General features: G+C 49.9%; 110 protein-coding genes, 5 tRNA genes and 1 pseudogene (2 of these 116 only partly in view). 84 read left to right on the top strand and 32 right to left on the bottom strand.

Annotated elements, in window-relative coordinates:
* A protein-coding gene (locus WFK81_RS03095) for a hypothetical protein (RefSeq protein ID WP_336784974.1) crosses the window boundary here: on the bottom strand, nucleotides 1–16 show its 5' end (the start). It extends 344 nt beyond the left edge of the window; the window shows 16 of its 360 coding nt (coding positions 1–16); it begins with the start codon at nucleotides 14–16; its stop codon lies beyond the left edge, outside the window.
* Nucleotides 17–284: 268 nt separating this feature from the next.
* Here WFK81_RS03095 and WFK81_RS03090 point away from each other — a divergent pair, with 268 nt between their 5' ends.
* Nucleotides 285–932, top strand: coding sequence for a hypothetical protein (locus WFK81_RS03090; protein WP_336784973.1), 648 nt, complete (start codon nucleotides 285–287; stop codon nucleotides 930–932).
* A gap of 25 nt (nucleotides 933–957) precedes the next feature.
* On the opposite strand, the gene WFK81_RS03085 is transcribed toward WFK81_RS03090, so the two are convergent.
* Complete coding sequence (locus WFK81_RS03085) at nucleotides 958–1392, bottom strand: GNAT family N-acetyltransferase (protein ID WP_336784972.1); 435 nt, start codon at nucleotides 1390–1392, stop codon at nucleotides 958–960.
* 136 nt (nucleotides 1393–1528) lie between these two features.
* Here WFK81_RS03085 and WFK81_RS03080 point away from each other — a divergent pair, with 136 nt between their 5' ends.
* Complete coding sequence (locus WFK81_RS03080) at nucleotides 1529–1981, top strand: MarR family winged helix-turn-helix transcriptional regulator (protein ID WP_336784971.1); 453 nt, start codon at nucleotides 1529–1531, stop codon at nucleotides 1979–1981.
* A 13-nt stretch (nucleotides 1982–1994) separates the two neighbouring features.
* On the opposite strand, the gene WFK81_RS03075 is transcribed toward WFK81_RS03080, so the two are convergent.
* On the bottom strand, nucleotides 1995–2327 hold the full coding sequence (locus WFK81_RS03075) for an antibiotic biosynthesis monooxygenase family protein (RefSeq protein ID WP_336784970.1): 333 nt from the start codon (nucleotides 2325–2327) through the stop codon (nucleotides 1995–1997).
* A gap of 243 nt (nucleotides 2328–2570) precedes the next feature.
* Between WFK81_RS03075 and WFK81_RS03070 the strand changes: the two genes are divergently transcribed.
* The 6 genes from WFK81_RS03070 (at nucleotide 2571) to WFK81_RS03045 (ending at nucleotide 11273) form a co-directional block, all read left to right on the top strand.
* A complete protein-coding gene (locus WFK81_RS03070) occupies nucleotides 2571–3494 on the top strand; it encodes an ArsR/SmtB family transcription factor (RefSeq protein ID WP_336784969.1) in 924 nt (307 codons plus the stop codon).
* Between the two features lie 282 nt (nucleotides 3495–3776).
* Complete coding sequence (locus WFK81_RS03065) at nucleotides 3777–5186, top strand: ABC transporter substrate-binding protein (RefSeq protein ID WP_336784968.1); 1410 nt, start codon at nucleotides 3777–3779, stop codon at nucleotides 5184–5186.
* Between the two features lie 91 nt (nucleotides 5187–5277).
* Nucleotides 5278–6096 (top strand): carbohydrate ABC transporter permease, encoded by an 819-nt coding sequence (locus WFK81_RS03060; protein ID WP_336784967.1) that lies wholly within the window; start codon nucleotides 5278–5280, stop codon nucleotides 6094–6096.
* Nucleotides 6097–6185: 89 nt separating this feature from the next.
* Nucleotides 6186–7025 (top strand): carbohydrate ABC transporter permease, encoded by an 840-nt coding sequence (locus WFK81_RS03055; protein WP_336784966.1) that lies wholly within the window; start codon nucleotides 6186–6188, stop codon nucleotides 7023–7025.
* Between the two features lie 20 nt (nucleotides 7026–7045).
* A complete protein-coding gene (locus tag WFK81_RS03050; protein WP_336784965.1) occupies nucleotides 7046–9454 on the top strand; it encodes a glycoside hydrolase family 43 protein in 2409 nt (802 codons plus the stop codon).
* 61 nt (nucleotides 9455–9515) lie between these two features.
* Nucleotides 9516–11273, top strand: a complete 1758-nt coding sequence (locus tag WFK81_RS03045; RefSeq protein ID WP_336784964.1) for a glycoside hydrolase family 2 protein — start codon at nucleotides 9516–9518, stop codon at nucleotides 11271–11273.
* Nucleotides 11274–11335: 62 nt separating this feature from the next.
* Here the strand turns inward: WFK81_RS03045 and WFK81_RS03040 are convergent, their stop codons facing one another.
* A complete protein-coding gene (locus WFK81_RS03040) occupies nucleotides 11336–13264 on the bottom strand; it encodes an LTA synthase family protein (RefSeq protein WP_442956015.1) in 1929 nt (642 codons plus the stop codon).
* Nucleotides 13265–13724: 460 nt separating this feature from the next.
* Here WFK81_RS03040 and WFK81_RS03035 point away from each other — a divergent pair, with 460 nt between their 5' ends.
* Complete coding sequence (locus WFK81_RS03035) at nucleotides 13725–14867, top strand: transglutaminase domain-containing protein (protein WP_336784962.1); 1143 nt, start codon at nucleotides 13725–13727, stop codon at nucleotides 14865–14867.
* Nucleotides 14868–14987: 120 nt separating this feature from the next.
* On the opposite strand, the gene WFK81_RS03030 is transcribed toward WFK81_RS03035, so the two are convergent.
* Nucleotides 14988–16136 (bottom strand): virulence factor, encoded by a 1149-nt coding sequence (locus tag WFK81_RS03030; RefSeq protein WP_336784961.1) that lies wholly within the window; start codon nucleotides 16134–16136, stop codon nucleotides 14988–14990.
* Nucleotides 16137–16350: 214 nt separating this feature from the next.
* On the opposite strand from WFK81_RS03030, the gene WFK81_RS03025 reads away from it, so the two are divergent.
* The 6 genes from WFK81_RS03025 (at nucleotide 16351) to WFK81_RS03000 (ending at nucleotide 23521) form a co-directional block, all read left to right on the top strand.
* Nucleotides 16351–17268 carry an MBL fold metallo-hydrolase gene (locus WFK81_RS03025; RefSeq protein ID WP_336785472.1) on the top strand — a complete coding sequence of 306 codons (918 nt, stop codon included), beginning with the start codon at nucleotides 16351–16353 and terminating at the stop codon, nucleotides 17266–17268.
* Between the two features lie 90 nt (nucleotides 17269–17358).
* Entirely contained in the window at nucleotides 17359–18429 is a 1071-nt protein-coding gene (locus WFK81_RS03020; protein WP_336784960.1) for a Gfo/Idh/MocA family protein, read from the top strand.
* A 163-nt stretch (nucleotides 18430–18592) separates the two neighbouring features.
* Nucleotides 18593–20035, top strand: coding sequence for an FAD-binding oxidoreductase (locus tag WFK81_RS03015; RefSeq protein WP_336784959.1), 1443 nt, complete (start codon nucleotides 18593–18595; stop codon nucleotides 20033–20035).
* Between the two features lie 5 nt (nucleotides 20036–20040).
* Complete coding sequence (locus WFK81_RS03010) at nucleotides 20041–20619, top strand: MFS transporter (protein ID WP_336784958.1); 579 nt, start codon at nucleotides 20041–20043, stop codon at nucleotides 20617–20619.
* A gap of 100 nt (nucleotides 20620–20719) precedes the next feature.
* Nucleotides 20720–22339, top strand: coding sequence for an ABC-F family ATP-binding cassette domain-containing protein (locus WFK81_RS03005; protein WP_336784957.1), 1620 nt, complete (start codon nucleotides 20720–20722; stop codon nucleotides 22337–22339).
* A 288-nt stretch (nucleotides 22340–22627) separates the two neighbouring features.
* Nucleotides 22628–23521 carry a cation diffusion facilitator family transporter gene (locus tag WFK81_RS03000; protein ID WP_336784956.1) on the top strand — a complete coding sequence of 298 codons (894 nt, stop codon included), beginning with the start codon at nucleotides 22628–22630 and terminating at the stop codon, nucleotides 23519–23521.
* An 87-nt stretch (nucleotides 23522–23608) separates the two neighbouring features.
* Here WFK81_RS03000 and WFK81_RS02995 read toward each other — a convergent pair whose 3' ends face one another.
* The 4 genes from WFK81_RS02995 to WFK81_RS02980 form a co-directional block, all read right to left on the bottom strand.
* Nucleotides 23609–24460 (bottom strand): polysaccharide deacetylase family protein, encoded by an 852-nt coding sequence (locus tag WFK81_RS02995; protein WP_336785471.1) that lies wholly within the window; start codon nucleotides 24458–24460, stop codon nucleotides 23609–23611.
* A gap of 29 nt (nucleotides 24461–24489) precedes the next feature.
* Nucleotides 24490–25686, bottom strand: a complete 1197-nt coding sequence (locus WFK81_RS02990; protein WP_336784955.1) for an acyltransferase — start codon at nucleotides 25684–25686, stop codon at nucleotides 24490–24492.
* Between the two features lie 136 nt (nucleotides 25687–25822).
* The gene (locus WFK81_RS02985; RefSeq protein ID WP_336784954.1) at nucleotides 25823–27238 is read right to left on the bottom strand and encodes an NAD-dependent malic enzyme; all 1416 of its coding nucleotides are present in this window, start codon (nucleotides 27236–27238) and stop codon (nucleotides 25823–25825) included.
* 115 nt (nucleotides 27239–27353) lie between these two features.
* Nucleotides 27354–28469 (bottom strand): MGDG synthase family glycosyltransferase, encoded by a 1116-nt coding sequence (locus tag WFK81_RS02980; RefSeq protein WP_336784953.1) that lies wholly within the window; start codon nucleotides 28467–28469, stop codon nucleotides 27354–27356.
* A 284-nt stretch (nucleotides 28470–28753) separates the two neighbouring features.
* Between WFK81_RS02980 and WFK81_RS02975 the strand changes: the two genes are divergently transcribed.
* Nucleotides 28754–29140, top strand: coding sequence for a kinase-associated lipoprotein B (locus tag WFK81_RS02975; protein WP_336784952.1), 387 nt, complete (start codon nucleotides 28754–28756; stop codon nucleotides 29138–29140).
* Between the two features lie 56 nt (nucleotides 29141–29196).
* Here WFK81_RS02975 and WFK81_RS02970 read toward each other — a convergent pair whose 3' ends face one another.
* Entirely contained in the window at nucleotides 29197–30459 is a 1263-nt protein-coding gene (locus WFK81_RS02970; protein WP_336784951.1) for a stalk domain-containing protein, read from the bottom strand.
* Nucleotides 30460–30889: 430 nt separating this feature from the next.
* On the opposite strand from WFK81_RS02970, the gene gltB reads away from it, so the two are divergent.
* On the top strand, nucleotides 30890–35491 hold the full coding sequence (gltB, locus tag WFK81_RS02965; RefSeq protein WP_336784950.1) for a glutamate synthase large subunit: 4602 nt from the start codon (nucleotides 30890–30892) through the stop codon (nucleotides 35489–35491).
* Nucleotides 35492–36088: 597 nt separating this feature from the next.
* The gene (locus WFK81_RS02960) at nucleotides 36089–36214 is read left to right on the top strand and encodes a hypothetical protein (RefSeq protein ID WP_336784949.1); all 126 of its coding nucleotides are present in this window, start codon (nucleotides 36089–36091) and stop codon (nucleotides 36212–36214) included.
* 14 nt (nucleotides 36215–36228) lie between these two features.
* On the opposite strand, the gene WFK81_RS02955 is transcribed toward WFK81_RS02960, so the two are convergent.
* Nucleotides 36229–36597: a helix-turn-helix domain-containing protein gene (locus WFK81_RS02955; protein WP_336784948.1), complete on the bottom strand. Its 369-nt coding sequence runs from the start codon at nucleotides 36595–36597 to the stop codon at nucleotides 36229–36231.
* 277 nt (nucleotides 36598–36874) lie between these two features.
* On the opposite strand from WFK81_RS02955, the gene WFK81_RS02950 reads away from it, so the two are divergent.
* The 10 genes from WFK81_RS02950 (at nucleotide 36875) to cls (ending at nucleotide 46703) form a co-directional block, all read left to right on the top strand.
* Nucleotides 36875–37300, top strand: coding sequence for a PilZ domain-containing protein (locus WFK81_RS02950; protein ID WP_336784947.1), 426 nt, complete (start codon nucleotides 36875–36877; stop codon nucleotides 37298–37300).
* A gap of 21 nt (nucleotides 37301–37321) precedes the next feature.
* Complete coding sequence (locus tag WFK81_RS02945) at nucleotides 37322–38020, top strand: CpsD/CapB family tyrosine-protein kinase (RefSeq protein ID WP_336784946.1); 699 nt, start codon at nucleotides 37322–37324, stop codon at nucleotides 38018–38020.
* Nucleotides 38020–39225 carry a sugar phosphate nucleotidyltransferase gene (locus WFK81_RS02940; protein ID WP_336784945.1) on the top strand — a complete coding sequence of 402 codons (1206 nt, stop codon included), beginning with the start codon at nucleotides 38020–38022 and terminating at the stop codon, nucleotides 39223–39225. Before WFK81_RS02945 ends, WFK81_RS02940 begins: the two co-directional genes overlap by 1 nt.
* A 34-nt stretch (nucleotides 39226–39259) precedes the next feature.
* Nucleotides 39260–40219 carry an LCP family glycopolymer transferase gene (locus WFK81_RS02935; RefSeq protein ID WP_336784944.1) on the top strand — a complete coding sequence of 320 codons (960 nt, stop codon included), beginning with the start codon at nucleotides 39260–39262 and terminating at the stop codon, nucleotides 40217–40219.
* A gap of 567 nt (nucleotides 40220–40786) precedes the next feature.
* On the top strand, nucleotides 40787–41707 hold the full coding sequence (locus WFK81_RS02930) for an ABC transporter ATP-binding protein (protein ID WP_336784943.1): 921 nt from the start codon (nucleotides 40787–40789) through the stop codon (nucleotides 41705–41707).
* Nucleotides 41700–42494 carry an ABC transporter permease gene (locus WFK81_RS02925; RefSeq protein ID WP_336784942.1) on the top strand — a complete coding sequence of 265 codons (795 nt, stop codon included), beginning with the start codon at nucleotides 41700–41702 and terminating at the stop codon, nucleotides 42492–42494. Before WFK81_RS02930 ends, WFK81_RS02925 begins: the two co-directional genes overlap by 8 nt.
* 197 nt (nucleotides 42495–42691) lie before the next feature.
* On the top strand, nucleotides 42692–43249 hold the full coding sequence (gene rfbC, locus WFK81_RS02920; protein ID WP_336784941.1) for a dTDP-4-dehydrorhamnose 3,5-epimerase: 558 nt from the start codon (nucleotides 42692–42694) through the stop codon (nucleotides 43247–43249).
* Between the two features lie 10 nt (nucleotides 43250–43259).
* Nucleotides 43260–44279 carry a dTDP-glucose 4,6-dehydratase gene (gene rfbB, locus WFK81_RS02915; RefSeq protein WP_336784940.1) on the top strand — a complete coding sequence of 340 codons (1020 nt, stop codon included), beginning with the start codon at nucleotides 43260–43262 and terminating at the stop codon, nucleotides 44277–44279.
* A gap of 23 nt (nucleotides 44280–44302) precedes the next feature.
* The gene (gene rfbD, locus WFK81_RS02910; protein WP_336785470.1) at nucleotides 44303–45154 is read left to right on the top strand and encodes a dTDP-4-dehydrorhamnose reductase; all 852 of its coding nucleotides are present in this window, start codon (nucleotides 44303–44305) and stop codon (nucleotides 45152–45154) included.
* Between the two features lie 112 nt (nucleotides 45155–45266).
* Entirely contained in the window at nucleotides 45267–46703 is a 1437-nt protein-coding gene (cls, locus tag WFK81_RS02905; protein WP_336784939.1) for a cardiolipin synthase, read from the top strand.
* An 8-nt stretch (nucleotides 46704–46711) separates the two neighbouring features.
* Here cls and ligD read toward each other — a convergent pair whose 3' ends face one another.
* From ligD to ku, 3 genes are read right to left on the bottom strand one after another with little or no spacing between them, the layout of a single operon-like run.
* Nucleotides 46712–47626, bottom strand: coding sequence for a non-homologous end-joining DNA ligase (gene ligD / locus WFK81_RS02900; RefSeq protein ID WP_336784938.1), 915 nt, complete (start codon nucleotides 47624–47626; stop codon nucleotides 46712–46714).
* A complete protein-coding gene (locus WFK81_RS02895; RefSeq protein ID WP_336784937.1) occupies nucleotides 47623–48573 on the bottom strand; it encodes an ATP-dependent DNA ligase in 951 nt (316 codons plus the stop codon). The genes ligD and WFK81_RS02895 overlap by 4 nt, the downstream gene beginning before the upstream one ends.
* A complete protein-coding gene (ku, locus tag WFK81_RS02890) occupies nucleotides 48573–49478 on the bottom strand; it encodes a non-homologous end joining protein Ku (RefSeq protein ID WP_336784936.1) in 906 nt (301 codons plus the stop codon). The genes WFK81_RS02895 and ku overlap by 1 nt, the downstream gene beginning before the upstream one ends.
* 145 nt (nucleotides 49479–49623) lie before the next feature.
* Between ku and WFK81_RS02885 the strand changes: the two genes are divergently transcribed.
* The 3 genes from WFK81_RS02885 to WFK81_RS02875 all read left to right on the top strand — a co-directional run bounded on the left by WFK81_RS02885 (nucleotide 49624) and on the right by WFK81_RS02875 (nucleotide 52515).
* Nucleotides 49624–49812, top strand: a complete 189-nt coding sequence (locus tag WFK81_RS02885; RefSeq protein WP_336785469.1) for a hypothetical protein — start codon at nucleotides 49624–49626, stop codon at nucleotides 49810–49812.
* Between the two features lie 38 nt (nucleotides 49813–49850).
* A complete protein-coding gene (locus tag WFK81_RS02880) occupies nucleotides 49851–50024 on the top strand; it encodes an H-type small acid-soluble spore protein (RefSeq protein WP_336784935.1) in 174 nt (57 codons plus the stop codon).
* A 184-nt stretch (nucleotides 50025–50208) separates the two neighbouring features.
* Nucleotides 50209–52515, top strand: a complete 2307-nt coding sequence (locus WFK81_RS02875) for a YcdB/YcdC domain-containing protein (protein ID WP_336784934.1) — start codon at nucleotides 50209–50211, stop codon at nucleotides 52513–52515.
* A gap of 54 nt (nucleotides 52516–52569) precedes the next feature.
* On the opposite strand, the gene WFK81_RS02870 is transcribed toward WFK81_RS02875, so the two are convergent.
* The gene (locus WFK81_RS02870) at nucleotides 52570–52881 is read right to left on the bottom strand and encodes a dehydrogenase (RefSeq protein WP_336784933.1); all 312 of its coding nucleotides are present in this window, start codon (nucleotides 52879–52881) and stop codon (nucleotides 52570–52572) included.
* Nucleotides 52882–52961: 80 nt separating this feature from the next.
* Nucleotides 52962–53408, bottom strand: coding sequence for a cupredoxin domain-containing protein (locus tag WFK81_RS02865; RefSeq protein ID WP_336784932.1), 447 nt, complete (start codon nucleotides 53406–53408; stop codon nucleotides 52962–52964).
* A gap of 189 nt (nucleotides 53409–53597) precedes the next feature.
* Here WFK81_RS02865 and WFK81_RS02860 point away from each other — a divergent pair, with 189 nt between their 5' ends.
* The 6 genes from WFK81_RS02860 (at nucleotide 53598) to WFK81_RS02835 (ending at nucleotide 59353) form a co-directional block, all read left to right on the top strand.
* The gene (locus tag WFK81_RS02860; RefSeq protein WP_336784931.1) at nucleotides 53598–54206 is read left to right on the top strand and encodes a DedA family protein; all 609 of its coding nucleotides are present in this window, start codon (nucleotides 53598–53600) and stop codon (nucleotides 54204–54206) included.
* 38 nt (nucleotides 54207–54244) lie between these two features.
* Nucleotides 54245–54814: a thioredoxin family protein gene (locus tag WFK81_RS02855; RefSeq protein WP_336784930.1), complete on the top strand. Its 570-nt coding sequence runs from the start codon at nucleotides 54245–54247 to the stop codon at nucleotides 54812–54814.
* Between the two features lie 27 nt (nucleotides 54815–54841).
* Nucleotides 54842–55477, top strand: coding sequence for an MBL fold metallo-hydrolase (locus WFK81_RS02850; protein ID WP_336784929.1), 636 nt, complete (start codon nucleotides 54842–54844; stop codon nucleotides 55475–55477).
* A 152-nt stretch (nucleotides 55478–55629) separates the two neighbouring features.
* The gene (locus tag WFK81_RS02845) at nucleotides 55630–57873 is read left to right on the top strand and encodes a Tex family protein (RefSeq protein WP_336784928.1); all 2244 of its coding nucleotides are present in this window, start codon (nucleotides 55630–55632) and stop codon (nucleotides 57871–57873) included.
* 77 nt (nucleotides 57874–57950) lie between these two features.
* Entirely contained in the window at nucleotides 57951–58451 is a 501-nt protein-coding gene (locus WFK81_RS02840) for an Rrf2 family transcriptional regulator (protein WP_336784927.1), read from the top strand.
* Nucleotides 58452–58708: 257 nt separating this feature from the next.
* Nucleotides 58709–59353 (top strand): nitroreductase family protein, encoded by a 645-nt coding sequence (locus tag WFK81_RS02835; protein ID WP_336784926.1) that lies wholly within the window; start codon nucleotides 58709–58711, stop codon nucleotides 59351–59353.
* Between the two features lie 55 nt (nucleotides 59354–59408).
* Here the strand turns inward: WFK81_RS02835 and cmpA are convergent, their stop codons facing one another.
* Both cmpA and WFK81_RS02825 read right to left on the bottom strand, forming a co-directional pair.
* Nucleotides 59409–59561: a cortex morphogenetic protein CmpA gene (gene cmpA, locus WFK81_RS02830; protein ID WP_336784925.1), complete on the bottom strand. Its 153-nt coding sequence runs from the start codon at nucleotides 59559–59561 to the stop codon at nucleotides 59409–59411.
* 76 nt (nucleotides 59562–59637) lie between these two features.
* Nucleotides 59638–59988, bottom strand: coding sequence for a hydrolase/acyltransferase (locus WFK81_RS02825; protein ID WP_336784924.1), 351 nt, complete (start codon nucleotides 59986–59988; stop codon nucleotides 59638–59640).
* 110 nt (nucleotides 59989–60098) lie between these two features.
* Here WFK81_RS02825 and WFK81_RS02820 point away from each other — a divergent pair, with 110 nt between their 5' ends.
* From WFK81_RS02820 to WFK81_RS02765, 12 genes are all read left to right on the top strand, one after another.
* A complete protein-coding gene (locus WFK81_RS02820; protein ID WP_336785468.1) occupies nucleotides 60099–60560 on the top strand; it encodes a SprT family protein in 462 nt (153 codons plus the stop codon).
* 90 nt (nucleotides 60561–60650) lie between these two features.
* A tRNA-Asn gene (locus WFK81_RS02815) sits at nucleotides 60651–60726 on the top strand.
* A gap of 1 nt (nucleotide 60727) precedes the next feature.
* Nucleotides 60728–60818: transfer RNA gene (locus tag WFK81_RS02810), tRNA-Ser, on the top strand.
* A gap of 60 nt (nucleotides 60819–60878) precedes the next feature.
* A tRNA-Glu gene (locus WFK81_RS02805) sits at nucleotides 60879–60953 on the top strand.
* A gap of 45 nt (nucleotides 60954–60998) precedes the next feature.
* Nucleotides 60999–61074, top strand: a tRNA-Lys gene (locus WFK81_RS02800).
* A gap of 48 nt (nucleotides 61075–61122) precedes the next feature.
* Nucleotides 61123–61208 (top strand) — tRNA-Leu (locus WFK81_RS02795).
* A gap of 173 nt (nucleotides 61209–61381) precedes the next feature.
* Nucleotides 61382–62074 carry a response regulator transcription factor gene (locus WFK81_RS02790; protein ID WP_336784923.1) on the top strand — a complete coding sequence of 231 codons (693 nt, stop codon included), beginning with the start codon at nucleotides 61382–61384 and terminating at the stop codon, nucleotides 62072–62074.
* A complete protein-coding gene (locus WFK81_RS02785) occupies nucleotides 62071–63597 on the top strand; it encodes a sensor histidine kinase (protein WP_336784922.1) in 1527 nt (508 codons plus the stop codon). Before WFK81_RS02790 ends, WFK81_RS02785 begins: the two co-directional genes overlap by 4 nt.
* Nucleotides 63598–63741: 144 nt before the next feature.
* Entirely contained in the window at nucleotides 63742–64872 is a 1131-nt protein-coding gene (locus WFK81_RS02780; protein WP_336784921.1) for a TolB family protein, read from the top strand.
* A gap of 360 nt (nucleotides 64873–65232) precedes the next feature.
* Nucleotides 65233–66318 carry a hypothetical protein gene (locus WFK81_RS02775; RefSeq protein WP_336784920.1) on the top strand — a complete coding sequence of 362 codons (1086 nt, stop codon included), beginning with the start codon at nucleotides 65233–65235 and terminating at the stop codon, nucleotides 66316–66318.
* A 169-nt stretch (nucleotides 66319–66487) separates the two neighbouring features.
* On the top strand, nucleotides 66488–67345 hold the full coding sequence (locus tag WFK81_RS02770) for a polysaccharide deacetylase family protein (protein ID WP_336784919.1): 858 nt from the start codon (nucleotides 66488–66490) through the stop codon (nucleotides 67343–67345).
* Nucleotides 67346–67431: 86 nt separating this feature from the next.
* Nucleotides 67432–68289, top strand: coding sequence for a fumarylacetoacetate hydrolase family protein (locus WFK81_RS02765; protein WP_336784918.1), 858 nt, complete (start codon nucleotides 67432–67434; stop codon nucleotides 68287–68289).
* Nucleotides 68290–68336: 47 nt separating this feature from the next.
* Here WFK81_RS02765 and WFK81_RS02760 read toward each other — a convergent pair whose 3' ends face one another.
* Nucleotides 68337–69194 (bottom strand): helix-turn-helix transcriptional regulator, encoded by an 858-nt coding sequence (locus WFK81_RS02760; protein WP_336784917.1) that lies wholly within the window; start codon nucleotides 69192–69194, stop codon nucleotides 68337–68339.
* Between the two features lie 214 nt (nucleotides 69195–69408).
* On the opposite strand from WFK81_RS02760, the gene fabF reads away from it, so the two are divergent.
* The gene (gene fabF, locus WFK81_RS02755; RefSeq protein ID WP_336784916.1) at nucleotides 69409–70647 is read left to right on the top strand and encodes a beta-ketoacyl-ACP synthase II; all 1239 of its coding nucleotides are present in this window, start codon (nucleotides 69409–69411) and stop codon (nucleotides 70645–70647) included.
* Here the strand turns inward: fabF and WFK81_RS02750 are convergent.
* Both WFK81_RS02750 and WFK81_RS02745 read right to left on the bottom strand, forming a co-directional pair.
* Entirely contained in the window at nucleotides 70591–71451 is an 861-nt protein-coding gene (locus tag WFK81_RS02750; RefSeq protein WP_336784915.1) for a WYL domain-containing protein, read from the bottom strand. The two genes, fabF and WFK81_RS02750, sit on opposite strands and share 57 nt — an antisense overlap.
* Nucleotides 71402–72754, bottom strand: coding sequence for a helix-turn-helix transcriptional regulator (locus tag WFK81_RS02745; RefSeq protein WP_336784914.1), 1353 nt, complete (start codon nucleotides 72752–72754; stop codon nucleotides 71402–71404). Before WFK81_RS02745 ends, WFK81_RS02750 begins: the two co-directional genes overlap by 50 nt.
* Before the next feature lie 627 nt (nucleotides 72755–73381).
* On the opposite strand from WFK81_RS02745, the gene WFK81_RS02740 reads away from it, so the two are divergent.
* The 8 genes from WFK81_RS02740 to WFK81_RS02705 all read left to right on the top strand — a co-directional run bounded on the left by WFK81_RS02740 (nucleotide 73382) and on the right by WFK81_RS02705 (nucleotide 79987).
* Complete coding sequence (locus tag WFK81_RS02740) at nucleotides 73382–73612, top strand: hypothetical protein (protein ID WP_336784913.1); 231 nt, start codon at nucleotides 73382–73384, stop codon at nucleotides 73610–73612.
* Between the two features lie 82 nt (nucleotides 73613–73694).
* Nucleotides 73695–74813, top strand: coding sequence for a slipin family protein (locus tag WFK81_RS02735; protein WP_336784912.1), 1119 nt, complete (start codon nucleotides 73695–73697; stop codon nucleotides 74811–74813).
* A 12-nt stretch (nucleotides 74814–74825) separates the two neighbouring features.
* Complete coding sequence (locus WFK81_RS02730) at nucleotides 74826–75626, top strand: nucleotidyltransferase domain-containing protein (RefSeq protein WP_336784911.1); 801 nt, start codon at nucleotides 74826–74828, stop codon at nucleotides 75624–75626.
* A gap of 26 nt (nucleotides 75627–75652) precedes the next feature.
* Nucleotides 75653–77332, top strand: a complete 1680-nt coding sequence (locus tag WFK81_RS02725; protein WP_336784910.1) for a GAF domain-containing sensor histidine kinase — start codon at nucleotides 75653–75655, stop codon at nucleotides 77330–77332.
* A complete protein-coding gene (locus WFK81_RS02720) occupies nucleotides 77329–78006 on the top strand; it encodes a response regulator transcription factor (protein ID WP_336784909.1) in 678 nt (225 codons plus the stop codon). Before WFK81_RS02725 ends, WFK81_RS02720 begins: the two co-directional genes overlap by 4 nt.
* 141 nt (nucleotides 78007–78147) lie before the next feature.
* Nucleotides 78148–78771: an FMN-dependent NADH-azoreductase gene (locus WFK81_RS02715; protein WP_336784908.1), complete on the top strand. Its 624-nt coding sequence runs from the start codon at nucleotides 78148–78150 to the stop codon at nucleotides 78769–78771.
* A 178-nt stretch (nucleotides 78772–78949) separates the two neighbouring features.
* A complete protein-coding gene (locus WFK81_RS02710; protein WP_336784907.1) occupies nucleotides 78950–79111 on the top strand; it encodes a hypothetical protein in 162 nt (53 codons plus the stop codon).
* A gap of 135 nt (nucleotides 79112–79246) precedes the next feature.
* Complete coding sequence (locus WFK81_RS02705) at nucleotides 79247–79987, top strand: peptidoglycan recognition protein family protein (RefSeq protein ID WP_336784906.1); 741 nt, start codon at nucleotides 79247–79249, stop codon at nucleotides 79985–79987.
* An 84-nt stretch (nucleotides 79988–80071) separates the two neighbouring features.
* Here WFK81_RS02705 and WFK81_RS02700 read toward each other — a convergent pair whose 3' ends face one another.
* Entirely contained in the window at nucleotides 80072–80776 is a 705-nt protein-coding gene (locus WFK81_RS02700) for a DNA-primase RepB domain-containing protein (RefSeq protein WP_336784905.1), read from the bottom strand.
* Nucleotides 80777–81466: 690 nt separating this feature from the next.
* Between WFK81_RS02700 and WFK81_RS02695 the strand changes: the two genes are divergently transcribed.
* The 7 genes from WFK81_RS02695 to WFK81_RS02665 all read left to right on the top strand — a co-directional run bounded on the left by WFK81_RS02695 (nucleotide 81467) and on the right by WFK81_RS02665 (nucleotide 90913).
* Nucleotides 81467–82624, top strand: a complete 1158-nt coding sequence (locus tag WFK81_RS02695) for a Gfo/Idh/MocA family protein (protein ID WP_442956025.1) — start codon at nucleotides 81467–81469, stop codon at nucleotides 82622–82624.
* Between the two features lie 14 nt (nucleotides 82625–82638).
* Complete coding sequence (locus WFK81_RS02690) at nucleotides 82639–83712, top strand: Gfo/Idh/MocA family protein (protein ID WP_336784903.1); 1074 nt, start codon at nucleotides 82639–82641, stop codon at nucleotides 83710–83712.
* A gap of 32 nt (nucleotides 83713–83744) precedes the next feature.
* Entirely contained in the window at nucleotides 83745–84608 is an 864-nt protein-coding gene (locus WFK81_RS02685) for a sugar phosphate isomerase/epimerase family protein (protein ID WP_336784902.1), read from the top strand.
* A 1-nt stretch (nucleotide 84609) separates the two neighbouring features.
* Nucleotides 84610–85452 (top strand): AraC family transcriptional regulator, encoded by an 843-nt coding sequence (locus WFK81_RS02680; protein WP_336784901.1) that lies wholly within the window; start codon nucleotides 84610–84612, stop codon nucleotides 85450–85452.
* Between the two features lie 471 nt (nucleotides 85453–85923).
* The gene (locus WFK81_RS02675) at nucleotides 85924–88992 is read left to right on the top strand and encodes an endo-1,4-beta-xylanase (protein WP_336784900.1); all 3069 of its coding nucleotides are present in this window, start codon (nucleotides 85924–85926) and stop codon (nucleotides 88990–88992) included.
* A 285-nt stretch (nucleotides 88993–89277) separates the two neighbouring features.
* Complete coding sequence (locus tag WFK81_RS02670; RefSeq protein ID WP_336784899.1) at nucleotides 89278–89919, top strand: hypothetical protein; 642 nt, start codon at nucleotides 89278–89280, stop codon at nucleotides 89917–89919.
* Between the two features lie 139 nt (nucleotides 89920–90058).
* Nucleotides 90059–90913 (top strand): FixH family protein, encoded by an 855-nt coding sequence (locus WFK81_RS02665; RefSeq protein ID WP_336784898.1) that lies wholly within the window; start codon nucleotides 90059–90061, stop codon nucleotides 90911–90913.
* Between the two features lie 151 nt (nucleotides 90914–91064).
* Here WFK81_RS02665 and WFK81_RS02660 read toward each other — a convergent pair whose 3' ends face one another.
* The 5 genes from WFK81_RS02660 to WFK81_RS02640 are packed head-to-tail and all read right to left on the bottom strand — an operon-like array spanning nucleotide 91065 to nucleotide 93383.
* The gene (locus WFK81_RS02660) at nucleotides 91065–91361 is read right to left on the bottom strand and encodes a spore coat protein (protein ID WP_336784897.1); all 297 of its coding nucleotides are present in this window, start codon (nucleotides 91359–91361) and stop codon (nucleotides 91065–91067) included.
* A gap of 13 nt (nucleotides 91362–91374) precedes the next feature.
* Complete coding sequence (locus WFK81_RS02655; protein WP_336784896.1) at nucleotides 91375–91578, bottom strand: hypothetical protein; 204 nt, start codon at nucleotides 91576–91578, stop codon at nucleotides 91375–91377.
* 30 nt (nucleotides 91579–91608) lie between these two features.
* The gene (locus WFK81_RS02650; protein WP_336784895.1) at nucleotides 91609–92745 is read right to left on the bottom strand and encodes a zinc-dependent alcohol dehydrogenase; all 1137 of its coding nucleotides are present in this window, start codon (nucleotides 92743–92745) and stop codon (nucleotides 91609–91611) included.
* Entirely contained in the window at nucleotides 92742–93128 is a 387-nt protein-coding gene (locus tag WFK81_RS02645; protein WP_336784894.1) for a spore coat protein, read from the bottom strand. Before WFK81_RS02645 ends, WFK81_RS02650 begins: the two co-directional genes overlap by 4 nt.
* A gap of 12 nt (nucleotides 93129–93140) precedes the next feature.
* The gene (locus WFK81_RS02640) at nucleotides 93141–93383 is read right to left on the bottom strand and encodes a spore gernimation protein GerQ (RefSeq protein ID WP_336784893.1); all 243 of its coding nucleotides are present in this window, start codon (nucleotides 93381–93383) and stop codon (nucleotides 93141–93143) included.
* A gap of 193 nt (nucleotides 93384–93576) precedes the next feature.
* Here WFK81_RS02640 and WFK81_RS02635 point away from each other — a divergent pair, with 193 nt between their 5' ends.
* Nucleotides 93577–93858: a hypothetical protein gene (locus tag WFK81_RS02635; RefSeq protein WP_336784892.1), complete on the top strand. Its 282-nt coding sequence runs from the start codon at nucleotides 93577–93579 to the stop codon at nucleotides 93856–93858.
* Between the two features lie 109 nt (nucleotides 93859–93967).
* On the opposite strand, the gene WFK81_RS02630 is transcribed toward WFK81_RS02635, so the two are convergent.
* Together WFK81_RS02630 and WFK81_RS02625 are read right to left on the bottom strand one after the other, a co-directional pair.
* Nucleotides 93968–94513, bottom strand: coding sequence for a CBO0543 family protein (locus WFK81_RS02630; protein ID WP_336784891.1), 546 nt, complete (start codon nucleotides 94511–94513; stop codon nucleotides 93968–93970).
* A complete protein-coding gene (locus WFK81_RS02625) occupies nucleotides 94510–95058 on the bottom strand; it encodes a CBO0543 family protein (RefSeq protein WP_336784890.1) in 549 nt (182 codons plus the stop codon). The genes WFK81_RS02630 and WFK81_RS02625 overlap by 4 nt, the downstream gene beginning before the upstream one ends.
* A 123-nt stretch (nucleotides 95059–95181) precedes the next feature.
* Here WFK81_RS02625 and WFK81_RS02620 point away from each other — a divergent pair, with 123 nt between their 5' ends.
* The 7 genes from WFK81_RS02620 (at nucleotide 95182) to WFK81_RS02590 (ending at nucleotide 102192) form a co-directional block, all read left to right on the top strand.
* Nucleotides 95182–96276 carry an L-dopachrome tautomerase-related protein gene (locus WFK81_RS02620; RefSeq protein WP_336785467.1) on the top strand — a complete coding sequence of 365 codons (1095 nt, stop codon included), beginning with the start codon at nucleotides 95182–95184 and terminating at the stop codon, nucleotides 96274–96276.
* Nucleotides 96277–96821: 545 nt separating this feature from the next.
* Complete coding sequence (locus WFK81_RS02615; RefSeq protein ID WP_336784889.1) at nucleotides 96822–97388, top strand: TetR/AcrR family transcriptional regulator; 567 nt, start codon at nucleotides 96822–96824, stop codon at nucleotides 97386–97388.
* Between the two features lie 135 nt (nucleotides 97389–97523).
* Nucleotides 97524–98645 (top strand): ABC transporter permease, encoded by a 1122-nt coding sequence (locus WFK81_RS02610; RefSeq protein WP_336784888.1) that lies wholly within the window; start codon nucleotides 97524–97526, stop codon nucleotides 98643–98645.
* On the top strand, nucleotides 98645–99352 hold the full coding sequence (locus tag WFK81_RS02605; protein ID WP_336784887.1) for an ABC transporter ATP-binding protein: 708 nt from the start codon (nucleotides 98645–98647) through the stop codon (nucleotides 99350–99352). Before WFK81_RS02610 ends, WFK81_RS02605 begins: the two co-directional genes overlap by 1 nt.
* A gap of 300 nt (nucleotides 99353–99652) precedes the next feature.
* Nucleotides 99653–99982, top strand: a complete 330-nt coding sequence (locus WFK81_RS02600; RefSeq protein ID WP_336784886.1) for a heme oxygenase — start codon at nucleotides 99653–99655, stop codon at nucleotides 99980–99982.
* A gap of 170 nt (nucleotides 99983–100152) precedes the next feature.
* Nucleotides 100153–100368 (top strand): alpha/beta hydrolase, encoded by a 216-nt coding sequence (locus tag WFK81_RS02595; protein ID WP_336784885.1) that lies wholly within the window; start codon nucleotides 100153–100155, stop codon nucleotides 100366–100368.
* 420 nt (nucleotides 100369–100788) lie between these two features.
* Entirely contained in the window at nucleotides 100789–102192 is a 1404-nt protein-coding gene (locus tag WFK81_RS02590; protein WP_336784884.1) for an 8-oxoguanine deaminase, read from the top strand.
* Nucleotides 102193–102321: 129 nt separating this feature from the next.
* On the opposite strand, the gene rpmG is transcribed toward WFK81_RS02590, so the two are convergent.
* Both rpmG and WFK81_RS02580 read right to left on the bottom strand, forming a co-directional pair.
* Nucleotides 102322–102471, bottom strand: a complete 150-nt coding sequence (rpmG, locus tag WFK81_RS02585; protein ID WP_015844858.1) for a 50S ribosomal protein L33 — start codon at nucleotides 102469–102471, stop codon at nucleotides 102322–102324.
* Between the two features lie 331 nt (nucleotides 102472–102802).
* Nucleotides 102803–103441, bottom strand: a complete 639-nt coding sequence (locus WFK81_RS02580) for a nitroreductase family protein (RefSeq protein WP_336784883.1) — start codon at nucleotides 103439–103441, stop codon at nucleotides 102803–102805.
* Between the two features lie 120 nt (nucleotides 103442–103561).
* Between WFK81_RS02580 and WFK81_RS02575 the strand changes: the two genes are divergently transcribed.
* The 11 genes and pseudogenes from WFK81_RS02575 (at nucleotide 103562) to WFK81_RS02525 (ending at nucleotide 114253) form a co-directional block, all read left to right on the top strand.
* Nucleotides 103562–103924: a MerR family transcriptional regulator gene (locus WFK81_RS02575; protein WP_336784882.1), complete on the top strand. Its 363-nt coding sequence runs from the start codon at nucleotides 103562–103564 to the stop codon at nucleotides 103922–103924.
* A 431-nt stretch (nucleotides 103925–104355) separates the two neighbouring features.
* Complete coding sequence (gene biuH / locus WFK81_RS02570; protein ID WP_336784881.1) at nucleotides 104356–105039, top strand: biuret amidohydrolase; 684 nt, start codon at nucleotides 104356–104358, stop codon at nucleotides 105037–105039.
* A 79-nt stretch (nucleotides 105040–105118) separates the two neighbouring features.
* Nucleotides 105119–106141 (top strand): ABC transporter substrate-binding protein, encoded by a 1023-nt coding sequence (locus WFK81_RS02565; RefSeq protein ID WP_336784880.1) that lies wholly within the window; start codon nucleotides 105119–105121, stop codon nucleotides 106139–106141.
* 45 nt (nucleotides 106142–106186) lie between these two features.
* Nucleotides 106187–106969 carry an ABC transporter ATP-binding protein gene (locus WFK81_RS02560; protein ID WP_244935558.1) on the top strand — a complete coding sequence of 261 codons (783 nt, stop codon included), beginning with the start codon at nucleotides 106187–106189 and terminating at the stop codon, nucleotides 106967–106969.
* The gene (locus WFK81_RS02555) at nucleotides 106969–107718 is read left to right on the top strand and encodes an ABC transporter permease (protein ID WP_336784879.1); all 750 of its coding nucleotides are present in this window, start codon (nucleotides 106969–106971) and stop codon (nucleotides 107716–107718) included. The genes WFK81_RS02560 and WFK81_RS02555 overlap by 1 nt, the downstream gene beginning before the upstream one ends.
* Nucleotides 107715–108791: a ring-opening amidohydrolase gene (locus tag WFK81_RS02550; RefSeq protein WP_336784878.1), complete on the top strand. Its 1077-nt coding sequence runs from the start codon at nucleotides 107715–107717 to the stop codon at nucleotides 108789–108791. The genes WFK81_RS02555 and WFK81_RS02550 overlap by 4 nt, the downstream gene beginning before the upstream one ends.
* Before the next feature lie 22 nt (nucleotides 108792–108813).
* Nucleotides 108814–109245, top strand: coding sequence for a cupin domain-containing protein (locus WFK81_RS02545; protein ID WP_127493905.1), 432 nt, complete (start codon nucleotides 108814–108816; stop codon nucleotides 109243–109245).
* Nucleotides 109246–109257: 12 nt separating this feature from the next.
* Nucleotides 109258–110880, top strand: a complete 1623-nt coding sequence (locus WFK81_RS02540) for a PucR family transcriptional regulator (protein WP_336784877.1) — start codon at nucleotides 109258–109260, stop codon at nucleotides 110878–110880.
* Between the two features lie 16 nt (nucleotides 110881–110896).
* Nucleotides 110897–112668 (top strand): annotated as a pseudogene (gene atzF / locus WFK81_RS02535) (allophanate hydrolase).
* A gap of 264 nt (nucleotides 112669–112932) precedes the next feature.
* Nucleotides 112933–113661 (top strand): MBL fold metallo-hydrolase, encoded by a 729-nt coding sequence (locus WFK81_RS02530; RefSeq protein ID WP_336784876.1) that lies wholly within the window; start codon nucleotides 112933–112935, stop codon nucleotides 113659–113661.
* Between the two features lie 16 nt (nucleotides 113662–113677).
* On the top strand, nucleotides 113678–114253 hold the full coding sequence (locus WFK81_RS02525) for a TetR/AcrR family transcriptional regulator (protein ID WP_336784875.1): 576 nt from the start codon (nucleotides 113678–113680) through the stop codon (nucleotides 114251–114253).
* A 13-nt stretch (nucleotides 114254–114266) separates the two neighbouring features.
* On the opposite strand, the gene WFK81_RS02520 is transcribed toward WFK81_RS02525, so the two are convergent.
* Nucleotides 114267–115041, bottom strand: the 3' portion of a protein-coding gene (locus tag WFK81_RS02520) for an AraC family transcriptional regulator (RefSeq protein WP_336784874.1). The gene runs 77 nt beyond the window's last position; only the last 775 of its 852 coding nucleotides appear in the window; its start codon lies off the right edge, out of view; its stop codon occupies nucleotides 114267–114269.

The following is a 115041-nucleotide window of genomic DNA, read 5'->3' as shown; positions in this document are numbered from 1 at the left end:
CTTGCCATTTGCTCATTGGGTCACCTCTAAACGGCTTGTTGTTTTAGCGATACAAATAAACGAGTATGAATAACTTTACTATATGTACAGCGGGTAAGGGCACAATAGATATTTTTCCGGAGGTGAACACGATTCCGATTCTAATTGCTGGCTGCAATAAATTGCTTTATTATGGAAATTGGGACTTAACTATGCTAATGAAAGGACAGCATCATTTTGGATAATAATATAGGTTTCGTATGTTCGTGCTGCGAACGGGATTGATAAAAACCGTGTGATTGAGATTGCCGAAACAATTTGCAGTAGCGAGCGGCGAGTGTAAAGGGAACAAAAACCTCAAACCTATTGTAGGAGGGATAGATGGAATGCTATTCGATCACATAACCCACTATTACCATTCCGTGCCTTTTAGAAGCTTGTCTGCGCTGTCTAAGGCGGAAGCTTTAAAAGTGATGGAGGAAATGTGCGATGATACTCCATTTTTCGAAAGATTCAAGGAGCCTGTTCAATATTGGGAGAACCGGACAGAGACCGAAAACTGGTTAAGGGAAAGCTTTATCCAAAAGGGCGGAAAACCAAAAGATAAATATCCTATATACTCCGTGCTTGGCACTGCAGCCTGGATAGAGGATTATTCATCAGCCAATGGTTTAGCCGTCGAGAAGGTTCAAATTCCTCTATCCATATTTGATGATAGCGATATCAGCTTCACGTTTCCGGACAGCATGGTTTCCTTTTGGATAGCGAGAGATAGACCCGAAGCCTACTATCAACCCGATTATCATGGGCATGTCTTCACGCTGACGGAAATAAAAAGACTGATGACACGCGAATTAATGAATAATATCGAGCTTATGCACCCCGAGGGTACAATCCCCTATGTCGAGGCGCAAATTTGGAATAAGAATCTTGCGAGAAATTACAAACCATAAATCATTATCCCAGCGCCAATATTCTTCATTTCATTGACTTTGTCATGAGAACATGAGGGATGCCATCCTCCATGAATTCAGCCGATGCTACCTCATAGCCAAGCTTCTCATAGAATCCTTTTGCATGCGTTTGTCCGTGCAATTTAACCTTAGGCAGTCCCTGCTCAAGCGCGATTTCTTCCAATGCGGCAATGATTTGTCTGCCAATCCCGAATTTGCGGTATGGCTCCAGTATACAAATGCGCTCTAGCTTGCCCATTCCTTCGACCGTGCGGATCCTTCCCGTGCCGACCGCTTCCCCATCGTAATAAGCCAGAATATGCTCGCATTTTCCGTCCAGCAGGTCAAATTCGTCAAATTCATCGGCAAGAGGTACTCCTTGTTCCTCAACAAACACATTCTTTCTAATCGAAAATGCGCTTTCGAGCTCCTCGGACGTTGCAATCTTGATTGGATTCATAAACTCCCGTCCTTTACTTTATGGATTTATTTTTATGCCGGAAATCGTCATAATGAATAACAGCGATAAATGCAGTATATATAAATATATTATTGTTGTAAATGCAATAAAATTTGACTGACAGGCAGGTAACGACATGAGGGAGATACTTCGTGAGGTTGGCATGATCGCGAGGGCATTGGATTCGATAAGCAATATCGAGTTCAAGGAGCTTGAGCTTACCAAGGGGCAATACCTGTATCTGGTTCGCATTTATGAACACCCGGGAATTATTCAAGAGAAGCTGGCGGAAATGATCAAGGTGGACCGGACAACGGCAGCGCGCGCGATCCAAAAGCTTGAGCTCCAAGGCTTTATCGAGAAGAAAGACGATGAATCAAACAAGAAGATCAAAAGGCTGTTTACAACGGAGAAAGGCAAGCTGGCTTATCCTTTTTTGAAGCGGGAAGGGGATCATTCGAACTCTGTAGCATTGGCGGGAATAACGGAGGAGGAAGCGGAGACGCTTTTTCGGCTGCTGCAAAGGGTAAGAAAAAATATAGAGGTCGAGTGGGACTACGTGAAAAAGGGGAATAAAAGAGACTACTAAGAGAAGGCAGCCGTCATGAATGACCGGCTGCCGGGTAGGAATAGGCCCGTTCAACTTTACAGATTTTAACGTTGTAGCTCTCATACCAGGCCTGTTTGCCTTTCTCCTGAGCAGCCTGATGCAATTGGTTCTGCTTCCAGTTACGAATCGCATCAAGGCTTTCCCAATAGGAAATCGTAATGCCTGCTCCCGAGGCATCCCTAACGCTTTCCACGGATATGAATCCGGGCTGCTTTGCGGCAAGCTCCTCCATTTTGTCGGCCATCACGCCGTATCCATGATCCCCTTCTGTCCGTTGACTTGAAAAAATAACCGCATAATAAGACCCGGCTGCTTCATTTGTCATCCTTACTTGGCTCCTTTAGAAAAGCTGTTGTATGGATTAGACTATACTATTAATTGCCGGATAAATAAAATGAAGGATTATGATGCTGCTTATGAAAGATTTTCATGTCTTCATAATCATTCAAAAAAACTGTAATTAAAAACAAAATTATATTTTGTTACAAATAAACTAGACAAAAATTTCAAATGGCGCTAATCTGTTTGTAAGAAACATAATCGATATAGGGGAAGAAGGGACTTTGCGTTGTTGGAATTAACGATAGACGAGCCCGATCGTCTCGTAAAGGTTGCGCATGCTCTTAGTACACATACCAGAATCGGCATCATAAAGCTGCTGCTTGCCAAGCCAAACCTGAACATTATCGAAATTGCGGAAGCGCTTGATATTCCGGTCTCCACGGCGGCTACCAACGTGAAGGTGCTCGAGGAGGCCGAGCTTATTCTGACCGAGCTTCAGCCGGCATCGCGCGGGGCCATGAAGGTGTGCAGCCGGAATTTCGACGATGTGCGCATGATACTTAATCCGATCGCTTACTACCAGAACACAAGCAAGGCCGTTGAAGTCGAAATGCCGATCGGCCATTTCATTAACTTCGACATCCAGCCAACCTGCGGGATGGCGAATACGACCGGCATGCTCTTTATTGAGGACGAGCCGGAAAACTTCTATCATCCGGACAGCCGGACGGCCGAGATTATCTGGTTCCGCAAGGGCTGGATAGAATACCGGTTCCCGAAGAAGCTGCCGGCCGGCGCAAAGGTGAAATCGCTCGAATTCTCTCTTGAACTATGCTCGGAAGCGCCGAACTACAATAACGACTGGCCTTCCGAAATTACGGTATGGGTGAATGACATGGAGATAGGCTCCTGGATTTCGCCAGGCGATTTCGGAGATCACAGGGGCAAGCTCAATCCGCCTTGGTGGAATGACTCCAGCACCCAGCACGGGCTGCTCAAAACCTGGGCAATCGAAGAAAGCCGCAGCACCATCGATAATGAGAAAAGCTCCTCGACAACGCTTCGGGATCTGCAGCTGGATCAGAAGCCGTTTATCACATTCCGGATCGGATTAAAGCCCGACGCCAAGCATCAGGGCGGCATGAATTTGTTTGGCAAATCGTTTGGCGATTACGCGCAAGGGATTATTATGCGGATGCAATACGAATAACGTCCAATTGTTCCAGATGTTTTGTTACCACAAAGGCATCTGGAACTTTTTTATTGAATGATACAATTTTATTGAAAGAAAGCGTTGACATAGTGATTTAACGCATGTATATTTTGTTTATAAACAAATAAGTTGAAACAAATTAAAAAATGTGTCGGTATATACGAGCCTATGGAAGGAACGCTAGCGGGGGCCGTTTGAACGGTACATAAGGGTCATGACTTATTTGTTTACAGGGCAGGAAATCATATCGTTCATTCATTATGAAGGGGGAAGTAACAGATGGCGAAATGGAGAAGCGGTAAAGTTTGGATGGCTGCAATGCTTTGTCTCATTATCGTACTGGCAGGCTGCAGCTCCAATAACGGCGGCAGCAAGGAAAGCTCGAATAATGGCAAGAACAACGGCAATGCGGCAGCACAGGAATCATCGAATACGGGAGCAGCGGCAGAAGGTACGGATACCGGAGCCGACGCGAAATCCGACATCGAATTTATGGGCTGGGGCGGAGATACGGAGAAAGCCGTCTTCCAAAAGCTGATCGATGCTTATATGAAGAAGTATCCGAACAAAAAGGTAAAATACACGGTTGTACCTCCAGGCGAGTATTACCAAAAGCTTGATACCCTGATCGCAGCTAAAAAAACGCCGGATGTGTTCTACGCAGGCGGGGCGAACTTCAACAAGCTCGTAAGCAGCGGCGTACTGATGAACCTGCAATCCATGCTGGATTCGAGCAGCCTGGTTGATCAAAGCAACGTATGGCCGGCAGCGCTGGATCGTTACCGTTATGACGGTACAACTTCCGGCAAAGGCGATATCTACGGTCTGCCGAAAGACGTTGGCCCTTGGGCGCTTGCTTACAACAAAGATCTGTTCGACAAAGCCGGTCTTCCTTATCCTAGCGCAAAAGCCGGCGAATACACGTGGGACGATATGATTGCCGACGCGAAGAAGTTGACGGTTGCTAATGAACGCGGCAAGATCGATACCTTTGGCGTAGCAGCATACTCCACCGAATCCGCCGTATGGGCAAACGGAGGAGACTGGACAGACGGCAATGGCAAGATCACGATTGATACTCCTGAGTTTGCGCAAGCCATGCAATTTGTAGCGGACCTTAGCCTTGTTAACAAAGTAAGTCCTTCCAAGGATGATGAAAAAGCGCAAAACGGTTATTCGCGTTTCGTAGCGGGCAAAGTGGCGATGTTCCCGATGGGTCCATGGGATCAGCCGGGCTTCTGGAAGCTGCCGTTCAACTGGGATATCGCGGCATGGCCGGCTAGCCCGAACACGGGCAAAACCGCAACTTGGCTTGGATCGCTTGGTTTCGTCGTATCGGCAAAAACCGAGTTCCCTGACGATGCCTTCCGTCTTGCAGCCTACCTCAGCCTTGACCAAGACTCGCAAAGACAAAACTATCAGCTCGGCCAAGCGGTTCCGAACCTGATGGATATGGCTAAAGGCGAATTTATGCAAATGGACAAAAAACCGGAGAGCCGCCAAGTATTCCTTGATATTATCTCCGATTACGGCCGTCCTCCAATTGAAAACAGCTCGAAAAACACGAAATGGCTGGATACGTTCTGGCAGGACGCAAGCGTGGTCTGGACCGGCAAGCAAAGCGCGGCTGACTTCGTGAAGGCGGAGCAGCCGAAGCTTCAAAAACTGTACGACGAAGGCAACAAGTAAGAAGGTTGAACTTGCTGGAGTACGCGGGGGAAAGACAATCGCCTGAAGCGATGTCTTTGCCCCTCTTACCTTCGGCCAGGGAGGATTATTAATGAAGACAACGATACCCGGATACCGGCGCAAGGAAATCATCTGGTCGCTAATATTTGTCACGCCGCCCGTGCTTGGATTTCTGATCTTTGGGCTGGCGCCGCTCTTAACCTCGTTTGGTCTCAGCTTTATGACCTGGGATATGCTAACCCCTTCGAAAATTGTCGGCTTCGATAATTTTCATTACATGTTTAATGACGAGAAATTTTATAAGTCTCTCTACAATACCTTTTTCCTGCTTCTTGGCATTCCGCTTGGCATGATCTTCTCGATGATTCTTGCCATCATGATGAACCGCAAGCTTTCAGGCATCTCGATTTTCCGGACGATCTACTATATCCCTGTCATCTCCCCGATTATCGCGGTTTCTCTCTTGTGGCAGTGGATGCTGAACTATGATTACGGCTTGGTTAACGAGTTTATATGGAAAGTCTTCGGGACGCAGGGGCCAAACTGGCTGGGCGATCCGAATTGGGTGAAACCTTCCTTCATTATTATGGGATTATGGGGCGGCGTTGGCGGCACGATGGTGTTGTATCTGGCCGGACTTCAAGGCATTTCTTCTACCTATTACGAGGCAGCAGAAGTTGACGGGGCTTCCCGTTGGCATCAATTCAGGCATATTACGCTTCCGCTTTTGTCGCCGATTCACTTCTATGTTGTCGTTATGGGCATTATCGGAACCTTCCAGTCCTTCAGCCAAATGTACATACTGGCAGCGGACGGCGGTCCGGAATACAGCGGCGCGACAATCGTGTACTACATTTTCCAAGAAGCGTTCAAATATTTCAACATGGGTTACGCTAGCTCGGTAGCCTAGGTGCTTGGCATCCTTATATTTATCATTACATTGGTACAATTCCGCTTGTCCAAGCGGTGGGTGTATCAGGATTAGGAGGCCCTTGGCAAATGGCTAATCAACGCCGTCTTATCAATACCGTCATTTTCGTGCTGCTGCTTGCGGGATCCGTTATTATGCTGGGCCCGCTCGTATGGACAGTGTCGACTTCGTTAAAGACGCAGCAGCATGTGTTCGACGTGCCGCCGCAATGGATTCCCGATCCGTTAACCTGGCTCAACTATAAGGATGTCTGGTCGAAGGCGCCGTTGTTATACGGCTTTATGAACAGCGCCATTGTTGTGGTTTGCGTGCTGACGGTTGGCTTGTTCGTCGCCGCAATGGCGGCTTACTCGTTCTCGAAATTCGATTTTCCGTTTAAAGAAGGGATCTTTATGGCGCTGCTTGGCACGATGATGATTCCTTACTCGGTTGTGATGATTCCGCAGTATATCGGTTTCTCCGAGCTGGGCTGGGTGGATACGCTTGCCCCGCTGATTGTACCCGGCTTATTCGGCAATATCGTCACGATCTTTTTCTTCCGGCAATTTATGCAGGGCTCCATTCCGAACGATCTGATCGATGCGGCCAAGATCGACGGCTGCGGTTATTTCCGCACCTTCACAACCGTAGCGCTTCCGATTGCGAAGCCGGCGGTTGCCGCGCAAGCGGCGCTTGGCTTTATGCATATCTGGAACGACTTTATGGGTCCTCTGATTTACCTGCATACGCCTGAACGCCAAACGATTCAAGTTCTTATCGCAAGCATGCAGTCCAACTATATTTCCACGTCAAACTACCCGTCTCTGATGGCGGCGTCGATTGTTGCGCTTGTACCGGTTGTCATCGTGTTCTTTATGGCGCAGCGTTACTTCATTGAATCGATGGCAATCAGCGGTATTAAGGGGTAAACGGCATGGGCGGATGGCAAATGAAACGATCCTTGATCGGCATTGGCATCGCGGTCGTACTCGCAGCAGGCGGAGGAGGGATATGGTTGCTTACACAGAAGCAGGATGAGCAGGGTCAATCAAGAGAGGCCATTGCGATGGATCGGACTTATCAGAATCCGATGACGCTGGGCCAGGAATGGGAAGATTACGGCATCGGCGATCCTTACGTGCTGCGCTACAACGGCAAATATTATTTGTACTGCAGCACGAAGGACTGGCGGGTCGGCATAAAAGCATGGAGCTCCGACGATCTGGTCCATTGGAGCTACGAAGGTCTGGTAACGGAGGAGCCGGTAAGCGAAGGCGCTTATGCGCCGGAAGTGGTGTATTGGAACGGTTCCTTCTATATGTATACGTCTCCTGCGGGCAAAGGGCATTACGTGCTGCAAAGCGACAGTCCCACAGGGCCGTTCAAGGTAAAAACCGATAATCTCGGCCTGACGATTGACGGCTCCGTCTTTATCGACGATGATGCCAAATGGTATTTCACCCATGCGGAATCCGGCGGCATTATGGCAAGCAGCATGAGTGATCCTTATACGATCGAAGCAGGCGATAAGCTGAACACGTCATTGGGGCATTGGACGGAAGGCTCAATGATTATTAAGCGGGGCGGCAGATATTTCATTACGTATACCGGCAATCATGTTTTCTCCAAGGGTTATCGCGTTAATTACGCGGTAGGGCATGAGTCGCCAATCGGCCTTTATACGATTCCCGACAATAATCCGATCCTTATCTCGACGGACAAAGCTTTTAACGGACTTGGGCACAGCGCAACGGTGCTTGGCCCGGATATGGACTCCTATTATATCGTTTATCACAATTTGGTTGGCAGCTCGGCCGAAGGACCTCCGGTAAGGAAGCTTAACATGGACCGCCTGACGTTTAACGGGGATAAAATGTCCGTGCTTGGCCCAACGCATGATTCACCGGTTCCGGCTCCCGCGCTTCCGGCGTTCCGCGATCCGCTTGGCGGCAGTCCAAGCTCGGATAAATGGCAACCGGCCGAAATTTCCGGGGCCGATGCAGCCTGGGTGACTACGATGCCGACGGGGGACCGTTTTACGGCAGAATACAACGTTGTCCTGGGCAGCGAAAGCGGTGAATTGGAGACCGTCTTCTCCTATGCGAGCGCGGACGACTACCGCAGCATCCGGATCAATCCGGCTGACCGCTCCATCTCGTTAAGGGATGCGGCGGCGGATAAAGAGGTGCAGAAGGCTTCTTTGCCTGATGGCATGGATTTCTCCAAGCTGCATACCGTTCGGGTGGAAGCGGACCAGAGCGGAACAAGAGTATACTGGGACGGGCTTCTGCTCATCGATAATGCGGAGCTCGCGGCAAAAGCCGGACAAATCGGTTACGCCTGGACGGGCGGCTTGAAGCCGGAGCTGCTGTACACGGCATTCTCGAATGAAGCGGGCGGCAGCAGCGACAACAAAATAATTAAGCAGGTGCCCGGAACGATGGAAGCCGTACACGCGGCAGCGTCAGGCAATAATGAAGTCACTATTCATCAAGAAGGAACGCCTGACGGCAGCTTCTCGGCCGAACTGACCGGCAAGGCTTCGGAGCTTGCATTCCCGGTATACGTCCGCTCGGACGGGGACTATATGCTGGCTGCGATGGTATCGGATGCTTCGGCGGGTTCTGCGCTTGAGGTTGAAGCGGGCGGCATAAAGCGGTCCGTAAAGCTTAAGGCGGAAGAGTTCGTCACCGAAGACGATTCCTCGGAATGGATGAAGGTTCCGCTCGGAACGTATCCGTTGAAGCAGGGCCTGCAGTGGCTTACGCTCTCCAAAGGAAAAGGAAATCCGGACATCCGGTTCATTGAAGCCATAGAGGCGGCAGCGCCTGAAGGAGAGCAGCAGGTTGCTTTCGACCCGGACTCGACCTTTGGGTATTGGCAGGAGGATAACGGAACCGTAGGTTTGCAGCTGGCTGGCGATAATTCGATGATTTTCGGCGGGGATACCCGCTGGACGGATATGGAGGTTGGCGTGGACGTAACGCAGGCCGAAGCCGCGGAAGACGAGGCATCCATTCTGCTGCGGACAACGATGGAATCATCCTTCCGCGATCAGGTTGCCGATTCTTTTATCGGGTATGAGCTTGCCTTCCGCAACGGCAGAATCATCTTGAAGAAAATCAGCTACGAAGTGAATCAGGAGCTTGCCTCCGGCGTGCTGGAGCTGGGGGATGGAAAAGCACATCCGATACGGATCAAGCTGAAGGGTGCAAACATCCAGGTGTTTGACGGGGACAATGACCAGCCCGTTCTGATCTGGACGGACCGGAATGCCTTCCTGCATGGACGGATCGGACTTCGGGCCAGCTCTTCCAACTGGCAATTCAGCCATATAACGGTAAATACGAAACGATAACTTTCATTTCATTCATAATCAAACGCAGCACATGGGCGTAACAGAGAGCAGGGAAAGACGCATGAAAACAAAAATGTATATCAAAAACTACCCCCGTCCGCAATTCGTCCGCGAACAATGGGTCGATTTGAACGGGGAATGGAACTTTGCGTTTGACGACGCGAATACGGGCGAGACGCATTTGCCGGCTGCTTTCAGCAGCGATTTGAAGATTAACGTGCCTTTTACTTACGAAACGCAGGCAAGCGGCATTGGCGACGAAAGCCATCATCCGTATGTCTGGTACAACCGTACGCTGGATATTCCGGCCGAAGCAGAAGGCTCGAGAGTGCTGCTGCATTTCCAGGCCGTAGACTATGTTGCGAAGGTATGGATGAACGGTACCTATGTCGGCTCCCATCAAGGCGGCTATGCGGCCTTTTCCTTTGACATTACGCCGTATATCGCCATTGGCGGAGAGAATCAGCTGACCGTTAAGGTGGAAGACAGCAAAGACGCAACGCAGCCGCGCGGCAAGCAGCGCTGGGTGAAGGATAATTTCGAATGCTTCTACGTCCAGACGACGGGGATCTGGCAGTCGGTATGGATGGAGTTTGTCGCCCCCGTGCGCGTGGATTCCGTCAAGATGACGCCGGATATCGACAACCGCACCGTTCGTTTTGAATATCAGGTAGAAGGAGATTTCACGGCCTCGGATATCCGCCTGGAGACCGTCATTAGCTTGAAGGGCAAACAGGTGAAGCAGATGAGCCTGACGGTAGACCGTCCTTGGCTTCAGCTGGATGCCGATCTTGTTCACGAAGCGAACGGCCCATGGAAGCATAGCATGTGGTCGCCGCACCATCCGAACCTGTATGACGTGGAATTTATATTGTATAAGGGCGACACCAAGCTGGACCATGTCTATTCGTACTTCGGCATGCGAAAAATTTCGATCGAGAAGGGCCGCGTCCTGCTCAACAACGCGCCGGTCTATCAACGGCTTATTCTGGATCAAGGCTACTGGCCGGATAGTCATCTGACTCCGCCGTCGGAGGAAGCTCTGATTGAAGATATTGATCATATTCTGGCGATGGGCTACAACGGTGTCCGCAAGCATATGAAGGTGGAGGATGCGCGTTTCCTGTACTGGTGCGACGTGAAAGGTCTGCTCGTCTGGTCGGAGATGGCCGCTACCTTTGAATTTAACGACAACGCCGTTCATAAGTTCACGAAAGAGTGGATGGAGGTTGTGCGCCAGCAATACAATCACCCGTCCATCATTACCTGGGTTCCGTTCAACGAATCCTGGGGTGTCATGAACATCAAGAAGGACAAGAAGCAGCAGAAATTTACCGAAGCGATCTATCATTTGACCAAAAGCTTCGATCCTTACCGTCCGGTTATTACGAATGACGGCTGGGAGCATACCGTTTCCGATATTCTGACTCTTCACGACTACGTGGAGACAAAGGAAGAGTTCGAGAAGCGTTATAGCAACAAGGACAAAATCCTGAACAATGAGATCTCGTTTAACCATTGGAAATACGCTTTTGCGGATGGCTACGAATATCAAGGGCAGCCGGTCATCGTCAGCGAGTTTGGCGGCATCGCCTTCCAGACGGAGGCGGGCTGGGGCTATGGCAACCAGGTTGCGTCGGATGATGCGTTCTTGAACCGCTTCCGCAATATCCATCAGGCGATCAAGGACAGGGATTATATCGTTGGCTACTGCTATACGCAAATTACGGATGTGCAGCAGGAAGTGAACGGACTGCTTACGGCAGACCGCAAGCCGAAGATTCCGATCGAGAAGATCCGCGAGGTTAATCTGATGTAATAGGGAATAAAAAATAGCGAGGCAGGAATAATTCCTGCTTCGCTATTTTTGTGTCCAACCATTTATTTTACCGATGCAACTTGCTTCGTATCATCCGCCGGCGTAACTTTCTTGTTCCACTCCGGCAGAGATGCGACATATTCATCCGACATGCTGATTAGCCGGTGTGCTCTTGTATAGGTATCCTGGGACTCAAGCGGAGTCGTTACCGGGCCGCCCGCAATCGGATAAGTAATGCCGTCCGCATAACCGGAGCCGGGCACAAACGCGCCTTTATCGGTGATAAACGAGCCGGAAGGCAGGTAATAACGTTCAGGCAGAATGTTGCTTGCATGATTCAGCAGATCCTGTCCGAAGTGAACCTGATCTTTAAGCGAGACGCCAATCAAGTTAGAGATGGTCGGGAAAATATCCGATTGTCCGCCAACCTGAGTGAAGACCTGCGGAGTTTGGTTAGGCACGGACATAATCAGCGGGATATTCATCATATCCGGCAGCGTATAGTCGCGGCCGTAGATTTCCTTCATCAGCTTCTTCTCGTTGTTGTTCAGGGAGTAAATCGGCAGTCCTTGATGATCGCCGTACAAGACGATTACGCTGTTATCCCAGACGCCGTTTTTCTTCAGCTCGTCGATCAATTGGCCAAGCGCGTAATCCGCGTAGTTCTGGGCTTCAATATAATCGCCGACCAGCGTATTTTTATAACGGTCCGGCAGCTCCATCTTGTACTTGCTTTCCGGAATACGGAACGGATGATGGCCGGACATGGAAATCAGTTGAACATAGAACGGCTGGCCGGTCTGCTGCATGCGCGCAAGCTCATCGGATGTTTTGGCGTACAGAACTTCGTCGGAAGCACCAAAAGCAACGGGATCCTCTTTGCCAAAGAACCGGTCATCATAATATTTGCCCCAGCCAAGCGCCTTATACAGCTGGTTGCGGTTCCAGAACATGATGTTGTTCGTATGGAAGGTCGCTGTCTGGTAGCCGCTAGCGGCAAAGGCCTTCGGCATGCTAGGCAGCTCCTTGCCCGCATACACCTCGGAAGCTGCGCCGTTAGGCGGTACGTAAAGCGATGTGTTCACGACAAACTCGGCATCAGCCGTATTGCCTTGACCCACTTGCTGGAAGAAATGCGGGAAGTAGAAATGATCCGCTGCCAGCTTATTCATATTCGGCGTAATTTCTTTGCCGTCGATTTTCAGGTTAATAAGGAAATTCTGAAATGCTTCAAGCTGAATGACAATAACGTTTTTCCCTTTGGCAGCTTCCCAATAGGCCGGCTGTGCCGGCTGAGCGCTTCCCTTTTCCCGCTCGACCATGGCCGGCGTGACTTCCTCCGCGTTGATCGGCAGGTCTTTGGAAGGAGCAAACGTCGCATAAAGTTCGTAGTTCAGAATCCCCATGTTTTTCGCTTGCTGGAATTCGTTCATATCCTGGCGGTATGGAATAATGGCCGTGGCGCAGGCGGCAACCGCAAGCACTTGTCCAGCCACAAACCAGCTTCTTCTGCCTTTGACCGACAGCGTGCGGGTCCATGCGCGGAATCGCTTGCTGCTGGCAAACATGATGAACAGGAACACGATATCCGTAAAGATAAACAGGAAGTAGGGGTCCATCAGCGAGAAGACGCTGCTGTTCACTTCGCCAACCTGGTTCACCTGGCGCAGTTCATGATAAGTAACGATAACGCCGAAATATTTGTAGTACATAATAACGGCAAAATAAATGCCGGTTAGAATGAGGTCGAGGATCAGGTAAGTCATGAACTTCTTCCTGTAAGCAAAGGCCTCGATAAGGCAGAAAATAAACCCGATTGATGAAATGCCGGTCAACAGCATTTTAATGATATCTCCTGTCCCGCCATCGAATACGATGATCCAGACGAGAAGCATTTTTAGAATCATAATGATGGAAAAGACAACAAAAGGCTTGTTCAGCAGCGCTTTCCACCGATATCCGTTAGTCAAAACGAATCGTCTCCCTTTCATTCAGTTATTAACCAGGGGTAAACTGTATAATATGAACGGCTGCCCCCGTTATGTACCGATTGCAGCTCGCGACTTGCGGGATTAGTAATAGGGTTGTTCAAAATCGCATAATCATGCATGTCAGCAGACGAAAAAGTGCTGCGGGTGATTGACGGATAAACATCAAATCATCAACCTCCGAGCACGGTCTGCGAAGTATCGTCTATTTACTTTATTACTATAATTCATTGCTATAATGAAATGCAAGATGACCGGCAGCCGACACCAGTAATTGCTTGCGTTGGCGGTTATTATTCTATGCAATAATTGACAACGAAATCTTATCTTGCCATAGCGGAAAATAGCGTTATGATGGAGATAGATTCATATCCTTTATATTTTAGGTACTGTAGTGTTTATCACGATTGGGAATCGCATAAAATAAGGAAAGAAACTAATATTCCCGAAGCGGGAGGTACCTATGCGAAAAACAGGTTGGAAAATAGCGACAGTAGCAGCCCTGCTTGCCGTTGCCATTGGTTTGAATATGAAATCCGATCTGTTCTCTGTTTTTGCGTCTGCGTCAAGCGGCGGGGGCGGTACGATCGATCAGCTCGAGGATGAGCTGGCATCGCAATTTCAAAGCAGATCCGAGCATTTTACTCTTCAATATAAAGGAGACAAGCACAAGCTTTCCGACGGCTTGCAGAATACGATTAATCTGGCGCTTGCGCAGGATGATTACACCGCGTATATCCTTGACTCCTATCTTTATACCATTCGCAGCTGGGGCAATCTGTCCACCATCAAACTGGAGGCCAGATACCGCGAAACGAAGGATCAGACCGCTGCCGTTGACGCAATGGTGAGCAAAGCGATCAAACAGATTATTACTCCGCAGATGAACGAGCATGAGAAAGTGAAGGCGATTCACGACTGGATTGTAGGCCGACTGCGATATGACGAGACGCTAAAGCATTATACCGCTTACGATGCTCTCACTACGGGAACCGCTGTATGTCAAGGTTATTCGCTTCTTGCTTATAAAATGCTAAAAGCTGTCGGAATTCCTGTTCTTATTGCCGAGGGTAAAGTGAAAACCGGCGACCACGCTTGGAATATGGTACAGCTGGACGGCAATTGGTATCATCTCGATATGACTTGGGATGATCCCGTTGTGAAGCAGGCCGGCACGCAGCAGACGGAGTCCCGCATTAGCTACAATTATTATTTGAAAACGGATGACGAGATGCGGGTCGATCATCAATGGGTCAAAACCTACCCGGCCGCGAATCATTCCTACGGCAGCGAGCTTAACAAGCTGAAGAGCACGGACAGCGGAAAGTCCGATGTCTATGCTAAGCTGATCACCGATCTTGGCTTGCATTGGACGGAGCCGGAAAATACGGTAGCAAGCCTGGTAGAACTGGAGCAGGAGATCCGCGAGGCCGTGATGGAGCAGCAGACGGGCATGAAGTTCCGTTATCTGCATGGCTCGCAGCTTGCGACCGATCTGCCGACGGCCTTTAAGGTGGCGCATGTATCCGTGCGTTATTCCGCCCGTTACGAGCCATACGGCAATGACGGTTCGATGCTTGTGCAGGTGCAGCTGGATTATCAATAAAAATTCAAAGAAATAGGAAAGAGCATTCGCTTGTGAGGAAGCGAATGCTCTTTTTTGATTTTGAGGTAATAGACTGTACTTTCTGCAACAACCTGGCGAAGGCTCTAATACCACGTACAATTACTGCTGCTGCTCGCGGCTCCGTGCGGCGGTCATCTGCTGCCATACCGAGCCGGCAGCTTCCTCGCCGCGCTCGATCCGCTCCAGCGCCATCTGCGCTTGCAGCTGGATCTCGAACTCGGCATCCTTCGCGGCCTCGCGCAGCGCTTCCACGGCGCTCTCGTCGCCGGCTTCATACAGGAAGCGCGCCGCGCGCCAGCGGACAAGCTTGTTCGGATCGCGCAGCGCTTCAATCATCGGGCCGGTTGCTGCCGGATCGCCCCAATCGGACAACGTATCGCCTGCCGTACGACGCACGGATACGGATTTGTCGCGCAGCGCCTCGAACAGGTAAGGCATGGCCTCGGGCGTGCGCAGATCGCCAAGATAAACGACGGCTAGGCGCCTGATCGACATGTTCTCGTCATGCAGCGCCCGGGCGATCAATGGCAGCAGCTCAGGCTCCGGAGCCATCCGCTCGAGCGCGGCATAGCGGACCTGCCATTCGGGCGACTCGAAGCGCTCGGCGATTTCTTCGTCGGTGAGCGGCGCCGGTCTAGCGGGAGCAGCGGGCTCTTCGCCCGGACCTAATGCCTGGGCGGCCGCGATAAGCTCCTTAAGCCGTTCAGGCGTATAAGCAGCTTCAAGCTCCTTCACGATCTCGGCTGCAATCTCTTCAAGCTCGCCGTAACGGATTCCAAATTCCTCCAGCTTCCGTTCGCGGATCATCGAAGCGCCGGCCGCTTCGGTTACGGCATCGGTGAATTTCTGCGGCAGCGCGGAGCGGGCCTCGCGTTCGCCGTTCTTCACGCGTACCTGCATCGGGATGCCACGGTACATTTGGACAAGCACATGCGCCTCGCCATAGCTCTCGGCGGCAAGCGCGGCTCCCGCGTCGCCGCCGCCTTCGGTTCCGCCTTGCAGCAGCGCTCTCGCGTCGGCGAGAATACGCGCCCAGTCCGCGCTGGTAACGCGGTCCAGCGCGATAAAGTCGGCCGTGCGGAAGATGCTCCGCACGCCTTCGATGGCAAGAAGCGCCTTCAGCGGCTCCGGTGCGGATTCGATTTCTTTTTTCGTATAGGATTGTCTGATGCCGCGCGGAAGCGATTCATCGACGTTCAGCTTCATGGAATTTGGACTTGGAGTTGGTTCTATTGAAATAAGTTTCATCTTTATTACGCCTCCCGTTCACTAACTTAAGCTTATAATCATAGTGTACATGAAAAAAACAGCTTACGCGAATACAGCTCCGCAGCAGTTGATTGGACATTCCCAAGTTGGTATCTTTAAATAACAGGGCAAGACAATCAGGAGGGATGTACGGTTGAAGCAGAATAAATTTACGAAATTTACGAACAGCGAGCCGGTACAGCTGCAAAATTCCATGAAGCATTTAAAGCGATGGCGCCAGGAGCGTCTCCGTAAAATAAAAACGAAGGATTATTCCTACTCCATTCCGAACGTTGAGCCGGATCTCCCTTTTTTGCATGAGAATCGGGCAAAGCCATCTTTGACATGGGTTGGGCATTCTACCTTCTTTATTCAGCTTGCCGGAAAAAATATGATGACCGATCCGGTCTGGGCCGGACAGATGGCTTTTCAGAGAAGGCTTGCACCGCCGGGGCTGCCGATTGACGATGTACCCGCGGTTGATATTATCCTTATCTCTCATTCCCATTACGATCATCTCCATATTCAATCGCTTCGCCGTCTTAAGGGCAACAAGCTGCTGCTGGTTCCGGCAGGTCTTCGCACGAAGCTTAGGCTGAAGGGGTTTACGAACGTAAGGGAGCTGCATTGGTGGGAGTCGGTTGTGATCGACGGCCTCCGTATCACCTTTGTTCCGTCCCAGCACTGGACCCGCCGCAATCTGTGGGATATGAACAGCTCCCATTGGGGCGGCTGGGTGATAGAACCGGTCCAGAAGGATTCACCGGATCCTACGATCTATTTTGCCGGTGACAGCGGATATTTTCCCGGCTTCAAGGAGATTGGCAGCCGATTCGATATTGATGTGGCCTTAATGCCGATTGGCGCTTACGAACCGGAATGGTTCATGGGTCCCCAGCATGTAACGCCGGAGGAGGCGCTGAAAGCTTTTGAGGATACGGGAGCCAAATGGTTTGTGCCAATGCATTACGGGGCGTTCAAGCTTGCGGACGATACGCCGCGCGAGGCTCTTGACCGACTGGAAAACGAGAGGGAACGCATTGGGCTGGATGAACAGCGTGTCCGAATTCTCCTTCATGGCGAAACTTGGCAGTGCCCGAGCCGTGAAAATAACAAACGAGAACAAGAGTAAGCCAAATAAGCACAGTGACTCTCCTTAGCAGGAGAGCTATACTTAAGGATATATTGACGGAATCATTCATTTTAGGGGGAACCAGAGAACATGAGTCAGCCTATTCGTCTTGGCATTATTGGAGCAGGGGCTATTGGCAAGGTCCACTTGGAAACATTCGCGAAGGTTGGAGCGGAATCGGTATACGTTGCCGCGATTACCGACGCTTATTTGCCGCTTGCCGCGCAAAGAGCGGAGGAATTTGGCGTAAAGACGGTTCACGAGAACCCGCAGGCCTTGCTGGAGGATCCGGACATCGATGCCGTTGTCGTTGCCGTTCCGAACCAGTTCCATGCCCCTTTAGCCATTGAGGCCTTGAAGCAGGGCAAGCATGTCTTGCTCGAGAAGCCGATGGCGATTGATGCCGAGGCGGCCCGTACCATTTATGAAGCGCAGAAGTCTTCGGGCAAAGTGCTCATGATGGCGCAGCAAATGCGTTGGACCGGCATTAACCGCGCGATTAAAGCGCGTATTGAGAACGGCGATCTTGGCCGTATCTATAATGTAAAGACCGGCTGGGTGCGCAAAAAAGGCATCCCGGGCTGGGGCTCCTGGTTTACCCGCAAGGATATGGCCGGCGGCGGCCCGCTGATCGATATCGGCGTTCATATGCTGGACCTGTCGCTCTATCTGATGGGCAATCCAAAGCCGGTATCCGTATACGGCTCCACGTATGCCGAGTTTGGTCCGGAACGGCGCGGGATCGGCACTTGGGGTACGCCGAACTGGGACGGCTACTATGATGTGGAAGATCTTGCAACGGCGCTGATCAAGTTCGATAACGGCGCAACGCTGTCTCTTGATGTGAGCTGGGCGGCGCATGCGGCGGGCATGAGCCAGGATCCGTTTATCCACCTGATGGGCAAGGAGGGCGGCGCAGCGCTTGTCGGCAGCGACGGCAAATACGTAACCCATGAAGGCGACGAGGTTGTCGAATCTAACATTGAGCCGCTTGAGGGGGAAGAGGACCGCGTGCTGCTGAGCAAGCATTTCGTGGAGTGCATCAACGAAGGCAAGGAGCCGATTTCCTCCGCGCTTTCGGGCTACACCAACAGCCGCATTTTGGACGCGATTTACGAATCGTCCCGCACCGGCAACGAAGTGAAGCTGAATTGGGATTAAGAGTAATGAGAAGGCTGCCGTGAAGGCAGTCTTTTTTATTTGTTTTAACGCCCGCCAAAATAAGCATCTCTTAGTCAATGGCCGGGTCATTAAGTTAGAAAGTTGACGACAATATTTCAAAAATGTTCCAATAGAGACACATTAATAGATTGAGGTGAAACGCTTGGCCAAAAAAACCATTGCGGTCATCCTGCTAGTGGCGCTTAGCCTCTTCACCTACTTCCGGACAAGCTCGGCGGATCAGGATCCCTATTTATTGACGGATTACAGCCGGCTGCATCCGGTTAAAGTGGAAAGAGTGGTGGAGGGAAAGGAGGAAGAGCAGCTCATACACCTGCTTCAGGATGCGCGGGAGCATCATTTAAAGGTGTCGATTGCCGGGCAACGGCACAGTCAGGGTGGACATACCTACTACAAGGACGGGGTTGTTGTGGACATGACGAGCTACAACCGGATTTTGTCCATCGACTCCGTGCGAAAGAAGATAACCGTCCAAGCAGGCGTAACCTGGGAGGATATCCAGAACGCTATTAACCGTTACGGCCTGGCCATCCGTACTATGCAATCGCAAAATACGTTTACAGTAGGCGGGTCGATCAGCGTAAATGCGCATGGCAGGGACATTCGAAACGGCTCGATGATCAAAAGCGTGGACTCCTTTAGGCTATTGATGGCTGGTGGGGAGATTAGGCAGGTCAGCCGGACGGAAAATGCCGAGCTGTTCCCGTTGGTGCTGGGAGGATACGGACTGTTCGGCATTATTTTGGACGTAACGCTGCTGCTTGACGACGATGAGCTGTACGCCGTTACAACAGAGACGATGCCGACTAAGGACTACGTACAATACTTTTTGACCAAGGTTAAATCGGATCCCAATGTCCGTATGCACATTGCCCGTATATCGGTATCCCCGGACAGTTTTTTGACGGAGATGTTTGCGAAAAGCTATTCGCTAGACTACTCTGATTCACTGGAGAAGCATAACAACCTAATCACACGCGAGCCGTGGGTAGCGCCGGGCAAACTGCTGTTTCAGTTCAACCGGTCGTTTGATTGGGGAAAAACGTTAACTTGGAATCTACAGACGAAATTTTTCACTGAGCAATCCGGCGAGCTGATCAGCCGTAATAACGCGATGCGTGCGGCCTGGAAATTTATGGAGTACGATCAGCCTGAGAGCAATGATCTGCTGCAGGAGTATTTTATTCCGGTTAATCAATTCGATAGCTTCGTGCAGGCACTCGGAAATATTGTGAAGAGCGAGAACCTGAACCTGCTGAACATTACGGTACGGTATGTGAATGAGGATAACGAGGCGGTTCTATCTTACGCCAAGAGAGAGATGTTTGCACTGGTCTGTTTATTTAATGTGCCATTGTCCGATAAAGGGCAAAAGCATATGGAACAGTCTGTCAGACAAATTGTAGATGAAGCGTTAAGCCGCGGAGGAACGTATTACTTGCCCTATGCGGGCTATCCGAGCCTTGGGCAATTTCAGACAGCGTACCCGAATTACAAGTTCTTTTTCCAAAAGAAACTGCAATACGACCCGGATGAGCTGTTTATGAATACGTTCTACGAGCAATACAAGGGAGGTGAGCTTTAACAAATATGAGATGGCTTATTCGCTCACAAAGCATGGTAACCCTTGCAGCAGGCATGATTTATCCGTATTATCTGCTGTTTCTGAAAAATCTCGGCAATAGTTACTCGAAATACGGCCTTGCGTTTGCCGTATTCACGATAAGCTCTGCCATAGTATCGCAATGGCTCGCTCCCCGACTGGATAAGCATAGTACTAAAATGCTGATGGCGAGCTCTCTCGGGATGATGGCGGCAATGCTTGCATTTCCATGGGTAATGTCTTATGGCTGGATTCTAGTTCTTCAGCTGCTTATGGGGATATGCAACGCCATGCAAAAAATGAGCGAAAGACAGCTTCTCGCGGATCATACGGTTACTGGCGGACGAGGCATTGCGATAGGCTCTTATCATTTTTGGACAACGGTAGCCTCCGGTATAGCTGTTGTACTTGGCGGTTATCTAATAGATTGGTTGACAATTAACGTTTTGTTCTATGTAAGTGCATTGATCTATGGAGCAAGCACATGGGCAGTGTGGCGGATGCAAAAAGCGGGCTTAAGAACAGAAGCTGTCCATTCGCAAAAGGTTGAAACTGTTAACAGCTAATGGGTATCTTTTTGCCTTTTGGGTGTAATTGAACGTTCAGACTGTGGTATAATGGTTCGAGATAAATTGAGTTTGGAAAAGAAGGACGGGATTAAATACAATGATTAGTACAAGCGGCATAACGCTTCGCTTCGGGAAGAAGCCACTATTCGAAGATGTAAATATCAAATTTACGCCTGGCAACTGCTATGGCTTGATTGGCGCGAACGGCGCCGGTAAATCGACGTTTCTGAAAATTTTGTCCGGCGAGGTTGAACAGTCCAGCGGCGAAGTTCATATTACTCCGGGCGAGCGCCTTGCGGTACTCAAGCAGAACCATTTCGAATACGATGAGTTCAACGTCCTCGAAACGGTTATTATGGGTCACAAGAAGCTGTATGACGTAATGAAAGAGAAGGACGCCCTTTACGCGAAAGCGGACTTCACCGATGAAGACGGCATGCGCGCAGGCGAGCTGGAAGCCGAATTCGCAGACATGAACGGCTGGGAAGCGGAATCTCAAGCGGCTGAGATGCTGAACGGCCTTGGCATTACGCCGGATCTGCATGACAAGAAAATGGCGGAGCTGGGCGGCAACGAGAAGGTACGCGTCCTGCTCGCGCAAGCGTTGTTTGGCGAACCAAACATCCTTCTCCTCGACGAGCCTACCAACCATTTGGACATCGAATCGATCCGTTGGCTGGAAGACTTCTTGTCCGGCTATGAAGGCACAGTAGTGGTAGTCAGCCATGACCGTCACTTCCTGAACACCGTATGTACGCATATTGCGGACATCGACTTTGGCAAAATCCAAATGTACGTGGGCAACTACGACTTCTGGTACGAGTCTTCTCAGCTGGCTCTCGCGCTTCAACGCAGCGAGAACAAGAAGAAAGAAGACAAGATTAAAGAACTTCAAGCGTTTGTCCAACGCTTCAGCGCGAATAAATCGAAGTCCAAGCAAGCGACTTCCCGTAAAAAATTGCTGGATAAAATTACGCTCGACGACATTCGTCCGTCGAACCGCAAATATCCGTTCATCCAATTCAAGGGCGAACGCGAAGCGGGCAAATCCTTGCTGCTGGTTGAAGGTCTGACGAAGACAATCGACGGCGAGAAAGTCATTGATAACTTAACGATTGCCGTGAACAAAGGCGACAAAATCGCTTTCGTTGGTCCTAACGGCCTGCCGAAGACGGTATTGTTCCAACTTCTCATGGGCGAGCTTGAAGCAGATTCCGGCACGTATCAATGGGGCGTAACGACAACGCAAGGCTACTTCCCGAAAGACAACGCGCCTTACTTCGACGGCGTGGAGCTGAACCTCGTGGAATGGCTTCGCCAATACTCCAAGGATCCGGACGAAACATTTATCCGCGGCTTCTTGGGCCGTATGCTCTTCTCCGGCGACGATGCGATGAAGAAAGCATCCGTTTTGTCAGGTGGCGAGAAAGTGCGCTGCATGCTTTCCAAAATCATGCTGAGCGGCGCAAACGTGTTTATTCTCGATGAGCCTACGAACCACTTGGACCTGGAGTCCATTACGGCGCTTAACAATGGTCTGACGGAAACGGATTGCACGGTTCTGTTTACATCGCATGACCATCAGTTCGTGCAAACCATTGCGAACCGGATCATGGAGATTACGCCTAACGGCTTGATCGACAGAATGATGACTTACGACGAGTACCTTGAGAGCGAAGAGATTAAAGCCCTTCGCGAGCGCATGTACGCGGTATAAAAATATTGAAAAGAGGCTGTCCCATAAGTCATTAAATGACATGGGACGGCCTCTTTTTATTTGGGTTAAAAAGTAGCCTGCACATTCGAATGTTCATCCGGTAGTTTCTCGATGATGTGCCTATTTTGTGAGGCAGCTTCACACTATTCACCGCACAGATTGTTGCGTACATGTATAAAAGCACGCATCGGGTAAACACTGTTTATTTATACCTTTACGGAAATCGTTTGGTTATATAAGGAGAAGGCAATTCCGGAACTACGGATGAAATGAGGTTTGATTGCTGCAATGAATCAGTATGAAGAGATTAAGCAGGGCGAGAAGGGAGCCTTGGTCAGCATCGGAGCTTATATCGGGCTGTCGGCTATTAAGCTAGGCGCCGGCTATTGGTTTGCCTCCGGAGCGCTTGTTGCGGACGGCTTTAATAACCTGACGGATATTATTGCTTCGGTTGCCGTACTGATTGGCCTCCGCATCTCTCAAAAGCCTCCGGACAAGGATCATCCTTACGGACATTTCCGGGCAGAGACGATTGCAGCGCTTATTGCTTCGTTTATTATGGCAACGGTAGGCCTGCAGGTCATCATCAACACGGTACGTTCTTTATTCTCCGGCGAGCAGACCGTGCCTTCGCTGACTTCAGCATGGGTTGCTTTGTTTGCGGCTGCCTGCATGGGTGCCGTTTACCTCTATAACCGCAGGCTGGCCAACCGGATCAATAACCAGGCTTTGCACGCGGCGGCAAAGGACAATTTATCCGACACGCTTGTCAGCATCGGCGCAGCAGTCGGGATTATCGGCGCTCAGTTTGGCCTGCCTTGGCTGGATCCGGTGGCGGCCCTTGCGGTTGGCGTCATTATTTGCAAAACCGCCTGGGACATTTTCTACAGCTCGACCCATGCCCTGACGGATGGCTTTGATGCCAACGAGTTGATGACGCTGCGCTCCACCATAGAGCGGACGAAAGGCGTTAAATCCATTAAGGACATAAAGGCCCGCGTACACGGGAGCAATGTACTCATCGATGTGATCGTGACGGTTGATCCCGGTCTGACGCTTATTGAAAGTCACCGGATCAGCGACGAGATCGAGCGGCGGATGGAAGGCAAACCTAACATTATGAACGTCCACGTTCATGTGGAGCCGCTTGAGGAGGCTTCTTCCGGTCAACTTCATGAATAAAGTAGCAGCCTTAGCCAAACGAACGAAAAAACAGCCCTTGATCTTTCCAATGAGAAAAGATCAAGGGCTGTATGGCGATTCAAATAGTTATCCGTATTTCTTCAACATCGCGAGGAACTTATTGCCCGTGAGCGTTGGTGTTCCGGCGTTCAGGCGGAATGCTTCGTCGGATCCCGGTCTGTTAATGCCGGGATGCACAGTGAAGAATAAGGTGACGCCTGCGTTTTTCTCAATCTGTTTAGCCGTTGGGCTAAAAGCGCCATAAGGGAAAGCGAGCATCTGACGCGTATTATTCAGCTCTTCCTTCAGCCTTTTTTCCATCAGCTGGGCATCCGCTTCAATGCGGGCCATATATTCCTTCTTGGTTTCTACACGGCCTTTGTCCGGAAGGTAAATCGGATTGCTAAGCATAGGGCCTTTTTTCTTGCCGTTCTTATCAAGCGGAGCATAGTCATGCTGGTTATACGTATGGCTGTAGAAGCTGAAGCCTTCTTCCTTAAGCTTGCGCATCGTATCCCAGGTCAAATGCTTCGTGTGAACATTCTGTTTGTCGCTGCTTGCTCCAATGATGAAGTGGGTAGCGGTAAAATCGTATTTCTTCAAGATTGGAACCGCATATTGGTTAAAACTCTCGTAACCGTCATCAAAGGTGATAACAACGGCGTTATCCGGTACCTTTGCTTTGTGCTGCATGAAATCCTCAAACTGCTCTATGCTGATAACATTGTACCCGTTATCCTTCAAAATCTTCATATGAGTGCCGAAACGGCTTGGTGAAATCGTTGCTCCGCTTTCCTTCTCATCAATGTGATGATACATAAGGACGATAACCTTGTTCTTATAATGCTCTGGTTTGTTAGCTGAAGCCTCAAGCTGGTATCTGGACACCGGCCAAGAGATCGCAAGGGCGATGACGAGGAGCGCGGCAATCACTTTCATTCTCACAACTTATTCCTCCTACGGATGTATTACGTGTCCAGCTGTCTTTCCGGCATAATCGGTTGAGAAGGCCGTTTTTTGGTCTTTGGCAGATTGCCGAAAGCGATCCAGTTAAACGGCACATAACGGGCGAAGAAACCAACGACGATCCACGATCCGATAAGGGCGAGCACGAAGCCGCCGAGATACCAGAGATGAAGCAGCCATGCCGTTCCCGTATGAAGCGGGCGTTCCCGATAGAGAAGCAGGAAGAATGGATGAATCAGGTATACGCCAAACGATAAAGCGCCAAGTCTTGAAATAAGCTTCGTTAGGACCTTCGGCAGCTTCTTGGACAAAATAAACGCAATTTGCAATAACACAAGTGCCGTTAGCACCCCATGAATATTCCACACCAGATCGAACAATGTAGAGTTGAACGAGTCCCGGTGAAGTCTAGTCTCGTAGTACAAATACACGTGGGTTAAGCCTGCCGCGATCCACATTGCCCAAAGAACGGACCAAGTCACGACGCGGGCGGTTGTCGCATGCTTTCTTGCTATGATAATCCATTCTTTGATTTTGGGATAGTAAATCCCCAATGCCGCGCCAAGCAGATAATACGAAAAATACGAAAACGACCAGCTGCCGCGGTTGGGAACGCCGGGAGCAGGAAGCACGTGCTTGTTGATAATAAAGAATGCCCATTGAATGGCAATACCCGCCGGAATGGCCCATTTGATCGCGCGCGGATATTTTTTCATCACCCACAGGAACAACGGGAACATCAGATAGAATTGAATGTTGATATACACGAAATAAAGATGCGTATAAGCCTTGCCGGTAAGTATTTTATCGATAAAATTATGGATTTCCGTTGATAGAGACCGGTCCGGATAATAAAGGTAATGCAATACCGTGAAATAAAACAAAGAGAAGAACAAATACGGAATAATAATGTACAACAGCCGTTTCTTATAGAAGCTTCCGAGAAGCTGTTTGTCCAATGGCCGCGTGTAATAATTGTAAAAGAGGACAAAGCTGCTTAGGAAAATAAAGGTTGTTGTTCCGATTTTCATGAAAATGTTGAAGAAGTTATAAAGAAAAAAATAGTTCGAATCCACCATGGCAACGGTGGCAAACGAAGTGGAATGGACGGACAGGACGCCAATAATAGCCATCGCCCGTACGAGTAGCAGTTCGGGAATGTTGTCCCTTTTCTGCAAGGTTGGTGAAGCCGTAGCCATTCGTTATACATCCTTCCTTAGGATTATACTATTAACCTATTAACCTAGTTATTATAGTATAAACGAATGGGCATATACAACAATTTGTCTTAATCTCCCAGTTGAGATTAAGACAAATTTTGTTAGATTCCTCTATTTATTCCCTTGGTCTTCTGCGGGCTGCACCGCTGTCCTGCGCTGCTTGAATCACTCTTCTGCGGACTTCTTCAACAACTCGCGTATTAAAAACGCTTGGGATGATATAGATTCTGCTCAGTTCATCCTCGCTAATGACGGAGGCGATTGCTTCCGCTGCGGCAAGCTTCATCTGTTCGTTGATCGTGACCGCGCGGCTATCCAGCGCCCCCCGGAAAATGCCGGGAAAGCAGAGGACGTTGTTAATCTGGTTTGGATAGTCGCTTCTTCCCGTCGCCATGACAGCTACGATATCTTCGGCCAGCTCGGGCCGAATTTCCGGCTCGGGATTCGCCATGGCGAACACAATGGGCTCAGGAGCCATCGATTGAATATGCTCCCGGGTCAATATGCCGCCTGCGGATACACCTATAAATACATCGGCATTAACGAGCGCTTCTTTTAGCCCTCCGCTGATTCTCGCTTCATTGGTATTCTCGGCGTACCACTGCCACATCGGATGGCCGTAGCTCTTATCCGCCGTCAGAATCCCTTCGCGGTCAACCCCAATAATATGCTTGGCGCCGCCGGCCAGCAGCATCTTTGTGCATGCCGTTCCGGCAGCTCCGATTCCGCAAACGACGAACCGCGTATCTTCGATTTTGCGTTTCGTCAGCTTTAGGGCATTCAGCAGACCCGCGTACAGAACGACCGCCGTCCCATGCTGGTCATCATGGAAGACCGGAATATCGAGCTCATCCCGGAGCCTGCGCTCAATTTCGAAGCAGCGGGGTGCCGATATATCCTCCAGGTTAATGCCGCCGAAGGCAGGGGCAAGATGCTTGATCGACGCGATAATCTGCTCGGTATCCTGAGTATCGAGACAGATGGGGAAGGCGTCCACGTCCGCGAACTGCTTGAACAGCATCGCTTTGCCTTCCATTACGGGCATTGCGGCATAAGGTCCGATATTGCCAAGGCCAAGCACCGCGCTGCCGTCGGAGACGACGGCAACCGTATTGCGTTTGATGGTGAGGGTGAAAGCCTTTTTCGGATCGGCTTCAATGGCTTGGCAGACCCTCGCAACATCGGGTGTATACACGCGGGACAAGTCATCCCGGTTTTGAATGGGGGTTTTGGGCTGAATCGTAATTTTTCCGCCGAGATGCAGCAGAAAAGTGCGGTCGGACACATGCCGGAGACGAATGCCCGGCACGCTCTGAAGAGCGGTTTGCAGCCGTTCGGCCGCGCCGGCTTCCGTAATCTTGACCGTCAAGTCCCGGATGCTGATCTGCTTGTCGGTTTGAATAACGTCAATAGCTACAATATCGCCGCCTGCCGCTTCAATGGCGGAGACGGCTTTGCCGAAATACGCCTGCTGGGTATCGATCTCGAGACGCAGAATGATTGTTTTTCCGTCCATGCTCCGTTCCTTCATCCTAATCCGCTCCCTTTGCTATTCGACTGCAATTTACGTATCCTTCTCTATAATAACAATAACCGGAAAAGGTTTGTACTATTCGAAAGGAGGATTTTGCGCAAGCAAAAAGCCGTCATTGCAACAGCTGCAAGACGGCTTTAGGACAAGTTAGCGGATTATATTCTTCGTTTCTTTTATCGATCAGGGTTTGGCGGTAGCGGGCCGACGCTTCGGGCTGCTGAATGGCCGTCATCCATTTGTCGACCGTTTGGGTCGTCTCCAGCATTTCGCCGAAGCCGTTTTTGATGAAATATTCGCAGTTTTGTTCTTCCTGCCCGGGAATCGGCTCGTAGAACAGCATCGGAATGCCCTTGCTCATCCCTTCCGTGCAGGTCATCCCGCCAGGCTTGGTTACAAGAACATCCGCCACATCCATCAGCTTGCTGACTTCTTTGGTAAATCCGATAATCCGGATGTTATCATGCCGGAACCTCGGGTTCGCAAGCATTTTTTCCTTCACCTTGTCGTTATTGCCCACGCAGAAAATAAATTGAACGCGTTCGCGCCACTGGGTCATGTATTCCAGCAGACTGTCTTCATACATAAGACCCCAGCCGCCGCCCATAATAAGGACGGTAGGAAGCGCCTTGAGTCCAAACTGTTCCCGGATCTGGACCTTATCGTAGCTCTTCCAGAAATGAGGATGGACAGGGATGCCGGTTACGGCAATCCGGCTCTCGGGTACGCTGTGGTTGATAAGCTTGTCCTTCACCAGGGAAGAGGAGACAAGGAACTTGTTCACTTCCTGGTTCACCCATGAACCATGGGCGTCGTAATCGGTAATGACGGTACATAGCTTTATGTTCAGCCCAAGCCGCTTCAGGCGGCTGACAACCGCGTTCGGAACAGGATGAGTACAAATGACGAGATCCGGCTTAAGTTGGGCGATAACTTGCGAAGTATGGGTATAAAACATACGGTGAAGCGCAAGCTGCATAAATCGGTTAAGCGATTTTTTATAATTGCTGCGGTACATCAAGCCCACCATCTTGGGCTGCTTGCTGACCGTTTTGCGATAGGCGGAAATAATTAAAGGTCCTAGCACGGGATTAAGAAAATTGCCCAGCTCCATCACGCGGGTCTGTATATCCGGGTTGAGCTGGCGCAGGCCTGCTGCCAAGGCATGCGCGGCTTGCGTGTGCCCTGATCCGAATCCTTCGGAGAGCAGGAGCACTCTTTTCTTACGCATAATGTCACCTACTTTTCTAGTTCCATATTACGACTCTGCTCGATTTAAAACAAGTCATCCTGCTATTGAAGTTGCAGGGGCGATAGTCCTAGCTGCCGGCTATCTCCGCTGCAAACGGGAAATCACGGGTTGCTTTGCGTGAAAACAATCTTATATGATATTGTGAATCGCTGCTGGATGAGGATAAGCCGTTCGATGTACTAAGCGGTATTATAGCACATTGGAAATAAGTAGCGAGCATTCGGATGTGCAAAAATAACTCAATTTGAGGAGGATTCATACATATGCAAGAAAATCGTGATTTTATCGTTCCGGGAGCGCTGGCGAAGGCGGATGTCAGGTCCGGGCAGTATATTGGCGAGATTGTCGAAGTAAACGGGCCTCGCGCGGTCTTTAAGGTGCTGGCTGTAATAAAGCATCCCGAGCAGGGAGATCTGCATCATCCTTACAATCCGGATGTCGCGATGTTTCATGAGCGCAGAGCTTTGGCATATACGGAAAAAACGAATGTGATGCTTCGTGACTTGAAGCCGTTTGAAGGGGAAGTGCCGGACTACAATGTCTCTTTGCAGGAGGCGGTTGCAGCCCAGATCGCCGCGCTGGACCGTCTGATGCGATGGTCCGCGCGCGGGCTGGAAATTTTGAAGGAATTACGGAAGGAATATAAGTAACTAGAATAATTTCTACTACTATAGTAGGGAAATGGGGACCTTGCGGTCTTGCTGATCTATTTGTTTATAAAGGCGGTCTGCAGGGTGCTGCGGTATGTGACCTGGAGGCCGAGTGCCTCGGACAAGGCGGCGAGCGGAAGGTAAGTTTTCGATTCCTTTCCCGTTTTCAGCAGAAATGCAGGTGGAGTTGTCAGCTTGGCCTTCTTGCCGTCAATCGTTACGTATGCGGAGCCGATAGTAAAAACAACAGCATGATTGTTATAGGAAACCGTTGCGCTTTGGGCCGCGTTATTCCAGCTCAGCTTCGCGCCTAACGCGTCCGTTATATCCCTCATGGCAACAAAGCTGCGATTGCTGCGAAGGACGGGAGGGGCGGCCGAGGCGGGAAGCTCCTTCCCAGCGACAACAACGGACATTTGAACATTGGCCTGGCGGGGACGGACGGTCCGGTAATCGCCCCAGATCGCGGTTGCGAATGCGCGTCCCATTGCCGCGTAACCTAGATGGTTCGGATGGATGTCGCCTTGCGCGATGGACGTGTACTCGAGCTCATGGCCGACAAACAAGCTGCTGACGTCCGCAATCTGCAGCTTAATGCCGTCTGCGGCAAGGCGGGTGCTTACAAGATCAAGCTTGCCGCGGAGCTTCGTTACTCCGTCAAGCAGAAGCTTGCGCTTTGCTTCCGGGTACAGCTCGATTGTCGTGGAGCCGAACTGCAAAGGCGCGGGAACCGGCAAATATTGATCCGACATGACAATCAGTGCTGTGGGGTTCAAAGCGGCTATTGTTCGGATTGAAGCTTCGAGATCTTTTTCGTATTGATCCAAAATCGTTTGGATGTATGCGGTAAATTGTTCCTCGGTTGCCCCGGAATCCAATTTGGCCATCACCGGGGTAAGATCGTTGCCCCCGATCGTTAGAACGATCAGGCTGGCGGAACGTATGGATTTAGCCATTTCGGCGGTTTGGCTGGCAAAGGCTTCCTTGCGAGGATCCTGCAGCTCCTTCTGAATATCGTCGGCCTTCACGGTACGGCCGTCGGAAGCGGCCTGCAGCAGGCGGTTCAAGCCTTCGGCCTTGAGTCCGAGAATCCCGTAATTGACGTATTCCGCGCGGAGACCATGGAACAGCGACTGCTCGTACACTTGCTCGACATAACCGTAAGGAACGGATTTTTCGGTATAACCATGCTCGTAACCCGCAGTTAAGGAATCGCCGAGAGCAACGACCCGGTAAGGCTCCGGCACCCCCGATTCAGCCCTGACGGGCGCCCCTCCCCAGGCCGATGCGGCCAAGATTATGAAAGCTAATAATGCCATAACGGATTGGATTTTCCTTGATTTGCTATACAAATGTTCATCCCCCTTTTGATAAAATGTTAGGCATAGTATAAGAACACGAACAATGTGCTGTAAAGTAAAGTTTTATCACATTCATAAAAATATTAAATTGATTCCCTTTTGGCCTGATGTTAAAATAATATAATAACCGCAATGGCGGAACACGGCCCGGAACATGGTCAATCTTAAACGAAAGCTTCATGATGCTAATTATTTTCGACCAGATACGAACGATTTCCTTTAAAAGCTTCGGAAAGTTTGTGTCCGCGGATAAGATGCCATAAAGCCATCACGTTTAAGCTCGCAAGAATGGCAAGCAACAGGCCGATGCGCCCAGATTGCTGCCGTTCGATATACCGTTATTGAGCTATGCTTGCCCAAAAATCTTCTGATAGAAAGGTTGCACACGATGAAAGAGAAAATTTTTGGATTACCGCCGAAACAAGGTCTATATGATCCGCGCTATGAAAAAGACGCATGCGGCATGGGATTTGTAGCAAACATCAAGGGAAGAAAATCGCATACTGTCATTCGTCAGGCGCTGACATTGCTCGAGAACATGGAGCATCGCGGCGGTCAAGGCAGCGAACCAAACACGGGGGACGGAGCAGGTATCCTGATTCAAATCCCGCATGATTTCTTCGCACGTGAATTGAAAAAGCTTGAGATTGACCTTCCGCAAGAAGGAGAATATGCCGTCGGCCTGCTGTTTATGCCCCATGATGAAGCGATCCGCAGCTCGTTCGAGCGCGAACTGGAAAGCATCATCCGCGAAGAGGGCCAATCGCTGATCGGCTGGCGTACGGTTCCTACGAACGATTCGAAGCTTGGCAAATCCGCTTTGTCGGTGAAGCCGTTCGTTCGTCAAGTGTTTATTGCGAAAAATCCTGGCATTCAGGACGAATTGTCCTTTGAGCGCAAGCTGTACGTCATCCGCAAGCGCGCTGAAATCGCGATCCGTTTCGGTGGCAAGGAAGGCGGAGAAATGTTCTATTTCACAAGCCTTTCGAGCAAGAAGATCGTCTACAAAGGGATGTTGACAACCGAGCAGGTACGCTCGTTCTACCAAGAGCTGAATGACGAGACTGTCGTGTCGGCTATGGCGCTTGTTCACTCCCGTTTCAGTACGAACACTTTCCCGAGCTGGGAACGCGCGCATCCTTTCCATTACCTGATCCACAACGGCGAGATCAATACGCTGCGCGGCAACATCAACTGGATGCATGCCCGCCAGACGTTGTTTGAAACCGAGCTGTTCGGCGAAGACATGGAGAAGGTTAAACCGATCATCAGCCCGGATGGTTCCGATACGGCGATGTTCGATAACGCTCTCGAATTCCTGCATTTGTCCGGCCGTTCCTTGCCGCATGTTGCTATGATGATGGTACCGGAGCCTTGGTCGAACCATGAGAGCATGGACGACAAGAAGAAAGCATTCTATGAATACCACGCGACTCTTATGGAGCCGTGGGACGGACCTGCCGCAATGGCGATTACGAACGGTACGCAAATCTGCGCTTACCTCGACCGTAACGGCCTGCGCCCAGCCCGTTATTATGTAACGAAAGACGATCATATCATCCTTGGTTCGGAAGCCGGCACCGTCGAAATCGCTCCAGAAGAGATTGCGTACAAAGACCGTCTCCGTCCGGGCCGTATGCTCGTTGTAGATACGAAGGAAGGCCGCATCATTTCCGACGAGGAAGTGAAGGCTCAAATCGCGGCTGAGCAGCCTTACCGCGAATGGCTTGACGAGCATCTTGTAGGTCTGGAAGAATTGCCTGACGCGCCTGAGCTTCCTGAACTGGATCACGCTACCGTGCAGCAGCGTCAGCAGGCATTCGGCTACACGTTCGAGGATGTTCGCAAAGTGCTTGAGCCAATGGCCAGCAGCGGCCAGGAGCCGATCGCTTCCATGGGCTACGACGCGCCGCTTGCCGTATTGTCCGAGCGCCCTCAGCGCCTGTTCAACTACTTCAAGCAGCTGTTCGCGCAAGTGACGAACCCTCCGATCGACGCGATCCGCGAAGAGATCGTTACATCGGTAAGCACGACAATCGGACCGGAGCGCAACCTGCTGAAGCCTGAACCGGAAAGCGCGCGCCATATCAAGCTGGAAACCCCGATTCTCTCGAACGAGGAATTTGCGAAGCTTCGCCATGTACGCCGTCCAGGCTTCAAGTCGATTACGCTTCCGATATTCTTCCCGGCTGCCGAAGGCGAAAAAGGGCTGCGTGCAGCGCTGAAGCTGATGTGCGATGCAGCGGACCGCGTTATTGATAAAGGCCATAATATTCTTATTTTGTCTGACCGCGGTATTGATAAAGACAACGCTGCTATCCCGTCGCTCCTTGCTGTAGCGGCGCTGCACCATCACCTGATCCGTCAAGGTACAAGAACGAAGGTAGCGATTCTGCTGGAATCCGGCGATCCGCGCGAAGTGCATCATTTTGCCTTGCTGCTCGGCTACGGCGTTAATGCGGTTAACCCTTATCTCGCATTCGAGACGCTTGACGATATGATCCGCCAAGGCATGCTCAGCAACATTAAGCATGAGAAGGCTGTGAAGAACTTCATCAAAGCCGCAACAAAAGGCGTAGTAAAAGTACTGTCCAAAATGGGTATTTCGACAATCCAGTCGTACCGCGGCGCGCAGATCTTCGAAGCGCTTGGCCTGCAGGAAGAGCTGATTAACGAATACTTCACATGGACGCCATCGCGTATTGGCGGTATCGGTCTCGATATCATCGCTCAAGAAGCGCTGAAGCCTCATAACAAAGCATACGCCGACCAAGAGGGCGGGGAGAAAGAACTCGACTCCGGCGGCGATTACCAATGGCGTAAAGACGGCGAAGACCATTTGTTCAGCCCGCAAACGATTCACACGCTGCAGATGGCATCCCGTAAGAACGACTATAAACTATACAAGAAATTCTCGAACATGGTTCAGGGCGAAGACAAGAAGCATCTGATGCTGCGCTCGCTGCTCCAGTTCAAGACGGGACGTCAATCGGTGCCTATTGAAGAGGTAGAGCCGGTTGAATCGATCTTCAAACGTTTCAAAACAGGCGCAATGTCGTTTGGTTCCATCAGTAAAGAAGCGCATGAAAGCCTCGCGATCGCGATGAACCGTATTGGCGGCAAATCCAATACCGGCGAAGGCGGCGAAGATCCTGCACGCTTTATCCCTGATGCAAACGGCGATTCCCGCCGCAGCGCAATCAAACAGGTTGCATCGGGCCGTTTCGGCGTAACGAGCAACTACCTGGTTAACGCTGACGAGATTCAAATCAAGATGGCGCAAGGCGCGAAACCGGGCGAAGGCGGTCAGCTTCCAGGGCGCAAGGTTTATCCTTGGGTTGCGGAAGTCCGCGGGTCCACTCCGGGTGTAGGCTTGATCTCGCCGCCGCCGCATCATGATATTTATTCGATCGAGGACCTTGCCGAGCTGATTCATGACCTTAAGAATGCGAACCCTCGCGCTCGTATCAACGTGAAACTCGTATCCGAGGTTGGCGTAGGCACAATCGCCGCAGGCGTTGCGAAAGCACGTGCTGACGTTATCATGGTCAGCGGTTACGACGGCGGTACAGGCGCATCTCCAATGAACTCGATCCGCCATGCGGGTCTGCCATGGGAGCTTGGTCTTGCAGAGACGCATCAAACGCTGATGCTGAACAACCTGCGCGACCGCGTCGTTATCGAAACCGACGGCAAAATGATGAACGGCCGCGACGTTGCGATCGCCATCCTTCTCGGCGCGGAAGAATACGGCTTCTCGACTGCACCGCTCGTTGTACTCGGCTGCGTGATGATGCGCGTATGTCAGCTGGATACCTGTCCGGTTGGCGTTGCGACGCAAAATCCTGAGCTTCGCGCGAAATTTATGGGCGATCCGAGCCATGTCGTGAACTACCTTACCTTCATTGCGCAGGAGCTTCGCGAAATTATGGCCGAACTGGGCTTCCGCACGATTCAAGAGATGGTCGGCCGTGTCGACATTCTCGAATCGAAGAACCTTGTTGATCATTACAAAGCAAAAGGCGTCGATCTTAGCCTTCTGCTTCATACGCCGGACGTACCGCAAGACGCAGCGCGTCATAACGTACAAGAGCAAAACCATGGTCTTGAGCTGTCGCTCGACATGCAGGAGCTTGTTCCGGCTGCGCAAGCAGCTCTGGAAAGCGGCGAACGCGTTCGCGGCACATTCCCGATCTGCAACACAAACCGCGTAGTAGGTACTATTCTGGGCAGCGAAGTAACCCGTCGTTACGGCGCGAAAGGCCTGCCTGAAGATACGATCTCGTACCACTTCGTTGGTTCTGCCGGCCAAAGCTTTGGCGCATTCGTACCGAAGGGCATTACGCTCTCGCTCGAAGGCGATTCCAATGACTATGTAGGCAAAGGTCTCTCCGGCGGTAAAATTATCGTTGCTCCGTCTCCGAAAGCTACGTTCGTAGCCGAAGAGAACGTAATTATCGGCAACACGGCGCTGTACGGTGCAACGGATGGCGAAGCCTATATCCGCGGTATCGCGGGCGAACGCTTTGCGGTTCGTAACTCCGGCGTAAAGGTTGTTGTTGAGGGCGTTGGCGATCATGGCTGTGAATACATGACCGGCGGCCGGGTTGTTGTCCTTGGCGGCACAGGCCGCAACTTTGCGGCAGGTATGTCGGGCGGCGTTGCTTACGTGTTCGATGAGAAAGGCGATTTCTTCAACAACTGCAATATCGAGATGGTTCTTCTTGAGCGTCCGGAGACCGAAGAGGATGTTGCCGAGCTTCGCGGCTTGATCGAGCGTCATGTGGAGTACACTAGCTCTGCAGTTGGCTCGCGTGTCCTGAACGATTGGGAAGGCTCGCTCGCGAAATTCGTAAAGGTTATTCCGAAGGATTACAAGAAAATGCTCGAGCATATCCGCAAAGCGGAAGATGCCGGCTTGAAGGACGACAAAGCGCTCCTCGCTGCTTTCGAAGAAAGCATGAAAGAGCTGGCTCGTACAGGTGGATAATGGGGAACAGGCTGGGCAATTGCTCAGCCTGTTTTTTTGTATGGTGGGAGTGCTCGGAATGACAGGAATGTATCTCCTTACGGCCGCTGTTGTCTACACTTTGCCTGAACAATATTCCAAGGTTGCAAAGTGTAGACAAAGGCGAACGCTCCGCTCCTCCAGGAGATACATTCCCTCTATTCCTTCGTACCCACCATTTAAATAACAGGCTGAGCAAAATGCCGCTCGCCTGTTAGTGAGAGGGCAGGGGAGAGGAGGAGGGCAATACAATCCGAACATAAAATAACCGTCTCTCAGGAGACGGTTATTTTACGTATGGGACGTGCATAGGATGAAAGCAGTAAGGAATGAGAACGGAGATTGTCTCTCTATGAAAAAAAGGTTAGGAGCAGCTCTATCGTTCTCTAACCTATTCCTAACCATTTGTTATACATTCTTACAATGGATTCCATTTATTTTTAAAGAAATATGGGCACATATTCCTATTTTCGACAAAAAAAGAACTAATCTTACCACACTTTCCGACATATTCCAGTCCAACTGTTAGGTATAATAACGTTATTGTTTTACTTTATTAGGAGTAGGGAGTCGGATAAAATGAGAGATGCAGAAATGCAAGTAACAAACACCGAAGATAAACGTACTGAGCTAAATATTAGAGAAATATTAATTCAACTCAATATTCCGCCAGAAAAATGGCCAACGGAACTTATCCAACCCTGACAATTATTTTTGCGCTAATTCATCATACGTTCCGCCCGAACGAAGGCAATAAATCGTTTCGTTTCTTCAGCTGTAAGCTTACGGCCATCCACGCTCAAATTATACTTCTCCAGCAGCTCTTCGTCAGACAGCTCCAGATGATCGACAAAGCTTCGAATATCTTCGCTTAACGCCGCTTGCGTATTTGTCGTTCTTCCTACCAAATAATCTATGGAAACTTGATACAGGTCAGCAAACTTCGCCAATGTCTCCGTATCAGGCTCTCTGCGGTTTTTCTCGTAATGAGATAATGCAGCCCTGGATATGCCGAGCTTCGCGGCGGTTTGCTCCTGTGTCCATTTTCTTTCTTCCCTCAAGCCAGCAATTCGGTTTCCTATATTCATTTTTATATCCTCCTAAAATGACTGACTTCCGCTACACCTATATTAATACGTAAATGTTAAAATTTCATTTATTGCAACAAAACGTCGCAAAATATTCGATCTATCATTATTTACACTTGACATGTTACAAAACGTATCGTAAAGTGAAGGGGATGCTAGATACGTATTGTATCATTAAATCTCAGTATACACATGTTCTTCGGCCTTTATTCCTCACTGCAAGGGTACCGGAATACTCTCTTCTATTTTGAAAATCAGGTAAGGAGATGCTTCAAACATGGGGGCGGACCCGTTTATACCTCGGTCTAATATTCGAATTCACCTGCATGAAGGGATAACGGCAAAAGCCGGATTGCTGGATGAGCAGGGCCTTTTGCTTACCTCTTCAACATGTCCGGTGCTGATTCTGAACATTAGCCGTCATGGGCTTTGCTTTATGTCGGGATTACGCTTTCCTGTGCATAAAGGCTACATGCTGGACTTCCAGATGAACCTGTCGGGCACGGCGATTAACCTTCGCGGGCATGTCGTATGGCGCAACACTAAGGATAACCAATATGAATACGGTATTGTTTTTCATCCTCCTAACCGGCTTCGGGCGGTGCTGGTCCGCATGCTGAATCAGGAGCTTCTGCGTCAAAGCCCGCGGCAGTACAAGATCCATGCATTATACCGGGCATTAAGTTACAAGGCAATCCAATAATAGCTGGCAGGTGGTAAAGAAATGCAACAATCCACGTTGGAAAAAAACAAGCTGATTACAACGAGCAATCCCGATTCGCCTATTGCCGAAGCGTACCGTTCTTTGCGGACGAATATTCAATTTTCCTCTATTGACGAGCCTGTGAAGACATTAATGGTAACGTCATGTCAGTCCGGTGACGGCAAAACAACAACGATTGCGAACCTCGCGGTTGCTTTCTCGCAAGAGGGCAAGCGTGTTCTGCTGGTCGATGCGGATTTGCGCCGGCCAACTCTTCATACGGTTTTTATGCTGTCCAATCAGTCCGGCCTGACGAATGTATTGGCTAATCAGATGGAATGGCAGGATGCTGTGCATTCCACATCGATTGACAATCTGTTCTTTATCGGTTCCGGACCTACTCCGCCTAATCCATCCGAAATGCTGGGCTCCAAAAAGATGAATCAGCTTATAGAAGAGCTGTCTGCCCATTACGATATGATCTTGTTTGATGCTCCGCCATCCCTGGTCGTAACTGACGGACTTGTGCTTGCTTCCAAATGCGACGGCGTAGTTGCCGTAATCAGCGTTGGAATGACAAAGCGTCAGCAAGCGAAAAAAATGTACGCCAGTCTGGAGCATGTAAAAGCGAAGCTGCTTGGAGTGGTGCTGAACAATAAGAAAAAGAAAAGTAAGGAACAGCTGTATTACACCTATTACGGTACAAACAGGAGGATGTAATGGGACAGCAAGTGAGACTCGTAATATTAGCCGGCGGTCAAGGCAGGCGGATGTGGCCGCTTTCTCATTCGAAGCGCGCGAAGCCGCTTCTTCCCCTGCTGCCTGGACCTCTTGGCGAAAAAGAGTCTTTGCTGAACAGGCTGTGGCGACAGCTGGACCAGGTTGGCCTGCAGCAGGATGCGTTTCTCGCGATCAGCCGCAATCAGACGGAGATCTTGCGCGACCGGCTCTCCATCAATCTGAACGTGATTCAGGAGCCGGAAGCGAAAGGCAGCTATCCCGCCGTTGCCCTTGCCGCTTCCTATCTTTATTCGGTTGCTTCCATTCCTCTCCACGAGACGGTTGCCGTGTTGCCGGCAGACCTGTATGTGGAGGAAGAAGACTGGCTTGAGACGCTGAAGGAGCTGCCAGAGCAGCTTCGCAGGCATCAATTGAACAGAGCGCTGACAAGCGACGAGAGCGGCATTATCGTCTTCCGGCTGGAAACCGTCATCTCCGCTCTGGCCGAAGAGGGCCTTCCAATCCAGTATGAGCAGCTATTCCGTCAATATGAGGAGCTTCATAGCCGACTGGAAGACAGAATGATCAGATTATTTAAAGGAAGCCCTACCTTCCGGATGCCGGAGCAGCCCTTTTATCGCATTAATAGCTGGAATGCTCTTTCTGCCGCCTTCCCGGAAAACGCTTCTATTTATAATGATTCGGCAGCTCCCGTAATTATGATGGGGCTGAGCGATATTACTGTGGCAATTTCTTCCGCGGGGATTCTGATTGCCGATCAAGCAGCATGCATTCCGGAGGAACGGATGCGCAATATAAGCGCGGAACATCCGACTTTGGTTCCCGGTTATGAGTCAGGACGTTGGGGCAATGCTGTCGTCATAAGCTGCATATCTAGCGAAGAAGGGCAGCAAGCAATCACAAGAAAGCTGGAAATGGTTGACGGCGGGGTTCTAGGCTATGCCTTTTATCTGAAGCGGAAGCTCGTCTGGACGGTGCTGGCCGGTGTCGGAGAGCTCGTGCGCAACGAGAAGAGATGCAGCATTAAGGCAGGCGATGTTATCGAACTCCAGCCGGGAGAGAGACATTCCGTTACGGCTAGATCCAGTCTCATAATACTGGAGTCTCACATTGGAACGGACCTTACGGAAGATGACCGGATTGTGCTTGGGGATCACGGGGAGGAAGTCAGTACGGCCATCTAGAGTATGCGGTAATGTACAAGGAGGTAACATAAGGGTGAAACGGGGCTGGAGAAGAGCGCTTATTGGCATTGGAGCGGGATTGGTCATCATTACCGCGGGAACAGCCGGATATGTCTGGCATCTGTACGGTTCGGTGAAAGAGACGGCGGACAAAATCTATGAGCCGATTCAACCAACGGTATATGTTAGCAAGGATCCGGAGATTAAGGTCAAACCGAAGCAAGCTGCTCAGGCTTTAATCGAGAAGCGGCATCCTTTTACGGTAGTGGTGATGGGCGTTGATGAGCGCGAGAACGATAAAGGACGCTCCGATACTCTAATTGTGCTTGCGGTTAATCCAGAGAAGAAATCCATCCTTATGTTCAACATCCCGCGTGATACAAGAACCGAAATTATCGGGCATGGAACAACGGATAAAATCAATCATGCTTATGCCTTTGGCGGAGTGACGATGGCGAAAAATACGGTCGAGCATTTCCTCGATTATCCCATTGATTATTACATCCGGATCAACATGGAAGGCTTCGCCCATTTGATCGACATTCTCGGCGGTGTCGAGGTAAACAATCCGTTTGCCTTCTATTACGGGGAGCATCAATTCGATGAAGGCCCCCTTAAATTGAACGGTGATCTGGCGCTTCTCTACTCCAGAATGCGTTACGATGATCCGCGAGGGGATCTCGGCCGGAATGCCAGACAGCGGGAGATTATGACGGAGGTTATGAAGAGCTCTCTCCAATTCTCGAACATTACCCAAATTCAGAAGATACTGAAGGAGCTCGGAAGCAGCGTCAAAACAAACATTACGTTTGATGAAATGAAGACCTTTATGACCGACTACCGGGAAGATCTCGGCAATATTAATACAGTTGAGATTAGCGGCTCGGGAAGCATGATTAATAAAGTATGGTACCTGATTGTAACAAAGGAGGAGAAAGAAAGAATTCACGAGCTGTTGAAAAAACAGATGAATACGAATCAGACGGCGTCTTAACAGGACGCTGTTTTTGTTTCCTAATCTGTAAACGCTTACAGGTTAAAAGCCGACAAATCATATACAAGTATTGACAACTTTCGCTAAATCCAATAAAGTAAAGATACGAATTGTAACAAATTATCGGTATTGATACAATAAGTATTAGGAGTGGGGAAGTAATGATGATGCAATTGGAAGAATGTTTTTATTGTGTGGGCTGCGGAAAAATGGTGAAGGTGTACCATGCAAAGGCACTCTTTCGGACCGGCTTTTTCCGTGTTGTCCTGCCGCTTGGCTGCTGCTCGGATTGTTCCCGAGTCCATGCGTAAACGGCTGCGCTGTCCTGAGAAGAAGGAGCATGCGATTCGCCACTTTCCCTCATACATTTAATTCGCTATAATAGACGGACGATACATAGAACTAGATTTTGGAAATTATGTATGCTTTCGAGGCAATGAATCCTCCCAAATGTCCTTACACGGCCATTTAGGGGATGATTCATTAAGCTTATGCTTTCGAAGCAATGAATCACCCAAATGTCCTTACACGGCCATTTAGAGGATGATTCATTTTAAGGAGGGAAATATGGAGCAACCAATCGTACAACTTCAGCAGGTTACGAAGCGAATCGGGAAGAAGACGATTATCGACAATCTGACGCTGGACCTGCCGCTAGGCGAAGTATTTGGTTTTCTCGGGCCCAACGGTTCCGGTAAAACAACCACCATCCGCATGATGGTAGGCCTCATGGCCATGACCTCCGGCGAGATCAAAATCGGCGGATACAGCATTCGAACCCAATACCAGCAGGCCATCCGCAATGTTGGGGCAATTGTTGAAAATCCGGAAATGTACAAATACTTGACCGGGTATCAGAATCTTGTCCATTTTGCGCGGATGATCGAGGGAGTGACTCCTGAACGGATTCAGGAGGTTATTGACCTTGTTGGACTGGAATCCCGCATTCATGATAAGGTGAAAACCTACTCTCTCGGGATGCGCCAAAGACTTGGGGTAGCCCAAGCGATCCTGCACCGTCCAAAGCTGCTTATCCTCGACGAGCCGACTAACGGACTGGATCCGGCGGGAATACGCGAGCTGCGCGATTATCTCCGCCAGCTGTCCAAGGAAGAAGGCATCGCCGTATTTGTTTCCAGTCACCTTCTTTCCGAGATGGAGCTGATGTGCGACCGGGTTGCGATTATTCAAAGCGGCAAGCTGATCGATGTGCGAACCATCCATCAAGGAGGTCTGGATGTCGCGAGCGACGTAAATATGCTGTTCGAGGTAGACAAACCTGCGGAAGCATCTGCAGTTGCGGCGGAGCTTGGCAAAGCTTCGCTCAGGGAAGGCGACAGCCTTATTATTGAAGCAAACCGCGAGTTCGCGGCGGACTTTAATGCCAGATTGGTTGCCGCAGGCATCAAGGTATACGGCATTCGCGTCCAAACCAAGTCGCTTGAGGATCAATTCCTTGAAGTAACGGGGGGTGAACGCATTGTTTAATTTTTTCAAGCTGGTTCAGAATGAGAATATGAAAATTTACCGCCGCCCGCGGACGTATGTCATGCTGGGAATATTGCTTGCCTTGATCGCGGCGATATCGGTTATCGGTTATTTCGTGGATCAAAACCATACGACCTCAGCATGGAGCATGATTATGACGGAAGTCATGATCGCTTATACGCTGATTACCGTATTCACGATTATTATCGCGTCGTCCGGCGTAGCCGATGAATTCACCAGCGGCACAATCAAGCTGCTCTTGATCCGTCCTTGGACAAGGTCCAAAATCCTGCTGTCCAAATACATTGCCGTTCTTCTGTACGCGCTGGGGATGGTCATTGTCATGCTGCTGTTTACCATCGTGCTGAATTTGATTCTGTTTGATTCCAGCGACAATACGGCAACCGATATCATTTCTCCGCTGGTCTCGGGATCTATGGCGGCTTATTTGATCAAATACGCCCTGCTGAAGTATGTGTCCCTAATCGTCACAACAACGCTGGCCTTTATGCTGGCGACCGTGTCCCGCAGCGGCGCGCTCGCTATCGGCTTGTCTCTGTTCCTGATTCTGGGGGTTAATTCCTTCACGCCGCTGCTGGCTGCTCTCAAATACAAATGGGCGGATTACATTCTGTTTATACACCTTGACCTTACGCAGTATTTGAATGATACTCCGTTGCGCGACGGTTTAACGATGGGCTTCTCTATTGCGGTCCTGGCCGTCTATTATGCCATCTTTGTCGGTCTGGCCTGGTATGTCTTCAAGAAGAGAGACGTAGCGGCTTAAAAACAAAAAAACTCCCATTCGGTTCTTCCATCCTGAAGAGCAGAATGGGAGTTTTTCGTGCTTGGCGATAAAAGCTCGAATCATGACGGAATTATCTCTCATCATATAAGAGAAAAATGGCGTATACCTAAGGGTCAGTACGAGTTTGACGAATATAATGATAGTGTTGAGTTTTTGGTAGAACAGGATGGTGAGGCATGAACGTAATGGAAACAAGGCTGCCGGGAGTAAAGCTGCTGGAGCCGCCTGTATATGGCGATCACAGGGGATTTTTTACGGAAAGCTATAACGAAAAGACGGCACGCGAGAATGGCATCCTCCATGCTTTTGTTCAGGATAATCATTCGTTGTCGGTAGAAGCGGGAGTTCTCCGCGGCATGCATTATCAGCTTCAGCCAAAAGCGCAGACGAAGCTGGTTCGGGTTACGGCGGGGGCCATCTACGATGTTATTGTAGACATACGCCGCGGCTCGCCAACCTTTGGACAATGGCAGGGCTTTATTCTAAGCGCGGCCAACAAGAGACAGTTGCTCGTTCCGCAAGGTTTTGCCCACGGTTTCTGCACGCTGGTGCCGAACTGCGAGGTACAGTATAAGGTGGATGCCTTGTACGCTGCGGAGCTTGACAGGGGCATTGCCTGGAATGATCCGGCGCTTGGCATTGACTGGCCGGTGACGAAGCCGATTTTGTCGGACAAAGACGCGAAGCATCCCGTGCTTGCCCAGGCGGAAATCAATTTTGTATATGAGGGGTGAGCAATCTGCTATGAAACTTTTAATTACGGGCGGAGCGGGGTTTATCGGGAGCAACTTCGTTCATTATATGCTTGGCCGTTATCCCGATTACGAGTTCATTAATGTTGATGCCTTAACGTATGCGGGCAACCCTGAGAATCTGCGGCAGGTGGAGAATCATCCGAACTATACGTTTGTCAAAGCGGATATTGCCGATCAGGCGGCGCTTACCCCGCTGTTTGAATCGGGGATTGACGCGGTCATTAACTTTGCCGCGGAATCTCATGTAGACCGCAGTATTTTGCAGCCGGGACTGTTTGTGCATACGAATATCGTCGGGACGCAGACGCTCCTTGATTTGTCCAAGACGTATCAGGTGAAGCGATACGTGCAGGTATCGACGGATGAAGTGTACGGTACGCTTGGGGCCAAGGGACTGTTTACGGAAAATACGCCGCTTGCGCCCAACAGTCCATATTCGGCAAGCAAAGCCGGAGCCGATCTGCTTGTCCGCGCTTATCACGAGACCTACGGTCTGCCGGCTGTCATTACGCGCTGTTCGAATAACTATGGACCGTATCAATTTCCGGAAAAGCTTATTCCTCTGATGATTCTCAACGCGCTGCAGAATAAACCGCTGCCGGTTTATGGCGACGGTCTTCAGATTAGAGACTGGCTGTATGTGGAGGATCATTGCAAAGCGATCGATCTGGTGCTTCATCAGGGCCGGATTGGCGAAGTATACAACGTTGGCGGCAGCAATGAACGGACCAATCTTCATGTGGTGCAAACCGTTTTGAAGGAGCTGGGCAAGCCCGAATCGCTGATCCGCCATGTGGAGGACCGTCCCGGCCATGACCGTCGTTATGCCATAGATGCGAATAAAATCAAAAGCGAGCTTGGATGGACGCCGGAGCACAGCTTCGAGAAAGGGATTAAATCTACGATCGCGTGGTATCTTCACCATGAAGAATGGCTCAAGCAGGTGGTATCCGGCGCATATAGGAACTATTACGATACGCAGTATGCGAAAAGGCTGGAGACCAAATGACCGGGACAGGGGAGAAAAGGAAGCTGAAGATAGCCGTAACGGGAGCAAACGGACAGCTGGGACGCGAGCTCGCCTTGCTGGACACCAAAGGACGGTTCGAGATCGTTGGATTAAGCCGCGCGGAGCTCGATATTACGGATCTGGAGCAATGCCGCAGCGTATTGTCCCGGCTGCGTCCGGATGCCGTTATTCACTGCGCGGCCTATACGGCAGTGGACAAGGCGGAAGCGGAGCCGGATGAAGCCTTCCGGATTAACGCTGCCGGTACGCGCAATATAACCGTCGCAGCCAGAGAAATTGGCGCCAAGCTATGCGCGGTGAGCACCGATTATGTATTTGACGGTACGGGAACGGTTCCGTACAAGGAGCATGACCGCGCTAATCCCCAGACCGTATACGGTCAGTCCAAGCTGGCGGGCGAGCAGGCCGTGTCGAGCCTTCATGACCGGTATTTTATCGTCAGAACCTCCTGGGTATTTGGAGCTTATGGCAATAACTTCGTAAAAACAATGCTCAAGCTTGCTTCGGAGCGGAAGCAGCTTAAGGTTGTGTCGGATCAGTGGGGCTCTCCGACCTATACCAGGGACTTGGCCGTTTTCCTGCTGGAGCTGGTAAGTACGGATTATTACGGCATCTATCATGCTTCGGGCAGCGGCGTCTGCTCCTGGTTTGAATTTGCGCAGGCCATTATGGAGGAGAGCGGCAGCAGCACGCGGGTCGAACCTTGTACGACGGAAGAGTTTCCCCGGCCGGCTCCCCGCCCGCATTATTCGGTAATGGATCACGGCGCGATTAGAAGCAACGGATTTACTCCGCTTCGGCACTGGAGGGAAGCGCTCTGCCATTATTTATCCATTCATCGTCTGGAAGGATAACAGCTTGTCTGCCGGAGATATTGGCAGATAAGCTGTTTTTCCGTTCTAAAGTATACGCGTAAGGCCGGCCGACCAAACTAAATGAATGGGAATTTGAGCACGGGGTGAGAGAATGATCGGTTGGCTGATTGCAATAATCATAGTTTTACTCCTATATAGCATCCAGTCTGCTGTCATTGTATGGATCGAAAGGCGTCTTCCGGCTAAGGCGGCCGCATGGATAGTCATTGCTCTGACTGTACCTGTTCTCGGTTTTGCGGGATACTGGATGATTGGCCGCTCGAGACGCGTCAAGAAAGGACAAGCGGTCTCAAGGGAATACGAGCAAGCGGCCGAGCGGTTGTCTATTTGTGCCGCCGGTGCGGGTGAGCTTGGGCAGTCCGGCATGCTGGAACACGAACAGCTGCTTAGGCTCCTGCGCGTTTGCTCAGGCAGGCCGGTTACGTTAGGCAACCAGGTGAAGGTTCTGACGAACGGGCGGGAGACGTTTGCTTCTATATTGGAAGAAATGAAACAAGCCAATCATCATATTCATCTGGATTATTATACGATCCGCGATGACGGAATCGGACGGGAGTTCCTGAATATCCTGACCGCCAAAGCCAAGGCGGGCGTTGAGGTTCGCGTCCTGTATGACGGGATAGGAAGCGTCAAATTGAGCAAACGGTATGTCCGGGAGCTGAAGCGGTCGGGCGTGCAGGCAAGCTGTTTCTCACCGCCGGGGGCGGCTTTGCTCCATCGGCTGCTGAACAGCCGCAATCATAGCAAGATCGCCGTTATCGACGGGAGAGTCGGATTTGTAGGCGGAATCAATATCGGAGACGAGTATTTGGGCAAGGATAAGAAGCTTGGTTTCTGGCGGGATACGCAGCTTCGGCTCGAAGGAGATGCGGTTTATTTTTTGCAGGAGCTGTTTATGAAGGACTGGGAATTGGCGGCCAAACAGCGTCTGCCGGTAAATGCCGGTTATATGCCCGAGCATGATCCGGATGAGGATTTGCAGGAACCGGTGCTTATTGTGTCCAGCGGGCCTGACCGGAGCGGTGAGCCTATTCTGGAGACGGCGTTTGCTGCCGTAAAAGCTGCCCGTACAAGCGTATATATTTCAACGCCGTATTTTATACCGGATGAGAGTCTGCTGGCCGTACTTGGAAGTGCCGCCAAAAGCGGGGTAGACGTTCGATTGATTATCCCCGGCATTCCCGACACGCAGCTCGTTCTATGGGCGACCTTGTCGTTTGTAGAGCGGATGCTGGCAGCCGGAGTCCGGGTGTACCGTTACCAGAAAGGCTTCATTCACGCGAAAGTGATGATCGTTGACGATTTGCTTGCGGTTGTGGGGACGGCCAATATGGACATGAGAAGCTTCCACAGTAACTTCGAGCAAAACGCGGTGTTGTTCGATGCTAGGACGATCAAGCGCTTAAAGCGTGATTACGAGCAGGATCTGCTCGACAGCCGCGAGCTTGATCTGGACGGCTTCCGGCAAAGACGGAAAAAGGAAAAGGCAGCGGAGGCCGCTGCCAGGCTGTTGTCGCCGCTCTTGTGAGGGGCGGCTTATTTTTTGGCTTGGATAAAGCTGAGCACATGGCCCAGATCCTGCGGTTTCACCAAATCGATCAAATCGCCGTAGCGCTGCAGCCGCTCTCCGATATTCAGCAGATGGAAGTCGGCAGGCTTTATGCCTCCGGCGTACACCTCTTCCCACTTGAGCGGCGTGGATACAGGTGCGCCATAGCGGGCTCTTGGCGTATAAGGGGCTGAGATGGTTTTCCCCTTGTAATGCTGCAAGTAATCGACGTAGATCAGATCGCCCCGGTTTTTGGTCAGGCGCTCGACGGTGAACAGCTGCGGATAGGCGCTGGATAGGTAATCTCCGACAAATTGGCCTAGCCCTCTCAGTTCATCGAAGGTGTACTTCTGCTGAACCGGTACAACAATTTGGACGCCCGTCGCGCCCGAGGTTTTGGGAACGGATTTGATCTTCATCGATTCCAGGAGCTTTCCGACAAGTGCGGCGGCTTCAATGATGCGAGGCTCCTCCTCGCGGGAAGGATCAAGATCCAGAATCCATTCGGTAGGGTATTCCGGATTGCTGATCCGGTCAAAGGAAGCATGGAACTCAAGGCAGGCCAGATTGCCGAGCCATAGCAAGGTCGGCAGATTATCGAGATGGATATACGAGATCCCTTCGTTCCGGGCGATAGGGACAAACTCAGGCTTTGGCTCCGGGCAGTTTTTCTGGTAAAACGATTTGCCCGCATAACCATGCGGATAACGGATCGTGGTCAAATAACGGTCCTTGCAATGCTTGAGCAAAAAAGGCGACAGCATGGCAAGCTTCTCCAAATACATCAGCTTGGTGATCCCGTGTTCGGGCCAAAGCGGTTTCTCCGGATTTGTGACGGTTATCTCATGTCCTTCCACGATAACGGTTGCGGGCTGTTTGGCGGATGAGCTTGTTCGGTTCATGGACGGCCTCCTGTCGGATTAAGACCAAAGGATACGAGCTTTGGATGCCTTAATAACCCCGCCGATGTCAGTTCGAGCCCGGTTACCCGGCAAGGAAGCGGGGAAGGCAGCCAAATAATGCTCTCGCCCTTAAGCTCAGCCGGCAAAGCCGGAAAAGGCATCGGCCACGAAGGAGCATCGCTTCTTCGCAGCTGCAGCATTTCTCCAAGCTTATCTCGCATCGCTTCATCTAATCCAAGGGAGACGCTGCCGATAAATCGTCCTTGATCGGACATGATCAGGCTTGCCGCACGGCCTTCGCGTCGCTTCACGCCAACGATGCCGACATCCAGAAGAAGCGCCCTTTTCTTTTTCAGCCAATCGCGATGCGCCTTGCCTTCCTTATAAGCACTATCAAGCCTTTTGCTGACGATTCCTTCCCACTGATGCTCATCGACCCATTTCCAGAGTGCATCCGCATCCGTATAGAGATCGGCTATAAGAAGCCGGTCGGATTGCACCGGCTTTAGTTTGGCAATCAGCCGTTTATGCCTTTCCGCATAAGGTAGCATACGCAAGTCCTCGTCGCCCTCCTGCAGGAGGTCGAAGAGAACGTACAGCACTTTTCCTTTGTTTGAAGACGAGGAGAGATTTCCGCCAAAGCTCCGTTCACGGCTTAACACCATTTGGAAGTTTGGGCGCTCTCCATCGTAATAGACAATCTCTCCGTCCAGCATGCAGGGACCAAGTGCTTCGGCCTGCTCCTGCAATGTCCGGTGGATTTCCGGATAGACGGCATTTTTGTTGAGCAGCTTCCGCGAGTACAGGTCAATCCTGCCGTCATTGTTAACCGTAGCCACGATCCGGACGCCGTCCCATTTGATCTGGTAAATCCAGCCGGATTCCTTCGGGACATGTTCATCCGCAACGGGAATCATCGGCTCGGCAGGAAGCGTAAAGACCGTCATTAAGAGACAGTCTCCGTTGCTTTAGGCTTTTTGGCTCTAGGTTTGCGTGGTTTCACTACCGGTTGATCCGCGGCTGCCGAAGAAGCTGCTGCTGCAGGTTTGCCAGCGCCGGTATCGAGACCAACTCCGCCCGGAGGAAGCTTGGCCGCATCAAGACTAGCTTGAAGAGCCGCCATTAGATCAAGCACATTCGTTTGCTCCTGCTGCGGGGCGACGCGTATTTCTTGGCCGGCAATTTTATCATTAATGGCCTGAAGCATGTTGACCCGGTAGTCATCGGTATATTTGGACGGTTCGAACGGGGTGGACAGCTGCTCGATTAGAAGCTTTGCCATCGTCAGTTCTTTATCGTTAATGTTGAACGATTCGGGAATGCCGGGAACATGGGAAATCGAACGGATCTCATCCGGATAAAAAATCGTCTCCATCGCCAGGCAGTTATCAATGACCCGGATAGCGGCCAGACTGCTTTTCGAACGGATCGATACCTTGGCTACGCCAATCTTGCCCGTATCGGACATCGCCTGAAGCAATAAGCCGTAAGCGTTGCTTCCGGCTTGATCCGGGGACAAATAATACGTCTTTTGAAAGTAGACGGGATCAATTTCCTCGAGTGCGACAAAATCAAGGATTTGAATCGTATGCGACTTTTCTCCCGCAAGCTGCTCGAGCTCGTCTTTTTCAAACAGCACATAACGGCCTTTCTCATACTCATAGCCTTTAATAATGTCGTCCCATCCAGCCTCTACATCGCAATTGGGACAGCGCCGCACGTAAGCGATAGGACTGCCGCAAGGCTTGTGAATCATGCGCAGCGAAATATCTTTATCCTCCGTAGCGGTGAACATTTTTACCGGCACATGGACAAGCCCGAAGCTGATTGCACCTTTCCACACCGTATGCATCTGGTTATCTCCTCCTAAAATAAATTTTAAGCAAGTTTAAGCTTTCTCCTTTTCTTTATTGTTCCCGCAATGCATGAGAATCAATCAATTCGGGTATATTTTGCTTGAACCAACAATGCTTACAGCAAGGAGTGAACCGACCATGATGGAATTTGACGACCTGGAGAACAAGGAGCAGGCGCCGGCGGACAAATGGGATGAAGGCCGCGACAATTACTTTATGGATATAGACCGTATGGTAAATGAAGGCTTAGGCGGAGGCACTGTGTCCCCGCATAACGGGTTAATCGATGAATCGACAACCGATTACATGGTTCCCGAAACAAAGGACTGAGCTGCAGAAGCAAGCCAGAAGGAGGCCGTGAAGCCAAAATGGACGTAAACCGTGCGAAACAAATTTTTAATTCGGAGGAATCGATCAAGGTTCATCTTGATGACGGGAATTCCGTATGGATTGAACATGTGGATGAAGCAAGCGGTACGGCGACCGTACAGGTCGGAGGAAATTCCAGGACGGTGCCCGTAGACCGTCTGCAAGAAGGATAAAGCGACAATGAAGAAAGGCCGTCGGGGGTTTAGACCCGGACGGTTTTTTGCTCTTTTACAAATATAGTAAATAATCCTTATGAACAATTTGTAAAAAATTTGAAACCTTTGACCCTTTTCCATCGTCTATACTAAGGTGTATTTTTGGAATTGATTTCTATTTTAGAGAAGGTGAGGAAAAGGGATGAAGAAATCGTTGAAAGGCAAGCTGCTTGCCACGGTCCTGGCGCTCAGCTTGCTTCCGGTTGGAAGTCTTGCTTACGCCGCGGATTCAGGGACAGTAACAATTGTTGCCTCCGGTAGCGCGGGAGCAAGTGCCGCCCCGGGCGGCGTATTGGACGAAAGCCTGGCAAAAATTTCGAAGGATGAGGCAGTCGAACGTTTCAGAAAGCTGTTTCCGGAATTGAAGGATGCCGAGGTTGTTAGCGTTGACCTTGGCAACCCGAATCAATATCCGCCAAGCAATGAGATGGTATGGACGATTCAATGGAGCTTGTCCGTCGAGAACGGAACTCACGGATTTGATTCCAGGATAGATGCGATTACCGGAGATATCATTACATATTATAATCCGCTCCCTAAGGGAGAAGCTTATTATCCGGCAAAAGTATCGAGAGCAGAAGCCGAGAAAATCGCCAAGCAGTTCATCTTGGTTGCTTCACCGTCCATGAAATCGACAGACAAGCTTCAGCTTAAGCCGGTCGAGAGCGAGTATCCGCAAATTTTATTTGGCCCGGTACAATACAGCTTCAGCTATCAGGCTCAAGTGAACGGCATTCCGACAACAAGCAACCAAATTCAGGTGATTGTTGACGGTAACGGAAATATTATTAATTATTACGGTTTCAGCACGGGGAAAGATTATCCGTCTGCGGATACAACCCTGACAGCGGTGCAAGCTGCGGAAAAACTGAAAAAAGAATTAAAGCTTCAGCTGTCTTATATTCCCGGCGCTGATTATTACGTGAACCAAAGGAATGCATCGGCTTACCGACTTGGTTATGTTGCGGTTAGCGGGATCGGCCTGATTGATGCAAAGTCGGGCAAGTTCCTCGATGATCAAGGTCAGGCCGTTGATTCTTATCCGGCGGTCAGCTATTCCCCCATCTCTTCATCGGCTGCTGCATTCAAGCCTCATGCAGGAGGGGAATTGACCAAGGAGGAAGCGATAGCGGTTGTTAATGCTGTCGCCGGCAAGGCAAACGCGGAAGGAACCCAGCAAGCTTCGATCAGTACCGACCGTAACGGCCGCAAGACTTGGTCGATTTTTAATGGCAGTCCGTTTGGCGGTACTCAAACTCATGCGACTGTGGATGCAAAGACCGGCCAGCTGATCGATTTCTACTCTTATTCTTACCCGACCGGTGATTCCTCCACTGCCGAAACGGCAAATAAGCCGTCGATTACGGAAGCCGAAGCGAAGGCGAAGGTCCAGGATCTCGTTACCAAGCTGTATCCGGATGCTTCCGGCAGCTTGAAGCTGGTTGAACGCGCGGGAGCGGTTTCCTATAGTCCGGATACGGCGTTTATCTACAGCTTCCAGCAGTTCTATAAAGACAAACCGATCCAGTCGTCGGTTGTTCAGGTTAATCTGGATGGCAAAGGAAATCTGACTAATTATTATAATATGACTACGCCGTCGGATAAGCTAAGCAAGCTGGATTCCTTAACCGCGAAAATGACGGAGGAAGAAGCGCTTAAGCTATACCGGGACGCTATCGGTGTCGAACTGCAATATACGACGATCGGGGGCATTTATGTTGATGGCAAGCTTCAAGAGCAGCAAGTGAAGCTTGTGTATGCGCCTAAGCTGACTGACGACAACAACTGGGGCATTATTGTTAACGCCGTTACAGGCAAGCTGGAGCAGCAATATATTTTCCCAGGCGCGACGGAATCGAAGGGTGAATTTCCTGCTGACGCCAAGAAGCATTGGGCAGCCAAATCTCTTCAGACTATGTTTGATTATGGAGTTATCAAGCCGGAAGCGGACGGATTCATTCATCCGGACAAAACCGTTAGCAACGGAGATTGGGTCAATATGCTGCTAGCCGGCTTTACGGGAGGACAAAGCTATATCACTCCGGAGAAGCAGCGCTTTGCCGACATTCCGGTCGACAGCCAGTATGCCCAGGCGGTAGAGTATCTGGTGCAGAGGGGCGTCCTGAAAGCAACCCCGACCCAAAAGCTGCACCCTGAGCAGGCTTTGACGCGCGGCGATTTGGCTGTCTGGCTGACAAAACTGCTGAAATACGACAAGCTGTCCGAGTTTATGTCCGGCGATACCGACGTGACAAAGCTGAAGGATGCAGCTCAAATCAAAAATAAAGGCGCCGTAACCATTGCGATGAAGCTGGGACTGTTGACGGCTGAGAACGGGAAGTTTAACCCGAACGCTCCGGTTACGAAAGCACAGATCAGCACCGTTCTGCTTAGACTTGCGACCTTGCAGGACAAAGTGGATACGCCGATTATGAACAGTTATTATTGATCGTTTATACAATGCGAAAAGCTGCCGGAAACGGCAGCTTTTTTATGCTACTCTTTATCCCCCAAAAGCATCGCGGAATGCCCAGCGGAGTTTCTCGACATCCACTTCCCACAGCTCGGCGATATCGCCGGCAACGTTCTCGTCCCACCAGTCGGACAGAACCTTGCGGTTTTTCTCGTTCTCTGCAATAAAGATGAGGTTCATAACGACCTTTTTGTAATACAAGTCCTCGGCCTGCTCCATTTTCTCTTTGGGTATCCATACCTTCAACCGTTTGACGGTTCGATACAGTTCATTGCTGCAGGCGCGGCGGATTTTTCGTGCGGACGGCAGGCCGGACGTATGCTTCTGGGTAGTTGACTTCATCGTGAACCGACTCCTCTCTAACTCATAAATATGCGCCCGAGTTTGAGACGGTCACTTCATAAGCAACGTATTACTGTTTGTTAATGGACCTCGATATAGCCCACCATCGGTCCGCCATTGTTCATATCGGTATGAATCTGGCATATAATGGGGTAGGTCCCGGCTTGCTCGGGCGTAAACCGGACAACCGTCGTTTGTCCTTTTTTCACCTCGCCTTTAATGCCCAGGCCTTCAATGACAAAAGGATGGCTGCTGCCGTTAACGCCGCTGATGCGAAGCTCGACAGGCTCGCCCTTGCGGAGGCTGACGGTGCCCGGATCCCAGCGGTATACCTCCAGCTTTTTGCCGTCTTCGGTCGTTGTGCTGAATTCGCCCGTTACAAGCTGGATGGTTTGTACCTTTGTCGGCTGGCTGCTTGCCGTATGCGCTTGGTCCCAGCTTAAATAGACGGCTGCCAGGAGGATGATAAGCAGGGCAAACACAAATAGCTGTACATGTTTTTTAGTAATGATAAATACACGCGGCATAGGGAGTCCTCCTCTTAAACTTTTTAATGGGAACGGTTTCGAAGTTATGCTAGTGTATGCGGAGGCCTGTCCCGGCATGACACCTTTCGTCGCATGGACAAGCCGGACTATAGCCGGGTGGATGCCTATCCGCTTCGTATGGTAGAATACAGTCAATTGCTATTATTTAGGACGGGAAGGCGGGATGGAATGGATTTGATAAAGGATATATTGCACCAAATTTTAGTATGGATTGAAAGCCTCGGTTACTTCGGAATACTAATTGGATTGCTCATAGAGGTGATTCCAAGTGAAATAGTATTGGGTTTCGGCGGATACTTAGTGTCGGAAGGGAAAATATCGTATCTGGGCGCGATTATTTTCGGCGTGCTTGGCGCGGTTGGGCAGAACTGGATTTTGTACGCGATTGGAAGATTCGGCGGCCGCCCTCTGGTGGAGAAATACGGCAAGTATATTAAGATTAAGATGAAGCATGTCGATATCGCGGAAGGCTGGTTCAAGAAATACGGAGCGGGTATCGTTTTTACCGCCCGTTTTATCCCGGTTATGCGCCAGGTCATCTCGATTCCTGCAGGGATGGCAAAGATGAACTTCGGCTTGTTTACGCTGCTGACGGCGCTTGCGTCCATCCCCTGGACGATATTATTCGTTCATTTGGGCAAAACATTAGGTGAGAATTGGGAAGACGTCGATCAGAAGGCCGCTCAGTATGTACAGCCGGCCATTCTCATTGCCGTAGCCTTGTTGATTGTTTATGTGGTGTACAAGTTTATTCGTTCCAAAGGCAAGTCTGTATAATAAACAATAATAAACGGATAACAGAAAGAGGGATGAACATGAGCAGAAGCGTTGCCGACAAATTAAACAAAGGGATTAGCCCGCAGCAGTTTGTTGATGGAATGACCAAGAACAAGGAAGCGTTCCAGGGCTGGTACGATAAATTTGAATGGGCAAGCGATAGCGACCGCGAATTTTTCGAATCGCTGAAAAGCCGCAATGATCTTCACGTCTTTATTCTGATGGCGGATTGGTGCGGCGACGTTGTCCGCAATATTCCGGTTGTATTCCGTGCGCTGGAGACGGGAGAAGTTCCGGTTGAGGTTCTTATTATGGAAGAAAATCTCGATACGATGGATCAGTTCTTGACGATGGGAGGACGCTCGGTTCCGGTTGTTATCGTAACCGACGCGGAGGGCAAGGTTATACACGGTACTTGGGGGCCGAGACCAACCTACGTTCAGGAACCGATGGTGCTGTTCAAGAAAGAAAATCCGGACCGCGAAGCAGCGGACTACCAGGATAAGCTTGCGGAGACCCGCAAAGAAATTATGCGCCGATACGGGGAAGGCACCGGTTATCAGGCTTTGGTTGTACAGGAACTAAGAGCGTTGATAGAATCGATTTAAAACGGATTAGATTGGAGTATTGCGAACATGCGCATTGAAACGTTTACGCTGGGCCCGCTGCAAACCAATGCTTATCTATTGACGGAAAAAGATGAGCAGAGCGGCGAAGAGCGCGGAATCATAATCGATCCCGGAATGGGGCCGAAGCGGCTGCTGGACCGGATCGCCGGAGTTAAAGTTGAAGCGATTCTGCTCACGCATGCCCACTTTGATCACATGGGCGGCGTAGAGGAAGCAAGAACCGCCGCAGGTTGTCCGGTGTACATTCACGACCTTGAGGCGGATTGGCTGACCGATGCCCGCAAGAACGGCTCGATGCGGTGGTCGGATGTGACGCCGCCGCTCACGACAAGTCCTGCCGAATACGCGCTGGATGAAGGGCAGACGCTGAATTTCATCGGTCATGCGTTTAAAGTCTTACATACGCCCGGTCATTCTCCGGGCAGCGTCAGCTTCCTCTGCGGGAATGATATCTTCTCGGGAGATGTTCTGTTCCGGCAATCTGTGGGCCGGACTGACCTGCCTGGCGGCAGGGAGCGGGATTTGTTCGATTCGATTCAATTAAAGCTGTACAAGCTTCCGCCTGAAGTTACGGTTTACCCGGGACATGGGCCCAAAACAACGATTGGCTTTGAAATGGCCAATAATCCTTATGTGAGATAATAATTTCTTAATCAAACCGCCGGCTGATTCTGCCGGCGGTTTGCTGCTTGTGGGGTTTCGTTTCCGGGAATATGGAAAAGCGGTTTCAAATCTGAGACAATATAGTTATGGCCTTTTTGTAAATGAAAAGTTTGAAGGGACGGTGCAGTTGTTTGGCGGATACTAAAGTAAAGCAAGTAGAAGAGGAAGCGGCAGGCGCAGGCAAACGGACATCCGAGCAGGTTGCTGCCGAGAATGAACAAATCATAAAAAGCATGGCATCGCAGCTGTCGATTCCGATTACGAAAGTCAAATCGGCTGTAGCTTTGCTGGATGAAGGCAATACGATTCCGTTTATCGCGCGCTACCGGAAAGAGATGACCGGCGAGCTCGACGAGAATGATCTTCGCGCGATTGAAGAACGGCTGCAATATATGCGCAATCTGGAAGAGCGCAAACGCGAAGTGGTCCGTCTGATTGACGAGCAGGGGAAGCTGACCGATGAGCTTCGCCGCTCGATCGAGGCTTCAAGCAAGCTGCAAGAAGTCGAGGACCTGTACCGTCCGTACCGGCAGAAGCGCAAGACGCGCGCCAGCGTTGCGAAGGAGCGCGGGTTGGAGCCGCTTGCCTTGTGGCTGTGGGCGCAGCCCCGCCAGGGCGAGCCGCTGGTTGAGGCGGCTAAATATATAAACGAGGACAAGGGAGTAGCGTCGGCGGAGGATGCTCTTCAAGGCGCAATGGACATCCTTGCGGAGAATATCGCGGATGACGCGGCGATCCGTTCCTGGGTGAGGAAGCATACTTTTGATCAGGCGCTGCTTAAGACCGAAGCGAAAAACGCGGAGGCCGAATCCGTCTATGAGATGTATTACAGCTATCAGGAGCCGGTTCGGAAGCTGCCGCCGCACCGAGTCTTGGCGATTAACCGCGGGGAGCGGGAAGATATTCTGCGCGTCTCGTTTGAGCTTTCCGCGGAACGAATCCATGAGTTTATCCAGCGCAAAGTGCTTCGCCAGCAGACGGCGCCTGCCGTACGTGAAGTATTAGCGGCTGTCATTGAGGATGCTTACAAACGGCTTATTTCCCCTTCGATCGAGAGGGAAGTGCGCGGCGAGCTGACGGAGAAAGCAGAGGAGCATGCGATTTCGATCTTCTCGGAAAATCTGCGCAACCTGCTGCTCCAGCCACCGGTTCGCGGCAATGTCGTATTGGGCGTTGACCCGGCATACAGGACGGGCTGCAAGCTCGCCGTTATTGACGATACCGGCAAACTGATGGAAGTAGCCGTCACCTATCCGACTCCTCCCAACAATAAGGTTGCGGAAGCGGAAAAAATCATCAACGGATTGATTGACCGTTACGGCGTATCGCTAATCGTAATCGGCAACGGGACGGCCTCACGCGAGACGGAGCAGTTTATTGCCGGCTTGATCGGCAAACGCAAGGCAGCCGGACAAGCCGAGCTGAAATATATCATCGTAAGCGAGGCTGGGGCGAGCGTCTATTCCGCGTCCAAGCTTGCGGCGGAAGAGTTCCCTGATCTTGACGTAGCCGAGCGCAGCGCGGTGTCGATTGCGCGCCGTCTGCAGGATCCGCTCGCCGAGCTTGTGAAGATCGAGCCGAAAGCGATCGGCGTCGGGCAATACCAGCATGACGTCAGCCAGAAGCGGCTCGACGAAAGCCTTGGCGGCGTTGTTGAATCTGCCGTTAACCATGTCGGCGTAGACGTAAACACGGCATCCGCGTCACTCCTTTCTTACGTCGCGGGGATCAATGCAACGATTGCGAAAAATATCGTGAAGTATCGCGAGGAGAACGGCCGGTTCGCAAAACGCGGCCAGCTGCAGAAGGTGCCGCGGCTTGGCGCTAAATCTTACGAGCAGTGCATTGGCTTCCTCCGTATTCCGGAAGCGGCGAATCCGCTGGACAGCACGCCGATTCACCCGGAATCCTACGATGTTGTCGGCAAGCTGTTTGCCGAGCTTGGCCTGAAGCAGAATCAGCTTGGCACGGAGGAGCTGAAGGAGAAGCTGTCGGGAATCGATCCAGCAGCCATTGCGCCTTCGCTTGGCGTAGGGGTGCCAACGTTGAAGGATATTATCGACAGCTTGCTCCGTCCGGGGCGTGACCCGCGCGAGGAGCTGCCGCCGCCGATCTTCCATACCGATGTCCTCAATATCGAAGACTTGACTCCGGGGATGGAGCTGCAAGGAACCGTACGGAACGTTATCGACTTTGGCGCCTTTATCGATATCGGCATCAAGAACGACGGTCTTGTCCATATTTCGCAGATGAGCGATAAATTCGTGAAGCATCCGATGGATGTCGTATCCGTTGGCGACAATGTCACCGTATGGGTGCTTGGCGTTGATTTGAAAAAAGGCCGGGTATCCCTTACCATGCGCAAGCAGGCATAATTTCGGGCTTGCTGACGGCTTATTTCGGACCCTATAATACAGATGTGCCTCTAAGATCCTACTAAAGGAAGGAGAGGATGGACATCATTATTCAACCCGATAACAATCCGATTCAAACGGAAAAAGAACGGTGCAGCAGCGCTCCGAACCATAAATGGTTTGGCTTGTCCCTGCAGGCGCTTGTTGTGCTATCCCGCAAACCAAATGCCTGTACCAGCGCGGAGCTCGCCGGCCATATGAAGTCGGAAGCAACGATGCTGCGGCGAGTACTGGCCAAGCTGGCCCGGGAACAGCTGCTTGAGACGAGGGAAGGCCGTGACGGCGGTTACCGCTTGAAGCGTGCCCCTGAGACGATTACGCTTGCCGACGTCTATTTGGCTTTGCGCGTAGGGGAGCCATTATGCAGCGGAATGCTTGATACAACCGGCATCCATGATTTTGGTCAGGAGATGCGGGTTGCTTTTACGGAAATAACCGACGAAGTGGAACGAAGGACGCTGGAAGTGCTGCGCCAGGTTACAATTGCCCAGCTCTCCGAGAGGATCTGCGCGCTAAAGCGAATGGATTTGAATAACTAATGATGACGGCGGAAAAAATAGTCACGATAGCCCAGTTGACTTTCCGCCGTCTCGATTTTATACTGTTATCAAAACTGTTACAGATGCGAGCTTACTGACAACATAAAAGGCTCCTTTGCATATTTGTAACTGTGTAAAATTATTCGCAGTTTAATCTGTGGTTTATTTCTCACAGTCATCATCTCTCTTATGCCTTTTTTTGGTTTTAACTGAGCAATCTGGTACACAGATCATTTAATTATTGGAGGGAACCAACAATGGCTATCGAAACACAAGTTGGCAAGGATTTTACCGAAGTACTGACATCCCGTCGCTCTGTTCGTCATTATGATCCGTCTTTCAAAATCTCGGACGAAGAAATCAAAGAAATTTTGGAACTTGCAACCAAGGCTCCGTCTTCGGCAAACACGCAATCCTGGCGTTTCCTGGTAATCACGGACCAAGCGCTCAAAGATCAATTGCTCCCAATTGCGAACAATCAGCAGCAGGTTGTTGACGCATCGGCTGTAGTCGTTATTCTGGGCGATCTGGAGTTCTACACCAAGCTTGGCGAGATTAACGGTGCGGCAGTTAAAGCCGGCTACATGACCGAAGAGATTGCTCAGCGCTTTACGGATCATTACACAAAACTGTTCCCTTCTATTCCTAAGGAGCGCGTGACCGAGATCGTTGCCTTTGATGCCGGTCTTGTATCGATGCAAATTATGCTGGCCGCTAAGTCCAAAGGGTATGACACTGTGCCGATGGGCGGTTATGACCGAGATAAGCTGAAAGCTTTCTTCGAAATTCCGGACCGTTACCTGCCGCTTCTTGTTCTGCCGATTGGCAAAGCAAAAGAGGAAGGCCGTCCAACCGTACGTCTTCCGCTCGACGAAATTACGTTCTGGAACAGCGTAAAATAATTCCGGATGTAAAAAACTCCCGCAGCAGCTTCGCTGGCGGGAGTTTTTTAGGTTTTTAATGAAGAGTTATTTCGGGACGGCTTCCGTCTTCGTTTTTTGTTGTTTGCTTGCTCCGATAGAAATACCAGCATTCATTCAGCAGCTTAATCTGCCTAAGGTCCTTCTTCTGAAAAGCACGCATCATTTGATTGCAAAGCCATTGCGGCATTCGTATCTTCTCCTTCCGGCCATACCTGATGTATTACTACAGTATGGAGAAGGGCGAATGTCCGTGCAGGTCCTACTTAGAGTTCTTCTTCCTCGTACCATTGTTCAAGCTGGGCTTGCAGGGCACGAATCTCGGTGAGCAGGGCAATCAGCGGGTAAGCCGATTCTTTGACAGCCGCAAAATCGCGTTCCAGCTCATTAATGTAGTCCAGACCGGAGACGATCCGGATCGAGCTGTCATGAAGCTCGACATTGTCGCATTCCGCCACCGCATACGGCAGCTGAGGCACATGATCAGCGGTAAGCTTGTCAATCTCTTTATGAAGGCGCAGGTTCAGCGCGCTGAGCTGGTAAGCATGAGTTTCCGGCATCTCAACAAAGAAAATTTGGCTGCTGCCGTTCATAAGGACATAACGCATCGTAGGCATGGTAAAAATAAACTCCCCTCGTAGGCCATCTATAATGATTGCTACTTGACAGTGTAGCGTATGAACGCTTTAAAATTCAAGTACTGGGGGAGAATACAATGACCATGAAAATGAATGACGACGAATTGCAGCAATGGGTCGAGCGCGTATCGCTCGAAAGCTTTGGACGACCCTTCATACACAAAGCAACCTTTAACGGACGCTTGAAGGCAACGGGCGGACGTTATTTTACGAAATCGCATAACATCGAGATTAGTCCTCATCAATTAGAAGCGTTTGGCGAAGAAGAAACCGAAAAAATAATTAAGCATGAGTTATGTCATTATCATCTCCATATTATGAGGAGAGGGTACCAGCACCGGGATGAGGATTTCAAAAAGCTGCTCGCTTACGTCGGCGGATCCCGTTACTGCAAAACGCTGCCGGAGAGGGCGGCAAAGGCGCCAGCCCCATATAAATACAAGCTTGTTTGCCGCAGCTGCGGTACCGAATATCCGCGTAAGAGAAGGCTTGATCCGGCCCGCTATGCATGCGGAAAATGTCGCGGAAAACTTTTTTTAAAAAACGCTTGACCTTCTGAAATGGCCGTGATATATTATTACTTGTCGCCGCGGTAAACAAGCGGTTGAGACGAAAGAAAAAAGCAAGTGATTGAAGCGTATTCCCTGATAGCTCAGTTGGTAGAGCACTCGACTGTTAATCGAGTTGTCACAGGTTCGAGTCCTGTTCGGGGAGCCATGGAGAGATACCCAAGTGGCTCAAGGGGACCCTCTGCTAAGGGGTTAGACTGCGTAAGTGGTGCGAGGGTTCGAATCCCTCTCTCTCCGCCATATTTTTCTTGGTGGACAAGTCGCTCGAGAGAGATGACGATAGGAACAGCAAGTAAGTAAGGCCCGTTGGTCAAGGGGTTAAGACACCTCCCTTTCACGGAGGTAACAGGGGTTCGAATCCCCTACGGGTCACCATTTCCTTTAATGTAGCGGCTCTCGAGAGTTCGTTTTACAGCATGAGAGCCATTAGCTCAGTTGGTAGAGCACCTGACTTTTAATCAGGGTGTCGAAGGTTCGAGTCCTTCATGGCTCACCATTTCTTCTCCCTCGAAGTGATGGTATGAAGGAAATGAAATTGAAATGTGCGGTAGTGGTGGAATGGCAGACACGCTATCTTGAGGGGGTAGTGGGCGTACGCCCGTGGAGGTTCGAGTCCTCTCTACCGCACCATAACTTAAAAGTTCAATCCCTTACATTCGTAAGGGATTTTTTTGTGTTTTCTTTTTGAAATCGGATTTGAACTTTGGACTTTGGAACAGGCGGGGCTATAATGAAAAGAATAAGCCATATATAATGGAACCTGCCTGGTGATAAGGAAAGTTCGACGAGGAGGGATAGATGTCATGATTAAAGTGCTTGTTGTAGATGATGAAGTCAGTATCTCCAGCGCGATTGCCTATGCTTTGCAGCGTGAAGGGTTTACGGTAGAGACGGCCGGTGACGGTATGGAGGCGCTTGAGAAAGTGGCTGCCTTCAAGCCGGATGTTATGGTGCTCGATGTGATGATGCCCAAGATGAACGGCTACGAGGTATGCCGGAAGCTGGAGGCGGGCAACAGACCTGCCATTATGCTGCTAACCGTTAAAAACGATATTGTGGATAAAGTGCTTGGGCTGGAGCTTGGCGCCGATGACTATATGACCAAACCGTTTGATATCCGGGAAGTGGTAGCCCGCGTGAAGGCTCTCCACAGGCGGCGCCAGATTGAAACGCCGGAACAGGATTCGAATAAAGAGGGCAAATTGGAGCTTGGCGGAATAGCAATTGATTTGTTAAGCCGCACGGTCAAGGTTGACGGAGAGACTTTGGATCTTACGCCAAAGGAATTTGATCTGTTGGCGCTGCTGGCGAAGCACCCGGACCGGGTATACTCCAGGGAAGCGCTGCTTGAACAGGTATGGGAGATGGATTTTGCCGGCGGTACGCGTACCGTGGACATTCATGTGCAAAGGCTCCGCAAGAAGCTTGGCGAATGGCAAGGACTCATACAAACGGTTTACGGTATCGGCTATAAAAGCACGAGGACAAACGGATGACCCGAGTTGCCGTTTCCGGGCATAAGTTCAGGATTGGCTTAAAGGGTAAAATCACCGTTTTCCTCGCGCTGTTGCTCGCATTTGTAGTGGTGCTGCTCAGCATGCTGGTGCTTGCGGGTATCCGCGAGGACCAGCAGAAGCGAATGGAGCAAAGCTTCTCCCAGCTGGCGAGTTCGGCGAATCTTCGCGTGCGCGAAGAGTATTTAACCGGGGAACGGGTGTCGCCGGACGAATTTATGGAGCGCAATGGCCAAAGTCTGGCCGTAGATCTTGGCGGGCAAAGCGGGATGGCGGTGACGTTGTACAGCGCTGACGGGGAATTTGCCGGGACATCGCTGCCGGTACAGCCGGTAACCGACGTAAAAGATGCGCTTGCCCATACCGCCAAAGGGCAGGAGGCCTATATTACGCTAGGCAATCAAGTGCTGTATCTGGCGCCGCTGTATAATGCCGATCAATTTCTCGGCAGCGTGCAGTTCCACGGCTCGCTTCAAGATCAGAAAATGTTCTACCGCCATATCCGCGATTTGTTTGTCGGGACGGGGGCAGCCGTGTTGGCAGTTGGTCTTTTGCTTGGCTATTTGTACGTCTGGAGGCAAGCGTTTATCCTTGGCAAGCTGAATCAGGCGGCCAAGGATATTGGAGAAGGCCGTTACCTGGACAGGCCGCCCGTTCGCAGGAGGGATGAGATTGGCGAGCTTGCGGAAGGCATTTACGATATGAGCGGCAGTATCGCTTCTTATGTCGACGAATTAAACGAAGAGAAGCAGAAGCTGCTCACGGCAATCAAGCGGCTGCGGGAGCTGGAGCAGCAGCAAAAGCAGTTTATCGGCAATATCAGCCATGAGCTGAAAACACCTCTAACCTCTATTCTCGCGTATTCGGATTTGCTTGGCATGTACAGCGATGATCCGGTTTTGCTCCAAAACGCCCGTACGCAGATAAGCAAGGAAGCGGAGCGCTTATATGCGCTCATCGAGAAGGCGCTTCAGCTCTCTTCGATGGATATTTACGATTTTGAGACAAATGCCGCCCATTTCCAGGTGAAGCCGCTGCTCGAGGATGCTATAGGCCGTCTACATATTAAAGCGGAAAAGCAAAGGATTACGCTCTTGTCCGATTTAAAGGACGACCTCGTATGGGCGGATTCGGATAACCTCATGCATATGGTTACGAATTTGCTTAGCAACGCGATCAAATACAACCGTCCTGGAGGTTGGGTTCGGCTTTCCAACCGTTCCGAAACGGAGGCTGCAGGAGAAAGACGCGTCATTATCGAGGTTGCGGACAGCGGGATCGGCATACCGGAAGAGCTTCGGAACCGGATCTTCGACCCGTTCTTTACCGTAAGCGACGACCGCTCCCGGGAAACCGGCGGTACGGGGCTTGGTCTGGCTTTAGTCAGGAGCTTGGCCGAGAAGCAGCATGGCACCGTCAAACTGGCCGAATCAGGGCCTGAGGGCTCCAGATTTGTCATCTCCCTGCCCGGAGATCCTATAGCGATAGAGCCCCAAGAAGAATAAACAACAAGCCTGGATTTTCCGGGCTGTTTTTTATTTTGGGCATTCTAATAAAATGTTGTTACAACTTGGATACATTTCGGATATGTTTTCGATATATAGGCCTTCTATACTAAGGGAAACTGTTAAAAATCCGGGGGGATAACGATGAAACAGATCATTAAATTTGGCGCCGTGTTGTCGCTTGCAGCAGCTCTTGCCGCGTGTTCCTCTGTTCAGAACGGTAATCAGTCCGATAACGGCAATAACACGAATAAACATGGGGAATTAACGGTTGTAAAAAAAACGGAGCAGAAACCAAACCAGGACGTTATGGTGCAAAGGATTCATCGTTTTGAAGGTGCAAGCATGGACAAATGGCTGTCCGATGATCAAGTTCAGCTCATGTACACCAAGCTTGTCAAACAGGCAACGGCTACGGAAGAAGCTAAGTTCGAATACACTACCATGGATGTGGATTTAAGCAATAACGAGCAGACATCGGCTGCCCAACCGGTAAAAAAGGTTCAAACGGTAGAAAAAGAACAGCCATCGCCGGATGGCAAGTACGTGTTCAACCAGCAGTGGAAGGATAAATATACGGCACGCAATTTTATTAAAGAGGTCAGCACGGGGAATAGGACCGAAATCAAGGGCAGCAATTACTTGGAGACCGGCGGCTGGCTGAACGATACCACGTACGTTCTTGCGGCAGGCTCGATGAGCGGGCTTGGCGATATCCGCCAGATTACGGCAGACGGAACCGTGACGCTTCTGAAGCTGGATGACCCGTCACTCGGCGACGAGCCGTTTGTGAATTTTGGAGTAGGCCAAGGACGTATTTATTACACGGATCATAACCAGACCTTAAAGCAGTTTGCGCCTGGCGAACCGAAGCCAACCGAGCTGGTCAAGCATGCGATGACGTTCCAAGTATCGCCGGATGGCAAGCATCTCGCGGTCGAAATTCAGAAGGAAGCCGGAAAAACGGGCAGCGAGCTTCGGATTTTCGACTCGAACGGAAGCGCGGAAGGGCTCTCCATTGCAAAAGGCGATTTGATTCCGTATATCGCTTGGTCTCCCGATTCCTCCAAGCTGGCGGCAGCGCTGTATACCGAGAATCAGAGCGGGATGAACGGAGTTTATATTTTTGACTCGGCAACCGGCAAGGTGTCGCCGATTGGCCCAAGCTATTTTCCGCAATATCCGTTAAGCTGGAATCCTTCGGGGACTAGGCTTGGCGTGACGGTTGCCGATAAGGACAGCATGCCCGTTACTCATATCATTGATTTTCAATAAGATGAAGAAAAAACCGGATCAGGCGATCCGGTTTTTTTATGCCCATTTGTTTCGATAAATGGTTACAGCTTCGATACAAGCTCGAAATTTTTTGGATATATCGGCTTACTATACTAAGTTCATTAACAAGAAACAACAACTAATGGCAAAGGAGAGAACAGATGAAATAAAGACAATTGAAATACATCGAGGCAAAAATGTTTACAGGTTCGTTACAAGCCCGAAATTATTTGGAGATATCGTCACTCTATACTGAAGTCAGTAAGGAGCTTCAAACAAACAGAAACAGGTTATAAAGACAAAAGTAAAAAAGGTTAGAAGTTCGGAAAAGCAAACTCAACTCTAAAGGAGATTATAAAAATGAACAAAAACATGAAAAGAACAGTCGCAGCCATGATGATCGCGGGCATGACCGTATCCGGAGCAGCCGGAGTATACGCCGGAACAAACATGCAGAAAATCAACGCGTTCCTGAACTACGGCATCGGCTTTAAAATCAACGGCAGCACGTATATTCCAAAAGACGAGAAAGGCAATACGCTTGCGCCAATTACGTACCATGACACGACTTACCTTCCGGTTCGCGCGCTTTCGAACGCACTGAACACGCCAATCCAGTACGACAGCAAAACGAATACGATCTACATCGGTACAAGCACAACCGACCAATGGGTATTGGCAAACTACTCGGCAGCACAGCTCGATGAGATCAAAAAAGCATTTGCCGGCTTTGAAGGGTTCGAATCGGCTTATGCTCCGCAAATCATGATCAAAGGCGACGCTTTGCAAAAGGCGGCGGCAACGGCTGACGGCGTAAACCTTCTCTTCAAGAACATGACGGTAAACGTGTCGCCGCGCGATTACTCCTTCGAATACGACGGTACGAATGTAACGCTGTCTAACGGCGCAAAAGCAAAATGGTATAACGTAAACGGTACAGACATGCTCACTGTAAAAGTAGATGACCGTTATGTAACGGTTAGCTCGCCAAACCAAACGTTGACCAAGGCGCAAGCAGAGAAAGTAGCCGTTAGCGTAGCTAAAGTTGGCGCTGCTCAATCCGACCTGGCAGCCGTAACGTATACAGCCGCTCAAACGCAAGCAATAAAAGACGAATTTGCGAAATTCGACGGCTTCACGGCGGCTTATGCACCGACAAAAATGGCAATAGACGACGCATTCCAAAAAGTAGCGAGCGGAGATTCCGTGATCTTCTGGTTCAAGCACATGAACGTTCAAATTTCGCCGCGCGACTACTCGTTTGGTTATGACAGCACAGCGGTAACGCTGGCAAACGGTGTGAAAGCCAAATGGTTTGCGCCAAGCGGCACGGCTATGCTGAGCTTCCAAATCGACGACCGTTATGTCACAATCAGCTCGGCGGATAACAGCCTGACTAAGGCTCAAATCGAGCAGATCGCAACAGGCGTAGCGAAATTGAAATAAGCATCATCATCAGTACTCTCCGTGTGGCTCCTGTAGCTGTGCGGGGAGTTTTTTTTGAATCCAATTTAGGGGAATGTTTGCAGGTTCGTTATAAAACGCCGATGGATTGGGGATAACGCCTATATATGCTGAATTAATAAACTAATTGCATCTGCAGGGGGAACAATTTGTGAGAATAAAGGCGTTCGTTGGGCTTCTCCTCATCGTTATCATGATCACTTGTCTTGAATCCAGATGCCGGGCCGAGGCTGCTGTTAAACAACCCGTATATTACAAAAATAAGGTTATCGTCCTTATGTATCATCATATTGACAGGAAAGAAAGGGGGGCAACGATTTCCCCCGAGCGTTTCGGCGCTCAAATGTTGATCCTCAAGGATCATAATTATCATGTGATTAGCATTGAGCAATTTGCCGACTTTATGCAGAACAAAGCAAAGGTACCGAGTAATGCAGTCGTAATTACGTTTGATGACGGCTATGATAGCTTTGAACGTTATGCCGTTCCGATTTTGAAGAAATATCATTTTACGGCCACTCATTTTATCGTAGGCGCAAGCAGCGACAAGCAAAACGCGCACACACGGCATTTGAACTGGTATACAATGCGTAAGCTTAAAGCGGAAGGTTTCAGCTTCTACAGCCATACGTACAATCAGCACGATTATGTACAGCTTGATAGGAGAGGACATAAAAAAGGAGCTAAGCTGAGCAATCCAATATATCTGCCCGATAAATGGCGGGTAGAGACCAGGGAGGAATATCAGGCCCGCGTGATAGAGGATGCACTGCTAATGGAGCAACGATTGAAAACAGAGCTCGGCAATACCTATCAGATGTTTGCTTTTCCGTATGGCGTATTTACCCCTAGATCAAAGCAGCTTGTGAAAAAGGCGGGTGTTACGTTGTTTTTTACGACACGACCCGGAATTAACAAACCGGGTTACGATGAAGTATTCCGTTTGAACGCCGGAACGCCAACGCTGACAGGCAGTAAATTTCTCAGGATGCTCCAGAAATACAGATAAGCTAAATTTCTTTGTTCCTCGGGACAAGCAGGTCTATAATGAAGGAGCAATCTATTGTAGATCATTGGAACTGGGAGGGCTTATTCGTGAAATTAGTCAATTTCAAGGAAAAGGCAGCAGCTTCTGCTTATCGTTTGGGCGTACGCACGGATAATGGAATCATTGATGCCGGCCATGTAACCTTATACGGCTTATTGCAGGGCGGAGAGGCCGAGCTTAGCAAGCTCCGGCAATTCGTTGAAGAATCGAAGGAACGTTGCCTGGATGAGTCGGAGATTGTTTTTGGACCAAGCGTGCCGGAACCGGGGAAAATTATCTGTATCGGGCTTAATTACAAAAAGCATGCGGAAGAGACGAATATGCCGCTGCCCGAATACCCTATTCTGTTCAGCAAATTCAGCAACGCGCTTGCCGCGCATGGCGAGGATGTCCCATTGCCCCAGTCGACGCAAAAGGTTGATTACGAAGCAGAGCTAGCGATCGTTATTGGGCGCACGGCGAAAAACGTATCGGCGGACGAGGCGCTCGATTACGTATTTGGTTACAGCGCATCAAACGATCTGTCTGCCCGCGATCTGCAGACCCGGACAAGCCAGTGGCTGGCGGGCAAGTCCTGCGATAAATTCGCACCGGTAGGTCCATACCTCGTATCCAAGGATGAAGTAGGAGATCCTAATGCTTTGCGGATCAGCTGCACGGTAAATGGAGAGATACGGCAGGACTCGAATACGTCGGATATGATTTTTGACTGCAAGGAAATCGTCAGCTATATTTCGCAATGCATGACGTTGTCGCCGGGAGACATTATTCTGACCGGCACGCCGGAGGGCGTCGTGATGGGCTACCCGCCGGAGAAGCAGGTTTATCTCCAAGACGGTGATGTCGTCACGATCGAGATCGAGAAGCTTGGCGCGTTAACGAACCGCATGGTTGCTGAAGCTTAATAGAAGTCATCGTTAAAAAGAAAGCCGTCTTTGGCCTGATGTTCAGGCTAAGACGGCTTTCCGCGCATCAGCTTGCTTAATTTCTCTTCCGTATCGCTGTCCGGAGCAGGGGTGTAAATGCTGCAGCGAAGGTCCGAGCCGCCTTGCAGCTGCAAGGACGTCAGATGGAAGAGCATTTTCCCCGCTTTGGCATGCCGGAATTCCAGCACAACCTCCGGCGCCGTCCGTACCTCGCTATGCTCCCATAGCTCCTGAAAGTCCGGATGCAGCCCCGTCATTTCCTTCAGAAACTGATCATACCAGTTATCCTCCACATATTGACCGTAGTAAGCCCGGAAGATCGACAGAAATCCGCTTGCGAACTGCTTCCAGTTAACGGCTAAGCGGCGCAGTTCTTTCCGCGTAAATAAGAGGCGGATCATATTCCGCTCTTGCTCGGGGATCTGGGCAAAGTCGACAAAGACATGGGCGGCCGCTTCATTCCAGCCGACAATCTGACAGCGGCGGTCCGAGATAATGGATGGGCATTGCTTGAGCTCCTGCAGGATTTTGCGCAGAGGCGGACTAACCGCATCCGATGAGTAAGCGGGCATTTCGGCCGTGATGGACGGACCTGCTCCGGGTTCGATCGCTAGACCGTACAAATAATTTCGTTCGTCATGAGTCAAACGCAAGGCGGAAGCAATAGCATCCAGCACATTTGGCGAAGCTTGAATATCCCGGCCTTGCTCCAGCCAGGTATACCAGGTTGTGCTTACGCCGGCAAGCGCCGCCACCTCTTCGCGTCTAAGGCCGGGCGTTCTTCTCCGGCTGCCGGGAGGGAAACCAACCTCCTCGGGCGTGAGCTTGGCCCGTTGGTTTTTCAGAAAGCTGGAAAGCGCGGCAAGCCGCGTCTTGTTATTCATATTGAGCAGTACCTCCAAATGGGTGATCCTGTTACTCATTATACTAGGATAAACGACAACTTGTAATAGGATACTTCATGTGGCAACATGATTTAATATCAGGTACTAATTTTGAGGTATGAACATACATTAAGCGAATGCTTACGAGGCAAGAATCATTATGAATAGCGAACACCGCTATTCGGGTGATAATTCATTTGAGGAGCTGATCTCTATGGAACGCGTAGTGGTTACGGGAATGGGCGTTATTTCGCCGCTTGGACAATCGGTTGACGAAATGTGGTCCCGGATGAAGCGGGGAGAGTCCGGTATATCCCGCATAGATGCTTTTGATACGGCAAGACTGAAAACGAAATTCGCGGGAACCGTTAAGGATTTTGATCCGGAAGCGTTGTTTGGCCGCAAGGAAGCAAGAAAGATGGACCGTTTCGTGCAATTTGCCGTTGCCGCCGCGGATCAGGCGATAACGGATTCCGGACTTAAGCTGGATGAGACGGATCGCGATCGTGTTGGGGTTTATGTCGGTTCGGGGGTTGGCGGATTAAGCACGCTGATGGAGCAGGACGAAATTTTGCGCACCCGCGGTCCCGAGCGCGTAAGCCCGATGCTGGTCCCAATGATGATAGCCAATATGGCGGCAGCTTCAATCAGTATCAGGTACCAATTAACCGGTCCTACGCTTGCGCCGGTTACGGCCTGCTCCATCGGAAATACAGCCATTGGCGAAGCGATGCGGCTTATCCGCCTCGGTATAGCTGACGTGGTTATCGCGGGCGGTGCAGAGGCAACGGTCAATGAACTGTCGCTTGCCAGCTTTGGCAACGCGCAGGCTATATCTTCCCGAAATGAGGAGCCAACGAAGGCCAGCCGGCCTTTCGACCAAAGCCGTGACGGTTTTGTCATGTCGGAGGGAGCGGGTATCGTTGTGCTTGAGTCTCTGACTCATGCGAAGAAGCGGGAGGCTCGGATTTACGGCGAGGTGTTGGGTTACGGGGCAAGCTCGGATGCCTATCACATTGTTGCCACCCATCCGGAAGGAACGGGAGCGTACACCGCTATGAGGACAGCCCTTGCGGATGCGGGTATCCGTCCGGACGAAGTGGATATCATAAGCGCGCATGCTACAAGCACGGGTCTTGGAGACCGCTCGGAAGGTCAGGCGATTATCCGTTTGTTCGGGGAAGGGGAAAGCCGGATTGCGGTAACGGCGAACAAATCGATGCTGGGCCATATGCTGGGAGCCGCAGGCGGCGTTGAGGCGACTGCCCTCCTGCAAAGTTTGCGCGAAGGAATCGTGCCGCCAACCATCAACCTGGAACAGCTTGATCCGGAATGCGGACTGACGAATGTTCCTGCGACAGCCCAGCCTGCTCCGCTTCGCATCGGGCTTTCCAATTCATTCGGCTTCGGCGGACATAACGCCGTCATCGTGCTTAGCCGGTTCGAGGGCTGACGAATAGCCGTAACGGGCTAAAGATTTCTGAGCCGCTTCGCGCATCCGGAACTTCATATAGGGATGATCCGTTACGCGGACGCGCAGACCAAGAAAACGGAGCTTGGACAGCACGTATTCCGTCTCGTCGCCAAGAAAAGTCAGCTTGATCGTATAAGTATCGGATAACTCATCGTATTGAACCTGCTTGTCGAAGCAGGAGAAGGCATACAAAATTCGGGATAACTCCTTGTTATAATCCGGAATAATCTCAATCGTGGCGTGCTGCATGCGCTTCTCCAGCTGCTGGGCTAGCGTTGCGGCCGCCTGATTGAAAAATTCCCCGCTTAACGGCATTTCTTCCACGCTATGAATACTTCGCAGTCTGGTCGTCATCAGGGAGCGCGTTCTCCGGTTGTACCAGAGCAAATACCATTCGCGTTTTACCATCGAATACTCCAGTTTATAAGGTACGCCGGTTTGGCTGGGAAGGAGGAAGCCATCCTTCCGCTTATGGCGCAGCTGCATGCCTGATTTCTTCACAATCATCTGCCGTAGCGTTCTGAGCAGAGGGTGGTAGAGGGAGGGAGCAGCGCTGCCCGCTTTTTCTACAATAATGGACCGAAACGAATCGTTGCGTTCATCCGAACCGCCAAGACATTGCCGGAGCTTATCCAACGTGTCCGGCGATAGGGCAGCTGCCGCTTCCGGATGCTCCAGCATCATCAGAAGCCAGCGGCGTTCCTGAGCCGTAACCGCAATGGCGCCATGCTCGTCAAGCTGTGCCATCATCCGGTAATTGAATATTTTTTCGAACAGGTTCATAGTATGCCGCCAGCTCCTTCCATTCCTTGATAAACTCCCGTCTTAAAGATACGGGCTCAAGCACCTCGCAGCTAGAGCCAAAGCTGCGGAGCCAAGGCTTGATCTCCTGCGTGCCGTTAACCGTAATCTCGAACAGGAATGAAGCTCCATCTTCCTCCGTAATAACACCCCATTGCCCCTGAAGCTGCACCCGGTCTTTAATAAAGTTTCTTTTTGCCCCTTCCGGATTAAAAAATCTGACCTTAACCGTGACGGGTCTGCCCAAATCGACAAGCCAGCTGAAGCTTGTATTGCGCTCTAGCGCGGCCAGCTTTGCCGCATATTCTTCTTCCGTTACGAGTCCGCTTTCCTCAAGCTGCGTGATGCCTTCCATCCGAAAAATCGCGACTTGGGACCGGCCCGAGCTATAGCCAAGCAAATACCATCTTCCGTATTGATGATCGTAAGCGACCTTAAGCGGCAGGATCTCGGTGAGCCGGCCTTCGGATGGCTTGACGAACATCGGATTCGTGTTTTTGGAATGATAGCTCTGGTTCGATTTGGGCGTAAAGTAATGGAAGCTTAGCTTCCGCCTGGACTCAATCGCCCTCATGATCGTGTATAGATGCGCTTCGTCCAGAATACGCGAATGATAATGGTATTTATATAAGAACAGGTCGCTGGCACCGTCCGGCAGCTGCCGCCGCTTCATCGCTTTCTTCAAGCTGTCGCGCAGCAGATAGCCCTGTACGGAAGGAACCTGCGTATTCGCCATTACGTCCACAAAAGCATACAGATCCGACAACTCCTCGTCGGAGAGCACATTTACGAAATCGTTGTGGGCCGTATACTTGTTGGGTCTTCCGCCCGGAAGCCGGCGGATGACGCCAGCCTGCTCCAAGTATTTGAGATCGGAGCGGATGGTCTTCTCATCCGGCAAGGCAAGCTCCTCGGGCATTCCTTCGCAGCATAGATCCAGCAGCTCCAACGGTGTCAGCGCCTGCTCCTGAAGAGAGGAGATAAGAAGAGATAGACGGTAGCTCTCGGATTCCTTGAGCGATTTGGAGCGGAACAGGAAGAGCAGCAGCGGATCGGCCGTTTCGTAATAGCTGGTTCGCAGCATGTCGGCTATCGCTTTATTTTGTTCCTCGGCTGCCGGCTGCTGGACGGTTTCGGCGATATCCTTCAGGCGCCGGATGGTTTTGTCGAAGGTATGTACGGAGATGCCAAGCCGGTCGGCGAATTGCTGCCGGTTATAAGCGCCGCTCGTCAGCACAAGCATCCTCAGAAACTGGATTTCTTTATCGAAGCTTTCTTTTGCCACGGTTCATAAGCCCCTTTCATTGTCGAAGAGGTAGTTAGCTCTATTGTAACAAAGGGCTGGCAGAAGAGGATAGGTAATCTTTCGTTGTATAGTGAGATACTTGCAGTGCACGTTAGACCGGATCAGGATCTGGCCCGGCTTACTTGAAGTGCCGCCGCTCGCCAACGTTGTACGAATTGCAGCATAATCGCGTGATCTAGCCCAGTAATCCAAAATATCCTGCACGGAATGCAGGATATCAGAGAAAATGAACTCTAATTCGACCCCTATCGGCGCAACATGCTGCATTCTGTGCAATATAATGCGTCCATCATCCCCCAAATGGGCGAATATACTGCATTTCGTGCAACGTTAGCTGACTAACTTAACAGGACTTTTTCTGTTTCGCCATACTTTTACCATGTTCCGGAAACGGGACGTCGAGGATAATGAGGATGTAAAGCAACGGCCGGGCCGAACCGGGCAGGGATTTCGGTAGGATTCCCGCAGTGCCGGTACAGTCTCTGTACGCGGTATGCTGTCGGACTTGGTACGTACTTTGCGCCAAGTGGAGGTACAACTTTTCGAAGAAAAGTAGCTTCGGGAGCATTTGCTTTCGAATCCTCCATCGTCCTCACGGAGACGATCATGGTTGAATTTACTCGACTGCAAATCGAGTCCAATCCAATTATTCATGTTGCTTTGGGAAAATGCTCAGCAGGCTTATACAGCTGCACCTTACGCCGCAGCTCTGCAGTCCGCGGATACCGGACGGGAAGAAGCCTGCGCGAAAGGCCGCCGCCAAACGCAACGCAGACAGACCGGGAGCAAGAAGAGTCTGCTGTGCTGCCGGAGGAGCAGGCCGACTGGCAGGCATGATGCCGTTCTTAAGCGGGTCTCCGCCGCGGGTAAGGGAGCATTTTCGCAAGAGCAACGCCAAATCCAAGGAGGTTAAATACCTATGACTGCATATATAAACAAAATAACGATTCAGAACGACCAGCGCGGGCTGCTGTTCAAGGACGGCAGTTACGTCAGGCTGCTGTGCCCGGGCAAACACCGCCTTCCCTTTTTCTCGAAAATGACGGTAACGGTCATGGATATCACCAAGCCGTTTATGGTGCCGGGCAAGGAGCTAGCCTTGTTCCTGCATGACGACAAGCTGCTTGAGGAGCTCCATGTCATTGACGTTGCCGATGATGAATATGTGCTCCACTATGAGGACGGCAGATGCACCAGCGTGTTAAAAACCGGCAAGCATGCCTACTGGAAATCGGCCATCAACCATACGTTCAACCGATTGAGTACGCGGAGCCTCGAGCTGCCTGCTTCCCTAAACGCGGCTGACCTGATGAAGCTGAACGGTCTGTACCACACGTTTGAAGTAGCCGGCCACGAGAAGGGCTTCCTGTTCTACGACAACATGCTGCAGCGCGAGCTTGGCCCGGGCAAATACCGGTTCTGGCGTACGCCGGTCTCGGTTATCGTGCAGACGATGGACATGCGCCGGCAGCAGCTCGACCTGATCGGGCAGGAAATGATGACGGAGGATAAAGTGACGCTTCGCCTCAATTTTGTTAGCCAATACGTGCTGCACAATCCATTGAAGGCGCTGCAGATTAAGGGCTTCGAAGAGCAGCTCTACATTCAGCTTCAATTAATTTTGCGGGAATACGTAGGGACGATGAAGCTGGATGAGCTGCTTCGCACGAAGCAGGAGATCGGCGCTTTTGTACTGGAACGATTGGCGGCACGGAGCGGGGAGTACGGAGTAACGTTCCTGAACGCCGGCGTAAAGGATATCATTCTGTCGGGTGAAGTAAAAGACATCATGAATACCGTACTTCTGGCGGAGAAAAAAGCGCAAGCTAATCTCATCACGCGCCGGGAAGAGACAGCTTCCACAAGAAGCCTTCTGAATACCGCAAAGCTGATGGATGAGAACGCGACGCTGTACCGCTTGAAGGAGCTCGAGTTCCTGGAGAAAATTTGCGACAACGTTGGCAGCGTATCGCTCACGGGCGGCGGCAATCTGGTTGAGCAGTTAAACCAGCTGCTTGGCGGCAAACGTTCAGGATAGGGAGGGGCGAACATGATGGATGAGCAATACCGGATGAAAATAGAAGCCGAGCTTGCGCGCATGGAAGCGGAAGAAAATATCCGCATCTTGTACGCCTGCGAGTCCGGATCGAGGGCTTGGGGCTTCCCGTCAAAAGACAGCGATTACGATGTTCGCTTCCTTTACGTGCGGCCGGTGGAATGGTATTTGTCGATCCGCGAGCGCCGGGACGTGATCGAGCGCCCGATCAGCGAGATGCTGGACATTAACGGCTGGGATCTCCGCAAAGCGCTGGCGCTGTTTAATAAGTCGAACCCGCCTTTGCTGGAATGGCTGCAATCGCCGATCAAGTACAGGGAGCCTTATTCCACGGCGGAACGTATCCGCACCTTGTCCGGTGCAACCTTTTCGCCTAAGTCCTGCATGTACCATTATCTTCATATGGCAAAGGGCAATTACCGGGACTATTTGTTGGGCGAGACGGTCCGGGCGAAAAAATATTTTTACGTACTCCGTCCGCTGCTGGCTTGCGGCTGGATTGAGAAATATAACGCATTGCCGCCGATGTTATTCGAGGAATTGGTGGAGGATTTAATTCCTGCGGGTAGTGAGCTCTATGGCATTATCGAACGCCTTCTGGTCCGGAAACGCGCGGGAGAAGAGTTTAGAACTGAACCCCGTATCGGGCAGCTCAATAATTATCTCGAGGAGCAAATCGCTTATTTCGAGAAGGCGGCCAAGCATTTGGACACGGCGGAAGGTCTGACGGACGAACGGCTGGATGCGCTGTTTAGGGATGCCCTGCTGGAGGCATGGGGAACAGTAAGTGTATAATGGTGGCAGAGAAGGAGGGAAGCCGGATGCCAAGGGAAGTTCGGGTCAGCGAGCTTGCTGCGCTTAAGGAAATCGCGGAGATGCTCAACACGACCAACGACATGGATCAGATGCTCAGCGATGTGCTGGCGAAGCTGCTTGAAGTAACGGATTTTACGACGGGATGGATTTTCCTGATCGATGACGATGTTCCGGGAAATACTTGCGCGGCCCATCATAACCTGCCTCCCGCCTTAACCGCTGGCAATTACGCGCTGATGTGCGGGGAGGATTGCTGGTGCGTGGAGCGTTACCGCCAGCGCAAGCTTACCCATGCCGTTAATATTATTGAATGCAAACGCATTACGTATGCGGTAAGCCATCAGCTTGGCAGCACCGATGGGATCACCCATCATGCTACGGTACCGCTCAAGGCCGGCAAGGACCGGTTTGGACTGCTGAATGTTGCGCAGGCTGGCAAGGAGCATTTCAGCGAGGAGGAGCTGGCGCTGCTGCAAGCCGTTGCCTTGCAGATCGGCACGGCGATTAACCGGATCCGCTTATACCAGACGCAGGAACGAAACGCGCTGCTGTATGCCAAGCTGGGCGATGTGATTCAGCGGATTAACGGCGTACAGGACATTAATCAGCTGCCGGTAAAGGCCGTTCAATATATAGGAGACGCCTTTGGCTGGCCGAATGTCTCCTTATTTATGTATGACGGGCAGCAGCTGTCGCTGCGGGCTTTATATTCAGAGGGGAAATTAACGAAGGAATGGCAGACGCTTGCGGTTGAAGCTGCCGGACCAATCGGAGACTCGCTCCGGGATAACAGGATTGTCATTGAGTCGTCCTGCATGGAAGGCAACAAATTGGACTCGGTGGGGATCCCGTCTTACCGGTCGGCAGCGGCTATTCCGCTTCGCGTGCGCAATCGGACGATTGGCGTCATGTTTATCAGCAGTCCGGATCAGCGGCAGTTCGACGACCTTAACGAAGACTTTATGTACTCGCTGGGGGATCATTTTACGCTATGCGTAGAGAATCTCCGCATTTACGAGCACCGGAGCGAGCTTGCCCGGATGGAGGAACGAAACCGGATGGCACGCGACCTTCATGATTCCGTCGTGCAAAAGGTATTCTCCTTGTCTTTCCTGGCGAAAGGAGCGGAGAACGTGCTTGCCGGGCGGGATCCCGTCGTACAGCGATCGCTGAGCGAGATACAGCAGCTGTCTCAGGAGGCGCTGAAGGAGATGCGCACGCTGATCTGGCAATTGCATCCCGCTGGCCTCGAGAATGGTCTGCTTCCGGCGCTTAAGCAATACGGGCAAGGCCTCAACCTGACGATCTATGACCGGACCGACGGGGTGCAGGAGCTGCCGCGTGCGATTGAAGAAGCCTTCTGGCGGATCGGCCAGGAGGCTCTGAACAATGTCAGGAAGCATTCCGGCAAGGAGGCCGCCTACATCCGGCTGATTAAACAGCAGGACGGGGCAGCTGTATTGGAGATCAGGGACGAAGGGACAGGCTTTCCGGTTGACCGGAAAAAAGGCCGCCAGACGATGGGAATGCGCTCCATGAGGGAGCGGGCGGAGACGCTTGGCGGTTCTCTGTCGATTACGAGCGGACGGGGCAAACCAACCATTGTCAGGGCGACGATTCCGCTTGAATCGGTACAGGCTCATTGCATGGAGGAGAAGGGAAGCAACGGTGATTACTTATTATGAAAATCAAAATTTTACTCGCGGATGATCATCAAATCGTTTTAAAGGGAATATCGTTTTTTCTTGCGATGCAGCCGGATTTCGAATTGGTCGGAGAGGCTCATAACGGCAAGGAAGCGGTCGAGAAGGCCGCCGAGCTTCAGCCGGACATCGTTCTGATGGATTTAAACATGCCCGTTATGGACGGAATCGAAGCAAGCGCCTTAATAAAGGAGCAGCATCCCCATATTAAGGTGCTTGTGCTGACCAGCTTCGCCGATCAAAGCCATATCGTCCCCGCCTTGCAAACCGGCGCTATCGGCTACATGCTGAAGGACGTGGAGCCGGATCAGCTTGCCGAGGCCATCCGAAGCGCGTATAAGGGAAATATTCAGCTGCATCCGGATATTTCGCGTGCCCTGCTAAGCCGTCCGGAACCGGAGCAGAGACAGGAGCAAGATATCCGGCATTCGAATAAGGATAAGTCGCTGGAAGCTTTGACGCCTAGAGAGCTTGAAGTGCTGGAGCTGCTGACTAAAGGGCTGAGCAATAAAGACATCGCCCACACGCTGATTGTTGCGGAAAAAACCGTAAAGACGCATGTCAGCAGCATTTTAAGCAAGCTGGATTTGTCGGACCGCACGCAGGCCGCCTTGTTTGCCGCCCCGTTTTTTCAGAATAAGGGGCAGATGGTTTAGGCAGGTCTCAGCCTATAGTCGTAAGACCAGTCCCGCTTTATTTTTCCGCCTATTTGCCGATGTTGGCGAAAGTAAAACTCTATAAAATAAAGACAGTTACAAAAAGTTACTACACATTATTTTATGGAGGGAATTAAAGAGATGAGTACTGTATTGTTCGTAAAAGCAAATGACCGCGGAGATATCGCTGTCAGCGTAAAGCTGTATGACGCTTTCCTCGCTAGCTATAAAGCAAATCACCCGCAAGACACCGTAATTGAGCTGGACCTGTTCAAAGAAGAGCTGCCTTACCTGAATGCCAACCTGATCAACGGCGGCTTCAAAGCGGCGCAAGGCCTGGAGCTGACTCCTGAAGAGCAAACAGCCGTAAGCATCGCGGACAAATACCTGGATCAATTTATCGCTGCCGATAAAGTTGTATTCGGCTTCCCGCTGTGGAACTTCACGGTTCCGGCTGTACTGCACACTTACATCGACTACCTGAACCGTGCAGGCAAAACGTTCAAATATACAGCTGAAGGCCCGGTTGGTCTGCAAGGCGACAAAAAAGTTGCTTTGCTGAACGCGCGCGGCGGCGTATATTCCGAAGGTCCTTTCGCGGCAGCGGAAATGTCCCTGAACTATGTGAAAAACATCATGGGCTTCTTCGGCGTAACAAACTTCGAGACGATTATCGTTGAAGGCCATAACCAATTCAGCGACAAAGCGGAAGCGATTATTGCTGAAGGCGTTGCAAAAGCGGAGAAAGTGGCAGCAAGCTTCTAATCTCTAATTTTTGATTAGCTTGCAGTATGAATTTAAAATCCCATGTATTCCTGATTAATTGGGGATATGTGGGATTTTTGTGTCGAAATGCGACAAATTTTGACACACCTCCGATGCGGCATTACAATAATACAGGACTTTAGATGCATCTAGATGCTAGTAACGGAGAGGGTAGCGGATGAACAAACAGTTTTTTTCGGAAATGAGAAAAATCAGCCACGAGGATGAGCTTCGATCTAAGCTGCTGCTTCATGGCGTAAAAAGGATACTCGAGGAAAAGCAGGAGAAGCGAAAGCGGGGCTTGCTTGGTTTCATAAGAAGAAAAACGAACAACTTATAAAAAACGTACATACATATATGCAGTCAGGTCCTTGGCCTGGCTTATTTTTTTATCCTCCGCACACTAACCTTTTAAGCCTCTTCTTAGTATAAATGTAACTATACAAGGAAGAACAGCTGCAAAGGAGTGAGGCGTATGTTCGAGACGATACTAGTCGATATGATTCCTGCCGGCCGAAATAATCGTCCAGGCACTCCGATAAACGGCCCTTATTTTATTACCGTACACGATACGGCGAATCCCGGAAAAGGCGCGAATGCGCTTATGCACGTAAAATATTTAAAAGGCGAGGCCGCTGCGGCTTTGCCGGTATCCTGGCATTTTACCGTTGACGATACGCGGGTTGTCCAGCATTTGCCGATTACGGAGCATGGCTGGCATGCGGGTGACGGGAGCCGGGGAGAGGGGAACCAAAGCGCCATAGGAATTGAAATCTGCGAGAATGAGGATGGCAATCGCGAGGAGGCCGAAGCTCGTGCCGCAAGGCTGATCGGGGATCTGCTTTACAAGCTGAAGCTTCCGATCGTAGCCGTTGTCCAACATAACCATTGGAGCGGGAAAAACTGTCCGCATATTATACGGGCTCGGAAGAACGGCTGGGAGAACTTTCTTGACGGAGTCCGGAACCAGCTGAATGCTCATTTAGGGGAGGACGATGTTCCGATGACAGAAGCGGAAAGAAAGCAGTTCGAAGCGTTGGCAAGCCGTGTAGCCGAGCTTGAGGCTCAGCATAATATGAAGGTTCCTTCTTGGGCAAAGTCGGCGGTAGACCGGGCCGTTGAGCTGGGGCTTATCGAAGCTCCAGCGGACGGAAACTCCCGCGATTTCTTCCGGATATTGACGATTATGTACCGCAGAGGTTTATTAAAGGATTAAATATTCTAAGGCGGTAATTGATGCGCGCAAACCCCCTGGCCGGAAGCGGCCGGGGGGTTATTTCTGCTTGATGTGTTTTATGCCTCAGGAAACTTTACGGCCACTCAGCTTACGGCGCTTTTGCCTCAGTTTCGCCGTGGCTAAAGGCTTTAATTCCAGCAATTCAATAAGCTCCTCTTGCGTGAACGGCTTTTTCCTGCCCCATTGGATGACCTTGACCATATAAGGGGTCTTGGGGTTCTTCATATGGTAGAATCCGGGTATCCGCATCACTCTTGAGAGGTTTGTGATCATCGGATCGGAATCGAAGGTTTGGGCTAACGCTTTTTGAATAGGGACGAATTTGCTTATGTCTCCGCCTTGCATAACCCAGTAGATGTGATAACCGTTTTTCGTTTCGACGATCATCGTATCCTTGATGCGCTCTCCATGTTTGCTCAGAAATTGTTTTTTCAGCTCTGCTACTCTTTGTTTTGTCCGCTGGGCTAAAAGGTGATACTGCCCTTGTTTATTTTGCGTGAGCGTAATAGATTGAAGCCGTTCTGAAGGGTCGGAGAGAATGGATTCGATCTTCTGCCGGATCTGTTCTTCCGTTTTGAGACGCGCTGAAATTTTGTTGAGGTCCACATCGATGAACTGCGCTCTGATGGCTTTGAACGGACTATCCTTCGCCGATTCCCGGCCGTTAATCTCCATAAATACGGCATAGCCTTTTTTATTTAGCCACAATACGTTTACAAGCTTGTTTCTCCTTGAAAAAAGCTTGATTTGGGGAACCAGCTTTTCCAAGGAACGAAAAGGCTTGCGCAAGGTTATGGCCGGAAGCTCGGTAGCGACGCTATGGGTCCGGTTTTTGCTTTTGGCGTCATAGATTAATAAGAAATGCAATTGATCGTTTGGCTTGCAGCCAAGTTTTTCAAGGAACCGGTATGCGTGACCTGCATATAGCTGAACAGGTTTGGAAACCTTCGCTTGGGCTTGCTTCATTCAACCACGTCTCCTTGTAAGCTCTCGTAACCTGGGAGGTTCGTATCTAAACAATCATATTCTGAAAAGATGTTATTCGTGTGATAGGCCGTACCCATTTTTTATTCAAGAACCGGGTGTGAGCGCGGAGAGAGAGCTTGAGGCTGAGGAGCGGGAGCGACCGCCTTTGTTTTTGAATCTCGACAACTACAGTCAAATTCAGGAGATTCAAAAACAACAGCGGCCGAAGCCCAAGCTTTCTCGCAGTGCGACCCTACGGTTAAATATGGTTCAACCACAGTTAAACTGTATTCAAACCACGGTTCACCCTCAATCTAAAGCACAAGAGAAGCCAAAGCATCGCTCCGCGCCACCACCCGGTTCGCCTATCACAACAACCACAGTTAAATCAAGCCCATTATTGGCTCATTAGAATCAAGCGCTTTCACAACGTCCCATGCTAGAATGGAGAAAGAGATTCCTTATTTCATCAAGCATGGAGAGGGTGTAATCATGGTACGCATTGGTATCGTTGGATTAGGAAACATGGGAACGGGGCATGCCCGTTATTTGATTACAGGCGGCGTAAAAGGCGCAGAATTGACAGCAGTATCCGACGTTCGTCCGGAGCGTCTTGCAGAGGTAAAAGCGGAGTGGGGCGAGCATATCCAAGGCTTTTTGAGTCCGCAGGAAATGTTCGAATCCGGCACGGTTGACGGCGTAATTATCTGTACGCCGCATTATGACCATCCGGAGCAGGCCATCGCAGCTCTAAACGCAGGACTGCATGTATTGATTGAAAAACCAGCGGGCGTCTACACGCGTACAGTACGCGAGATGAACGAAGCCGCGGCAAAAAGCGATAAAGTATTCGGCATTATGTACAATCAGCGCACGAATCCGCTGTACGCGAAGCTGAGAGAGCTGATTGCTTCCGGCGAGCTGGGCGAGATTCGCCGCACGAACTGGATTATTACGGACTGGTACCGTTCGCAAAGCTACTATAACTCCGGCGGCTGGCGCGCAACCTGGGCCGGCGAAGGCGGCGGCGTACTGATTAACCAGGATCCGCATCAGCTGGACCTGTGGCAGTGGACAACGGGGCTTATGCCAAGACGCGTACGCGCATTTTGCCAGTTCGGCAAGCACCGCGATATCGAAGTCGAAAATGACGTTACCGCTTATGTGGAATACGAGAACGGCGCTACGGGCGTATTCGTAACTTCGACGTTTGAGTCGCCGGGTACGAACCGTTTTGAAATCTCGGGCGACCGCGGCAAGATCGTAATCGAAGATAACAAGCTGACCTTCCATCGCCTGCGCGTGCTAGAATCCGAATTTAACGAGACGTACACAGGCGGCTTTGGCCAGCCGGAATGCTGGAAATTTGAAATTCCGATCACAGGCAGCGGAGGCAGCCATCAGGAAATTACGCAAAACTGGGCGGATGCGATTAACAAAGGAACGCCGCTTGTCGCGCCGGGCGAAGAAGGCATCAAAGGCCTCATGATCTCCAACGCGATGCTGCTGTCCACTTGGACGGATAATTGGGTGGATTTGCCGATCGACGAGGATCTGTTCTATGACAAGCTTCAAGAGCAAATCGCCAAATCCGATTCGAAGAAAAACGCGAATGAGTACCGTACGCTGGACGTATCCGGTACGCACTAATCAGGAGGATTACGATGTCAAAAGCTAACGGAATGAATTACGCGCCGCAAGGAAAGCCGCGTCCTGTCGTAGAGCAAGGCGAATTTGTTTTTGCCGCGATGTCTCTTGATCACGGTCATATATACGGTATGTGCAACGGCCTCCGCGAAGCTGGCGGCACTTTGAAATGGGTGTACGATCCCGATCCGGCGAAGGTGGAAGTATTCTGCCGCGCGTATCCGGAAGTACAAATTGCCCTTTCGCAGGAGCAAATCCTACAGGATCCGGAAGTGCAGCTGGTTGCGGCGGCAGCCGTAACGAACGAGCGCGGGCCGCTTGGCGTAAAGGTGATGCGGCATGGCAAGCATTATTTTACCGACAAGGCTCCGTTCACGACGCTGGATCAACTGGCCGATGCCAAGAGAACAGCTTCCGAAACGGGCAAAAAATATTCGGTTTACTACAGCGAGCGCCTGCACGTAGAAAGCGCCGAATTTGCCGGGCAGCTTATAAAAGACGGCGCGATTGGCCGCGTTCTCCAGGTAATCGGCTTAGGGCCGCACCGCCTGAATGCGCATATGCGCCCGGAGTGGTTCTTCCAAAAGGAAAAATACGGCGGCATCCTGTGCGATATCGGCAGCCATCAGATCGAGCAGTTTCTTTATTACACGGGCGCGAAGGATGCTAAAGTTCAAGGCAGCAAGGTAGCCAATTATAATAACAAGCAGTATCCGGAGCTTGAAGATTATGGGGATGCTACTCTTATCGGCGATAACGGGGCAACCAACTACTTCCGCGTGGATTGGTTCACGCCTGACGGCCTGTCTACATGGGGTGACGGCAGAACGATGATTCTGGGCACTAACGGATACATCGAGCTCCGCAAATACGTGGATATCGCCAGAAGCAATACCGGAGATCATCTGTTCCTGGTGAACGGCGAAGGCGAGCATAAAATCGAAGTGAAGGATCAAGTTGGTTTCCCTTACTTTGGCGCTCTTATTCTTGATATCTTAAACGGCACCGATCTTGCGATGCCGCAGGAACATACCTTTAAAGCGGCTGAGCTCTGCCTCGAAGCGCAGAGACAAGCAGTCAAGGTCGAATAGTACAACTAAAAAGCGAAAGAGGGATTCCGATCATGAAGCTGTCCATCTTTACAGTAGCAACGCCGGAGCTTACTCCAGAGGAATTGGTACGCGTGGCAAGCGAGGCCGGTATTGACGGTATCGAATGGCGTTACAAGGAAGCTCCCGAGAATGCGTCTGAACAAAAGCCGTCCTTCTGGGGGAACAATCTGTGTACGCTGCTTCCTTCCGGCGGGGAAGAAATGGCGGACCGGTTCCGCGAAGCCGCTGCTGCGCAAGGCTTAAGCTCGATCAGCGTAACGCCTTATTTGACGGCAGGCGATTTGGAAGCAACGGAGGATGTTCTCCGGAAGGCAAAGCGTGTCGGCGCGCAATTCATCCGCCTAGGGGTTCCCGGCTACGACCGTTCCCGCCCATTCGGCGAATTGTTCGCATTGGCGCGTCAATACTTGAAGGATGCGGAAGGTCTATGCCGCCAATACGGAATTAAAGGTCTAGTGGAGACTCACCATCAGACGATCGCTCCAAGCGCATCGGCAGCGTACCGCCTTGTGGAAGGCCTTGATCCTTCCTTTATCGGCGTATTGTACGATCCGGGCAATATGGTACATGAAGGCTTCGAGAACTACCGGATGGGGATGGAGATTCTTGGCCCTTACCTCGCCCATGTCCATGTGAAGAACGCGGCCTTCGCAACGGACGGCACAGCCGAAGACGGAAGCGTGAAATGGAAGTCGGAATGGAGCGGCGTCAAGGAAGGCATTGTGCCATGGAAGCAGGTAATTGCGGACCTTAAAGCGGTAGGTTACGACGGCTATCTCGGCGTCGAGGATTTCAGCGGCCAATTCCCCGAGACTCAGCAAATGTTGAAGCATTTTGTAGAGTACATGCGCGAGCTTCTGCAAGCCGAGGGTTAACATGCTGGATTTGCATTACTGGTCAGACCAGCCGATCGAGCCGTTTTTTCACTCCCATATGCATTACGAGGTTTATTACTTCCATGGCGGCAAATGCAACTATCTGATCGGCGACCAGATTTATGAGCTTGCTCCAGGCGATTTGATCATTATGTACGGTATGACGCTGCATTGCGCAAAGGCGGATCCGTCGGTTGAATACATCCGGTCCATCATCCACTTTGAACCTACGCTCTTGCAGCCTTATCTCGAATTGCCGCATGCGCGGAACATTCTTCAGCCGTTTCAGCAGCTGAACAATTACCGGCTGCGGCTTCGGGGAGAGGATAAAGCGGAGGTTGAGCGGATTCTGGCCAGAATGGACGAATACCAGAAACGCGGCGATGCGGTTGGCGACAACCGCTTACGGCTTGCGTTTGTGGATCTGCTCTATATGATCCTCGATCATTGCCAGCAGCCGCTTCTTAACCGCAACAGGCAGGAATACAGCTCCGAGAAGGAAGCGACTGTGCAGCGCATTATTTCGGTGCTGGAAGAAAATTATACCGAGGACCTGAACATGGAGCGGCTGGAAGAAAGGCTTCATTTAAGCAAGTCTTATCTTTCCAAGCTGTTTAAAGAAGTGACAGGCGTGACGATCTTTCATTATATTTATACAAGAAGGATTAATGAGGCAAAAATCCTATTCTTGATGCAGCCGGAGCTGTCGGTTACGGAGGTATGCTTCCGGCTTGGCTTCAAGCATCTGGCCCATTTCAGCAGACTGTTCAAGCAATATGCCGGCATGCCGCCGGAGCAATTCCGAAAACGCGAGCAAGCACAGGATATGAGTCCAACGACATAATTCCGAAAAAGAACCTTGATAAATCAAGGTTCTTTTTCATTCGTATGTAGTTTCTTATCGTGTTTTCGGATTCGACTGCTACAGACTATAATATGTACGGTTCCTCCTTTAATCCGTATAGTGTAAAGCGCTTTCTTTTGCAGTATCATTTGAATTGAAAATTTAGAAAAGGAGGATTGCTTGGTTTAATTGTAAACGCTTAACTTTGATTTCTACCTAAGAATGAGAGGGCGCTATTTAGGATGCCAGATACATCCCCAAGGGTTTAAGACAACTCCGCAATATCCATAATGATGTGTTACCCCAAAATGTAATGATCCTTCACAACAAGCCAGAGACGCTCAAAGTAATAGATTTACCACGTGTTGTTATCCGTTTGTCGTAACAAGTTTGGTGGTACAAGAAAATCCTTGTGCCGCAAGCCTCGGCAGCTGCCGAGAGGCTACATATTTTGGGAGGGGAAGTAACACGATGAACAAGCGGTTGAAGCAGATATTGATGTTTGTGTTTGCGGTTGCATTGCTCTTGCAGCAGTTTGGGATCGTACAAAAGGCCAGTGCGGCCAGTGCGGATGGCAATTATTTTCTGAAAATTCAAACCACAGGTGGGCACCAGTGGGACGGCGCGCAAATAGACACAGGGGCAAGCGGATTAAACCTCGTTGCCGGCACAACCTATTCCTTCTCCTATGACTTATACACTCCCGATCAAGATGTGGCGGGCATTGTTCTGCAGACCAACGGAAACTACAACTGGATTAAAAGTACGGGAGCTTTACAAGCGGCAAGCCCCGGTTGGACTTCATACAGTGCGAATTATACTTACTTAGCCGCAAGCGGTGCACAGCTTCAGTTTGTTAAAGTCGGCGATAGCGGTGCTACGGATGCGAGAAATATAACTTACTACATCGACAACTTTGTTGTTAAAGACGCAACAACCGGCAATGTTGTTTATACTGCCAACTTTGACGACCAATCTACTCATGGTTTTGCACCAAATGCAAATGCTACACTGTCTACTGTTAACAGTACTGGTGCTGCAACAACACCAACTCTTAACCCGGATGTACTCTCCTTGCCAAGCATTAAGAATACGTACCCGAATTATTTGATGGGCAGCATCATCGGCCCATATTACATGCAAAAGCCAATCATGTCCGTTCTGAAAGCCCAGTTTGGCGTTGTGACGCCTGAAAACGCGACGAAGCCAGCTTCGCTGATCGGCACTAGCGCCTCTACGCATAACGTTGCGGATCTTAGCTTTAACGAAGCGGATACGGAGCTTCAGAGCGCGATCGACAATGGCCTGAAAATACACGGGCATACGCTTGTGTGGGAAGGGCAGTCGATTCCGTGGCTAAACAACGCTAGGATCTCCGACTCCGACCCGACTCCGTCCAACCCAGGTCTGACCGCGGCTGGGGCTTATGCGAACATGAACGATTATATTAACGCGGTTCTCAAGCATTTTGACGGCAAGTTCAACGCGAGCACGCAGAACATCATCTCGTGGGACGTCGTCAACGAAGCGATGGGCGGCACCGTCCGCGACAGATCTCTTAGTCCGACAGACTGGCACAGCTACCTGAAATCCACGCCGTGGCTGAAGGCGACGGATGAGAACTACGTCGAACAGGCGTTCAAGTACGCCCGCGCAGCGGAGCCGAATTACAACGTCCTGTTGTACTACAACGACTATAGCATGGACGACCAGAATAAGGCCGCGGCTGTGCGCGACATGGTGAAAGATATCAATAGCCGTTGGGCTGTAGATCACCCTGGCAAGCAGCTCATTCAGGGCGTCGGCATGCAAGAACATAACGGCCTCGGCACCAACCCTAACAATACGCGCAAGACGATCCAGATGTTCAAGGATATCGGCGTCAAAGTCTCGATCAGCGAGCTGGATATCTCCGCTGGCACGGGCGGAACGCAGACTGCCGATCAGAAAACGGCCCAAGCCGCACAGTACGCGCGGTTGATGCAAGTTTATACCGATCCCGCCTTCAAGGATACGGTGCAGCGTATCACATTCTGGGGGCTGACAGACACCAACAGCTGGTTGTCTTCCGGCAGCCCGTTGCTGTTCGACGGCAAACTGTATCCGAAAGACGCGTTTTACGCCGTGATTGACCCGGCCGGATACCTTGCGAATTACAAAGCGCCAGGGAAGCCTGCGGGCAAAACGGCAACAGCCGCGAAGGGAACTCCGAACATCGACGGCAATAAAGACGACATTTGGAATACGGCAACACCTATCAATATCAATGTAACGCAAGCAGGCAACACGAAGGCAGATACGCACATGCCGGCGGCTACCGCCCGCATGCTGTGGGACAACGGGAATCTGTACGTATTCGCACAGGTGACCAAAGATCCGTCCGAACCGTTGGACAAGGGGAACGCAAACCCTTGGGAGCAGGATTCAGTCGAAGTGGTTGTTGACCTGACGAACGGCTCCAGCGCCATGTACTCGAACGCTTCCGGGCATTACCGCGTTCGGTATGACGGCTTTGCGTCGGTAGACGCGGGCATGACGGACAATCAGGGCATTGCAACGAGGATGACCTCCGCGACGACGTACGACGAGAAGACGAACTCCTACACCGTCGAGATGCAGATTCCGTTTATCCAGATTACGCCCGCGATTGGTACTCAGATCGGCTTTGACGTTCAGGTGAACGACGCGAAAGCCGGTGCGCGCATTGGCGCGTACGCTTGGAACGACGCTACCGGAACGGCTTATCAGGATCTATTCAAGATTGGCACGTTGCAACTGGTCGCAGGGGCAGACACGGTACCTCCAGTAACCACGGATAACGCCCCAACCGGGTGGCAGACCCATCCCGTGAACGTTGTCCTCCAAGCGACCGATGAAAGCAGCGGTGTTGCTTCCACGTCCTACAGCCTGGACGGAGGAGCCTTTGCCCAAGGCAATTCCGTATCGATTTCTACGGAAGGGATTCACACTCTTCGTTACTACAGCGTGGACGGGGCTGGTAACAAGGAAGCGGTGAAGGAGAAGATTATTCAGATTGATACGACAGTCCCCGAGATCACGGTGCCTGACATCACGAAGGTTCTGATTAGTGATGCTCTGAATTATCCGATTTTGACATCCGATTCAACTAGCGGCGTGGGTTCGGTGTCCATCACCTTGGACGGAAAGCCTGCATCCAGCTTGATTAAAGCGGCGCCATTGAGTCTAACGCTAGGAGTACACTCCCTCGTAGTGACAGCTAGCGATAAGGCGGGGAATTCCGTTACGGTCACACGTCAAATTACCGTTTATATGGATACCGCGCATCTGGACTCGTTGATCCAATCCGGCATTGACAACGGCTTCATTACGAAACCGGAGCTGGTGAACAGCCTGTTAGCGAAGGTGAAGCAGGTACAAGCGGCCGGCAGCAACGCCAAGCTGGCAGGCAATGCCCTGAACGCCCTCAGCAATGAAGTGAGCGCCCAGTCTGGGAAAGGATTGAAGGCCGATTATGCGGAATTGGTACTGAGTATCCTAAAGTCTCTAGGCAGCAAGTAAGCTTATTGAGGGATTGGCACAAAACTTGGGATTAGTTATCGAAACATTCAATGATTGAAGATTACTGTTGAGTACACGACGTTTCAAGCAACGGGAGACTATAGTTAAATGAACAAGGAGCAGATTGCCACGGCAGCTGCTCCTGTTTTAATTAAGCGATTGAGCAGGATAGCCGAACAGGTTCAAGAATAAATCAATAGAAGATTATTCAATAGTTGAGCAATAGAGAGCATTTTAATTATCATGAGAATTGCTTTGCCAGGAGAGATGAAAGGGTGAGGATTCATGGAAGTAAATGTGTTAGAGCGTTTGCCAAATCCAACCATCTTAAAAAAGCTAATGAAAATCCAAGCATCACTAAATATTATTCTTTGTCAAGATGAATGGCTGCGTTACCATAGCTTTGTTCAAGATTGGGATGAAGGTGTTTGTATGGCGAGAATAGATAATGGAGCAGGTGATCATCTTATTATTTTATTTTCACCTGAAGGCTCCATAATAAAAGGCTTTGATCATGAATCTGAATTAAGCCCCTATGCGCAAGATGAACATCAAGTATTTCAAGGGATTTATGATGACGTTCCAAAGGAATTATTATCTTTACTTGAAGATGATGCAATTGAAAAAGACGATGTGACTTTTTGTATTTGGCGTAGTAACAGCGATACTAGCTGGCACAAGGGAAAAGTTGAGATTCCAAAAGGTGAAAGCGATGGTTCTGATTTTTTAATGGGCTGTATATTCCATACACCAGAGGATTTCATAGAATTTGCAACGGATTATTTTGAATTGTCACTTTCCTTAGATGTTGTTGCAAAAATTTACGATGATTTCCCCATTACGGAGGAGATGATCAATATCTTAAATCCCGACTGTGACGCAAAGGAAGTTCTTCAAGAATTAGAGTTATTACGATTAAGGAGTTAGTAAAGGTAGTTTTTATAGAAAATTGCCTCGAAATGATTCCGTATCCTCTATGTATTTTCCAAATTGCGGTGATCTTCCTCACAAGACCTACACAATTGTTATTTAAAATGAAGATAACAAAGAGATGTAGGAGGAAGCTATGAAAAAAGCAGCAATTGCACTAACAATCACCGCCGTGCTTTTAACGGCCTGCGGGCCAGGTGGTATGAAGCATTCTGGAACAATGGATCATTCCGGTTCGATGAACGACTCCGATCATGGCAATATGGATGGAATGACAATGGTTGCGGATAAAACACAAGCCGAGAACATCAAAGCGAAGTTCATGCTCTCGAATGATCAACCACAGCCTAATCAGAGTGCGACGATCACCGTTCGGATTCAAGATAAAGACGGAAATCCGGTAAACGATTTTGATGTTCAGCATGAGAAACTGATGCATATGATTATCGTTCGTAAAGATCTTTCGTATTTTAACCATATCCATCCCGACTACAAAGGGAATGGCGAGTTTACAATAACGACTCAGTTTCCAACTGCAGGGGAATATGAAATCATATCGGATATCGCTCCGACAGGTATTGGTGCAATGAGCAAGAGCGAGTGGATTACCGTACAAGGAACCGCACCGGCTGTACAGCCAATTAATCCTGACCCTACACTTACCAAAGAAGTTGACGGAAAAGAAGTAACGCTGTCTATTAACCATCTGATGGCTAATATGGAGCTGGAATTGAACTTTAACATTAAAGATGCTCAAACGAAGCAGCCCATTACGGATTTGCAGCCTTTCCTTGGAGCTGTAGGTCACGTTGTCATTCTAAATGATAAGGGCGGGGAATATCTGCATGTACACCCGGCTGAAGAAAACTCGTCGGGACCGGACGCTAAATTTATGGCGACATTCCCGCATAGTGGCGTATATAAGATCTGGGGACAGTTTCAACAGAACGGGAAAGTGTTTACTGTTGATTTTGTAATAGAAGTGCCGTAATATCTAGCAAAAAAATAGTAGAGATTCTACAGCGGGAGTACTGGTTGTGTGAGATTTCGGAGAAGGCAGCCATTACAAAGTGGTGGGAAGAAAACAAAAAACGCGCCTGAACCATAGCGGTTTTGCGCGTTTTGTCGGGACGAATATGGTGTCAAGACGGAATGTTTATAGCGATTTGTATATTGTTCAGATCGAGCTCAATTTGCTCCGGGATATGGTAAGGATGGTATAGGCCCCGCTGCATCATGTAGTTTGTTATCTTTTCATGGGAGTCTATAGCTTCGCTCAGCTGTCTCATTAAAATTTGCTTGATTTCGGGGGTGACACATTCGGTTACGGCCATGGCGTAGTTTCTGACTCCGCTCTTGGCGTTGATTAAAAAATCCATTGCGATCACATCGTCGGTCAACGTATGAAGCCCTGTCATGTGTTCTATTAGGGTGTTCATGTTTCTATCTCCTTTAAGTTAGGGTTACTTTAGACAGCACTCCACCGAGCTCCTGAAGCTGCTGCTGTGATAATTGTACGTCTTGCCGCAAAATTTGATTGAGCTCCGGGTCGGTTACCAGAGCTTGCATGGTTTTGGACTTGGTTATGCAAACCGTCTTGAACGCAGCGATTTCATGAACCTCCAGCATTTCATGCAAAGCGTAATTGGAATTCATTCGAATTGTCCTCCCAGTATTCACCCATATTCAGGGTTTTAAGATGACTTTGATGCAATTGTCCGTTCTCGTATCGAACACTTCATAGCCATGCTTGGCTTCGCTTAGCGGAATGACATGCGTAACGATATCTCCTGGGTCTACTTTGCCCGACGTAACCAGCTCGTACATATACGGCATGTAGTGAATGACCGGGGCTTGTCCGGAGCGGATATTCACGTTGCGTTGCATGATGTCGCCAAGCGGGAATCCGTTATAGCGTCCGCCGTATACCCCGGTGACTTGGATGGTCCCGCCTTTGCGGACAGCCTGAGACGCAATGATAAATGCGCTCATGGTGCCGCCTTGCAGCTTCAGACCGCTGGCTAGAAATTCGAGATCGCTCATCTTGCCGTCCATTCCTACCGCATCGATCACGACATCGGCGCCGCCTTTGGTCATTTCCTTGAGAGTGTTGCCGATATTCTTATCCTGTTCGAAGTTTACGATTTCCACATGGTTCGTTCGCTTCGCATGCTGCAAGCGGTAATCGACATAGTCAACGGCGATGACCCGCTTTGCTCCCTTCAGCCAGCAGAATTTCTGAGCCAGAAGTCCGACTGGACCGCAGCCGAGCACGATGACCGTATCTCCACTCTTGACGCCTGCGTTATCCACGCTCCAGAATGCCGTCGTCATGGCATCGGCGATCAAGCTGAGTTTTTCGTCCGGCTGCTCGCAGCTTTCGGGAATCTTGAAGTGGGTGAAATTGGCAAACGGAACTCGCAGATACTCGGCTTGCCCGCCAGGGTAACCACCGGTCGTTCCGGAGTAGCCGAAATAGGCGCCCATATCCCCGTGTTCGTTTGATTTGTCGCATTGGCTTTCCAGCTGATTCGTGCAATAAAAGCATTCTCCGCATGCGATGTTGAAAGGGATGATCACCCGGTCGCCTTTCTTTACCTTGGTCACTCCAGGGCCAACTTCTTCTACAATCCCCATTGGTTCATGCCCGATGACATAGTTTTCCTGAAGGTTAGGGATCATCCCGTGAATCAAGTGAAGATCCGATCCGCAAATGGCGGAACTGGTGATTTTTACAATCATATCGTCCGGTTTTACAATCTTCGGATCCGGCACCTCTTTGACCAAGACATTTTTAATCCCTTGATACGTTACCGCCTTCATGCTTTATGTCCTCCAATATGTTCATCTGGGGTCCGATCAAACATTCCTTTACGCGACGTATCACCCGGGAACAAATTCATCTGCCCGATCATCACCGTATTTTTCGCTGAAAGCTGGTCGAGTTGGTACTGCTCGTTCAGCTCGTAAGGATGGAACCATTTTTTGCGAATCATAAGCTCCGTGATTTCTTGGTGCAGCGCAATTCCCTGCATAAGATGATTGCGAAGAAGCGCTCTTACATCGGGAGAAGCCGTTTCCGTCAGAGCGATGGACAAATTTCGTACACCCTCCTTGGCACGGATAAGGAAGTCCGTTGCAAATGTCATATCTGCCATCTCCGGCATATTTAACGAATTAATCGGGTCTAAATAATCGGTATTCATTGGCGCTCCCCTTTAATGAGTGATAGGTGTCGGGCTATTCGGAACAGGAGCTTGGAATGGAGCTCTTGCGTAAATGGCCTGAAGCTCGGCGATTTGTTGCGTGGATAGAATGACATCCTTCTGCATTAACGCTTTCAGCTCTTGGTCAAAAACCAAGCCTTGCATAAGTTTTGACTTAGCCAGGCAGAGCGTTTTGAAGTTTAACGCTTCATGCAGTTCCATTGATTCGTGCGGCGCTAGCGTTTGCGTATCCATTAAGTAAGTATCCTCTCCTTTCTTTTTATCCGATTTAGCTTTTCCTGCGCATTAAATCTTATACAAAAATGGATGGCCGGAAATGTGAGTCCGAATATTCACATGCAGTCGTAAGAATATAAATAAAATCTCAACCGCATACTTATTTCTGTTTAAGTTAATTTGATTTTTGCTAAAGGAAGGAGGACTCACCTTGCCCAATGAAAACAAAATTGATCTAGCCACCGAGGATGCAAAAAAACCGGCTGAAGGCTCACTATACTCGAGCGGCAACACGCTGGAGCAGCATGCATCTAATGCGGTTTCCGAGGTGCAAACGGCTTTAAATCAGGCATTAAGCTCGATAAGTGATTCTAATGCGGCAACAAATTCTCAAGCATTGGAGACGGCCCGGCAGCAATTGACCCAAGCAGAGGAATTTTTAGATCAAGCGCAAACTTCGGCAAACGCATTGCGTCTGCCTGACCAACAATAAACCCGATAGCTGTGGTAGAAGGGCAGAGATGCGTTCGAAGGAACTCGATCTGCCGGATCTGCGCAACAAAAAGTAGCCTTCAATTCCACCTTAATAGTGGTTTTGAAGGCTACTTTTGAGACGGCCCCTTTTTCTTTAGGAACGTGTCGTACTGGCTGCGTTCTTTTGTTTCCGCCGTTTCCACTCGTGTCATGGTTCCGAAGTAGATCACGCAGAACGCTCGAGTCATCAGGAATGTGAGGAATATTGTAGCCCACGACCAAAACCAGTTCCAACGAACATACCGAATCAGATCGGTATACTGTAAGAGCAGAACTTCAACTATTGTCAGTACAGTAGTGAATAACACGTAATAGCCGAATTGAATCCAGCCACTCCGACGACCCGGATAATACGCGTTGAACACCGCGCATGTCATTGGATAGGCCATATATTCGTAGGTAAAGCTTGTCCGGCTAACGTCGGCAAGCTCCCTTACGGGATAGGCGAGAAGTTGGAGTTCGACCACGGCATGACCGAAAATACACGTAATATACTGTTTGAACAAAAAAGCCACCATCGCCAATCGACGTTTCTGCCGAGGGATAACGAGAATTAATAATAATGAAAGGATCCACACTGAAACGATAATGCCGTATTGCAGCAGCAAACTCATTGCTCGCTCGCTTCCTTCCTGAAAACTTTGGGGTTTCTAAAGAACGAGCTCGCTACGCCGTGGACGGATAGGAATATAATCGATAGCACGATCGCCATCAAACTCCAGTGAAAATGAACATATTCCACCAATTCGGTTTTTGCGGCTAGCATCCCGTCGATTAAGGTGAGCAGTGAAATCCAGACAGCAAAGTAAAAACACGTTGTCAATTTATTCGCACGAGGTCTATGAATGTAATACAGACCGCTGGCAACAGGCGTCCACACAACTTTGAACGTGATATTCAAATCCGATGCTTTGGGAAATTCACGTAACGGGTAGGCCACCAAATCAAAATGAACGAGCAGAACTTCTACTATCCATCCAACAGCCTGACACACAAGAAAGCACAAAACAAATTCATGAGCTTTTGCTCTTGGAACAAGAAAATAGACGGCGGTTATACACACAAACCAGACTAGCAGCAATAAATTTCGTTCCATGTCCATGGCCATAGCTTGTACAGGGAAAGAGGCTCCTATGTATTGTGTACTTCTTATATTCATAATCTTGTGGGCGGTGAACTTAGACAAAAACACCAGCAAACGTTTACTCGTTGGTCGTTATAGACACTCACATGCAGTCATATAAATAGGTGATAACAGTTCGAGCGTGTTGAGGAGGATTTTATACAAGTGATGTTACCGAGTGAAACGTATTTTGGTAAGTTGGAGGCGGTTTTTTTATTTTACGGAGCCATGCCTACAGGCGTAACTGTTTCTGAAACCGGGCGTATCTTCATTTGCTTTCCGAAATGGGGAGACGATGTTAAATTTACCGTGGCTGAAATCGTTCGCGGAACATTGCAGCCTTATCCTAGTTTAGAGGCTAATTTGGTAAGCCAATCCAATATTACAACGTCCTTCATTAGTGTCCAAAGTGTCGTTGCTGACGGAAAGGGAACACTTTGGGTACTGGATACGGGGGCTCCTAATTTCTCAGAACCCATCAAAGGCGGGGCGAAGTTAGTCGGTGTAGATTTAAATTCAAATACCATAAGAAGCGTTTATACATTTACGGAAGATGTTGTCCTGTCAACGACTTATCTGAATGATGTCCGATTCGATTTTCGTGTCGGTAAAGCCGGATACGCATATATAACGGATTCGTCTTCCCGAGGACCAGGAGCCATTATTGTCGTTGATTTAGAAACGGGCTATGCCTGGAGACGGTTAAACGGAGCAAAATCAACCTCGCCCGATCCATTTTTCTTACCGAAAGTGGAAGGTAAAATTCTGATGAATCGAAACAAAGACGGATCTACTTCACCCTTTAGATTGGCATCCGATGGTATAGCGATTTCCCCCGACGGCAAGACGTTGTTTTTTTGTCCTCTTTCGAGTCGTCATCTGTACTCGATTTCAACGGATGCCCTAAGAGACCGGACGATACCGGATATGAATTTACAGTATCACGTGAAGTATTGGGGAGAAAAAGGTGCTTCAGATGGAATGATCACCGATGCAAAAGGAAACGTTTACGCTGGAGACTATGAAAACAATAGTATTCGGAAGATATTGCCGAATGGAATAATGGAAACCATCGCGCATGATCCGAGAATTTTATGGCCGGATACTTTTTCTATTGGTCCAGATCAATACTTATATTTCATCGTGAACCAATTGCATCGGCAGGCAAGATTTCATTATGGAAATGACCTGCGGCAGAAGCCTTACAGTTTACTCCGTATGAAAATAGACGAACCACCCGCTCCTGCCTTTTAATAAAGGATTACTTTACAAAGTTGACTCTATTTGCATGTAAACCACTACGGCAGCCTGAGCTATCGGGAGACTATAGTTAAATGAACAAGGAGCAGATTGCCACGGCAGCTGCTCCTGTTATAATTAAGCGATTGAGCAGGATAGCCGAACAGGTACAAGAATAAATCAATAGAAGATTATTCAATAGTTGAGCAATAGAGAGCATTTTAATTATCATGAGAATTAGAGAAAAATGTAGATGCTGAAACCATGCTCAATCAGAGAGATTATTGAACAGCACGGGCTGGATGGACTCAAACGTGATTTTAAAGCAGATGTCCTGAGTACAATGAAATGTTATTTAGACGGTTATTTGAGCAACATAAAAGTGTAGGTGGCACAGAGGGGCGGTGCATCCTGCAAAGTTCGTTTAACTACCGGCTTTTTAGAACCATATTGATTTGTGAGATTATCATTACGCTTGAAGTTATGTTAGACTGATATTTCAAACTAGAAATGGAATACCGAGAAAAATGTATTTTGAAATGCAGAAGGGAGAAGTAATTATGGGAAGAAAACCATCATATACGGAGTCAGAACTACTGGACATAACAAAAAAGTTAGTGCTGGAGCATGGATATGATGGGTTTCATCTCAAGTTGCTTTCGCAGCATTTACCCGGCGCCAGGAGTACGATTTATCAGTATTATGCGAATAAAGAAGAAATTGTGGCTGCCTGCATGAAGCGTGTGATCTCGAGCGTCATCGAGAAGGCTTCAGCAATCGATGAGACCGATACGATGCAAGCCCTTCAGGAACTGCTTGGCATTTATGTTGACGAATCCAAGCTTCATCAGCTTTTAGGCGATGCTCATAAAATTAATACAACAAATTCTGCTGCGGCTAGTCGGGATCTAGAGGTTGTTGAGCAAGGCCATACTACGCTGAAAATTCAACTTACGCGTCTTTTTCAAAGAGCGCAACAAGAGAAAAATCTCAGAGAAGACATTCCGCTCCCGGTACTGATCGGTGGCTTTTTTAACCTCATTAACACCCCTAATATGATAAACGTCCCTAATCCCCAATGGAGCAAGCTTTTGTTTCAAATGTGGATAGGAGGAGCACAAAGGTAGGAGGCTCTTTTTTTTTAATTTGACACAAGTGTCGGATATGTTATTTAATAGGGGGGACGGAATCGGTGCAAGTGCTTGACCTATAACAAAAATGACACAAGTGTCATAAATGAAGAGTGAGGAGTGAGAGAGAGCATGTTTTTAGCTTTAAAGGAATTAATGCACAGCAAGATGAAATTTTTGATGATTGTCATTATTTTTGTCTTAGTTGCTTGGTTAGTATTCATTCTATCGGGACTTGGTAATGGGTTATCGACGCTTGCAGCGTCCACTTTCCAAAACATGAAAGCCGATTATGTCGTCTTTGAACAAGGGGCGCAGTCGACCATGGGCAAGTCCTTGTTATCCGACGAATTGGTGGCGCAAGCGGAGAAATTGCCTAATGTGACAGCTGCATCACCAATGGGCAGTACAATGGCCACCGCTATGAAAGGAAACAGCACAAAGAACGAGGATAAGGTTGATATCGCAATCTTGGGAGTTCTTCCCGGCAGCTTTCTAGAGCCGGCAGTAATTGAAGGTGTAGGGCTAGCTGCAGCGAATCCGACAGGCGTCATTGTGAACAAGACGATGAAGGATGACGGCTTTAAACTTGGGGATACATTTCAACTAGACGGTTCGACACAAGCCTTGACGATTATCGGCTTCGTCGATAACCAGACGTATAATCACCTCTCAGCCGTATTTGTTCCGATGTCCGAATGGCGGAAGATCGCGTTCGCCGCGCCGGGCTCGGATAAGGGAATTGCAGGCCCAGTTAATGCAATCATGCTGCAGGGCAAACATATCGATCCTGCTTATATTAGCAGCAAGCTCTCCAATACCGATGCCGTCACGCGCGGAGCAGCGATTCACGGCATGCCAGGGTACAAGGAAGAGAATGGATCCATTATGATGATGCTAGGCTTTTTGCTTGCGATATCCGCGTTCGTGCTCGGTGTATTCTTCTATGTCATTACGATGCAAAAGACCAATCAATTCGGTATCATGAAAGCCATCGGCGCAAGAAACGGCTTTCTCAGCAAGGCCATTGTCTCACAGGTCATTGTTCTATCGCTCACGAGTATTGTTATTGGCGTTTTGCTCACTTACGGGACTGCGGCAATCATGCCGAAGGGGATGCCGTTCAAGCTGGAAACGAGCCTCGTTATCGAGTACTCGGTCATTCTTCTCGTCATCGCAGTGCTTAGTTCACTGGTCTCGGTTCGTAAAATAACTAAAATTGATCCGTTGAAGGCGCTTGGGAGGGCAGAATAATGTCAACAGGACTGCATATCAGCAATGTTACGAAGTTTTATGCCGAGGGAAGGAACCGGATATCCGCGCTTGAAAAGGTCTCTATCTCGGTGGAGCCCGGGGAGCTTGTTGCAGTTGTCGGCCCTTCCGGGTCGGGCAAGAGTACGTTTCTTTCGATAGCGGGTGCATTGCTTAAAGCTTCAGAAGGAGAAGTCAACTTGAATGGGCATCTTCTCTCTAAGCTTTCCGAGAAAGAACTTTCAAATGTACGATTGAAGGAAATCGGCTTTATTATGCAATCGTCCAATCTGGTCCCCTATCTGAACGTCCTTGACCAATTGCTCTTAGTAAAGAAAATGTCGGGAAAGGTTAGAGCCGAGGATCGGACGTTCGCCGTTAAGTTACTCGAGGAGTTAGGACTCGGATCGAAGCTGAAGAGCTTCCCGGAGGAACTGTCAGGCGGTGAGAAGCAGCGTACGGCTATCGCGCGGGCTTTAATAAACAATCCCAACGTTATCCTGGCGGATGAGCCCACGGCCAGTCTGGATACCAAGCGTGCCCATGAGGTGGTCAGTCTGATAGCAAATGAGGTAAAGTCGCGCCGTAAAGCAGCGATTATGGTCACGCATGATGAACGCATGCTTGAATATTGCGATAAAGTGTATCGGATGGAAGATGGTAAATTGTCGTTAGCGGGAACGACAAGATTAGAGGCAACACATGTTTGAGTTTTTTCTTTTTTTTTCATTTGACAGCAGTTTCGCAAGCCATCCGAACTTTTAATCGAATCACGCATCCCAGCTCGTTTGTTGTATTGGTTAGCGGTATTGTCATGATTGTTAAAATGGGCCAAGATTCGGCCAGGCCTTTCTGGATTCAGTACATGCAGGATGCCGAGAAAGCAGCCTCCAGTATATCCAGGTATTCTTTAGGGCTTCTGATTAGCTTGCAGTTTATTCTTTCCGTCGTGTTTATGGCCTCGTTCAAGTTTAGCTAAAATGTATAAATGAGAGAAGGAGATGTTGAGGATGATAGTCGTAACAAACAGAATTAAAGTGGTAAAGGGAATGGGCGCTGCAATGGCCACGAGTTTCACTGCTTCGGAAGCGCTAGATCTGACTAAGGGACTTGTCAAGGTAGAGGTCCTGCTAACACAGAACTTATCCGATTACGATGAGTTAAGTGTAAATATGTATTGGGAGTCAATGGAGTACTTTACAGCGTGGAAAGCCAGCGATAGCTTTAAAGCTGCTCATAAACGTCCGGAGCCCGGAACGGAAGCATCGTCCAAACAATCTCCGATTCTCGGAAGTGAACTGATTACGTATGAAGTTGCATCGCTGAAAGAAATTTTGTAAATACATCTTAGAAGGAAAGTATCCGGTCGTAATCTAAATGGGGAAGTACTCCGGGTCATGATCCTCGAATTTCACATGATGATCATCAAACACGGCTTGATGATCAACCTAAGCTTTCATAAAGAAGGGCCATCCTGAGAGGGATGGCCTTTAACTTACTGTTGATCGTTTTGCCGGATACTTTTTCTAAAGCAAAGAGCTATCTGCCCAATACAACGGAGTATCATACGATTCAGGGCGGAAATCACTCTCAGTTCGGGAGCTACGGTTTTCAAAAAGGCGATAAAGCATCTAACATTTCGGCGAAAGAGCAGTTGGACGAAACGATTCAATTGTTGCTTAACTGGGAAATGACCACAGTAAGCAAAGTGAAACCAACGAAATAATTCGCCACTAAAACGGCGTTTCTCAGGAAATGCCCGCTTGTTATAAGCTTGACGCAGAAGTAAATTTTATTATCCTGACCGGTAAGCCATTTTGGCAATGCAGTGTAAGTAATGGCACAGGCATCTGTGTAAACGGCTATTTTTTGCCGATAGCCCCGTTAGCTTAGAGGGCTGTCCCGTGAGGGATGGCTCTTTTTTATTGGAATGGCTGCGGCATAAGCATGGTCCACAAACGATTGGGGGTTTTTTAGGTATAAGACACAATCCTTCCTCTCATCCACAGCTTTACTTGTCCAGTTCGTTTACAATAGGGCTATTCAGACAAGGGGGAATGGAAATGAACCATACAAGTGTGAGGCGCACAGGCATTCATACTATTGTTCAAATAGAGAATCCTATCGTTGAACGGGCGGTGTTCCGATGAGTACTCTTCTGATCCGAAATGCCCGGAGCATTGTAACGATGGATGGCGAGAATCGAGTGATTCGCAATGGAGATATGTATATTGAGGGTCAAGAAATTATAGCCATCGGGGAAAACCTGCCGTACGAAACGGCTGACCGCGAAATCGATGCTACGCACAAAATTGTTTATCCGGGTCTGATCAATACCCATCATCACCTGTACCAAACGCTTACGCGCAACATCCCGCTAGCACAGGATTGCTCGTTATTCGACTGGCTGCTCACCTTGTATGAAATTTGGCGGCATTTGGAGCCCGAAGACGTCTACCTAAGTGCCATGACCGGTCTTGGCGAGCTGCTCAAGAGCGGCTGTACAACTTCGTCGGATCATTTCTACGTATTTCCGAACGGTGTCTCCGAATATTTAATCGATGAAGAGATCCATGCGGCTTCCGAGCTTGGCATCCGTTTCTTTCCGACTAGAGGCTCCATGAGTTTAGGGCGGTCCAATGGCGGACTCCCTCCGGATGAAGTGACTCAGACGGAATCGGTTATATTGCGGGATACCCAGCGTGTCATCGAAAAATATCATAACGCGGACCGGTTCTCGATGCTGCGTGTTGGCGTGGCGCCATGCTCGCCATTCTCCGTGTCCCGGGATTTGCTGAAGGAATCTTCTGCTCTTGCCCGCAGTTACGGCGTTCGGATGCATACCCACCTAGCGGAGACGATGGACGAAGAACAGTTCTGTCTGGAAAGACTAGGCGTTCGTCCGCTCGAATACATGGAGCAGACCGGATGGGTCGGTGACGATGTTTGGTATGCCCATGGCATTTGGTTTAACGATAGCGAAATACATAAAATGGGGGCTTGCGGCTGCGGTGTAGCACATTGCCCATCGAGCAACATGAAGTTGTCTTCCGGCGCTATTCCGATCCGCAAGCTGCTGGACGCAGGCGTGAAAGTGGGACTTGGCGTCGACGGTTCCGCATCAAACGATGCCTCCAACATGCTGTGGGATTTGCGGATGGCGTATCTTCTCCACAAGCATGAGCTTCAAGAGCGAGGATTAACGACAAACGAGACTTTGTCGATTGCTACACGAGGTTCAGCTCGCGTATTGGGCTGGGAGAGCAGTATCGGATCGCTTGAGGTCGGAAAAGCTGCGGATCTGTTCATGTTGGACTCGCGCAAATTAGGTTTTGCAGGAGCATTGTTTGATGACGCAGCGCTTCCGCTAACGGTCGGGGCTACTCAGGCGAATATGACGATCGTAGGCGGACGTGTTGTTGTGGAAAACGGCATGCTGGTTGGTGTAGATGAGGAAAAGCTCGCGTTCCGCACGCAACTTGCCGCGGACCGGCTCGTGAACTCGGCATCCTTGCGCCTCGGCATCGATTACAGGAAGTATAGAGGATAAGAAGCAAGTCGGCATTACATTGAAAATATAAAACAAAAACAGCGTTTCCGGATAAAGCGGTAACGCTGTTTTTATTTCGCCCGCTAAGCCGATACGAAGAGCGAGGAGAAAATATGCTCCCTTCCTTACTTATCTTGTCTCCCGATGAAGCGTCATCTTTTTATGAGAAGGACAATATTTGCTAAGCTCCAGGCGGCTCGGATTATTTTTCTTGTTTTTCATTGTCGTGTAATTACGGGCACCGCATTCCGTACATGCTAAAGTAATGATCACTCGCATGATGATTATCACCTTCCTTTATCACCATGTTATGTATGAGCTCAACCACGTGATCAGTACGAAATAAAGAATATACCGGAATTCATCATATTTTATTTAGGACATGAAAAAGCATCAACTACTCCAATTTATGCCCAGCTGCACGGGGAAATTAGAAGAGAGTTGTATCGTCGCTTTTTTAGCAAATGGTCAGTAAAACGCATTTAAAATTGTATAATGATGGAAAATTACTAGAATTAATACATAATCGCATAATCGCATAATCGCATAATCGCATAAAAGCACCCAGTAGGGTGCTTTTCGTAAATGAGGTGGGAAATGTGAATTCAAATTACCGCCAAAACGTAATTTCTTCACTAGGCAGACGCACAGATTCATGGCCTGCTACTTTCGCCTTCCCAATGGAAAGGATCATGACCGGTACATACCGTTCGTCGTCTAGACCAAATGCGCTAACAACCTGATCACGTTCAAAGCCACCCATAGGATTGGTATCATATCCATGCGCACGGGCTACCAACATCAGTTGCATGGCAAATAAACTTGCATCGGTTTTAGCTATTTCGATCTTTAATTCTTTAGGCACTTGAGGGAACATGCTCATAATTTGTGCGACCTGCTTGTCGCGTACTTCACTAGGCATTTTCCCTTGTTCCACAGCGGCATTATAAATTTCTTCTACATATAATTCACTCTGAGTATCGCCCAAAATAATAAGCATCGCCGCAGACGTATCATTTTGTCGCGTATTGAACTGTACAAGAGGCCGAAGTTTGTTTTTCCCATCAGGGGAATGAACGACTATAACACGCCATGGCTGCATGTTCGCAGAAGAAGGCGCTAAGCTTGCTTCTTGTATGATAGCTTGCAATTCTTCCTTTGGAATTTTGACGTCCTCATCGTAAAGTTTTACGGAACGCCGGCCAGTAACAATATTGGCAAAATCATTATTCTGGATATTTTTTAGCATGTGATCTCTCCTTTTGATGTGACCAGTTGTGTTGACAGCAGTGATGTCTCTGGTTACCATGTTGTTAATATAAACTATAAACCTTGGTTTATAGCAAATAAGTTCTGAAGGGAATAGATAATGAAATCGAATGAGGTTTCTAAGTTGACAGAGCTACCTATATCCACCTTGAGATTCTATGAACGCAAGCAGTTGATTCCGGAACAGTTTCTATCCAGGGATGAAAATAATTATCGAATATATAATGAAGGAGTGGTTGAATATTTGCGAGATGTGAGAATGCTGCTCACGTTAGGTTTTACGATTCAGGAATTAATTTTGCTCATAAGTGAAAGTTCCCATATAGAGAAGGAAGCATTGGTTACGGAAAAAATTAGATTTATTCAGGAGCTAGAGGCGAAATTGGAAGCATCAAAAACATTCTTAATAGATCTGTTAGAGGGCAAGGCTAATTTTCAGACCCAATGCAGGTCAAAGCATTAACCAAGGTGAGATCGTTACCGGGAAACGTTAGCTCAACGCACGAAGAAGCAGCATACGTAAGAAGCTTATTAAGAGCTCTTGAATATCTCATTAGTGGCCGCATAAATTGCGGTTTTTTTGTGTTTACCGATGTAATGACAAATAAACGGCTCATGCAACACTTGATATGAATTAAGCAAGTATTGCATCCGGTGTCGCAATATTTTAAATCTTGCGTTACAGCCTCTTTTTGTTAACTTGTGTAACTAAACATGACATGTATTCTTCTTTTTATAAAAAACACAACAAATAAGTTCGCTTTTTTGTGAGATCTACAAAGAAAATTAGGGTTTTATGTGATATAATATGACACATAGAAAAAATATACATCGGATATGTGATTGAATGTTATTAATTCTTACAAAATGAGAGCGGAGAAAGGGGAACATAACATGCAGGTTACAGCAAATCCCTATGCTTGGCCGTACGATGGCAGGATCGATCCTGCGAAAACAGCACTCCTTATTATTGATATGCAAATCGATTTTTGCGGCAAAGGTGGTTATGTGGAACAGATGGGATACGATTTGTCGTTGACGGCCAAGCCGATTAAACCTATCAAAACGCTGCTGAACCGGGTTCGCCAGATTGAAGGTATGACGGTTATCCATACAAGAGAGGGCCACAAGCCCGACTTGTCCGACCTTCCTGCGAATAAACGTTGGCGAAGCAAGCAAATCGGCGCTGAAATAGGCTCACTTGGTCCTGCCGGACGCATACTGGTGCGAGGTGAGCCGGGCTGGGAAATCATTGAAGAACTTGCCCCGATTGAAGGGGAGTTCATTATCGACAAGCCGGGCAAGGGAAGCTTTTATGCAACAGACTTGGATCTCGTGTTAAAGAACAGGGGCATTACTCACTTAATACTTACTGGCATCACCACTGATGTTTGCGTCCATACGACAATGCGGGAAGCAAATGATAGAGGTTACGAATGTTTAATCCTTGAGGATTGCACAGGCGCGACCGATCCAACCAATCATCAAGCGGCGCTTCATATGGTGACGATGCAAGGCGGGGTATTCGGCAGCGTCAGCAGCTCAGCCGATGTACTGATGGCTCTGGAAAACTACTAACACAGACTAATGCGAGCCTTCTATTCAGCATCCAGCTATTATTTATCCATAAATAGAGAACATACCGGAGGGAAATATGATGTGGAATAAGAAATCATTGTTTATTGTTCTGGCGGCTCTGATGCTTGTTGTGACGGCTTGCGGTTCCAATGCAAAAACCAGCACGAACTCAAATACGGTCTCTTCCAACTCGGCAGCCGGAGAGACAAAGCAGCTGAAAAAAGTTGTGCTGAGGCTGAAATGGATTCATCAAGCGCAATTTGCCGGCTATTACGCAGCGGTTGAGAAAGGCTTCTATAAGGAAGCGGGATTGGATGTTGAAATCAGGCCGGGCGGAGCCGATTTTCCTTCCGTTCAGATGGTCGCTTCGGGAAGCGAGCAGTTTGGCGTAACGGGCGCAGATCAGATTTTGATGGCTCGTGAGAAAGGCGTACCGGTTAAAGCGGTGTCCGCGGTATACCGCAAAACGCCGTTCGTATTGTTTAGCTTGAAAGATTCGGGCATTACGAAGATCGAAGATCTTGCCGGCCAGAAGGTAGGCGTGAAGCTTGGCGGCAATGAAGAGCTGACCTTCCGGGCGATGGTCAAAAGCGCGGGCATAAATGCGAAATCGATTGATGAAATGCCGGTGAAATATGACATGAGCCCGCTGCTCAGCGGTCAAGTCAAAGCATGGCCGGGTTACGTCATCAATGAGGTGCTTGCCGTTCAAGAGCAAGGGCATGAGGTGAATATTATCCAGCCTGGCGACTACGACATTAATTTCTATGCAGATACGTTATTTACGACGGAATCGTTAATTAAGAAGGATCCAGAAATGGTGAAAAGCTTCGTTGAGGCTTCGATGAAGGGTTGGGAATATGCGATCGCTAATCCGGAAGAAGCAGCCGGGTATGGTCTGAAGTTCGGCGATAAGCTGAACCTCGAGCATGAGACAGCGATGATGAAAGCAAGCATTCCGCTGCTTGAGCCGGATAAACTGCCGCTTGGCAAGATGGATACCGAAGCCTGGGACGTTTTGCAAAAAAGCTTAATTGATTTAAAGTTTCTGAAGAAAGAACAAGATCTGGATAAAGTGTTTACGAATGACTATATCGAATAGGGAGTGATTGATGTGCAAGCGACGATAAGTGAATGGAAGAATGGAGTGGCAAAGCAAGAACAAGCATCGGTTTCTTCGATGAACGAAATCGCGGTTACATTAAAGAATTGCTCCCTTTCGTTCGGCGATGTTCCTGTACTGAACAATGTTTCCTTAGACATCTATAACAATGAATTTGTTTCTATCCTTGGCCCAAGCGGCTGCGGCAAGTCCACGCTGCTGCGCTTAATGCTGAGTCTCCTCCAGCCGAATGCCGGAGGGGAGGTTAAGCTTGCAAAGGATCTCTCAATCGGGATGGTCTTTCAGAAGCCGGTTCTGATGCCTTGGCTTACGGCTATTCAGAATATCGTACTGCCACTGACGATCGGAGAGAAGCGCTTCTCGAAGAAAGAAGCCCGGGACAAAGCGGAAGGGGCGCTTCGGCTGGTTGGCCTGCAGGACTTTACGAATCACTTTCCGCATCAATTGAGCGGTGGCATGCAGCAACGTATCGCTATCGCGCGAGCGCTTGCCGCTGACCCGGCCGTGCTTTTAATGGATGAGCCGTTTGGCGCGTTGGATGAGTTTACGAGAGAGAAATTGAATTTCGAGCTGCTGCGGCTGTGGGAAAGTCCCGATACAAGCTTAAGCACAGTCGTTATGGTTACCCATTCGATTCAAGAATCGGTCATTATGTCGAACAGAATCGTCATGATGTCCCCAAGACCGGCCGGTGTGGATGCCATTATTCCCGTTCCGCTTCCTGCGCACCGTGAAGTGGGTATGGAAGAGCTTCCGGAGTACCATCATACCGTTAATGAATTAAGAAAGAGGGTCAAGCACTTATGATGAATAAAATAAAAAGCAGCATGTACCCTATCAGTTTTGCGCTTGGCTTTATTCTTTTGTGGGAGATGGCCGTCCGGTTGTTCAATGTCCCCGTGTATTTACTTCCCGCTCCTTCCGCCGTCATTCAGGTTATGGATGGATCGCTGTCGTCCCATATGCTCGTCACGCTGACGGAGGCGTTGGCAGGTTTTGTGCTCGCTAATATTTTGGGGATGATAACGGCCGTTATTTTCGTTCATTCCAAGTCCATTGAGAAGGGAGCCTTCCCGCTCGCCATTGCGCTTAAGACAACTCCGCTCGTCGCGTTGGCTCCGCTGTTGGTCGTTTGGATGGGAACCGGCTATTCCTCGAAGGTTGTCGCATCGATGCTTATTTGCTTTTTCCCGATTCTCGTCAATAGTGTCAAAGGTCTGAAAGCCATTGAACATGAGGCTTGGGAGCTGTTCTCCACTTATAAAGGAACAAAAGCGGAAATATTCTGGAAGCTGCGCCTTCCGACGAGCTTGCCTTACGTCTTCTCTGCTTTGAAAATATCCTCGTCGCTTGCAATCGTAGGAGCGATCGTCGGGGAATTTGTCGGAGCGAACAAAGGGCTAGGCTATGTCGTACTCGTATCTTCCTATCATATGGATACGCCGATTATGTTCTCGGCCATTATTGCATCGGCATTATGCGGACTGTTGCTTTTCTGGGGCATCAGCTGGTTGGAGAAGAAAGTTGTATTCTGGCAAAGGGCGGATGATCTATGATGAAATGTTCAGTTATTAAAGTACCGGCTCGTTCACCGAATGATATGTCTGCGCTTCAGCGCTATATTGACGAGTCGCTTATTAACCCGAAGGAAGTTGTAGCCGTGCTGGGCAAAACGGAGGGGAACGGCTGTGTCAACGATTTTACCCGCGGGTTTGCGGTTCTGGCTTTGAAAAATTTGTTCGCTCCTTATAAGGAAGCTTCTGCCGAACCGGTCTCGTTCGTGATGTCCGGAGGAACGGAGGGGATATTAAGTCCTCATTTCTCGGTCATTACCCGGAGCGAATCGGGTTCGATCAGAAGCAAGCAGGAGTTGTCTTCATTAGCGATTGGCGTAGCAAGAACGCCTGATTTCATGCCTGAGGAGCTTGGGCGTCTCGCCCAAGTGGACCAAGTGGCGGAGGCCGTTCTCCGGGCTATGGACGGGGCGGGCATCAACGATGCCGCCGACGTGCATTTTGTTCAAATTAAATGTCCGCTGCTGACGGCGGAGCAAGTGCAGGAAGCGGTTCTGAGAGATGCCTCCACTGTAACCGAGGATACTTACAAATCTATGGGCTACTCCCGCGGGGCATCGGCGCTTGGCGCAGCCGTAGCGCTTGGAGAGATTGAACGGGAGCGACTGCAGGATACGGATATTTGCCACTCGTGGGAGCTTTTCAGCCATGTGGCATCTACGTCGGCAGGCAGCGAACTCGCCTATTGCGAGGTTATCGTATTCGGCAACTCCGCTTATGCGGAAGGGCCTTATTTTATCGATCACGATGTGATGAAGGATGCGATTGACGCGGGAGCACTGAAGCGGATTCTGGAGAAATACCCGGATGCCGAGATGGTGCAGGTGCTTGCCAAGGCGGAGGCTGATCCAACCGGAAATATAAGAGGCAAGCGGCATACGATGCTCGATGACTCGGACATTAATCATACCCGTCATGCACGCGCAGTCGTCGGAGGCGTTCTCGCTTCCGTATGCGGCGATCCAATGATCTACGTATCCGGCGGTGCGGAGCATCAGGGTCCGGCGGGTGGCGGGCCTGTAGCGGTTGTTTTTCGGCGGAACGAACATAAATAGAGGAAGATGGGAGACTGACTAAATGACAATAGCAAATGAGACAGAGGTTATCGTAGGGGAACAAATGGAATGGGGGCTGATGCCTGACCATATTCATTTGTATCATAGAGAGATCGTATCGGCGGCGCAAGCGGATAGGCTGGGAATCCGTTCGAGCTCGATTCTTTGGGAGAAAATCGGTGTCGGCGGGCAAGTACTGCCTCACTATCACGATGTCGCCGAAATTATTTATATATCCGTCGGAAAAGTAAAGCTGCTCTGCAATGGCGAATGGAAAAGCTACAAGGCTGGCGATACGTTTCATGTGCCGGCCGGGGTTATTCATTCCGTAGCAAACGATGATGATCAGCCGTCCGAACAAATCAGTATTTTCCTCCCCGTGGAGGAGAACGTGCCTGCCAACTCGTTTTTCAATACAACTCTCGTGGAAGATGTTTATTCCATTAAGAAATAGAATAGCGGGGTAATGCCATTGGAGACTAACAATCAGGCAAGCTTCACCTGCGGAGACATCTTGCTGATACCCGACTTCAAAGAAGCAGTCGTACTAGCCGGTGCCGGCGGTATGCATCGGAGCATTAACCGGGTCAATGTCATGGAAGTGCCTGATGTCATCGATTGGGTGAGACCGGGGGAATTTCTCATTACGAGCGGATTCCCGTTCCGGGATCAGCCGGAGGCAATAGCGGACATTATTCCGCAGTTGGTTGAAAAAGGCGTTGCCGCGCTTGGCATCAAGACGAAGCGATTCATTGAGGAGATTCCTGCGCGGGCGCTTGAGCTGGCGGATCGACTCGCTTTTCCCGTCTTCGAACTTCCGGCTACGACCGTCTTCTCTGATGTTGTCCGCGATATTATGGAGCGGGTGCTGGTGACCGAAGTAAGGGAGCTGTCGCTGCTGCAAAGCCGATTCCAGAAGTTGTCCCAGCAGCTGTTGTACGGAAATGGAATTGAAGAATTTTTGCAAACGCTCGATGGCATGCTTAACAATCCGATCGTGCTGCTCGATGCTACCGATCAGCTGTTTCTATCCCCGCAAGCGGGGCTGCTGGAGCAAGCGGCGAATGTCGAGCTCTGGTCGCAGCTACGGATAGAGACGAATCTCGGCGTCAGCTTTATATCGCTTGGCGACCGCCGTATTCGGGTATACGTCTCGGAGGTGAACGATAAGCAGCATGAGAAATGTTTGCTGATTCTGCTGGAGTGGAATCAGGAGCATTCCATCGTCGATCAACTGACGATAGATCGGGTCGGCATTCTAGTAGGCTTGGAAATGATCAACGCAAACGCTCGGAGAGAGGTTGAATTAAAATATATTGACCAGTTTCTTCAGGATTGGATTTCCGGGCGGATCGTGGCAATGGAGGATTTGAAGCTCAGGGCAGAAGCATCGGGCAGCCAGTTGGAGGATCAGCAGCAGCTATTCGTAGCGCTTGTGCGCTGGTTAAATGGAAAGCCTGTGGTTAAGCAGCTGCAGCAAGTAGTCAAAAAGCTTCGTTCCAAGTCTCTTCGCGAAGGACTGCAGTTCACGATAGCGGAAGGGGAATTGATTTTTCTTATTCCGGTTTCCGCGCAGCACTCGAAACAGACGGCGCTGGACCGGGTTGCGGCAGACCTGAGATCGGTTATTGGTTCGTCAACTGCGTTCTCGCTTTGTATCGGCAATGTCGCCAGCCGGCCTGACCTGGTGTGCGAAAGCTATGAAGAAGCCAAAAAAATTCATCACATCAGCACGATTTGCAATTATGAAGAGCCCTATGTGGATTTTAAACGGCTTGGAGCTTTTCAACTGTTATATCACCTGCCTCATTCAGAGGCAGTTATTCAATATCGGGATCAGTATATCGTTCCACTGCTCGAATACGATAAGAAACATCAATCCCAGCTGTATGAGACGATCCGCGTTTATTTCAAATATAACCGGAACGTAAAAAAGACGTCCGCGGAGCTGATTACGCATTACAACACCGTTTCTTACCGGGTGGAACGAGTATGCGAGCTGCTAGGCATTAACGTCGATGACGGCGACGATATTTTACAGCTGTATTTGGCCGTTAAGCTAAACGAGATGCGGCCGGTAACGTTATGAGAGTAGGAGGTTGGTCATGAGCAAATCAGGTATTCCGGACAAGCTGACCATCGAGCGGCTTCGAGAGTTGTACGCAAGCGGCGAGCTTGCGCCCGAGGCTGTTATTAATGGAATTATGGAGCCGTTCAGGCGGATGCCGGCATGAATATTTGGATTACGCCGCCAACTATGGATAGTGTGCAGCCCTATTTGGATCGGTTGAAAGGGACGGACCCGGAAAGCCTTCCGTTATGGGGGATTCCGTTTGCCATTAAGGATAATATCGATGTTGCTCAAATTCCTACGACGGCGGCATGCCCGGCATTTGCTTATACACCTCAAGAGCATGCAGCTGTTGTTCAGCGGATGATAGATGCAGGTGCGATTCCACTCGGCAAAACAAACCTGGACCAGTTCGCGACCGGACTAGTAGGCGTGCGCAGCCCGTACGGCGAGACGCATAACGCGCTGCGTCCCGAGCTGATTAGCGGCGGCTCAAGCTCGGGCTCGGCGGTCGCTGTTGCACGCGGCCACGCGGCTTTTGCCTTTGGTACGGATACCGCCGGTTCCGGCCGGGTTCCGGCTGCATTAAACAATCTGGTCGGCTATAAGCCAAGCCTTGGAGCTTGGCCGACCAAAGGCGTTGTTCCGGCTTGCGCCAGCCTTGACTGCGTCAATGTATTTGCCCATTCCCTGGCGGATGCCTTAGAGGTTGATAAGCTTGCGCGCGGCATTCATGAATCCGATCCATGGTCCCGCAGCATCGAGCGTTCGGCATCGAAGCTACCGAACAAAGTTGTATTGCCAAGCGTCAAGCCGCAGTTCTATGGACCTTATGCGGCAGAGTATGAAAAAGCTTGGGAAGCGGCAGTGGAGAGGATTACTAAACTTGGTGTCGCTGTGGAATATATCGATTATGACTTTTTCGCCCGGACGGCGGCGTTGTTATACGACGGGCCTTGGGTTGCGGAGCGGTGGGCGAGTCTGGAATCATTTGTGACAGCCAATCCGGGCGTAACGTTTGAGACGACGGAGAGAATTTTGAGGTCTGGTGCTTCCGGGAAGCACAGCGCTGCTTCTGTGTTTAAAGCTATGCACCAATTGCAGCAGTATAAGCTGGAAGCCAAGAAGCTGTTTAAGCAGGCGGTAATGGTGATGCCGACCTGCGGAGGCACATGGACGCGCGAGCAGGTGAGTGGTGATCCGATAGGGACAAACTCGGATATGGGACGCTACACAAATCATTGCAATTTGCTTGATTTATGCGCGGCTGCGATTCCTGCTGGCTTTGCCGCAGATGAGCTGCCATTTGGAATTACGCTGTTCGCGCTTGCAGAAGAGGAGGCGCTTATTACCGGTACTGCTGAGCTTTTCCTTACGGGAAAATGTGGTGCAGCTATACCGCCTGTAGCTATTTCCGTAACGGAGCAAGCAATGGTACCCGTTGCCGTATGCGGACTTCATATGCGTGGATTTCCTCTGGAGAAGCAAATGCTGGAGCATGGTGCCCATTTTGTTCGTGAGGCGGCTACAGCCGCAAAATATCAAATGATCAAATTGCCGACCGTTCCGGCTAAACCCGGCTTGATCAAGAAGGGTAACGGAGGGCATTCCATTCAGTTGGAAGTATGGGAAATGCCGAAGGCGGCATTTGGCGCATTCACAGCCCTTATTCCTGCACCGCTTGGAATCGGGAAGATCGAGCTTGAGGATGGCACCGAAATTCCCGGCTTTATTTGCGAAGGTTATGCGGAGCAAATAGCTGTAGATATTACCGATTCTGGCGGTTGGCGTTATATTACCGTATAGAGCTCCAGGGGATGGTAGTTGCTGAAGAGCCCATTGACTTCATATGACGGATTGTTTTTCAATAAGAACATTGCAGCAGCCGGTCAATAATGACCGGCTGCTGACGTTTCTCAGCTATAGGCAGTTGTATGACAGGTTCAAAACTTAATCGGGTGTGTCGCTATATCATCAGCCCTTTTTTCAAATTGCCCCTTGCAAAAACTAATGGTATTAGTTATTATAAAACTAACAATATTAGTTTATGAGCGAAGGTGGTTAATTAAAATGAGAATGACACGTCATGAACAGGTTTATCAGCTTACTTTTATGCCGACAATGTTCCCGGTGAATTGCTATTTGGTGGAGGAAGAGAAGAGCTTGACGCTAATTGACGCCGCTATGCCGGGCAATGCCGAGGCTATTCTGAAAGCGGCAAAGCAAATCGGCAAGCCCATTACGCGAATTGTTCTGACGCATGCTCATGGCGATCACATTGGAGCTTTGGATGCACTGAGGAAACAGTTGACCGATGCAACGGTGTATATATCGGCCAGGGATTCGAGACTGCTTAACGGCGACCGTTCGCTTGATTCCAACGAGCCGGAAACGCCAATCAAGGGCGGCGTGCCTAAGCCGGGCAAAATCGCAACCCGTCCGGATGTGCTGCTGCAGGACGGCGACCGCGTGGGATCCTTGCTGGCGATTGCGACGCCGGGCCATACGCCGGGCTCGATGTCCTTTCTCGATTCTCGAAGCCATGCTTTGATTGCGGGAGATGCTTTTCAGGTGCGCGGGGGAATAGCGGTAAGCGGACAGGTGCGCTGGAAGTTTCCTTTTCCCGCGATGGCGACCTGGAATAAGATTGAATCGCTCCGCAGCGCGATGAAGCTATTGAAGCTGAAGCCATCTCTGCTGGCTGTTGGCCACGGGGATTTGATTGTTCAACCGGAAGCGATGATGGAGTTGGCCATTCAGAGTGCTTCACGCAAGCTTGATTCCGTAATTGTTCATTAAGAAAGGGAGAATAGTCATGTCACCAAGAATAGGATTGGATCTGCCAACCATCATACAAAAGGCTGCCGAGCTGGCGGACGAGAACGGACTGGAATCCGTTACCCTCGCCTCGTTGTCCCAGAAGCTTGGCATCCGTTCTCCATCTTTGTATAACCATGTGGACGGATTAAGCGGGCTTAAGGAGAAGCTTGCCTTATACGGACTCAAAAATCTTCATGACAGGCTGCTCCGAGCCGTTGCCGGAAGATCGGGCGATGATGCGGTCTTTGCCATAGGTCTGGCTTACATCGGATTTGCGAGAGAGCATCCGGGCTTGTACGAGGCAACGCTTCCGGCCCAGCAGACGGAGGATGAGGAGCTGATCAAAGTAAGCGAAGAATTGATTCAGCTTATTATTACGGTGATGGACTATGCTTATAAGATGAAGCAGGAGGATACGATCCATCTCGTCAGGGGCTTCCGCAGCTTTATGCATGGTTTCGCAACGCTGGAGAGAAGCGGAGGTTTCGGGCTGCCGGTAAACCTGGACGAGAGTATTCAGGTCGTGCTTAAAGTCTATTTGGCCGGCATTCGGGAACAATTCCGTTCTTGAATCTTATATCCGTTTACTCAAGAGGCCGGGCGATCCCTTTCCGATAGTCATCGGGGGATTGTCCGGTAAATTTTTTGAACGTTTGGCTGAAATGGGAGACGTACTTGAAGCCAATCTCAAACGCGGTCTCCGTGATGGAACGGTCGGGGTTCATCGTAAACAGCATTTTAGCCTGATTGATTCGTCTTTGATACAGGTAATGGAACAAGGTGATGCCGGTCGTTTCCTTGAAGATTTTCACGAGATAATGCTTGTTGAGATGCATATAGTCGGCGATATCGTCCAGTTCAAGCTCCTCCCGGTAATGCTCCTCGATATACGCGATCAGCTTTTGGACGTTCTGATGCTTAATGCTGCCCGGCGGAGAGGCTTGTCCGTAACTGGGCATATGGGCGAATTCGTAAATAAGCAGCAGCAGCTCTTGAAAACAAAGGATTAACCGGTCATGCGACAACGGATCATCGCTTTGCCGCAGCTGGCATAATCGTTCCAGCAGCGGCTCAATTCTTGCTTGCTCCTCGGCTTTCAGGGAGATCAGACGGTTCGTCTGTCTCTCGAAGGGAAGCAGAAGCGGCACAAGAAAAGGCGGCTGGAACAGACCGGAAGCAAAAGCCGGGTCAAAATGGACAACCGTCCTGCAATATTCGTACCGGTTATCGATGGACGGATAATGAAGGGTCATCCCGTTCATCAGAATAAGATTGCCGGGAGCAAGCTCATAGATGCTGTCGCCGATCAGAAGCTTGCATTTGCCGCTGTGAAAATAATAAATTTCATACTCCAGATGG

Origin of the sequence: Paenibacillus sp. MMO-177, assembly GCF_037147795.1 — a bacterium.
Taxonomy (GTDB): Bacteria; Bacillota; Bacilli; order Paenibacillales; family Paenibacillaceae; genus Pristimantibacillus.
This window is presented reverse-complemented; position numbering and strand designations above follow the sequence as displayed.

Excerpts from the sequence above, each read along its gene's own strand:
- WFK81_RS02970 (WP_336784951.1), bottom strand. The coding sequence starts at position 30,459 with ATGGCATTATTAGCTTTCATAATCTTGGCCGCATCGGCCTGGGGAGGG.
- WFK81_RS02940 (WP_336784945.1), top strand. The coding sequence starts at position 38,020 with ATGGGACAGCAAGTGAGACTCGTAATATTAGCCGGCGGTCAAGGCAGG.
- WFK81_RS03010 (WP_336784958.1), top strand. The coding sequence starts at position 20,041 with ATGAGATGGCTTATTCGCTCACAAAGCATGGTAACCCTTGCAGCAGGC.
- WFK81_RS02540 (WP_336784877.1), top strand. The coding sequence starts at position 109,258 with ATGCCATTGGAGACTAACAATCAGGCAAGCTTCACCTGCGGAGACATC.
- WFK81_RS02530 (WP_336784876.1), top strand. The coding sequence starts at position 112,933 with ATGAGAATGACACGTCATGAACAGGTTTATCAGCTTACTTTTATGCCG.
- WFK81_RS02690 (WP_336784903.1), top strand. The coding sequence starts at position 82,639 with ATGTCAAAAGCTAACGGAATGAATTACGCGCCGCAAGGAAAGCCGCGT.
- WFK81_RS02705 (WP_336784906.1), top strand. The coding sequence starts at position 79,247 with ATGTTCGAGACGATACTAGTCGATATGATTCCTGCCGGCCGAAATAAT.
- WFK81_RS02655 (WP_336784896.1), bottom strand. The coding sequence starts at position 91,578 with ATGAATTCCAATTACGCTTTGCATGAAATGCTGGAGGTTCATGAAATC.
- WFK81_RS02630 (WP_336784891.1), bottom strand. The coding sequence starts at position 94,513 with ATGAGTTTGCTGCTGCAATACGGCATTATCGTTTCAGTGTGGATCCTT.
- WFK81_RS03050 (WP_336784965.1), top strand. The coding sequence starts at position 7,046 with ATGAAACGATCCTTGATCGGCATTGGCATCGCGGTCGTACTCGCAGCA.
- WFK81_RS02675 (WP_336784900.1), top strand. The coding sequence starts at position 85,924 with ATGAACAAGCGGTTGAAGCAGATATTGATGTTTGTGTTTGCGGTTGCA.
- WFK81_RS02885 (WP_336785469.1), top strand. The coding sequence starts at position 49,624 with ATGGAATTTGACGACCTGGAGAACAAGGAGCAGGCGCCGGCGGACAAA.
- WFK81_RS02665 (WP_336784898.1), top strand. The coding sequence starts at position 90,059 with ATGAAAAAAGCAGCAATTGCACTAACAATCACCGCCGTGCTTTTAACG.
- rfbC (WP_336784941.1), top strand. The coding sequence starts at position 42,692 with ATGAACGTAATGGAAACAAGGCTGCCGGGAGTAAAGCTGCTGGAGCCG.
- WFK81_RS02750 (WP_336784915.1), bottom strand. The coding sequence starts at position 71,451 with ATGAACCTGTTCGAAAAAATATTCAATTACCGGATGATGGCACAGCTT.
- WFK81_RS03040 (WP_442956015.1), bottom strand. The coding sequence starts at position 13,264 with ATGAAAGGGAGACGATTCGTTTTGACTAACGGATATCGGTGGAAAGCG.
- WFK81_RS02710 (WP_336784907.1), top strand. The coding sequence starts at position 78,950 with ATGAACAAACAGTTTTTTTCGGAAATGAGAAAAATCAGCCACGAGGAT.
- WFK81_RS02695 (WP_442956025.1), top strand. The coding sequence starts at position 81,467 with ATGGTACGCATTGGTATCGTTGGATTAGGAAACATGGGAACGGGGCAT.
- WFK81_RS02725 (WP_336784910.1), top strand. The coding sequence starts at position 75,653 with ATGCCAAGGGAAGTTCGGGTCAGCGAGCTTGCTGCGCTTAAGGAAATC.
- WFK81_RS03085 (WP_336784972.1), bottom strand. The coding sequence starts at position 1,392 with ATGAATCCAATCAAGATTGCAACGTCCGAGGAGCTCGAAAGCGCATTT.
- cmpA (WP_336784925.1), bottom strand. The coding sequence starts at position 59,561 with ATGCCGCAATGGCTTTGCAATCAAATGATGCGTGCTTTTCAGAAGAAG.
- WFK81_RS02790 (WP_336784923.1), top strand. The coding sequence starts at position 61,382 with ATGATTAAAGTGCTTGTTGTAGATGATGAAGTCAGTATCTCCAGCGCG.
- WFK81_RS02580 (WP_336784883.1), bottom strand. The coding sequence starts at position 103,441 with ATGCTAAAAAATATCCAGAATAATGATTTTGCCAATATTGTTACTGGC.
- WFK81_RS02840 (WP_336784927.1), top strand. The coding sequence starts at position 57,951 with ATGGACATCATTATTCAACCCGATAACAATCCGATTCAAACGGAAAAA.
- cls (WP_336784939.1), top strand. The coding sequence starts at position 45,267 with ATGATCGGTTGGCTGATTGCAATAATCATAGTTTTACTCCTATATAGC.
- WFK81_RS02825 (WP_336784924.1), bottom strand. The coding sequence starts at position 59,988 with ATGCCTACGATGCGTTATGTCCTTATGAACGGCAGCAGCCAAATTTTC.
- WFK81_RS02550 (WP_336784878.1), top strand. The coding sequence starts at position 107,715 with ATGATGAAATGTTCAGTTATTAAAGTACCGGCTCGTTCACCGAATGAT.
- WFK81_RS02660 (WP_336784897.1), bottom strand. The coding sequence starts at position 91,361 with ATGAACACCCTAATAGAACACATGACAGGGCTTCATACGTTGACCGAC.
- WFK81_RS02590 (WP_336784884.1), top strand. The coding sequence starts at position 100,789 with ATGAGTACTCTTCTGATCCGAAATGCCCGGAGCATTGTAACGATGGAT.
- WFK81_RS02615 (WP_336784889.1), top strand. The coding sequence starts at position 96,822 with ATGGGAAGAAAACCATCATATACGGAGTCAGAACTACTGGACATAACA.
- WFK81_RS02990 (WP_336784955.1), bottom strand. The coding sequence starts at position 25,686 with ATGGCTACGGCTTCACCAACCTTGCAGAAAAGGGACAACATTCCCGAA.
- WFK81_RS02610 (WP_336784888.1), top strand. The coding sequence starts at position 97,524 with ATGTTTTTAGCTTTAAAGGAATTAATGCACAGCAAGATGAAATTTTTG.
- WFK81_RS02980 (WP_336784953.1), bottom strand. The coding sequence starts at position 28,469 with ATGCGTAAGAAAAGAGTGCTCCTGCTCTCCGAAGGATTCGGATCAGGG.
- WFK81_RS03020 (WP_336784960.1), top strand. The coding sequence starts at position 17,359 with ATGAGTCAGCCTATTCGTCTTGGCATTATTGGAGCAGGGGCTATTGGC.
- WFK81_RS02950 (WP_336784947.1), top strand. The coding sequence starts at position 36,875 with ATGGGGGCGGACCCGTTTATACCTCGGTCTAATATTCGAATTCACCTG.
- WFK81_RS03080 (WP_336784971.1), top strand. The coding sequence starts at position 1,529 with ATGAGGGAGATACTTCGTGAGGTTGGCATGATCGCGAGGGCATTGGAT.
- WFK81_RS03065 (WP_336784968.1), top strand. The coding sequence starts at position 3,777 with ATGGCGAAATGGAGAAGCGGTAAAGTTTGGATGGCTGCAATGCTTTGT.
- WFK81_RS02575 (WP_336784882.1), top strand. The coding sequence starts at position 103,562 with ATGAAATCGAATGAGGTTTCTAAGTTGACAGAGCTACCTATATCCACC.
- ku (WP_336784936.1), bottom strand. The coding sequence starts at position 49,478 with ATGCATACGGTGTGGAAAGGTGCAATCAGCTTCGGGCTTGTCCATGTG.
- WFK81_RS02785 (WP_336784922.1), top strand. The coding sequence starts at position 62,071 with ATGACCCGAGTTGCCGTTTCCGGGCATAAGTTCAGGATTGGCTTAAAG.
- WFK81_RS03035 (WP_336784962.1), top strand. The coding sequence starts at position 13,725 with ATGCGAAAAACAGGTTGGAAAATAGCGACAGTAGCAGCCCTGCTTGCC.
- WFK81_RS02640 (WP_336784893.1), bottom strand. The coding sequence starts at position 93,383 with ATGGATACGCAAACGCTAGCGCCGCACGAATCAATGGAACTGCATGAA.
- WFK81_RS03000 (WP_336784956.1), top strand. The coding sequence starts at position 22,628 with ATGAATCAGTATGAAGAGATTAAGCAGGGCGAGAAGGGAGCCTTGGTC.
- WFK81_RS02955 (WP_336784948.1), bottom strand. The coding sequence starts at position 36,597 with ATGAATATAGGAAACCGAATTGCTGGCTTGAGGGAAGAAAGAAAATGG.
- WFK81_RS02600 (WP_336784886.1), top strand. The coding sequence starts at position 99,653 with ATGATAGTCGTAACAAACAGAATTAAAGTGGTAAAGGGAATGGGCGCT.
- WFK81_RS02780 (WP_336784921.1), top strand. The coding sequence starts at position 63,742 with ATGAAACAGATCATTAAATTTGGCGCCGTGTTGTCGCTTGCAGCAGCT.
- WFK81_RS02740 (WP_336784913.1), top strand. The coding sequence starts at position 73,382 with ATGGTTGAATTTACTCGACTGCAAATCGAGTCCAATCCAATTATTCAT.
- WFK81_RS02870 (WP_336784933.1), bottom strand. The coding sequence starts at position 52,881 with ATGAAGTCAACTACCCAGAAGCATACGTCCGGCCTGCCGTCCGCACGA.
- WFK81_RS02860 (WP_336784931.1), top strand. The coding sequence starts at position 53,598 with ATGGATTTGATAAAGGATATATTGCACCAAATTTTAGTATGGATTGAA.
- WFK81_RS02565 (WP_336784880.1), top strand. The coding sequence starts at position 105,119 with ATGTGGAATAAGAAATCATTGTTTATTGTTCTGGCGGCTCTGATGCTT.
- WFK81_RS02685 (WP_336784902.1), top strand. The coding sequence starts at position 83,745 with ATGAAGCTGTCCATCTTTACAGTAGCAACGCCGGAGCTTACTCCAGAG.
- WFK81_RS02945 (WP_336784946.1), top strand. The coding sequence starts at position 37,322 with ATGCAACAATCCACGTTGGAAAAAAACAAGCTGATTACAACGAGCAAT.
- rpmG (WP_015844858.1), bottom strand. The coding sequence starts at position 102,471 with ATGCGAGTGATCATTACTTTAGCATGTACGGAATGCGGTGCCCGTAAT.
- WFK81_RS02850 (WP_336784929.1), top strand. The coding sequence starts at position 54,842 with ATGCGCATTGAAACGTTTACGCTGGGCCCGCTGCAAACCAATGCTTAT.
- WFK81_RS02625 (WP_336784890.1), bottom strand. The coding sequence starts at position 95,058 with ATGAATATAAGAAGTACACAATACATAGGAGCCTCTTTCCCTGTACAA.
- WFK81_RS02855 (WP_336784930.1), top strand. The coding sequence starts at position 54,245 with ATGAGCAGAAGCGTTGCCGACAAATTAAACAAAGGGATTAGCCCGCAG.
- rfbB (WP_336784940.1), top strand. The coding sequence starts at position 43,260 with ATGAAACTTTTAATTACGGGCGGAGCGGGGTTTATCGGGAGCAACTTC.
- WFK81_RS02735 (WP_336784912.1), top strand. The coding sequence starts at position 73,695 with ATGACTGCATATATAAACAAAATAACGATTCAGAACGACCAGCGCGGG.
- WFK81_RS03030 (WP_336784961.1), bottom strand. The coding sequence starts at position 16,136 with ATGAAACTTATTTCAATAGAACCAACTCCAAGTCCAAATTCCATGAAG.
- WFK81_RS02985 (WP_336784954.1), bottom strand. The coding sequence starts at position 27,238 with ATGAAGGAACGGAGCATGGACGGAAAAACAATCATTCTGCGTCTCGAG.
- WFK81_RS03055 (WP_336784966.1), top strand. The coding sequence starts at position 6,186 with ATGGCTAATCAACGCCGTCTTATCAATACCGTCATTTTCGTGCTGCTG.
- WFK81_RS02720 (WP_336784909.1), top strand. The coding sequence starts at position 77,329 with ATGAAAATCAAAATTTTACTCGCGGATGATCATCAAATCGTTTTAAAG.
- WFK81_RS02975 (WP_336784952.1), top strand. The coding sequence starts at position 28,754 with ATGCAAGAAAATCGTGATTTTATCGTTCCGGGAGCGCTGGCGAAGGCG.
- fabF (WP_336784916.1), top strand. The coding sequence starts at position 69,409 with ATGGAACGCGTAGTGGTTACGGGAATGGGCGTTATTTCGCCGCTTGGA.
- WFK81_RS03005 (WP_336784957.1), top strand. The coding sequence starts at position 20,720 with ATGATTAGTACAAGCGGCATAACGCTTCGCTTCGGGAAGAAGCCACTA.
- WFK81_RS02605 (WP_336784887.1), top strand. The coding sequence starts at position 98,645 with ATGTCAACAGGACTGCATATCAGCAATGTTACGAAGTTTTATGCCGAG.
- WFK81_RS02555 (WP_336784879.1), top strand. The coding sequence starts at position 106,969 with ATGAATAAAATAAAAAGCAGCATGTACCCTATCAGTTTTGCGCTTGGC.
- WFK81_RS02525 (WP_336784875.1), top strand. The coding sequence starts at position 113,678 with ATGTCACCAAGAATAGGATTGGATCTGCCAACCATCATACAAAAGGCT.
- ligD (WP_336784938.1), bottom strand. The coding sequence starts at position 47,626 with ATGAACCGAACAAGCTCATCCGCCAAACAGCCCGCAACCGTTATCGTG.
- WFK81_RS03025 (WP_336785472.1), top strand. The coding sequence starts at position 16,351 with ATGAAGCATTTAAAGCGATGGCGCCAGGAGCGTCTCCGTAAAATAAAA.
- WFK81_RS02645 (WP_336784894.1), bottom strand. The coding sequence starts at position 93,128 with ATGAATACCGATTATTTAGACCCGATTAATTCGTTAAATATGCCGGAG.
- WFK81_RS02670 (WP_336784899.1), top strand. The coding sequence starts at position 89,278 with ATGGAAGTAAATGTGTTAGAGCGTTTGCCAAATCCAACCATCTTAAAA.
- gltB (WP_336784950.1), top strand. The coding sequence starts at position 30,890 with ATGAAAGAGAAAATTTTTGGATTACCGCCGAAACAAGGTCTATATGAT.
- WFK81_RS03045 (WP_336784964.1), top strand. The coding sequence starts at position 9,516 with ATGAAAACAAAAATGTATATCAAAAACTACCCCCGTCCGCAATTCGTC.
- WFK81_RS02775 (WP_336784920.1), top strand. The coding sequence starts at position 65,233 with ATGAACAAAAACATGAAAAGAACAGTCGCAGCCATGATGATCGCGGGC.
- WFK81_RS03060 (WP_336784967.1), top strand. The coding sequence starts at position 5,278 with ATGAAGACAACGATACCCGGATACCGGCGCAAGGAAATCATCTGGTCG.
- WFK81_RS02545 (WP_127493905.1), top strand. The coding sequence starts at position 108,814 with ATGACAATAGCAAATGAGACAGAGGTTATCGTAGGGGAACAAATGGAA.
- WFK81_RS02680 (WP_336784901.1), top strand. The coding sequence starts at position 84,610 with ATGCTGGATTTGCATTACTGGTCAGACCAGCCGATCGAGCCGTTTTTT.
- WFK81_RS02865 (WP_336784932.1), bottom strand. The coding sequence starts at position 53,408 with ATGCCGCGTGTATTTATCATTACTAAAAAACATGTACAGCTATTTGTG.
- WFK81_RS02835 (WP_336784926.1), top strand. The coding sequence starts at position 58,709 with ATGGCTATCGAAACACAAGTTGGCAAGGATTTTACCGAAGTACTGACA.
- WFK81_RS02880 (WP_336784935.1), top strand. The coding sequence starts at position 49,851 with ATGGACGTAAACCGTGCGAAACAAATTTTTAATTCGGAGGAATCGATC.
- biuH (WP_336784881.1), top strand. The coding sequence starts at position 104,356 with ATGCAGGTTACAGCAAATCCCTATGCTTGGCCGTACGATGGCAGGATC.
- WFK81_RS02760 (WP_336784917.1), bottom strand. The coding sequence starts at position 69,194 with ATGAATAACAAGACGCGGCTTGCCGCGCTTTCCAGCTTTCTGAAAAAC.
- WFK81_RS02930 (WP_336784943.1), top strand. The coding sequence starts at position 40,787 with ATGGAGCAACCAATCGTACAACTTCAGCAGGTTACGAAGCGAATCGGG.
- WFK81_RS02995 (WP_336785471.1), bottom strand. The coding sequence starts at position 24,460 with ATGAAAGTGATTGCCGCGCTCCTCGTCATCGCCCTTGCGATCTCTTGG.
- WFK81_RS02650 (WP_336784895.1), bottom strand. The coding sequence starts at position 92,745 with ATGAAGGCGGTAACGTATCAAGGGATTAAAAATGTCTTGGTCAAAGAG.
- WFK81_RS03075 (WP_336784970.1), bottom strand. The coding sequence starts at position 2,327 with ATGACAAATGAAGCAGCCGGGTCTTATTATGCGGTTATTTTTTCAAGT.
- WFK81_RS02820 (WP_336785468.1), top strand. The coding sequence starts at position 60,099 with ATGAATGACGACGAATTGCAGCAATGGGTCGAGCGCGTATCGCTCGAA.
- WFK81_RS02960 (WP_336784949.1), top strand. The coding sequence starts at position 36,089 with ATGAGAGATGCAGAAATGCAAGTAACAAACACCGAAGATAAACGTACT.
- WFK81_RS02730 (WP_336784911.1), top strand. The coding sequence starts at position 74,826 with ATGATGGATGAGCAATACCGGATGAAAATAGAAGCCGAGCTTGCGCGC.
- WFK81_RS02875 (WP_336784934.1), top strand. The coding sequence starts at position 50,209 with ATGAAGAAATCGTTGAAAGGCAAGCTGCTTGCCACGGTCCTGGCGCTC.
- WFK81_RS02895 (WP_336784937.1), bottom strand. The coding sequence starts at position 48,573 with ATGACGGTCTTTACGCTTCCTGCCGAGCCGATGATTCCCGTTGCGGAT.
- WFK81_RS02715 (WP_336784908.1), top strand. The coding sequence starts at position 78,148 with ATGAGTACTGTATTGTTCGTAAAAGCAAATGACCGCGGAGATATCGCT.